The sequence below is a fragment of the Bradyrhizobium sp. UFLA05-108 genome, assembly GCF_059803455.1.
Genome location: NZ_JBANAZ010000014.1, coordinates 1 through 113617, shown reverse-complemented (window position 1 = coordinate 113617; position 113617 = coordinate 1). Strand labels below are relative to the sequence as shown.

Here is a 113617-nt window from a genome sequence, read left to right as displayed (position 1 = left end):
CGCCGACCACGCGCGCCGCCTTTGCTTGCACCGCGGCCTCGCCGGCGCGGCGGAATACGGTCTCCATCAACCATTGCTCGTTGGGAAACTGCTCCACCCATTCGTCCCAGCCGGAGTGCTTGCGATATTGGCCGAGACGGCCGGATGCCAGCACATCCGCCTCGCTGACGGCAACGCGGCGGTCGCAATCGGGCGCGACATAGATCGCATCTGCGCGACAGTAAAGCTCGCACATGAAGCAGGTCTGGCAATCCTCCACGCGCGCCAGAATCGGCCGGCCGTTGCGACCGGGATCGAGTACGTTGGCAGGGCAGACTTCGATGCATGCGCCACAATCAGTGCAGCGGTCAGAGACGATGAGCTCGATCATCACACGACCTCGAGTTGACCGGGCCGCGCCGCCGCCGATGGACGGTCGAGCGAAACCTCGATGCGATCCAGTCCGCTGCTCAGCAGGCGCGCGCCCAATCCGGGATCCTGAGCGGGATAATCCTCGCGGCGGTGAAGTCCCCTGCTCTCGTTGCGCACTGCCGCCGTAGCGACCGACCATCGCGCGCTCGCTCCCAGCGCCGCAGCTTCGCGCAAGGCGACGGTGCCCGCATGCCCGTGATCCGCCACCTCGCGCCAGAGATCCTCGAGCACGCACGACGACGCGGCAAGCCCGGGTCCGGTGCGGAACAAGTTCTTGTCGAACGGATGCATCTCGGCCCGCACCTTGCTTCGAATTGCGGCAACATCGACCGTCTCAGATCGCCCGCCCGGACGCAGCCCGGCACGGCCGAGCGGCCGAAGCTTATCGGTTCGCCGGCCCACGCCGCGAGCCACACCCGCAGCGGCGCGCCCCGCAAATACACCTGACGACAGCGCCCAGGCCGAATTGACGTTGCCGCCACCCGAGATCGCGCCCGCGACCTTCTCGCGCGACGCGTTGTCGCCGACGACGAACAATCCCGGCACCGATGTCGTGCCATCCGTATCATGCACGCGCACGCCGCCGATGCCGCGGATGGTGCCGTCATTGTGCAGGGTCACCTCGAAGCGATCGCGATAGGGATCGACGCCCCAACGGTCGAACACCAATGGCACATTGGGCGAGATCGTATGCATCCGCGCCTTGATGTCATCAGGCAGACGATGCAACGAACAGTAAACTGGCCCGCGTTGCAGCGCCCGCGCCAGACGAATAGTCTGGTCGGGCCCGAAGGGCAGATCCAGCTCGCGCCCGTCGAAATCGTAATAAGTCGCGAAGGAATAGGCCATGCTCCGCGTCATCGTCGAATGCGCGGGCGCAATGGTGTAGGCGGCGGTGAATTCCATGCCGGACAACTCTGCGCCCGCCTCGGCCGCCATCAGATAACCGTCGCCGGTGTTGGTTTGCGACCCCAGGAGGTGCGACAGAAAGCTGGTGCCGCCCGCCGCGAGAACCACGGCACCGGCCTCGACCAGATAGGCGCGGCCGCCGTCCTGCCGTCGCAGGCCGCGCGCGCCCCCGATCGATCCATCGGAACGCGCCAGTAGCTCGACCACAGGCGATTGATCCAGAATGGTGACGCCGTGGCCGAGCACCTGCTGGCGCAGGGCACGCATATATTCCGGCCCACGTACCGCGCGATGGTTCACGCGCCCCTCGTCATCGACGCCGAATTTGTAGTACGGCGCAAGCGTCGGCAGCGTGCGCCAGGTCTGGTCGAGGATGCGGTACATCCACTCCGCTTCACCCAGGCCAAGACCGGCGGTGATACGATTGGCGACGGCAGCATCGCGCGCCGCGGGAGGATCCGGCGGCACCCACCAATGGCCGGGGCCCGCGGCGGCCGTGACACCGCTCGTGCCGCAATAACCCTTGTCGGCTAGGACAACCTTAGCTCCGGCCTGCGCCGCAGATGTCGCCGCCCAGGCGCCCGCCATGCCGCCGCCGACGATCAACACGTCAGCCGTCAGCGACATCTCTTCAAGCGACGACGAAACCACCTTCTGCCTCCGGGCAAGAGCACAGCCCCTTCCCGGCACCGGATCAAAACCGGATGCAGAAGCGGGCGAACTTGTGGCATGTTTGGGCGCAGCGCCGCGCAGGTCAATGAAACGCAAAACTCTTTTCGAGACGCGCCGCAAACGACTCGTGCCGTCGGCGCCGACATCGGCAAGATAGACGTTTCGGCGGAGAACAGACTTCTCCGCGGACGGGAATCGGCGACATCGAGCTTTCCGGATTTTGGCCGGCGGACGCCGCGCGAGGGTCTCCAATATAACGGATACATTTCCGTTATGGATCGCAAGCCGGATCACGGCTCGCGTATCACTTCCATTTTGTTGGATGAAAGCGAACAGCGAAAACATTTCGCGATTCACATTATTGGCAGATAACTTTATCTCCAATCACAGCGCAAATGAGTGCTTCCTGCTTCCAGCCTTTGGAGAATGACAATGAACACCGCGATGCAGATGATGCCGATGCCGATGATGATGGGTGGCATGATGAACCCCGCCATGAGCGGCGGCATGATGCCGATGATGAACATGATGGGCATGGGCATGCCGATGATGATGCCCTGCCAGGTGAAGTGCACCATGACGCCGGCCGGCATGACCTGCGAGATGATGCCCATGGATCCCGCCATGAAGGACATGTTCATGAAGTGCTGCGAGAGCATGATGAGCATGATGCAGATGGGCATGCCCATGATGATGTGCTGCGGCGGCATGATGATGATGTGCATGCCGATGAAGGCTGCCTGATCGCTTTCGCGAGCGAATTCTCGAAGGGCTGGCCTTTGCGCCGGCCCTTTTGCTTTTCAGGAGGGGCTCTCGGCGTAAGTCATCACGAGGTAGAGCACCGCTTCATCGGTCACCAGGTTCTTGTAGACGTGCGGTACGTCGGCCTCGAACAGGACCGCATCGCCCTCGGTCAACGTCTGCGGCTTGTCCGATCCGGCCGTGATCTCGACCACCCCTTTGGCGACGAACAGATTCTCGCGTGTACCCGGCGCATGCGGCTCCGCCGCCTCACGGTGCAGCGGGCCGATTCGAAGCTCGTAGAATTCGACCTGATGATCGCCATCGAAAGGAAACAGCGCGCGGGACGTAAACTGTCCCTGGCTGGATGTCAGCAACTTGGCATCGCTACGGCGCAGGACTTTCGGGCCACGCGGCACTTCAGTCTGGAGCAGATTGGCGAAGGGCACGTGGAGTGCACTAGCGACCTTCCACAAGAGCGCGATCGTGGGCACGCTTTTGCCTGTCTCGATCTGCCCGAGCATGGCCCGGCTGACGCCAGATTGCTTGGCGAGCCGCTCGAGCGAATGACCGCGGCTGGTCCGCAGTCGTCGCAAATTGCGTCCAAGCACGGCTGGCAGGTCGAGATCAGTGGAGGATGATGCGTTCGTGTCCGGCGACGAAGCGACGTGCCCGCCGCTCATGAAGCATCCCAGCGCACAGGTGACATCGCCGGCACGGGCATCGGCACCCAGACCCAGGTCGGCCAAAACCAGCAGAGCGGCATCGGGGCGCCGGTTGCGAAGGGGCCGGTGGTGAAACCGGTTGCTGGCGAGGCCGAAGCTTGGGGCCTGCTCCGCTGCGATCGATAGGCCGCCAGATCGATGATCCGTGCCGAATTTGTCACCTCAGTCACTGTTTCCGATCCGCTTTCGATTGCAATGGTCGATATCGTAGTTCGGCCGCTGAGGCCGACAAGCCGTCGTCAAACAAAACAACGCGGACCCTGTAAATTTCGGCGAGGCAGGACAGACCTTCTCTGAACTGCGCTTCGGGCAGCAGTCCCGCTCTCAGATCCATTTTCAAGCTTCGACATCGACGACCACGCGATTGGCAAGCTTTACCGGATCCGTGTTCGGTTTGATGATCGTTGCGCGCTTCAGGTCGCTAGTGATCTTGACCACTTCCTGCCGCAGAGCGGCGCCCGAGGGATGATGGCCGTGGGTATGGCTGCGCAGCATCGCGGCGAGATCGGCGACCGCAACCTTCGGCGTATAGGGCGCAAATACTTCGGCAGCATCGTCGGGGTGTTCGGCGACGTGGTGCGCCGCTTCCCGGATTGCCACGGTCAGCGCCTTCACCGTCGCCGGATCCGCAGCCCAGAGCGAGCTGCGTACCCCGAGGGTGCAGCACGACAGACTGGCGTAGTCGCCGCTCAGGTTCGACGCGATCTCGACGATGTCGCCATTGGCCCGCTTTTCGGTGAGCCAGGCATTCGGATCGGAATCGGCGATGGCCTGAATTTCTCCGCGCTGGAGCGCAATCAGTTGCAGATCCGCCGGGAATTCACGCCACTGCACGTCAGTCTGCGGATCGAGGCCGTTGTCCGACAGGAGGATTGCGAAGAAGTTGCGTGGCGGGCCGGAAATGCTGGAAACGCCGATGGTCTTGCCCTTGAGGTCTTTGAGGTCCTTGAAACCGGAGTCCTTGCCTACGAACAGACGGGTACAGCCGCCATGCAGCCCCGTCGTGAGCTTAACATCGATGCCCTGCTCCAGCGGCTTCAGCCAGTTGAGCAGCATGCTCGATCCCGCATCGGCCTTGTCGGTTGCAAGCGCCTGGAGCATCTGATCGGTGTTGCCTGCGAGCTGAAGGAATTCGACGTCCAGATTGTGGCGCGCAAAGAATCCCAGATGCAGCGCGACCGGTACGGCCGCCGTGCAAATTCCGGTGCCGTTATAGGCGAAACGGATGTGGCGCGCAGGCCCCTTCGCGGCATCGTCTGTCGCCGCAACCTTGCAGATCGGTGCATCGCTCAAGGGATCGACCGGACCAACGCCGAAGGCCGGAAAGGCGCGAGCCGCCTGCATCAGCCCAAAGGATGCTGTCGTGCCGACAAGGCGCGCCAAACCCAGCATGCTGCGGCGCGACCAAGCTCCGTTTTGATGCGATGCCATCAATATCTCCTACTTGCTGCCGACTTCCACGACGGGAGCGATAGCTCGACCCTTAGTGCCCGAACAGTCGGTAGCTCCGGTCCGCATCGCGCAAGTGGCGGCTCTCATCAGCCCAGCCGACCGCGCGCCGATAGCTACCGAGCATCGCGGCTTCCTTCAAAGCGGCCACGTCGATCTGTTGCGGCGCTTCGGCAAATGGCGAGACGAACAGCGCATCTTCGGGGCAGTAGAGCTCGCACAGGAAGCACGTCTGGCAATCGTTTTGACGCGCGATCACCGGAATGCCGTCGGTCTTGTCGAAGACGTTGGTTGGGCACACGTTGACGCAAATGTCGCAGGACGTGCAGCGCTCGGCATCGATGACCTCGATCATTCGGCAGCCTCCGCGTAATGAGAGGCGTTCAGCGGGCGGGCCGCGGTCCAAACCTCATCGAGCCCTCCCGTCGTCACGTAGTGGCGATAGCGATCGTCCTGCTCGGGATAATCGTCGCGGCGATGCATGCCCCGGCTCTCCTGCCGCGCCAGCGCGCTGCGATACATCCAGCGCGCCGTTGCGAGCATCGCCGCGGCCTCGCGTGCGCGCAGGAGATCCCGCTCGTCTGGGGCGCCGGCATGCGAGGCCTCGGACCAGAAGCCATCCAGACGCCATAACGCCTCGCCGAGCCGCCCGGCTTCGCGGAAATAATTCAGCTCGTACGGAAACACTTCGTCCTGAACGTTCCGGGCCAGCGTGCCGGCCTGAAGCGGTCGCACATTGCCGGCGCGAAGAGCGACGGTGCCGCGCCGAAAAGCCTGACGCCCACCCGTGGTGCCGAGTTGATGGGCGAATTCCGCGGCGCCCTGACCGGCCCAATACCCTGATGACATCGCCCAGGCAGCGTTATGGCTGCCACCGCCCGTGAAGCCTCCGCAGATCAGCTCACGGGTGGCCGCGTCACCCGCGGCATAGAGTCCGGGAACAGTGGTCGCGCAGCTGTCGTCGACGATCCGCAAGCCGCCCGTGCCGCGCACCGTCCCCTCGAGCCGAAGCGTGATCGGGAAGCGCTGCGCGAACGGATCGATGCCAGTACGGTCGAACGGCAGGAAGAAGTTCGGCTGCGATACCCGCATGTGCTGCTGCGTGTTGTCGTCAGCTTGGTCCAGCTGCGCGTAGACCGGGCCTTTGCGCAGAGCGCGCGCAATGACCGAGCGGCCGCCCTTGGACGACGCGCCCGGAATGACGCTGCCCTGCTCGTCGGTGAAACTCGCCCAGCTGTAGAACAGCGTCTTGGTCACGGAGCCAAAAGCGGGCGAGATCGCGTAGGCGTTCGAGAACTCCATGCTGGTGAATTCGGCACCGGCCTCGGCCGCCAGCAGATAGCCGTCGCCGGTCAGCACGTTCGAGCCCAACGTCTTGCTGAGGAAAGCGCATCCGCCCGTAGCGATCACGACAGCCTTGGCGTTGACCACCCAACGGTCACCTTTCTGCCGTCGCTGACCAGCGGCGCCAGCGACTACGCCGTTCTCGTCCACCAAGAGCTCAAGCGCCGGCGAGTGATCGAGAATGGTGACGCCCGCCTGCTTCGTCCGCTTGCGCATCAAGCGCATGTATTCCGGACCCTGGAGCGAATTGCGCTGTGGCTTGCCGTCTTCGTCGGCGGGATAGGGATAACCCCAATCCGCGAGTTGGTTGCTCTGCGCGTAGGTCTGGTCCAGCACCCGCGTCATCCAGCGACGGTCCTGGAGATGGCCGCCGAGCTTCTCGCGGCTCGCCATCGCGGCCTCGCGACGTTCGGGAGCCGGGTCGACATACCAGACCCCGGTGCCGGCGGCAGCGGTCGCGCCGGACGTGCCGCAAAATCCCTTGTCCGCAAGTACGACGCGCGCGCCGTGTTCCGCGGCACTGATCGCGGCCCAGGTGCCGGCAGGCCCGCCGCCGAGCACCAGCACATCCGCATCGAACACAACAGACCCTGCCGAACTCGACAGCTTTTCGGCGCGTTTGGGTAGATTCGTCATCGCTCGCCTCCGGATTGATTTCAGGGCCTTGAGCTCACACCGGCTCAGAAAGCCGGGATCTGCCCCGGCAGCTTGTCTCTGATGATCTGGCGGATCGTGTCATTCTGGAAGGCCCGCACCAGCGTCGCGACCCAAGGCGCATCCTTGTCCTTCTCGCGAACGGCGATGAAGTTGTTGTACGGATTGTTGACCGAAGATTCGATTGCGATGGAATCCTTGCCCGGGATGAGGCCGGCCGGCACGGCGTAGTTGGTGTTGATGACGGCGGCATCGACGTCATCCAGGCTACGCGGCAGCTGGGCGGCGTCGATCTCGCGGATCTTCAACTTCCTCGGATTGCCGGTCACATCGAGCGCGGTCGGCAAGATCCCGACCCCGTCCTTGAGTTCGATCAGCTTCTGCGCCTGAAGCAACAGCAAGGCGCGGCCGCCGTTCGACGGATCGTTCGGGATGCCGATCGAAGCGCCTTCCTTGATCTCGGCGACCGACTTCGCTTTGCGGGAATAAAGACCAATCGGCGCGACGATGGTCTCTCCGACCGCGACGATCTTATAGCCGCGTGTCTTGATCTGATTGTCCAGGAACGGCTTGTGCTGGAAAGCATTCGCATCAAGATCGCCTGCGTCGAGCGCGGCATTGGGCAGGAGATAATCGTTGAAGACGACAACCTGAACGTCGAGACCGTCCTTCGCGGCGATTTCCTTGACCTTGGCCCAGATGATCTCGGAATCGCCGCCAGAAATTCCAACCTTGCTCTTCTGATCCGCGGAGGCCGGCGCGATGAACAGAGCAAGAGCGGCCATCACGAGGAACAAACGGCGCATCATAATTGACGATCTCCTATTCGATAGTTTGCTTGAAACGGCTACCCGATACGGGCAACCAGGATGTCAGCTGCGGCCTCTGCGAACTCGGCCGAGATGTCGTGGAAGACGACACGCTCCTGAACCGTCGCGATACGCGGCTGGTGGTTAGAGGTCTTCAGATGCGGGCAAGACTGCCCGACCGCCCGTGCAAATCTTGTCGAACGAACGATCTGAGCAGCCTGCGCCGCGCTTTTGGCCGAGAAAGCAAGGCTCTTGTGATCGACGTCGACGACATAGATCATGGCGGAATATCCTTGCGTGCCGCGTGCGCTCAGCTGCTGAACCCGGCGGGGATGAATGCGGGCAGCTTCTCCTCGATGAACTGCTTCACCTCGGGCGAGTTGAAGACCTGGATGAAGGCCTTCAGGCGCGGATCGTCCTTCTTGTCCGGCCGCGCCGTAAAGCGCAGTACCAGCCCCTCGTCGACGGTGCGGTCGATGATCAGAGCAGACTTCGGATCGCCTCCGGCTGGAATGAGGTAGGTGATGTTGACGAGTGCCAACGTTACGTCGTCGAGCGAACGATAGGTCTGGGCCCGGTCCAACTCGACGATCTTGAGGTTCTTCGGGTTCTCGATGATGTCGAACTTGCTGACGGAAAAGCCTTTGCCCGGCGTCAGCTTGATCAGGCCGGCACGCTCCAGGAGGATCAAGCCGCGGGCGCCGTTGAGCGGCTCGTTCGGGATGGCGACGCTGTCGCCGGACTTGATCTCGTCGAGCTTCTTGATCTTCTTGGAGAACAGGCCGACCGGCGCGATTACGCCGACCTTGTCAACCTGGACAAGATTGAAGCCGCGCTGCTTGTTCTGAAGTGCGAGATAGGTCGCATGTTGGAACAGGTTGGCATCGACCTCGCCGCTGTTCACGACCTCGTTCAGCGCCACCCAGTCCGACAGCTCGACAATCTTGACGTCCTGCCCCTTGTCCTTGGCAAGTTTGGCGGCAAAGGACGCAAGCTGTCCGACCGGGCCGGCGCTTGTGGCGATCTTCAGCGGCTCGCCCGCCAAGGCCGCCGCTGTGAACGCAAGCCAGAGCCCGGCGGCCTGTACGGTACGACGAAGGATCTTCATTGTCTCGAATTCCCGTGTCAATTCAGGAGATGTGCCTCACGCGGCCTTGCGTGCGCCGGCACCGGCATGTGCCAGCGCCTGATCGAGATCCGCCAGGATATCGTCGGGATGCTCGATTCCCACCGAGAGGCGGACGTAACCGGGCGTGACGCCGGCGGCGAGCTGCTCGGCCGGGCTGAGCTGCTGATGTGTCGTCGACGCCGGATGAATCGCGAGCGATCGCGCGTCACCGATGTTGGCGACATGGTAGAACAACTTCAGAGCATCGATGAACTGCCGACCGGCCTCAACCCCGCCCTTCAGCTCGAAGCCGACGAGGCCGCCAAAACCGCCCTTCAGATAAGCGTCGGCCCTGCGCCGGTTCTCGCCGCTTTGCAGGCCAGGGAAGATCACGTGCGAGACCGAAGGATGCTTAGCGAGGAAGTTCGCGACCTTCACTGCATTCTCATTGTGCTGGCGGATGCGCAGCGGCAAGGTCTCAAGGCCCTGGATGAACTGGAAGGCGTTCTGCGGCGCGATCGAAGCGCCGAGATCGCGCAGCAGCTTGACGCGGGCACGCAGGATGTAGGCGATCGGGCCGAGCGGCTTCGCAGCCTCGGTCCAGATCGCGCCGTGATAGGCTTCGTCCGGCTTGTTCAGCAGCGGAAAGCGCTCTGCATGCGCGGCCCAGTCGAAATTGCCACCATCGACGATGGCGCCGCCGATCGCCGTGCCGTGTCCGCCGATATATTTCGTGGTCGAATAGACCACCACCGCGGCACCGTGCTCGAACGGCCGAGCGATCAGTGGCGAGGCCGTGTTGTCGAGGATCAGCGGCACGCCGAGCGATCGGCCAATGTCCGCGACCTCCTTGATCGGGAATACGTTCAGCTTGGGATTCGGGAGCGTCTCGCCGAAATAGGCCCGCGTCTTCGCATCGGTCGCGCGGCGGAAGTTTTCGGGATCGGCGGGATCGACGAAACGCACCTCGATGCCGAACTGCTTGAGGGTTTGCGACAGCAGCGTCCACGTCCCGCCGTAGAGATCGGTCGACGACACAATGTTGTCGCCGGCCTGGGCGATGTTGAAGATCGCGAAGGCGGAAGCCGTCTGTCCGGAGGCCACTGCGAGGGCGGCCGCCCCACCCTCGAGTGCAGCAAGCCGATCCTCGAATGCCTGCTGGGTCGGATTGCCGATACGAGTGTAGATCGGACCGAGTTGCTCGAGCGCGAACAGGCGCGAGGCATGATCGGCGTTCTCGAACTGGAACGACGTGGTCTGATAGATCGGAACAGCTACCGCGCCCGTGGCGGGGTCGGAGCGGTACGATCCACCGTGCAACGCGAGCGTCTCGAAGTTCCGGGTCTCCAACGCCATCTGTCATTCCCTTTTTCATCTCGAGAGCGCGCGTCTTGCGCGGCAAGCGGTGCTTGTCGACGAAAATGATGCGGGCGGATTCTACGGCTGTCGAGCGCTTCAGGAAAATAGCGATGCGCGTGCTGCGTCATTGCAGCTTCGTAATGCGTTTCTTTCCAAGCCGTCGTCGAATTGGAAACAAACTCGCTCGCGCAAGATGTTAAATATTCGTCGCGCGAGGCGGATGCGCTTTTTGCGAATGATCGGACGGAACCATGACGAGACCGCGCGAGCTGCGCTTCAACGCCTTCAACATGACCGCACCGAGCCACAATTGGGCTGGCCTGTGGTCGCATCCACGAGATACGTCGATCGACTACAACACGCTCGATTATTGGGTCGACTATGCCAAGACAGCGGAGCGCGGACTGCTCGACGGCATTTTTCTGGCGGACGTATTTGGTGTCTACGACGTCTATGGCGGCAACGCCGAGGCCGCGGCTCGGCATGCGGTCCAGCTTCCCAATGCAGATCCAACCCTGCTGGTCTCCGCGATGGCGCTCGTCACCAAACATCTTGGTTTTGGTATCACGTCAAACCTGACCTTCGAGCATCCGTATCAACTCGCTCGCACATTCTCGACGCTCGATCATCTTACCAAGGGCAGGATCGGCTGGAACATCGTCACCGGCTATCTTGACAGCGGTGCGCGCGGCATGGGCCTTCCGGCCGGCCGCGCGCATGATGACCGTTATGACGCCGCGGAGGACTTTCTCACCGCGGCCTACAAGCTGTGGGAAGGAAGCTGGGAAGACGACGCCGTCCGCCGCGATCGCGGCAGCCGCATCTTTACCGATTCCGCAAAGCTCCATCGAGTGCTGCATGACGGCCCCTATTTCAAGGTCGACGGCATCCATCTCGCCGAACCTTCACCGCAGCGGACGCCGCTGCTGTATCAGGCGGGCACCTCGAAACGCGGCCGTGCCTTCGCCTCCCAGCATTCGGAAGCGATCTTTCTTAATGGCCAGACCAAGCCGATCCTGGCCCGCGCTGTCCGCGAGATACGAGAAGCCGCGAAGACCTACGGCCGCGATCCCTACGATATCCGCCTGTTCGCCGGCGCGACCGTGATCGTGGCGCCGACGCGGGCCGAAGCACATGACCTGCTCGAGGACTATGCGCGGCATGTCGACCAGACCGGCCAGCTCGCCTTGCTGTCGGGCTGGACCGGCATCGACTTCTCGACCTATCGGCCGGACCAACCGATCGCATATGTCGAGAGCAACGCCATCCAGTCGATGGTCGAGAATTTTACGGTGCGAAGCGAGCGGCCCGTTAATGTCGGAGACCTCGCCAGATTGAGCCGCGCCGGCGCCCGGTCGCCCTTTGCTGTTGGTTCGCCCCAGGATGTCGCCGACGAGCTGATCGCCTGGGCTGACGAGACCGACGTCGACGGCTTCAACCTGTTCCGCCTGGTGGCGCCAGAATCGCTGAACGCCTTCGTCGATCTCGTGGTGCCGGAGCTGCAATCGCGCGGTGTCTACAAGACCGCCTATCGCGACGGCACGCTGCGCGAAAAGTTGTTCCCGGGACGTGGTCCGCGGCTGCATGCGACGCATCCCGGCGCGGGTTTCCGGCATCTGCCGTCAAAGAGTTCGTTCCATTCTGACGCTGCCGAATAGCGCTGCTCGCCGCCGCGGCTTTGCCGCAGGGGAAAGCCGTTCTCGCATCGAAACCAGCGGGAGAAAGTTCGTTCCCTGTCGAGCCATACCTTGAAATTGCAAGGCGAGCTGCTTTACCCACACATTGCGGGCTTGCTGCTGTGACAACGCGCCGCCGAAAGCGGCTCAGCCTCAGGACAATTCTTCATGTCTTATCTCACGTCCCGCATGCGGATCCTCGCCGCGGCTGCGCTCAGCCTCTTTGTAATCGCGACCGTTCGGCCTGCGATGTCCGAGGAGATCCGCATCGGCTACCAAAAATCCTCGACGCTGACGGCGATCCTGAAAATGAACGGTGAGCTTGAGAAAGCGTTGAAGCCACTCGGCATCACAGTCTCATGGCACGAATTCACCAGCGGTTTGCCGCTGCTTGAGGCCATTAACATCGGCAGCATCGATTTCGGCGCCGACGTCGCCGACACGGTGCCGATCTTCGCCCAAGCGGCGGGCGCCAAGCTCGCCTATGTCGCGGAGGAAGCCGCCTCGCCGGCGGCGCAGGCGATCGTGATTCCGGACTCTTCGACCATCAAGACCATCGCTGAGCTCAAAGGCAAGAAGGTCGCCGTGACCAAGGGCGCCGGCAGCCATTACCTGCTTCTCGCAGCACTGGCGAAATCCGGACTCAGCTTCAAGGACATCACACCCGCCTATCTATCGCCCGCGGACGGTCGCGCGGCCTTCGTCAGCAACAATGTGGACGCCTGGGTCGCATGGGATCCGTTCCTGACCAGCGCCCTTCACCAGACGAAGGGCCGGATCCTGTCAGATGGCAGCAACGGCCTTGCGAGCTACAAGCGCTATTATGTCGCATCGGCTGCCTATGCGGACAAGCATACCGAGGTGCTCAACGTGATCTTCGCAAAGCTCTCGGCGACCGGAAAATGGGTGAAGGCTCAGCCGAAGGAAGCCGCCACATTGCTTGCCGGGCTCTGGGGCATCGACGCGACCACCGTCGAGGAAGCCAACAGCCACCGCTCCTATCAGGTTGGCGCGGTCACCGGCCCGGGCCTTTCGGAGCAGCAGCGCATTGCCGATGCGTTCCATGCCGAAGGCCTGATCCCGGTAAAGATCGACACCACGGCGATCAAAATCTGGACGCCGACGGGGTCTTGATGTCCGGCCTTCGCTCCTGTTGCACATCAAGATCGCACACACGCTGACCTTCGGAATGCCCATGCCTTCACGCCAATTACATTTGAACGTCAACCTGCTTCACTCCGGCGTCTATCCATCGGCCTGGCGGCTGCCGGACAGCGACCCGCGCGCCTTCGTCGATCTCGGTCATTATGTACGGGTGGCTCAGATTGCCGAGCGCGGCAAGCTCGACGCGATCTTCTTGGCGGACTCGCCGGCCGTGAACGATCGCATCGACTACCGGTCGTTCACGTCGCTGGAGCCGACCATCATACTGGCCACGGTCGCCGCCGCGACAAAGCATGTCGGCCTGATCGGCACGGTGTCCACGACCTACAACGAGCCTTACAACATCGCGCGCCGCTTCGTGACCCTCGACCATGCCAGCGGCGGTCGGTCGGGATGGAACGCGGTCACGACCGCAGATGCCGCTTCAAGCCGAAACTTTGGCCTCACGGGTGCACTGGAGCACAAGGCGCGCTACGAGCGCGCCAAGGAATTCACTGATGTTGTCCACGCGCTGTTCGACAGCTGGGAGGACGATGCCTTCGTCGGCGACAAGGCGAGCGCGCGGTTCGTCGATACGTCGAAAGTCCATCCGATCGCGCATCGCGGCCCGCATTATTCGGTGGCCGGACCACTGAACGTGCCGCGCTCGCCGCAGGGACGGCCAGTGACGGTGCAGGCTGGCGGTTCCAATGACGGCCGTGACTTCGCGGCAGCTTGTGCGGAAGCGGTGTTCACGCTGGCGCAGTCGATCGAGGAAGGGGTTGCCTACGCGCGCGATCTGCGCACGCGTGCGGCGGCTTACGGGCGCTCCGGCGATTCCATCGTCACCTTGCCCGGCCTTGCCACCGTCATCGGTGGCACCGAGGCAGAGGCGAAACGGCGGCAGGATGAGCTTTGGGAGCTGGTTCCGATCGAATACAGCCTGGCGCGACTCGCGGGCACGCTACAGATCGATCCCGCCTTGCTCGATCTCGACAAGCCGCTTCCCGATCCGTTGCCGCTTCCCGCGAACGCCAATCACACCATGTTCCAGGGCACCGTGAATATCGCTCGCCGCGGCAACCTCACCGTTCGCCAATTGATCCGCGCGCTCGGCGGCGGCGTTGGTCATCGCATCATCGTGGGTACACCGGAGCAGATCGCAGACGATATCGAGGCCTGGTTCAGGGCAGGCGCGGCCGACGGCTTCAATCTGATGCCGGATGTTCTGCCGACGGGGCTCGAGACCTTCGTCGACACCGTTGTGCCGATCCTGCAGAAGCGCGGATTGTTCCGAACCGAATACACGGGCACGACGTTGCGCGACCATTTTGGCCTGCCGCGGCCGCCGAGCCGCTTTGCGAGGCGAGCGCCGGAAGTCGCGTCGGCCTAAGTTAACCCAGGGTCCGGGCGAACCTCTCGGACTGCCCGTCCGACTGTCGCGCCCGGACGCGGGGGATGATCTCCTCTGCGAAGCGCCGCATCTCGGCCTCGAAGGGCTGGAACTGCAGCATGAAGAGTTCGATGCCTGCAGCATGGAACGCCTCGATGCGCGCCGCGACCTCATCGTAACTGCCGACCAGTCCGGCGGCCGTACCGCCGTTGCTGCCGACCCGCGGCGTCTTCTGCATCGTCTGCATCATCACGACCTTCGGGTCCGTGTTCTGCTTCTGGATCGCCTTCATCGGCGCATCTTTTGCCGCTAGGCTGAGCAACCGCTCATAGGCAGCCTGCGCTTCCTCCCGGGTTTCGCGTGCGATGACAAAGGCGGACAGGCCGAAACGCAATGGAGGCGCCGCACCACGCGGCCGGGCCGCGACATCGGCGATCAGGCCGGCGACGTCGTCGAGCGGTTGGCCGTTGATGAACCAAACGTCACCATTGGCGGCGACCAGATCGCGCGCGGGCTCGGATTCGCCGCCGACATAGATGAGTGGGCGCTTGCGATAAAGGCTCGTCGGCCGCAGCGCATAGTCCGAGACGTTGAAGTGATCGCCACTGAAATTGAGGCGCTCACCCTCCATCAGGCGGGACACTACGGAGATCCACTCCTTGCCATAGGCATAGCGCGCGTCATGCTCGGGAAAGCCGATCCCGGCCTTTTCCAGCTCGGGCCGATTCCAGGCATTGACCAGGTTGATCGCAAAGCGGCCACGGCTGATGTTCTCGATCCCGAGCGCCAACTTGGCCAGCACCACGGGATGATAGAGATACGGCTTGATGGCGGCGATGATCTCGATGCGCTTGGTCAACGCAGCAACCGCTGCCGCAGCGCTCCAGGCTTCGAGCTGGTCGAGATCCTCCTGATGCGGATTGATCGTGTGCTGCGCAATCAATGTGGAGTCGTAGCCGAGCTCCTCGGCCGCAAGAATCAGATCACGATTGCGCTCCCAGGAGGCATCATAGGGCTCTTCCGGATCCTGATGCGCAGCTCGTGGCCCGTGCACCAGCGCCCAGATGCCGAAGCGAAGAGGTGCGGTCGTCATCGTGATCTCCCGTGAATGCCTTGACTTCACGCGTTCTCGCCAACGCGTGGCGCAAGATCAAGCAGACGAACAGCAAAAGATTTTCTTTGTCGCGTATCCGCGCCGCGACGACAGCGGATCACTCCGGAGCCGATGACAATTGAAATACCGCTCTATTTCTGTCGACCCGATTTCGTGGGACATTTTACCGAGACGACACGTCATTAGCGTCACACGGCATGCATTGAATGCAGTTCGTGAAACGAGGTCTCGCGTCTTGAGCAATATCGAACTGAGCGACATCGACCGCACTGCGATTGACGCGGATGATGGACCTTCGTCGCGACGTGCTGAAAACGCACGCGCTCCGGATCCGGTGAAAGGCAAGCTTGGCGCGCGCAGTCTCCAGTTCCTGTCATGGCTCGCCCCGGTGGCGCTGGTCGTCGTCTGGGAATGGCTGGCGCAGGCGGGATTTCTCTCGCCACACGTGCTTCCTGCACCCAGCAAGGTGATCTGGACCGCCTTCAAGCTCGCAACCACCGGAACGCTCCTGAACGATCTGGGCGTCAGCCTGCTGCGAGCGGCGGCAGGATTCGTGATCGGCACCGCGGTCGGCGCAACGCTCGGTATTCTCGTCGGTTTCTCCAGGATCGCGGAAGCAGCAATCGATCGCAGCGTCCAGATGATCAGGGCAATTCCGTTTCTCGCGGTGCTGCCCCTTGTCATCGTCTGGCTCGGCGTCGGCGAAACGCAAAAGATCTTCCTTGTCGCACTTGGCGTCACGTTTCCGATCTACATCAATACCGTGCTCGGCATTCGACAGGTGGACCCCAAGCTGCTCGAGCTCGGCCGCGTCCAAGGCCTGAGCTCTCTGCAGCTGATCCGCCGGATTATCCTGCCAGGCGCGTTGCCGTCGATCCTGACCGGGGTCCGCTACGCGCTGGCAACGGCGTGGCTCGCGCTAGTCGTGGCAGAAACCATTGGCGCGCAGTCGGGTATTGGCTTTCTCGCGATGGACGCGCGTGAATTCCTGCGCACCGACGTGATCGTGCTGACCATCTTGATCTACGCGCTGATCGGCGTCACGGCCGACGCCATCGCACGCTTCCTCGAACGCCGCCTGCTCGCTTGGCATCCGAACTACGGAGCACAGCGATGAACGTTCATGTTGTCCCGCGATCGCGCACCTCCTTCGAATCTGGCCCGGCGGTCGTCGTCAGCAACCTCGTGCGCAGCTACGGCAGCCGCGTGGTCATCGACAAGCTGAACCTGCGGATCGAGCGCGGCGAATTCGTCGCCCTGCTCGGCGAAAGCGGATGCGGCAAGACCACGTTGCTGCGCGCGCTCGCTGGCCTCGATTCGATTCAGGGTGGACGCATCGTGGCACCGCGCCGGCCGGCCGTCGTGTTCCAGGAGCATCGGCTGCTGCCGTGGGACAGCCTCTGGCGCAACGTCTCGCTCGGCTTGCGGGTGCAGCATGCACGCGAACGCGCCGCCGAAGCGTTGACCGAAGTCGGCCTCGGCGACCGTCTCGATGACTGGCCGCGCAACCTCTCCGGCGGACAGGCTCAGCGTGTCGCGCTTGCTCGGGCGCTGGTCCAGCAACCCGAACTCCTGCTCCTCGACGAGCCGTTTGCCGCACTGGATGCGCTCACTCGCATCCGCATGCATCAGCTCGTTCGCGAGCTCGTCGCCAATCATCAGCCGGGTGTTCTGCTAGTCACCCACGATGTCGACGAGGCAATCGCGCTGGCCGACCGCATCCTGGTGATGCGGAACGGTGCAATTGCGTTCGAGCACCGCGCAGTGCGCGACGCATCGCCGACTATTTCCCGCGCGGAGCTTCTCGGCGAGCTTGGCGTGAACTCTCATTCCATCAACTAGGTTACCGGAAGGCTCTTATGTCTCGCTTCTCGATCGCCAACCCATCCCGGCGCAGCTTTCTTGGCACGGCAGCATTCGGCGTCGGTGCGCTTGCCGGCATAAACCTCGGTGATTTCGCCCATGCCACCTCCGGTCGTACAACGGACACCGTACGCATCACCTGGGGTCTCGGCGGCCTCAACGTGATCGCCAAGGAACGCGGTGAATTCGAGAAGGTCCTGGCTAAGGATGGTATCAAAGTCGAGTGGCTCGGTCCGTTCCCGAACCATGCGCCGACCTTGCAGGCGGTGACCGGTGGCAGCGCCGACTTCAGTTTTGGCGGCAGCACCACGCCGGCACTGGCCGCGATCATCGCCGGCTCTCCGTTGGTGTTCACGCAATTCGTGGTCTACGAGCCCCGCACAACTGCAATCATCGCTAAGGACGCCTCCGGCATCGACAGGATCGAGGATCTCGTCGGCAAATCGGTCGCGGTCAACCGCTCAGGCCTTGGCGAGTTCCTGCTGGTCGCAGCACTCGAGAAACACAAGGTCGACCGCTCCGCGGTGAAGTTCGTCTATCTCAATCCGCCGGACGCGGCGCCCGCACTTGCTTCCGGCAAGGTGGACGCCTGGTCGATGTGGAGCCCCGGCGTCGATATCGCACGGCTCGAATACAAGGCGCACGACCTCTTTCTGGAAGGACGCGATCTCGATTTCCAGATCGATTACACGTCTTATCTCACGACCCGCAAATTCGCGACCGACAATCCCGCACTGGTGCGCGCCGTCAACGACGCGTTTCGTGCCGAAGGCAAATGGATCTCCGAGAATGCCAAGGAGGCCGAATATATCGCGCAGAAGATCGGGAAGTACAGCGACGCCGTCCGCGACCAATTCATCGCGCTCAAGCGCCAATACCGCTACTTCGCCGTCAATGACGAGCAATTCGTCGGCGAGCTGCAAAAGGCCGCCGACTGGCTCGTCGCCCGGAAGGTTCTGCCCGAACCGGTCAAGGTGACCGATCACCTCGCGCAGCTCTGAGACCGTTTCAACAGGCCACAACAAATGAACAAGACTGTATCCGCTCCCTCCCTGACCACGTCCGAGCCGCTCAAGACCAACTCACCGGAGCTGGAGGCGCTTCTCAACCAGATCGCCGAGGGCGCGAGCGCGCGGGAACGCGACCGTGTGCTGCCTTTCGACATCGTCGACCTCATCCGCCGCGCCCGCCTCGGCGCATTGCGACTTCCCGTCGCGGCGGGCGGCGCGGGCAGCACGATCCGTGATCTCTTCACGTTCGTCATCCGCCTCGGCGAGGCCGACGCCAACGTGGCGCATATCCTGCGCAATCATTTCAGTGTGGTCGAGCGCGTGGTGCGCGCGCCCAAGGACGATCAGAGCCGCGAATGGCAGAGGGCCGTCGCAGGGGGCGCGATCATCGGCCTCGCTACCACCGAACTCGAGAGTCCCCGCGTCGGTAATGTGACCCCGGGCACGACGTTCACGCCCGACAGCAACGGAGATTTTCTGCTGAACGGCACGAAATATTACAGTACCGGCACGCTGTACTCGGATTACGTCCTGGTCCGCGCCGCCGATCCGTCCGGGTCGACCGGAGCAACGATCGTTCCAATCAAGCGCGAGGGCATCGAGCTGGTTGACGATTGGGACGGCCTCGGGCAGCGGCTCACCGCGACCGGCACGACCCACTTCCGCAACGTCAAGGTCAAGCGGCAGGAGGTCGTTTTCGACACGCCTGACGGTGGTTATGGTGTCCCCTATTCCAACACGTTTGCCCAGCTCTTCCTGACCGCGATCGTCGCGGGCATTGCGCGGGCAACCTTGCGCGACGCCACTGCGCTGGTGCGTTCGCGCAAGCGCACGTTCTACTATGCCCCAACCGAAATCCCGACCGATGATCCGCTTTTGCAGCAGACGGTCGGCCAGATCGCCAGCGGCGCTTTCGCGGCCGAGACGGTCGTGCTTGCCGCCGCCGAAGCGCTGGATGTCGCGACCGACGCATTCGATGCCGGTGCGCCAAACGCAACGGAGGCCGCGCACACCGCTGCGCTGCTTTCGGCCAAGGCCAAGATCATAGCCGACGATTTCGCGATCCGCGGCGGCAGCCTGCTGTTCGACGTCGGCGGCGCCTCGGCGACCAAGAAGGTCACCAATTTCGACCGTCACTGGCGCAATGCACGAACGCTCTCCTCGCACAATCCGACCACCTACAAGGCGCGTTCGATCGGCGAACACGAGATCAACGGCACGCCGTTGCCGGCAAAGGGCTTCTTCTAGGACATGCCGGCGCACGAGGGTCCGCCCCACGGAGGAACGAATATGGGAAGATCCGACATCCATCTCGTCACTGACAGTAATGAGATCGAACAACAGTTCCGCGGGGTCATGCGCCGCCTCGCCGGCGGCGTCAGCATCATCACCGCCGGTCGCGACGACGACATCACGGGAATGACGGTCACGTCCCTGACCTCGCTGAGCGCAAGCCCGCCGCGCGTGCTGGTCAGCGTTAACCGCCAGGCGTCGTCTTTTGCGCTGATCGAGCGCTTGGGTACGTTCGGCGTGAACATCCTCGGCTCTGACCAGCAGGATCTGGCGGACCGTTTCAGCAACGGCCGCCTCAAGGGGCCACAGCGCTTCGAGGGCATCGCCTGGGCTGCCGGGATCTCAGGCGTGCCGCTCCTTGGAAACTCGCTGGCAACCGTCGAATGCCGGGTCGAGGAGATCATCGAGCGCTATTCGCACGGAATCATCGTCGGCAGTCTTTTGAGCTTCGAGCTGTCGCCCCAGCTCTCGGGATTGGTATACTGGAACGGGCAGTATATCGAGATCAAGCACGACTACGACCTCGACCTGCTCGCCGAGATCAGCATTCCGCTGGCACATGTCAGATGAGGCAGCATGAAGCACGAACGCCCCCGCGAGCCGTCGGACGACAGGGATTCCGATAGCCCGACGCAAAAGCGCTGGCAGCTCGAGCAGCTCGTTGCCGCCCTCCGCGTCTCCCGTGAGGAGACCCATAGCATCCGCCGGGATGGCGAGGCCCGCCGCGCGCCATCTCGCGAGGCACTTCAGGCGATCCTGGACGGCCTGACGGAGGCGCTGTTCCCGCGCCATTACGGCCAATTCGACCTCGACGGCGAGAATATCGACTATTTCGTCGGCAACCGTCTCAGCGCTGCGCTCGACGGCCTGAGCGACCAGGTCCACCGCGCAGCCCTCTTTATCGGCGACGAACTCACGGCCGGCTTCCGGCGCGACGATGCAATTGAGTTAACGCGCCGGTTCGCGTCGCAGCTTCCGGATGTGCGCGGCCTCATCATCAGCGACCTCCGCGCCGCCTTCGTCGGCGACCCCGCCGCCAGGAATTTTCCGGAGATCCTGATCGGCTATCCCGGCATGACCGCGATCATCCATCACCGGCTGGCGCACATCCTTCACCAGCTTGGCGCGCGGCTGATTGCGCGGCTGGTGGCCGAGATCGCCCACACCCGCACCGGCATCGACATCCACCCCGGCGCCCGCATCGGCTCCGGCTTCTTCATCGATCACGGCACGGGGGTCGTCATCGGCGAGACCGCTATCATCGGCGACAATGTCCGCATCTACCAGGCCGTGACGCTCGGCGCCCGTCATTTCCCGACCGACGACGACGGCAATCTGATCAAGGGCGACGCCCGGCATCCGATCGTGGATGATGACGTCGTAATCTATGCTGGCGCCACAATTCTCGGCCGGATCACGATCGGCCGGGGTTCGACCATTGGCGGCAACGTCTGGGTGACCCAGGACGTGCCGCCGAATAGCATCGTGACGCAGGCCACCGCTCGTAACAAGCAGGGCTAGACGGCGGGGGCCTTCCAACGCATCAGGCGACGCTCCAGCGCCTCGAGAATCGCGTTGAAGACGAGACCAATCACGGTGATTCCGAGGATACCAAAATACATCTGCGGGATCAGGAAGCTGTACTGGCTGTTGATGATGAGATAGCCGAGTCCTGACTTCGCCCCGACCATTTCGGAAGCGACTAGCACCAGCATTGCGGAAGCGCTTGCCAGGCGGATGCCGACGAAGATCGTCGGCAACGACGCCGGCAGGATCACCTTCCGGAACAGTTGGCTCGGTGTCGCGCCCATCGTCCGTGCCGACTTGATCAGGAGCGGATCGACCTGGCGAACGGCCGCGATCGTATTCAGCAGCAACGGCCAGGCGCAGCTATAGATCACCATCGTGACCTTCGAGAGCTCGCCGATCCCGAGCAGCAGAATGAAGACCGGGAGCAGCGCGAGCGGCGCCGTGTTGCGCGCGATCTCGATGATCTGGTTTAGGAAGTCGCCGAGCCGGGCATACCATCCGGTGACAAGCCCCAGCGGGACAACCAGCGCGACCGCAATCAGGAAGCCGCTGAGGGCCCGAAGCAGGCTTGCGGTGACATCGTCGAAGAGTTCACCGGACTGGGCCAGCTGCCAGCCCGCCGCAATCACTTCCGAGAACGGCGGCAAGAACGTCACGTCCACCAATCCCAGACGCGGCACGGCTTCCCAGATCGCCAGGAACAGTAACACCAGCAGAGAGCGCTGCCCTATCGCGCCGAACCAGCGTGCGAGTCCGCCGGTCGCCGCGACCAGCGCGCCAGCGCGTTGCCTGGCCCGATCCCTCGGACTCCCCTCGGCCAGCTCCAGCAGCGTCAAGATCTCCAGATTAGACATGAGCCAGCTCCTTCGCCTTTCCGGTCTGCTCGCGATCGGGCGCGGGCGAGACTTGCGCCTTCAACACTTCGTCGCGCAGCAGGGACCATACCTCGTGCCTGACATGCCCGAACTGCGGCAGCGATCGGACATCCTCGGTCTCGCTGTGCAACTCGGCCGGAATATCGATAATCTGCTTGATCCGGCCGGGACGCGAGGTCATCACCGCCACGCGCTGACCGAGCACCACGGCTTCGTCGATGCCATGGGTGATAAAGAGGATGGTCTTGCCGGTGCTGCGCCAGATCCGCAGCAGTTCGCCCTGCAGCGTCTCGCGCGTCTGCGCATCGAGCGCTGCGAACGGCTCGTCCATCAGCAGCACCTCCGGGTCGTAAGCGAGGCTGCGGGCGATCGCGACGCGCTGCTTCATGCCGCCGGAGAGCTCGTGCGGATAGCGATCCGCAAAGCCCGACAGGCCGACCAGATCGAGATAATGCAGCGCCCTCTCCCGCCGCTCCCGGGCTTTCAGGCCAGCGATGTCGAGCCCGAACTCGATATTCTGCGCGGCCGTTCGCCAGGGAAACAGCGCGTATTGCTGGAACACGATGCCGCGGTCGCGCGCCGGCCCTTCGATGACCTTGCCGTCGAGCAGGATGCGCCCGCTGCTCGGCGCCGTCAGGCCGCCGAGCAGATCAAGCAAGGTCGACTTGCCGCACCCACTCGGGCCGACCAGCGCCAGGAATTCGCCGGCTCGGACATCCAACGTGATGTCGTCGATCGCGGTGAACTCCTGCGCCGGCCCGCCATCTTTGCCCCGGACCAGAAACTCCTTTCGCACATGCTCGAAGCGGATTTTGGCATTGGTCATTGGGCCTCCGCGGTCTTGCCGGGGCGGAAATAGTTGAAGTCGTTGGTGTAGATGTCCGACGGCTTCAGCTGACCCGGCTTCAACAGCCCATCCTTGACCAGCCAATCGATCCAGACCTGGAGCTCGCCATCCCCGATCACGCCGCCCTTGGTCGCGACACCCGTGCTCTTCCAGTACTTGATGGGCGTAGCGTCCTCGTTGCGTTTGCGATCAGCGATGATGCGCTCGAAGCGGGCACGGACCTCCTCAGCTGGCGTGGCCTGCGCCCAGGCGATGGCGCGCGATACGCCTTCGATCAGCTTGCGCGAGGTGTTCGGATTGTCCTTGATGAACTTGTCCCGCAGCACATATGAGCCGCCGGTGAAGTTTCCGAAGATATCCGTGTCCGCGAACAGCTTGCGGATGCCGCCGCGCTCGAGAGCCTTGTCACGCAGGATGCCGTTGAGCGTGGTGACCTCGACCTGATCCTGCCGCAAGGCCTGTTCGCCCGTCACCGGCGGGATTGCGACCAGCGTGACCTGCTTGGCCTCGGCAGGTGTCAGGCCGTTGCGGGCGAGGTACTCGCGCAGCACGAACTCAAGGTGCGCACCCAGCGTGTTGACCGCGACCTTCTTGCCGAGCAAGTCGCGTGCGGATTTGATCGGGCTATCCTCCTTCACGTAATAGCCGTTGTAAGTGTTCTCGTCCGACCCGTAATAGCCGACCACCGCCTTGATCGGCGCCTTGGCGGCGATCAGTTTGATGATCGCGCCATAGAATGCGCCGCCGATGTCGATGTCGCCGGTGACGACGGTCTGAATATCCTGCGGGCCACTGATGGTGTTGCCGACCCATTTCAGCTTTAGCGGAGCGAGATAGCCGAGATCGTCGGCCAGCTCGACGAACGTCACCTGGCCTGCCCAGCCCTGGTAGCGGATCTCGGATTTTTCGAGCTGCGGCTCGGCGACGGCTTGGCCAGTCAGGCCAGCCAGCGCGATGCCGGCGAGGCCAAGCTGCCGCCCCTTTGCACGCAGGCCGGCAACCAGCCGGCGCAAGGTGGAGATAGTGATTCTCATGGTGTTCACTCCAACCTGCTCAGGCAGCCTTGGCCTGCGGCTTGGCCGCCTTGACGCGGGTGACACTCTTGCGGCCGTCGATGCTGACAGGCACCTCACCGTCGATAGTGGCGCGGCGAACCACACGGTGCTGATCTCCGTAGTCATTGACGGCGTAGTGCTGGGTGGCACGATTGTCCCAGATCACCACGTCACCCTGTCGCCAGTTCCAGCGTACGGTGTTCTCCGGTGCGGTGATGTGCGACTGGAACAGGTCGAACAGCTTCTGACTGTCGTATTTCGACAGGCCGACAAAGCGCTGGACGAAATTGCCGAGCACCAGCGTGCGCTCGCCGGTCTCGGGATGCACACGGACGACGGGGTGCTCGGTCTCGTAGACCGTCGCCGTGAAGACTTCCTCGAACTGCTTCCGGTCGGCTTCGCTCGCGCGGGTCTTGACCGCATAATCATAGGCGTTGCTGTGCACGGCCCAGAGTTCGTCCGCGAGCTTGCGGAGCGGCAACGGCAGATCGAGATAGGATGCAGCCGTGTTGGACCAGATCGTGTCACCGCCGAACTCTGGGATCACGACGCCGCGCAGCACCGAGATCTTGGGATAAGCGTCGACGAACGTGACGTCGGTATGCCACTGGTCGGCGCGACCGCCGCCCCGCGCGGAATCGAGTTCGAGGATCGATGCCGTCCCCTTGGTGGCGCCGACCGTCGGGTGCGGCACCAATTCGCCGAGCCGATGAGCGAAGCGCTCCTGCTCGGCATCATCGAGATGGTTCTGATCGCGGAAGAAGATAACCTTGTGCTCCAGCAGCACCTGATTGATCGCTGCGATCGTCTGATCCGGCAGATTGCCAGACAGCTTGATGTTCCTGATCTCCGCACCGATGCGCGCAGCGCGCTTCACGATATCAGCACGCGGAATGACGTTGTCGATGGTGATTGCGTCCGTCATGTCATCTTCCCCAAGACCGCGATCCGTTTTGGACAAGGCTCCGCCGTCGCCGATCGCTGCTGCGATGACGGAGAGAATATGAGTGATGTTGTGATCGATCCTCTTGCGGAATTGCCGTCGGCTTTGGCGGCAATCGCGTCTGCTGGGATCTTTCCGTATGCGGCTGCATCAATGCAGCGTTGCGTTCAGTCGGAGGATGCTAACTCAAGGACTTCGGAAATAGCTTCCAAAGTTGGCGCGAGGTGGGAAATAGTTGCACCCGACCTCGTGACCTTTCCGATTGTTATTTGCGCTTCCGTCTATTCCGCCGCGACGATGTTCGGCGAACGCCACACGGCCGATGCATACAATGCGGGATCGAAATCATCAGCGATCGGCGCGTTGATCCGCACCTCGTGTGTCGGGAGATCGTCCAGGAACAGATCGCGGCTGATCCGCGCAACCACGCCTGGGATATCGCGCTTGAAGCTCGGCACGTCACCGATCGGCAGGCCGAAGCTGACGAACGCGGCCGGATTGAAGACGTGGATGTTGCGCAGATAAGGCGCACGGCCCGGCTCCCTCTCCAAGAACTCGTGTCCGGTGCCGAGATATGGATGCGCGCCCAGATGACTGTCCGCCTGATCCGATGGCGGCGTGAACCGGTCGCGCCATAGCAGGATCTCGTCTGCAAACGCGGCGAGTTCCAGCCGTCTCGCGAGGTCGACCTGGTAGCCTGTCCCGGCGATGACGAAATCGAAAGCGATATCACCTTCCGTCGTGGTCGCGAGCAGCCGTCGCCCGAACGGCTTGGCCGACGTCCACGAGGATCCCAGATGGAGATTGAAATTGGGGGACTTGACGGCACGCGCAATCGCATCCGGCGGCGGTGTCGAGCCGGCCCGGCGGAAGCGGATCGCCTGCTGCCAACGAACCGCATCCGGCAGCGCTCCGTAGTTGTCGTAAGCACCGGGATAACCGCGCGTTCTGATGACCGGCTCCGATGCAAGGCGGTCGCGGCGCGCGAATAAATGCACTTCTCTCGCGCCCGCCTCGAGCGCCACCGCCGCAGCATCAAATGCCGAGGCGGCGCTGCCGATCACCGCGACGGATTTGTCGCGCAGCTTTTCGAAGTCGATCGCATCGAGCGTATGCGCATAAAGCTCCCTAGGCAGATTTCTCGACAGCACCTCGGGGACGAACGGGCCGCCATTGCTGGGAAAGCCGCTGGCAAGGATCACCTTGCGGGCGGTCTCCTTCCTCGATTCGCCGTCGACGTCGAGATGCAGCCGCAGATGCTCTCCGACCGGTTCGATACGCACCAGTCGCGTGCGATAGCGCACCTCGATACTCAGCGTCTTGCGATACCAGTCGAGATAGGCCGCCCACTCGACCCGGGGGATGCGATCGAGAGCGTCATACGCGGCGACCCCACGATGGGCCTCGTACCAGGCCTGGAAGCTTAATCCCGGCAAGCCAAGCTCAGGCCCCGGGAGCCCTTTCGGAGTCCGCAGCTTGTGCATACGCGCGCTGGTTAACCAGGGACCGGACGAAGCGGCGTCACTTGCAGCATCGATCGCCGAGACCTTGCCGATGCCGGCACGACGTAACGCAAAGGCAAACGCGCTTCCGGATTGTCCTCCCCCGACGATGACGACGTTATGATCGATGCCGTCACGATCCGGCACCCAATTCGTCGGATCAGCCCCGATCAGGCGTAGCGTCTCGCGAGCGGTGAAATCGACGTCGGCTTGAACCATGTTGCACCCGGATTCTAAAAACATCAGATGCAGCCAAATCGTAAGAGCCAACGATATTCCGTCAATGAAATGTAATTGGCTTTGTTTTCGGACACGCACAACGAATGCGCCGCAACGTAGCGGCCGGTTGGAAGATTTGCATTTGTGGCGCAGGGCGCCTCGCGACATAGCGAGCAGCGTTGCATCTCGCTCGCGATAACTTCGCTTGCGTGTTTGTCTACGTTCAGGAGACCCACCGTTAGATTCATGCTCGCTTCGCTCCCAACAACGTAAATTCATTTCATCGACATTGCCGTTTCTCGCGACATAGAGTTCGCTTCGATCGAGCCGCTCATCGGAGCTCCGGGAAACACATGTCGTCTTCTTCCGTCATCAGCCTCGAACGGGATACGCCCGAGCTTGCGCGCACCTACGAGCAAGCCGGTATTCTGCAATTCCACCACGGCAAGTTCTTGATCGGCCCGCTTGCCGTAAAGTCCGGCGACCGCGTACTCGACCTCGGGGCCGGCACCGGCCGGCTCGCAGAATTCGTGGCCGGGCTGGTTGGCCCCGATGGACACGTGACTGGTATCGATCCTCTCGAAAACCGGATCTCCATTGCACAATTGCGCGAGACGGCAACGTTGAGCTTCGGCGTTGGTCGCGCCGAGGATCTGGCCCAATTCGCGTCTGATGAATTCGACGTTGTCTACCTCAACAGCGTCTTCCACTGGATCGCCGACAAGCCGCAGGCGCTGCGCGAGATTCGTCGTGTCCTCAAGCCCGGCGGCAGGCTCGGCCTCAACGTCCAGGACCCGTCCAAGCCGCATCAATCGCGTGTACTGCTACGCCAGGCAATCGCACTTGCCGGCTTCGCCGAACGACAGGGCGAAGCACACCGCGTGCTGGGCTCGACCGACGACCAGCTCAAGGCCCTGTTCACGGAAACCGGATTCATTGACTATCGAAGTGACTTGCGCTCGCTCGTCGACCTTCATGACGACGTCGATTCCATTCTCGGATGGTCCGAGGCCAGCGCATTCGGCAATTTCCTCGAGGGCTTCTCGACGGGCGAGCGGGAGGCGATCCAGAAGCGGTTCGCAGACCTCGTGGAGACGAAGCGGACGCCGGAGGGATTGCGTCTCGAGCGGTACCTGCGGTTCGCTTTCGCACGAAAGCCCGCAGCATCGGCCCACTAAGTCGCCTACCGCCTCACCTCGACCATCGCATCCGGACAGGGCACCATGAGCAACCAACGCCAGCTCGTTCTCAATCTCTTCATCTATCCCGGTGGCCATCACGAGGCGGCGTGGCGCTACAAGGACTCAGCCGCGGAGCGTATTCTCGATATCAGCTTCTATCAAGAGCTGGCGCAAAGGGCCGAGGCGAGCAAGTTCGACGCTATTTTCTTTGCCGACGGCCCGGCGCTGGCCGACAACGTCCGCTACGCCCAGCGCTTTCGTTTCGAACCGATCACCTGGCTCGCGGCAATCGCCGCCGTCACCAGCCGCATCGGGCTGATTGCCACGGCGTCAACGACCTACACCGAGCCCTATAATCTGGCGCGGCTGTTCGCCTCGCTCGATCATCTCAGCCGCGGCCGCGCTGGCTGGAACATCGTCACCACCAGCGCGCCCCAGGCGGCGCAGAATTTCGGCCTTCCCGAGCACCCCCCACACCACGAGCGCTACGAGCGCGCCCGGGAATATCTCGATGTGATCTCGCGGCTCTGGGACAGCTGGGAGGACGATGCGCTGGTCAACGACCCCGCCTCCGGCGTATTCGCCGAGACGAGCAAGATCCACGCGCTCAATCACGTCGGCAGGCATTTTCGCGTCCGCGGACCGCTGAACATCTCGCGCGTGCCACAAGGACGGCCCGTCTATGTGCAGGCAGGATCCTCCGAGGACGGCCGCGCCTTTGCCGCGCAATTCGCCGAGGCGATCTTTACCGCGCATCAAACGCTGGCGAGCGCGCAGGAATTCTACGCCGACATCAAGAAGCAGGCGCGCCTGTTCGACCGCAGCCCGGATCAGGTCAAGGTCCTGCCCGGCATCAGCCCTTTCATTGGCAGCACGCAAGCCGAGGCCGATCGCCTGGAGGAGGAATTCAACGCGCTGGTCCAGCCAGAATATTCGTTGACCCAGCTGCGCCAGATGATCGGCGTCGATCTCACCGGTTACGATCTCGACGGTCCCGTACCCCGCCACCTCATCGACACCGCAAGCGCACGCGGCGTCGCCAGCCGCTTCAAACTGGTCGTCGATATCGTCGACCGCGAGAAGCCGACCATCCGGCAGTTGGTGCAGCGCCTCGCCGGCGCGCGTGGCCACTGGGTCATTGCCGGCACACCCGAGAAGATCGCGGACAATATCCAGACCTGGTTCGAGAATGGGGCGGCAGACGGCTTCAACGTGATGCCGCCCTGGCTGCCCGGCGGCATCGATGCGTTCACCGAGCACGTCGTGCCGATCCTGCGCAAGCGTGGTCTGTTCCGCGAGGACTACACCGGCACGACCCTACGCGAGCATTACGGCCTCACGCGTCCGGCAAGCGTCTATTCCAACCCGGTCCAGGCCATCGCCTGAAACCGCATCCATCCCCACCAGAACTCAAGCTCAGCAAGTGAAAATGAAGACAGCGTTGTTTCTCCTCTCCGGACTTTTGGTACTCTCCCCCTTGGCCGCCGGAGATGCCCTGGCCCAGCAACCCGCAAAGCCCGAACTGAGAGTCGGCTTCGTGCCGGGGCCATATATCGACGAGTTCAAGCTCGGGGTCGAGCCGGAGTTGAAGAAGAAGGGCTACAAGATCCGCTATGTGGAGTTCTCGACGGGACTCGAGGCCAACAACGCCGTATTCAAGTCCGAGATCGACGCAAATGTGATGCAGCACACGATCTTCCTCAATTCCTACAACGAACGGCAAGGCACCGATCTCGTCGGCATCGTCCACGTCCCCACCCCGCCGATGGGCCTATACTCAAAGAAGCATCCGCTGGGCACGCCGATCAAGTCGGGCTCGAGCGTCGCAGTACCGAACGATCCGGTCAATCTGCAGCGCGCGTTGTGGGTGCTGCGCGATCTCGGCCTGATCGAGATACGCGACAGCAAGCCGGTCGACGTCACAGAGCTCGACGTCATCAAGAACCCCGGCGGCATCAAGATTGTGCCACTTGAGGCCGCGCAGGCCCCGCGAGCGCTCGACGATGTCGACTTCGCTGCCGTTCAGGGCAATTTCGCCATCTTCAGCGGTCTAAAGCTGACCAACGCCTTCGCGCTCGAGAAGATGACGACGCCCTATATCAACGTACTCGCCGTGAAGAGGGCCAATGCCGACGCCGAGTGGGCACGGGATATCGTCGCCGGCTACAAGTCCGCCACGTTCAAAACCGCGATCCTTGCGGATCGGTTCTATGACGGGTTCACGCTTCCCGATTACATGAAGTAAGCCGAGCCCATGTTCGATTTCACGCTCGAATGGGCCACCCGACGCTCTGTCGCTGAGCGCGCGATCGACGCGCGCGCAGTGACAAATCGGCTCCGGATCAGCGAGGCTTTCATCTTCCCGCTGGTGCTTTTGTCCGCGTTTGTGTTCGCGCTCGGCATCATGACGGGTGCTCATCTGCGCGGACAGGCGGATCGCGCGTTGCAGTCTGCGGCGTTCGCCGGCATGGGCATGCCGATGCTCTATCCGGTATCGGATTCTTGCCGGAGGCCGTCTTATCTAGGTTCCGTGCCGCGGTTCCAGCGCGGCGAAATCCTTGCGCTGCTGACGCCGGACTAGAGACAAGGCGTAATCCTCCATGCTCTTTGCGATACGATGGACATCAAAATCATCCATCGCTGCAGAGCACCGTGGAATTTTCTGACCGCACGCGCGGTGACGCCAGTACGTTTCAACCAAACTGATCTCAACGTGTGTGTAGCAATGTTCAACGCCATCCCTGCCGTGTTAGCTTCTCCGGGTTCTCGCCCTACACCGTCGTCCGGAGTGAACATGAGCTACGTCATCTCGCTGCGTTCGACCTTCGCTGGTTTGATTGCGCAGGCACGCGGATGGTTCCATCGTTCGCTGCGGCCGGAGACTGGCGGCCCGGACAACAAGCCTGACGATCTCTACGAGATCTTCCTGTTCGGACCGCATGGCTAACGCCAGACCACGCGTCCAATTTTTCATCACATCGGGGTTTCTGATATGAGCGACGCTGCGTTGCAGTTTGTCGAGACCGGCCGCCGTCTCGACGCCATCGACCGCAAGATCCTGACGGTACTCCAGGAAGACGCTTCGCTGTCGGTTGCCGAAATTGGCGACCGGGTTGGCCTGTCGTCGACGCCGTGCTGGAAGCGCATCCAGCGACTGGAAGCCGACGCCGTGATCCTGAGGCGAGTTGCCCTGGTCGACCAGAACAAGATCGGGCTTGGCCTTTCAGTATTTGTTTCCGTGGAGAGCGCAGACCATTCGGATGCCTGGCTCAAGCGCTTCGCCGAGGCGGTCAGTGCCATGCCCGAGGTGATGGAATTCTACCGCATGGCTGGCGATGTCGATTACATGCTGCGCGTCGTTATTCCCGACATGCAGAGCTACGACGTGTTCTACAAGAAGCTGATCCACGCCGTGCCGCTCAAGAACGTCACCTCGCGCTTTGCGATGGAAAAGATCAAATCGATCACGGCACTGCCAATTCCGCCGGTGGCGACCGCCGACTAAGATCTTGCCACGCACCAGAGATGGCCTGCGATCTTGTAAGCGCGTTCGGGCAGCGACCACTCAATGATGCGCGAACCTAGCGCGGCATGCGTCGGTCGCGCGTAAGACCTAGTCTTTGCGCCAGAGTAAGAGTTTGCACTCCAGCCAGCTTGCACCACGGTCAATGAGAAAGCCGATCGATCCCACGACCAGGATTCCGAGCATGACGAGGTCCATGTCGAAGCGCTCGCGGCCCGCGATAATGAGCCCGCCGATGCCCGGACCGGCCGCCATGAAATATTCGGCCCCGATCGTCGCAAGCCAGGCATAGATCAGCGCCAAATGAAGGCCGGTCAGAAGCGACGGCAGCGCGGCCGGCAGGTAGACATAGAGGATAAACTGAAGCCGGTTGAAGCGGAACACCTCGCCGACCTCGACCAGCTTCGAAGAGGTCGCGTGCACACCTTCGACCAGGTTGAGAATGACCGGGATTGACGCCGCGAGCGCGATGAAGACGATCTTGGCTATCTCATCGAAGCCGAACCAGAGCGAGATCAGGGGAATCCACGCCAGCAGTGCGATCTGCTTCAGTCCGTTGAACCATGTCGTGAAGATGCGGTCCGCGATGCGCGACAGGCCGAGCAGAAGCCCGACAAGGACACCAATGCCCGAGCCCAGCGCGAAACCGAGAAGGTCGCGCCGCAGGCTCGCAGCAAGCGCCTCGACCAGTTCGCCGCTCTTCAATTCTTCCCAGAAGCTGACGCCGACATGCTCCAGCGGCGGCAGGAACTGGCGGTTCACGAGGCCCGAATGGCTTGCGACCTCCCACAGAAGCAGCAGCCCAAGCGGAAGGACCAGCCCGCGGCCCGCGGTGCGAAGCGCAGTGCTATCTGACACGGTCGATCCGCCAACGCTGCAGCCGGACTTCGATCACCGCCAGCGCCTTGTCGCTGACAAAGCCGATCACGCCGATGACGATCATGGCGACCAGTACCGTGTCGAGCCAGAACATCTGGCGGCCCCAGACCAGGAGGTAGCCGAGCCCCTCGGACGAGGCCAGCAGCTCGACGCTGACCAGCGCGATCCAGGCGTGGGTTAATCCGTAGCGCAGGCCCGTGAAGATCGGCGGCACGGCGCCGGGAAGCACGACATGACGCAGCATCTGCAAGGGCGTGAAGCGGAAGGTCTCGCCGACTTCCACGAATGCCTTCGGCACGTTGGCGATGCCGGCACTGGTGTTCATAACTACGGGCACGAAAGCGGCCTTGGCGATCACCACGATCTTGAGCCCCTCGCCGATGCCGAGCAGCAGCATTGCCAGGGGAATCCAGGCGAGCGCCGGCACCTGGGCGATCGCGGTAAAGAGCGGACGCACATGATCGTCCACGCGGCGCGATAGCCCCATGGCGGAGCCGGTGACAAGGCCTGCGCCCGCGCCGATCGCAAAGCCATAGGCAACGCGGCGTAAGCTATAGCCGGCATGCTGCGCGAGTTCGCCGCTGGCGATCATATCCCGCAGCGTATGAAGGACGTCGCCAGGCCGCGGCAGGATCTGCTCCGGCAGCCAGCCGCGATCGGCGCCAACGATCCAAACCGGCAAAGCCACGGCGGGCAGAACCAGCAGCCAGGCGAACGAGGCCAGATGACGGAGCACAGCCTGTCTCGCACCGTCAGGAACAACGCGCGCGAAGCCGAAGGGCCAGGAGGCGCGCGGTCCGGACGATGACCGGATGACTGCATCGCTCATGCGCTTGCTCCGGCCAGCAGGTCGTGCGCAACGGAACTACCATCGCCGTCGCCCAGAGCTCGCAGGATATCGTTGCGGATACGAACGAGGTCGTCATTGCTCCGGGACCGCGGCCGCGGCGCGATCACGTCAAAAATGCGGGCCACGCGGCCCGGACGCGGCGCGAGCACGATGACGCGATCGCCAAGCAGAACGGCTTCATCGACATCATGCGTCACGAGGATCATGCTGATCTTCTCATGCGCCCAGATGCGCTGAAGCTCGATCTGGAGCCGCGCGCGCGTCAACGCGTCGAGCGCGCCGAACGGCTCGTCGAGCAGCAGGAGCCGCGGGCGGTTGACGAGACCGCGGGCGATCGCGGCGCGCTGCGCCATGCCACCGGACAGCTGATGCGGATAGGCCTCCGCGAAGCCATCGAGGCCGACGAGGGAAATGTGCGCAGCGACCGAGTCCTTCTTGGCTCGTTCGCTGAGCGGCGCGTTCTTGAGGCCAAGCGCGATGTTCTGCCTGACCGTCGCCCAGGGAAACAGCCTCGGTTCCTGGAACACGATGCCGCGGTCGAGGCTTGTCCCCGCAATAGGCTCGCCGTCCTGGCTGATGCTGCCGCCGAAATCGTGGTCCAGCCCGGCGATCAGTCGTAACAAGGTCGACTTTCCGCATCCGCTCGGCCCGAGCAGGACGACGAATTCGCCCGCAGCAACGTCGAGCGATACGTCCCTCAAGGCGTCGAAAGCATCGCCGTTGACGACGAAGGACCGCGAAACGTTGCGGACCTCGAGGTGTCCGCCGCTCCGGCGAGCCTCAACCGCCCGCGCCGCCTCTGATTGCACCACAGACATCATTGCCCTACTGCCAACGGCTTCCCGTTCGCGTCATATTCGTTCCAGTACCCTTCGAGACCCTGCTGCTTGAGAGCGGCGTTGAGGAATGACCGGTCGAACCATCCGTCGATGTCGACATCCCGGCGCAGCAGGCCGAACTCCTTCGCCTGCTTTGCCTGGAAGCGATAGCTCTCGATGATCGAGGCATCGATGATCGGCGTGTTGCGGTACTTCAGTTCCTGATTGGAGAAATCGAAACGATAGCCCGAGACGGGAAAACCCGTGCGCGCCGAGATCTCGAAGAAGGCCTCCCGATTGGCTTCCTCTGAGGACCATCGTGCCGCGCGCACGATCGCCGAGACGATCTTCTGGGTGATGTCGGGATGCGCCTTGATGAAGGCGTCCTGGCCGATCAGCGTGGAGTGACGCTCATAGGCTGGGTTGTCACCCTTGGTCGCATAAACGATCTCGGCGATGTTCTTCTCGGCCAGGCTCGCCAGCGGGAAACTGCCGAAGGCGGCGTCGATATCCTTGGAGGTCAGCGCCGCGTTGGTGGTCGCCGTGTCCATGTTGATGACCTGCACGTCCCGCTCTTGCAGGCCGTTGCCGGCCAGCACCTTCACGGCAGCCAGATGGTTGTTGGTGCCCCGGAAGATCGAGACCTTCTTGCCGCGCAAATCCGCAACCTTGCGGATCGGCGACCCGGACGGCACGGCCAGATAGATCGGCGCGTGGGCGCCGGATGCCATCAGGATTTTCGTCTTGAGGCCGTTGGCGCGACCAATAATCTCCGGGAGATCGCCCTGGATGGCGAAATCGAGCTGGTTGTTGGCAAAGGCCTCATTGACCGCAGGCCCGGCCCCCTTGAAGAAATACCACTCGACCTTCACGTCCGGCCGGTCGCTAAGCTCCTTGTCGAGATAGTGCTCGGAATGCGCGACGGCGGCGGAGGAGCCACCCGAGAATTGCCTGTTATCCGCACCGACCGACGCAAAGCCGATCCGCACCGTGATGGTGTCGGCCGCTACGCCCGGGGACGCTGCTCCGGCCGACAGGAGGGTTGCGGCCAGCACAGACCGCAAGAAAGCGCGTTTTCCGATCATGACTTCATTCCTTGGAGCGTTGCGGCTATTCGGCTGCTACTGCGTGGCGGCGCGCCGGTTGCGGCCTGCGCAGACCAAGATGATCCCGCAAGGTCGTGCCCTCGTACTCATCGCGGAACAGGCCGCGACGGCGCAACTCGGGGACGACCAGCTTGACGAAATCAGTCAGGCCGCCTGGCAGCGTCGGCGCCATGATGTTGAAGCCATCAGCGCCGTAGTTCTGGAAGCGCTCTTCAAGCTGGTCCGCGATCTGCGTGGGCGTGCCCACCAGCTGCCAATGGCCACGTGCGCCGGCGATCCGCAGATAGAGATCGCGCACCGTCAGTCCTTCCCGGCGCGCCAGCTCGAGCAGAAGCACCTGACGACTCTTGCCGCCTTCGGTCTCCTTCAAGACCGGGATGGGACCATTCGGATCGGCATCGACGATCTCGGGGGCGCCAAGGAAGCCCGCGAGCAAATCGAGACCGACCTGGGGCAGGATCAGCGACTGCAACTCATCGAACTTTTCCTTAGCTTCGCTTTCGCTCTCCGCGACCACAGGAAAGATGCCGGGCAGAATCTTCAGATCGTCCTGGTCGCGGCCATATTTCGACAGCCGCCCCTTCACGTCCGAATAGAACGAGACCGCGTCTTCAAGCGTCTGCTGCGCGGTGAAGATCGCCTCCGCCGTTCGTGCCGCGAGTTCCTTGCCCGGGCCGCTCGAGCCCGCCTGCACCAACACGGGACGCCCCTGTGGTGAGGGCGGGATGTTCAGGGGGCCGCGCACCCTGAAGTGACGGCCCTGGTGGTTGAGAAGATGAAGCTTATCCGGATCAAAATAGCGGCCGCTTTCCCGATCGCGCGGGAACGCATCGTCCTCCCAGCTGTCCCACAAGCCGAGCACCACGTCGGCGAACTCGTCCGCACGTGCGTAACGCTCGGCGTGGGGGATGAGGCCTTCGCGATTGAAGTTCAGCGCCGCGGAGGCCTCCGTCGAGGTGACGAGGTTCCAGCCAGCGCGACCGCCACTCAGGCGGTCGAGAGAGGCGAACTGTCGCGCGACGTTGAACGGCTCGTTGAAGCTGGTCGAAACGGTGGCAACCAGTCCGATCCTAGACGTGACCGCCGCAAGCGCCGACAGCAGCGTCAGCGGCTCGAATGGGTAGACACCGCTATGCGCTTTGCGACTGGACGCCTCAATGCGATCGATGCGGACACCGACCATGTCCGCCAGGAAGACGGCGTCGAACTTGGCTTCCTCTGCGATCCGCGCGAACTGAACGAAATCCGCAAGCGACTGGCTGTCGGAGGCTTGAGGTGAGCGCCACGCGGCGACGTGGTGACCGGTGAACAGCAGGAAGGCGCCGAGGGACAGTTTCTCCTTGCGACGTGACATGCAATGCTTCTCCGCTCACCAATGTTGGCTGACGCTGCTCGCGCCGCAATATGACGATTGCCCGTCGCTTCGCGCAATCTCACAGATTTCCAAACTTGCGACGCTCGACGCTACGCCTCTTCTTCGCAAACGGTCCGGCACGGAAGATTGTGATTTTCTCGCCTCAAGCGGATGGGTCGATCCAGAGATCGGCGAAGCTTCCGTTCAGCCCCTCGCCGCCCGGCGCGAAGTTGCGGACCTTCTTGTTGGCAATGATGACGCCACCTGCGGCGACAAGATCGACCGAGGCTACCTCTTCGTGAATGGTCGACTGGAACTTCGACCAGATCTCCCGCCGCTTCTCGACATTCGGCTCGATCGCCGCATCCTCCAGCAGGCGGTCAACCTCCTCGTTGCTGTAGTGCGCCGCATTCGAGAATGGCAGTCCGATCCGGAAGTTTTTCGACCAGTAGGCACGCTGGATACCGAGGCTCGGATCGAACGTATTCGAGAGGCTCTCGGCCGTGAGGTCGAATGCCCGATCGCGGTAGACAACGTTCAGATAGGTCGCGAGATCGTAGCGCTGGATCTCGATGTCGAGGCCGATTTGGCGCAGAGAGTTACGCAGGAAGTCTGAAAGGCTCGGAGGCAGGAACGGATTTTGCGTCAACCTCAGCTTGGCCCTGATGCCACCTGCGCCGCGCTTAATGCCGGCGTCGTCAAGCAATTGCTCCGCCGCCTTCGGGTCAAAAGGCCATGCCTGGATCTTAGGATCATAGAATTTCGGCAGAGCCGTACTGACAGGCGACGGCGAAGCCAGCGCGTAGCCGAAGAACACGACATTCGCCAACGCCTTCAAATCGATTGCGTGAGCGACCGCCTTGCGCACACGCCGATCACGCAAGAGCTGCGTGTCAAAGTTGAAGAAAAGCTGCTGCTGCGGGCCGGAATAGCCATAGGTGGCCGTGTCGACCACAAAGCGCTTGTCGCTCTTGAAACGCTCAATGTCGCCATAAGGAACCGGCGTCGCTCCAATATCGACCTCTCCCGCCTCGAGAGCGGCCGCCCGCGCGGCCGGATCCAGGATGACCTTCAGCACCAAACGGTCGACATAGGGCTTGGGCGCGTCCCAATAATTGGGATTGCGCACGAACAGAAGATGGCTCCCCGGAACCCATTCGCGAAGGATGAAGGGGCCAGTTCCGATGGTCTGTTCCAGCTTCGGCTGCTCGTCCGGCTTCAGCGCCGTGTAGATGTGCCTGGGCACGATCGGAGATTCGGCCCCGGCCAGCGCGGTGATGAGGAAAGGCGCCGGCTTTGACAGAACGATGATGGCGGTCAGCGGATCAGGCGTCTCGATCGCCTCGACATTCGCGAATGTAATGCGGCCGCGCGGATGCGCGATCTTCAGGCGTTCGATCGAGAACGCGACATCTGCCGAGGTGAAGTCCTGACCGTCAGACCATTTCACGCCGGGTCTCAGTTGAAACGTGTAGCGCTTTCCGTCCTCGCTGATCGTCCATGACGTCGCCAACACAGGCTTGGGATTGAGGTCGTAATCATAAGCCAGCAGCCCCTCGTTGATCTTGGTCCCGATCGTCTGCCCCGTTCCCGACGACGTGTTGATCGCGATGATTGCCGATGGATCCGGATAATAGACCCAATTCAGGGTACCGCCCGAAACCGGATTGGTCGAACCTCTTGCGGACGGCAGCAGCGCGGTGGCGCCTGCGGCAAGCAATCCAGCATTGAACGTCCGGCGATCGAGCCCCATCACGCTTCTCCGTCTTTGCGCCTCACAACAACAGGTCTCACCTGTTGCTTGTCGCCTCCATGTTAGGCACGCGCGCGGAGAATTTGCTTTTGTTGTTTCAAGCGCCAACGCGCGCTGGTTCGCGCGAGCCGATGCGCGTGCAGCAGCAAAATTTTCATTACGCGATCCGGCACGTCGCGGGATTGATTGTCCGATCCTTCGGTGAATTATTGTCTCGATGACATTTGCGAATGCGGGCAACCGGCAATGAATGAATTCTCGCGCTGGCTGGTTGCTAAGGCGCGGTGCTTACGAGACCGAGTACGCGCCGGGTACGCTGCGCGAGGAGATATTTGGGCACGGACGGGCACGCCTGCCCTCATCGCATCCCGCCGCGCGCGTCCGGAATCACGTTGCCGCGGAGCCGCAACGCGAAACCACATCGGCCTAGCCCCCATGCGCCTGCGCTCACCCGACCTCGAGCTTCGGCACCGCATGGCGCAGCCCGGCCTGCTCCATCAGCGGCAGCACACGCCGGCCGAAGAAATCGAGGTCGGGTTTGAAGTCGAAGAAGCTGAGCTGAAGCCCGTCGATCCCCGCCTTCTTGAGTTGCACGAACTGCTCCACGACCTGCTCGGGCGTCCCGATCACCTCGACGTTGCCGCCGATCGCGCGCCGCTTGGGCGCATCGCGACCGACGCGCCCCTTCCAGGCGTGCGCGTCGCTGGCAAAATTCTGCATGCTGGCGACGGGATCGAGATGCTCCACGATAGCGTCGTGGTATTGCCAGGTCTCGCGTTCGGTCTCACGGCAGACGACCATGGGGTTCAGCAAGGTGCGAACCTCGCGGCTGACATCGAGTGCCGATTGCTTAACGCGCTGGGCATGCGCCGGCAGCACCTCGATCGCGCTCTCGAACGACGAGCCCGCAGGACTGGTGATGAAAACGATGTCGGAATAGCGGCCGGCAAATGCGATGCCGGCATCCGAGCCGGTCGCGTTGACCAGGATCGGCCGGCCAAACCGCGGCTTGGGCGTCACGAAGGCATTGCTAAGACGCCAGGGCGACTGGCCGGAGAAGGAGAAGTTCTCCTCGTCGCTCCACAACCGCTGAAGCACCTCCAGGAATTCGGCGGCGAGCTCGTAGCGCCGGTCGTGCTCGATCTGATTCCAGCCGAACGCTTCGTGCTCGACGGCGCGGTGACCGGTCACGACATTGATGCCCCAGCGGCCTCCCGAGATGTGGTCCAGCGTCGCACCGTATTTGGCGAGATGCAGCGGATGGATCGGACCATAGAGGACATGGATGGTCGAGATCAGCATGATCCGCGACGTCACGGCAGCCAGCGAGGCCGTCGTGATGAAGGAATCGAGCGCCTGTCCGGTGAACACCCCGCCATAACCGCCCTTCGGCAGCCATTGCGACAGCGCGAACACAAGATCGAAGCCGAACGCTTCGGCCGCGAGCGTCAGATCACGGTTGTAGTCGAACGTCCAAGTCGTCGACCGCGGCAAAGTCGAGGCGCTCCAGCCGCCCGCCTGGATCGGCAGAAACAGGCCGAGCAGCAAGGGCTGCGTGAGCGACTTGGCGAGAGGACTTTCGGGAAACTGCGCGGGGCTCGGGAACACGGGCCAGCCAACGATTTCGCCCGGCTTGTGCACTATCGTCATGATCATATCCGCCTTGCTGACGCGTGGCATTCGCCACACGTCGGTGGTGTCGATGCAATCTCACGCGCGTGTATCGAGGTTGATGTCGGCCTTCGTCATTGTCAACCAAGTGACCAGCGCAGTGCCGCCCTGTCCTCGCGCGCACGCAGCATCACTCTCAAAAGCATCTTGCCGACGATCAACGGAAGTTAGAAAAATCATGTCGACTATCCAGCGCATCGCAAAGACTTTACGTCGTACGCTATGGCAAGCGATCCCGACCGTCATCGGAATCATCATCATCAATTTTTTTCTGCTGCAGCTCGCGCCAGGTGACGCTGCGGATGTTCTCACCGGCGAGTCGGGCTCCGCGACGATGGAGACGGTGGCCGCCTTGCGATCGCGTTTCGGCCTCGATCAGCCTGTCCTCGTGCAGCTTGTCGCCTATCTCGACAATCTCGCGCATTTCAGCCTCGGCAATTCGCCGCGCTACAATCTGCCCGTCGCCGACATCATCGGCCAGCGGCTGCCCGGCACCGTCACTTTGATGGCGACCGCTCTCGTCATCGCGCTTGCAGGCGGCATCGCGCTCGGCATCGTGATGGCGACTTTCGCCGGAAGATGGCCGGATCGGGTGATCTCGATCATCGTTACGTTGTTCTACTCGATCCCGGGGTTCTGGATCGGGCTCATGCTGATCCTGCTGTTCTCGGTCAAGCTTGGATGGCTGCCGAGCGGTGGCTCGACGACGATCGGCGCGACCAATAGTGGCTTCGCGGCCGTGCTGGACCGAGCGCGTTACATGATCCTACCGGCACTCTCGCTCGCGCTGTTCTACATCGCGATCTATTCGCGACTGGCACGCGCGGCGATGCTCGAGGCGCAGTCCCAGGACTACGTTCGAACGGCCGCCGCAAAGGGATTGTCGCCGTTCGCCATCACAGTGCGCCACGTCCTGCGCAACGCACTGCTGCCGGTCACTACGGTCGCTGGCATGCATTTCGGCGGCCTGCTCGGCGGCGCCGTGGTGGTCGAGACCGTCTACAGCTGGCCAGGCCTCGGCCGGCTCGCCTTCGAGGCGGTGATGAGCCGAGATTTCAGCGTGCTGCTTGGAATTCTCCTTCTATCCTCCCTGCTCGTGATCATCGCCAATATGACGGTCGATCTCGTGCAGGCTTGGCTCGACCCTCGCATCGAGACCCGTTGATCATGACCGACACCGCACTCCAATCCGCCGCATCGACCGTACGAAACACGACTGACAAGCCGGCGCCCGCGCCAGACAATGCCGACTGGCCGAACATCCATGCCCCGGACACGCGTGTCGTTGCCGATAATGCGGACCGCGCGCGACAGCATTTGTTCCGGCGCCTGATACGCAATCCATCCGTCATCGCCGGTGGCCTCCTCTTGCTTGCGATCGTTGTCGCAGCCGCGCTGGCGCCCGTGCTTTATCCGGCTGATCCCCTCGGAATGGTGGCACGCCCGCTGCTCTGGCCTGGACAAGATCTCGAATTTCCCCTCGGAACCGATTCACTCGGCCGTGACGTTGCGGCAGGCTTGATGCACGGCGCACGCGTGTCGCTGCTGATCGGATTTGTCGCCACCACAATCGGCCTCACGGTCGGCATCCTCATCGGCGCCACAGCCGGATATCGCGGCGGTCGTATTGACGACCTTCTCGTCCGCGTGATCGAATTGTTCCAAACGGTCCCGAGCTTCATCCTGCTCATCGTCCTCGTGGCGATCGCCCAACCGTCAATCGTGACGGTGACCTGGGCGATCGGGCTCGTCACCTGGCCGACGATCGCCCGGCTGGTGCGCGCCGAGTTCAGGGTGCTGCGCGAGAAAGAGTTCGTGATGGCCGCGAGGAGCCTCGGCTTTGGTCACACGCGGATCGTGATTCGCGAAATCCTGCCCAATGCCTTGCCGGCGATCATCGTCACGGCCTCGGTGATGGTGGCCTCCGCGATCCTGATGGAAGCCGCACTGTCGTTCCTCGGTCTCGGCGATCCGAACGTGGTGAGTTGGGGCAGCATGATCGGTTCGGGACGCGAGTTGATCAGGACGGCCTGGTATCTCACGGCCCTCCCCGGCGTCGTCATCGTCCTCACCGTGCTGTCGCTGAATCTGATCGGCGACGGCCTAACCGATGTGCTCAATCCTCGTTTCAGCCGGGAGCGTTGACGTGACGACCCTTCTCGACGTCCAGGACCTCACGATCGGTTTCCCGAACGCCACTCCCGTGCGAAACCTGACCTTCAGCGTTGCGCCGGCGGAGACGCTCGCCATCGTCGGCGAGTCTGGCTCCGGCAAGTCGCTGACCGCGCTGGCGCTGATGCAGCTGCTGCCGAAGACCGCACGCATCGCGTCCGGGCGCATCCGGAGCGGCGGCGAAGATCTCCTCGCGCTTTCCGAGATTGAGATGCGTCGCCGGCGCGGCCGCGACATTGCGATGATCTTCCAGGAGCCGATGACCTCGCTCAATCCCGTGCTGACCATCGGGCGGCAGATCACCGAGGTCCTCTATCTGCATCGCGGGCTGACCAAGGCCCAAGCGCAGCGCGAGGCGGCAGCGCTGCTCGATCTCGTCAAGATCCCGAATCCCGAGCGCTGCCTCGAAGACTACCCGCACCGGCTCTCTGGCGGGATGCGCCAGCGCGTCATGATCGCCATTGCGGTCGCGTGCCGGCCCAAGGTCCTCATCGCCGACGAGCCGACGACGGCGCTCGACGTGACGATCCAGGCGCAAGTACTCGAATTGCTGGACCGGCTGCGGCGGGAACTCTCATTGTCCCTCCTGCTCATCACCCACGATCTTGGACTCGTGGGTCAATGGGCCGATCGCGTCGTCGTCATGTATGCCGGCCGGAAGGTCGAGGAGGCCTCGCCCGACGAGTTGTTCCAGCGTCCGCTGCACCCCTATACACGGGGACTGCTGGCGGCATCGCCGCGCTTGCATGATCGGCTGCACTATAGAAACGCCCGATTGTCCGAGATACCCGGCAGCATCGCCTCTGCCGCCGCGCAAACGGGCTGCCCGTTCGCCCCGCGTTGCCCGCAGCGGTTCGCGCCCTGCCGGACCGAATTCCCGCACGAGCGGGAGCCGGCGCCCGGCCGACGTGTCGCCTGCCATGCCGAACCCGCCAATTCAGTTCACGGTGCGATCCATGACGCTGCTGTCAGTCTCTGATCTCAGGACAACCTATCGATCTGGCTCGACGCCGGTCCATGCGGTCGACGGTGTGTCGCTCGAGGTCGCGCCCGGCGAGACGGTCGGGCTGGTCGGCGAATCCGGTTGCGGCAAGTCGACGCTCGGCAAGACCATTCTCAGGCTGGTCGAACCGTCTGCCGGCAGCATCACCTTCGATGGCACCGATCTGACGACGCTGCCCGAGACGCAATTGCGGAGCTACCGTCGACGGTTGCAGATGGTGTTTCAGGATCCGTTCGCATCACTCAATCCGCGGCAGACGATCGGCGATATCCTGGGCGCGCCGCTGGATGTCCATCGTATTGGATCGCGCCGCGAGCGGCGCCAGCGCGTCGGGGAGATCCTGTCGCAAGTCGGCCTCCCGGAAGACTCCGCATCGCGCTACCCCCACGAATTCTCGGGCGGGCAACGCCAGCGGATCGGCATCGCGCGGGCCCTGATCCTGGGGCCAGACCTGATCATCTGCGACGAACCCGTGTCCGCGCTCGATCTGTCGGTGCAGGCCCAGGTCCTGAATTTGCTGGCCGACATCAAGCGCAAGCTGAAACTGTCATTGCTGTTCATCTCGCACGACCTTTCGGTGGTGCGCTATCTGTCGGACCGGGTTCTGGTGATGTATCTCGGGCGCATCGTCGAAGCCGGCACTCACGAGCAGATCTGGAAGAACCCGCTGCATCCCTATACCCGCGCCCTGATCGACGCGGTGCCAGACCCGGCCCGTCGCCGTTATGCGGCGCCCCTGCCAGGTGACCTTCCGGACCCCCGCAATTCGGCCAGCGGTTGCCGTTTTCGACCGCGCTGTCCGCTGGCGACCGAGCTCTGCGCGCGGCAGGATCCGGCGCTACGCGCCAGCCCGTCGGGCCAGCGCGTGGCCTGCCATCACGCCGAGCTTCCGGCGAGCTAACCCGAACTCAGCTACGCAGCCATATCCATGCTGACGCTTCGGGACGATGGCTCGTGCCAACACGGTGGCCGGCCGGCCGCGATTTTTTTGAGCCCCGGCTTAGCGATGGATATGCGGGAACGTGTAACGATCGGCGAGATACCGAAGTATCCGTTCCGATTGATCGATGAAGCGCCGGCCGTTAGCCACGTCCGCATCTTCAGGAACGGGCTTGGTCTCATCGAAGACCAGAACCGGAAGCGATTGATGCTGTTCGCCCAGGAGCTCGACGATCTCCGTGCGTGGACGCGCAAACGGCAGCCGCTGAACCTCGATCTGCGTTGCCAATCCCGGGAATGAGGCCAGCAGTCCCTCGATCGCGTTGCAATGAGGGCAGACGAAGAATCTGCCGGGCTCCGCCGGATCCTCGAATCCCGGTTTCAACAGGAATAGCCTATCTCCACTCATGGCCGTTCTCCTCTCACGGTGTCCCGATACGATACTGTCCGGGCGGAGGCGTTCCATTGACGGCGAAATCGCCGACAATGCGATCCCGGTAGACGCGTGGGTTGTGGGTCGCGATCGTCCTGGCATTCCGCCAGTAGCGATCGAGCGCCAGATTCTTCGCCGTCGAAGAGGCTCCAAGTGCGTCGAAGATGATCGTCGTCGCCTCCAGCACGAGGTCCGACACCACAGTCACCGCCTGGTCGAGCTCGATCTCGGCGATTGCGATCGTAGCCGCGATTCGATCGGCATCGCGCGCGAGATGCGCCTCGTGTGCACGCTGCAGCGATTCCGCGACCTTCAGGACGATCGCACCAGCCGAATAGGCGTTGCCACGCACCCGACCGATCACCTGGAGAATCTGAGGGTCAGTTGCCGCGCTATTGGCATTTCCATGACTAAACACGCGCGTGCGTTTCCTGACCAGTGCCGACACATCATTGGCCGCCGCGCGAGCAATTCCAGCGAGCGTTGCGAGATGAACGAGTTGATAGAACGGATTAGAATATTTGAAACGCTCGTTGACCGGAACGACTTGATTTCCTTCTACCGGAACATCGGTGAATAAGGTCGTTCCGCTCGCGGTCAGGGCCTGACCGAAACCGTCCCAATCGTCGAGAACCTCGACACCCGGCGCATGACGCGAGACCACCACGGCGACTGGATCGCCATTCTCGTGTTGGGCTGCGACATTGATCCAGTCCGCAAACAGCGTCCCGGTCGTGTAATATTTCTTGCCGTTCAGGATCAGCTGACCGTTCCTGTTCGAAACGGTCGTCGAAAACGCCTGAACTTTGGCATCACCGACCTCGCTGTGCCCGTTTCCAAAGAATGTCTTCTCGCCGATCCGACGCAACCAGGTTTCACGACGCGCGGCATTGGACGAGTTGACGACGTCCTCGGTGAAACCAAAATGCGACCTGACCGCATTAGTGACATTGGAATCGGCCTCCGACAGCTCGATCAGGAGATTGAACACTTCCGGAAGACTGGCTCCCGCGCCGCCGAAATCTCTCGGTACACGCACGGCGGTAAAGCCCGCCTCGCGCAGGGCCTTAATCTCGTCATAGGGCAGACGACGCTCCGTATCGCGCGCGACGGCTCCTTCCCTTATCGACCTGAACAGCGGTCGGAAGGGCTCCGCGAGAGCTTCATAGCGTGCCGAGGGACCACTCCCCCAGGCGAGATCGATCTGCGACATGATCATCCTTTCATCGCGCTCGAACCCATCTGCATCGTGCGGGCAGCGAATGCTTGTCGGACCAAGCCTCTGCTCGCCTTTAAATCAATTCCAGCGCTGTCTTGCAGCGGCAGCGCAACGCGAAAGATCGCGCGAGACTGCGCTTCTGGCAATTTCGGATATTTGCACCGCGAGAGGCGAAGCTTCCCGCCGGGCTCGACGTCAAAGAAGAATTCGTTCGACTGTAGGCGAATGATTCAATTGCGATGCAACCTTCGCCGGCACCTATCACAAACGTTCTTCATCGAGCGGCCTCGGAGATTCTTTTGCTCTCGCCGCCGAACGGTGCAGCAGAATCTGGCAAATCGTTCGGCTACAGCAGACGGCGATGTTCAGCGGCAGTTTTACCGTGGTATTTTCATCTATCCCGCCTCAGCTGCGGGGATAGTCAGACCTGCCAGTTACCTTTCCCGTACAACGAGGTGCCAAACATGACCGACGCTTCGCTACAATTCGCTGACACCGGCCGGCGCCTCGATGCGGTTGATCGCAAGATCCTGGCCGTGTTGCAGCAGGATGCGTCGCTTTCGGTTGCAGAGATCGGCGGCCGGGTGGGCTTGTCATCCACGCCCTGCTGGAAGCGAATCCAGCGGCTCGAAGCCAGCGGAGTGATCCTCAAGCGCGTTGCGTTGGTGGACCAGAACAGGCTCGGCCTCGACCTCTCCGTCTTTGTATCGGTGGAGAGCGCCGACCACTCGGATGGCTGGCTGAGACGCTTCGCCGAAGCCGTGAGCGCCATGCCCGAGGTGATGGAATTTTATCGTATGGCCGGTGACGTCGATTACATGCTGCGCGTTGTCGTTCCGGACATGCAGCACTACGACATTTTCTACAAGAAGCTGATCCACTCGGTTCCGCTGAAGAACGTGACCTCCCGCTTTGCAATGGAAAAGATCAAGTCGATTACGGCCTTGCCGGTGCCGGCCGAAATGGCCAATTGAGCGGCATCCCTGTTGTAACTACGCTCTACCTTCCGCTGCGGAGTGAATGCGGCTCCAAACAACCCCATGCACAGTAGCCGCGGCTTGTCGGATCAAGGGCTTGCACGATCGACAGTGGGCGCACCACAACGCATCGGGCAAAGCCGTTTGACACGTCGGGCAAAACACCTGCATGATGCCATCGTCGGAGCATAGCGCGATGGGAAATTAACCTCGCGAACCTCGCAACACTGCATTAGCGTTCCATCGGTTCTGCTCGCGGACAAGGGGGCAGCGGAGCCACCAGCTCTCCGGAGTCATCTGGATGCCAACGACGCCCCACGACGACCTCCTTCTCTGGCACGCTCTTCACCGTCTCGAGGTGAGATATTGGTACGACGTCGACTTCAACGACGGTCGCACGGCCCATGACTTTTTCACGCCGGACGGCGTCAAGATCGTGGGTCACAACCGGTTTGAAGGACGTGAAGGAATTCGGGCCTTTTATGAGTGGCGCGCCAGCCAAATCGGCGAGAAGGCAGTGGATCAATTGGCAATCAGCGGCGTGAAGGCGGTGCGCCACCTGGTCACCAATCTGCACGTCGCTTCGAGCTGCGATCGCTCCGCGACAGTAGTTGGCATCATCGTTTTCTATGGCGGCCTGACCTATCCATCCACGCGTCAGTCAAATCCTCCCATGATGGTGGCAGATTTGATCAATGAGTGCGTGTTGAACGACGACAATGTGTGGCGATTCAAATCACACACGCTCGAGCCCGTATTCATGAGTGCGGCCCCACCGCCGTCAATGGAGATCGATCCCATTTTCCTGAAGGACACCTGAGGTTCTCCTTTGGGGAATATCCAGCCTTTATCATGAGCGATCCGATTGAGATAAATCGACGCAACTGGGATGAACGCGCGATTATCCATGCGCGCGATGCGACGGGGTTCTATCGTCTTGATCGCGTACGATCTAACCAAGACAGACTGGATTCAATCGAGGCTGCCGAGCTCGGCGACATTTCGCAAAAGAAGGTTCTTCATCTCCAATGCCACATCGGGACCGACACGCTGCGACTGGTTCGACTGGGCGCGGTCGCCACCGGCCTCGATTTCTCTGCCGAAGCAATTCGCATTGCGAGACGGCTCGCTGAAGACGCAGGGCTCGAGGCCGACTTTGTGCAAGGGCGCGTGGATGAAGCGCCTCGGCTGGCGCCCGGACCATTCGACTTGGTCTACAGTACCTGGGGAACCATTTGTTGGCTGCCGGACCTCACCGTTTGGGCACGCGTCATTGCGGCTGTGCTTGCGCCCGGCGGGGATCTGTATTTCGCCGACGCACACCCGAGTTTTCTGGTCATGGAGGCGCGGGACGGCAGGCTCGAGCCAGTCTTTGATTATCAAACGCCCAGCAATCGTCCTCTCGAATTCACGAGCGAAACGACCTACACCGGCGATGCAACCGTCATGACACATCAATCGACGCGTGAGTGGATACACCCGCTGTCGGCGATCATGGAGGCGTTGATTGGCGCCGGACTCACAATCAAGATGTTCCATGAACATGAGGTGCTTCCCTGGCAAGCTTTGCCGATCATGATGCCCACATCCGACGGTCGCTGGCGCCTTCCTGATGGACATCCCCGCTTTCCATTATCGCTCTCATTGAGAGCGCGGAAAGAGTAATTGGGGCGACTCGGCTGAACTCCAGATCAAGTCGGTAACGGGAGGTCAGCCGCCGGAGCGGCTCTGACACGCGCAATCTCGTGGTGGAGAATCACTTCCTTGATGATGAAAGCGAGGAATTTTTCGGCAAAGTCCGGGTCCAGGTTGGCGGCCCGCGCAAGTAAGCGGAGCCTCTCTACCTGCTGTCCCTCGCGAGCCGCGTCAGAAGACGGCAGGTCAAGGCGGACTTTCAGTTCTCCCACCCGTTGGGTGCACTTAAATCGTTCTGCGAGGATGTGGACCAAAGCTGCGTCCAGATTGTCAATGCTGTCGCGAAGAGCTTGCAGTTCTGGCTGAGTTTCCATTTATCTCGGTCCCGGCGGTCACGTGCGGCTCTTACAGGCTAACCTAGATTTGAGATGGGCCCAAGGCAAGGCAACAGCTCGGCGGCGTGCACTGGGGCGAAGGTCGCCGCGCACCGTGGTCCCATGCTCCTTTCAGAGCCTGAGCGCAAGCCTCAAGGTCATCATTGGTCCATATGCAACGCTCGTCATGCTCCGAGTTGGGCCGGCCATGCCGGAGAGCATTCTCTTTGGTCCAGATGACCCTGCCTCTGCAATGTGACGCAATCGGCGCTGCTGCATCGGCTACATTGCCTGTAGTGTTTAACCATTCGCTTGTGCGGGAGCGCTCCATGACTGTCCAATCAATCGCGACGATCCGCGGCTATCATGCTCATATCTATTTCGACGGCCCAGAGCAGCGCCGGGTTGCCGAGATTCTCCGCGACGAGATCGCACAGCGGTTCTCGGTCTTGGTCGGACGCTGGCACGACCGCCTGATTGGCCCTCACACGAGACCGATGTATCAGGTCGCGTTCGCGGTCGCCGAATTCCAACGATTTGTGCCGTGGCTAATGATCAACGGGCGCGGGCTTGCGGTGCTAGTCCATCCTGACACGGGGCATCCGCGATCCGACCATTTGGAGCATGCGATCTGGCTGGGTGAAATCCTCGAGATCAACGCCGAGCCGCTGCGTGAAAATGCTGAGGCAGAAGCTGCGATCGTCCCCAACACGAATCCGAACCTCGCACCTTGATGTTGATTGATCAAAGTTCGATCCGGGATGGCCTCCTAATCCACCTGGCCCTCGACGATGACGAGATTTCCGCTCGAGCTCTTCAACCGAAGTCCTATGATCTTCTGGTACTCCGCCGAGCCATACCAGGATTGTGCGGCTTCACGCGACGGGAATTCGATAATCACGAGACGCGAGTGCGGCCACTCCCCCTCCAGTCGCGTCAACTGACCGCCACGCGTGACGAACCGTCCGCCAAACGCCTCGAGCGTAGCAGGAACGGCGCGTCGATATTCCGAGAACGTGGGCTCATCCGTTATTGTTTCGGCTGCAACGACAAACGCTTTCATCATCGTCTCTCCGCCAGATGTGATCGAGTCAATCGGGTCCCGGTATCGTGCAGCTCTAGTTGAGCCCGCCAAGGTGACGATCGACGAACTCGGCAATCAGAGCCGAGACCTCGGCCGGCCAGGGCCGACCACATCCGCCTGTCGGCCACACCAGTGTAGAGAAAGACGACCGGAGCGCCATCGCCGACAATGTTAGCAGCGAGGACGGCGCGACCGGACACGAGCTCGCGATTGAAGCTCACTGCGAACCCAGCCAACCATCACATATTGCGGCCGAAGACACGGCCGGAACATTGCTACACGCCCATTCAGTTTCGGTCCAGGAAACTCTGCACCTCGCGGAAGAGCACATCGCGTCCGGTCTCGACCTCGACGAAATGCGTCGCGCGCGGAATCTCGATCAGATGGCGCACGGGCGCATTGCGTAGCAGGGCGAACAGCGCCTGCGACTGGCTGAGCGGGGTCAATTCATCCCATTCACCGCGAATGATGAGCGTCGGCGCGGAAATCTTGCCGGGATCGTAGATCGCTTTGTTAGCGCTCCAGTACTCGGCGCCATCGGCAACGACGCCGGTCGGGGAGCGGAAGCGCGGCGGATTATGCGCCCTGGCATCCGGCTGGACCGCGAGGAGGGCCTGCTCCCAGATCTTCTTCGATGCCGGCGGGAAGATCGCCTCGGCCTGCCCGTCCGGAACACCGGTCTGAAGGCGCTCGAGCGCGGTGTCGCTGGTCCATTCCTGCCAGGCCGCCTCCGGGATATTGCCGCCCGACGACGACAGCCAGGGCGGCGCCAGCAGAACCAGTCCGGCGACAAGTTGCGGCTGTGCGGCCGCGTAGCTGCCGGCGATCAGCGTTCCCCAGGACCAGCCAATCAGCTGCAATTTCGAGATCTTGCGTTCGGCGAGGATGTGGTTGACCGCAGCACCGAAATCCTCGACCGCCTCCTTGGTCGTCGCAAACGGCTTCGATTGATCTGTGGGTGGCGTCGATCCGCCATAGCCTCTGACGTCGACTAGCCAGACGTCGTAACCTTGCGCTGCGATGTAATCCGCCCAGGATCCCTGCCCCAGAGCGAGATCGAACACGGTTTCCGACGGTTGGGTCGAGCCATGAACATAAAGGACCGTGCGGGAGGCCTCGAACTTCGTCAGATCCTTCGGCCGCTTGTTGCGCAGGAAAATCTGAACGCCTGGCGTTGCAGACGCGACATGATAGTCCTGCGAGACCAGTTGACGCGGCTCTTTGGCCGATGCCGGCAACCACGCAGCCGAGAGCGATACCAGCAGCGACGACAACAACAAGTGCTTCATGTGAACTTCCTCAAGGCCCGACGATTTCATCGGAATTCTGCGGCCAACTATTGGCGCATTTCGGCGTTCGCACTCGTCATCGTCAATTCCAAATAGTCGCACGTACTGAGAATGATTCAGCTCTGCCCCATCGGCAGATAGTGAATTTCGTCAGCGCAGTTTTCGGCGCGCTTTTGAAGGATGAAACTCATTCACGACACGCGGCCGAAACGTAATTCATTGCATCGGTCAGGTGCACGCTGAAATGAATTTCTTATTTTCCGGACGAGATTGACTCGACGCCGCCACGGTGACGATCTGCACGCCTTCATTGTTGAAGGTGCATCATGACGACGAACATTCGCGCAAGCAGGCTGGGACGACGTGACGTGCTTCGGCTGGGGCTCGGCGCGGGCGCGTTGTCACTTTCAGCGGGACACGGCCGCGCAGAGAGCGTCGCGAAGCCCGATGTCGTCCGCATCGGCTATCTAACCGCCGCACGGGCCTGGGTGGTCGGCAAGACCGACGGCAGCTTCGACAAGGCGCTCGGCGCCAAGGTCGAGTGGGTGCCCTTCCCGTCAGGCGGACCTGCCCTGTCGCTGCTCGCCGCCAAGCAGATCGACTTCGCGATCTTCGGCAACACACCGATCGTGGCCGGGCTGTCGCGAAAACTGCCCATTCAAATCCTGGGTTCGCCGGAGATCGTCGCCACCAGCGAGCGGCTGGTCGCCAAGGCCGGCATCACCACACTCAGGGATCTCGAGGGCAAGCGCATCGCGGTTGCGCCCTCCTCCACGATGGCCTTCGCGCTGGAAGCACTGATCCGTATCAACAAGCTCGACGCCGGCAAGATCAAGCGCCTGCCGCTGAGCCAGCCGGACACGATCGCCGCCTGGAAGCGTGGCGATATCGACGCGACCTATATCAACGGCCCCTTCTGGGCGGAGCTTCTGGCGGACGGCGGCCAGCAATTGCTCGTCTCCGAACAATTGCAGCCCTCGGGCATCTTCGTCTGGAACAGTGCCGTGGTGCGGAGCGAATTCGCCGAGCGATATCCAGAGACCGTGGTCACCTGGCTGCAGACCGTTCAGGCGCAGTTCGATCGATACCGATCCGATCCGGAAGGCATCTCGCGGATTCTGGCGAAGGATTTTGGCGCCCCGTTCGAAGCCGTGCGCGACACGCTGGCCGGGCTGCGTTATCCCACCTTCCAGGATCAGCTTGGTCCGAAATATTGGGGCGATGGACCGGGTGCCGCAAAGGACGCGCCGCTCATCAAGTCGCTCGGCGATGCCGCCGCGTTCCTGGCCGAGACGGGCGAGATCAAGCGCGACGACGTTCCCGCCTCATTCATCCCTGCAGTGAACTACGCCCTACTGCGGCGCGCGTTCCCGTCTTGAACGCCATTCGTCGTTTTCTGATCGGATTCGCTGCGGTCGCCGTCGTCACGCTGACGTGGGAGATCGCCGGGCGCAGCCATCTGGTGGAACCGCTGTTGCTTCCACCGCCGTCCGAGATCGTGACGACCGCGATTGATCTGGTCCGGGACGGCTACCGCGGGACGCCGCTCTGGCAGCATCTCGCGCTCAGCCTCGCCCGTGCGCTGGGCGCGTTTGCGATCGCCACCCTGGTCGGCGTGCCGCTCGGGCTTGCGATGGGAACGGCGCCAGGCTTTGGCGCCGTGCTCGACCCGTTCGTGCAGTTTCTGCGGCCGCTCCCGATGCTGGCATTGATCCCCCTCGTGATCCTCTGGTTCGGCATTGGCGAGACTTCAAGGGTTCTCCTGATCTTCATCTCCGCCGCGCTCAGCATCATCGTCGGAACGGCGGCCGCGGTCGGCACGGTGCAGCGACAGCGGATCCGTGCCGGCCGGGCGCTCGGTGCCCACGGTCTGACGCTGTTTCGCTACGTGATCCTGCCCCACATCCTGCCCGAACTGTTCGTGACGCTGCGCCTATCCTTCGGGATCGGCTGGACGACGCTGATTGCAGCCGAGATGATCGCCTCCGACGCCGGAATCGGCTGGATGGTCGTCAACGCCGGCGCCTATCTGCGCACTGACGTCGTCATGCTCGGCATAGTCCTGCTCGGTGGCACGGGTTACGCGCTGGATCTCGTGCTGGTCGGACTGCAGCGCTGGGTGGCACCCTGGTCGGGGTGCGCCTGAGATGACGAGCCCTCCACTCATTGTCCTTGAGACCATCGAAAAGCGCTTTGACGACCGCCGCGCCCGGCGCACGACCGTTGCACTTGATGGCCTTTCACTGAACGTGGCCGAAGGCGAATTCGTGTGCCTGCTGGGACCCAGCGGTTGCGGCAAATCAACCGTGCTCGACCTGCTGGCGGGTTTCGAGCAACCCACAAGGGGACGCGTGACGATCGCCGGCAAGCCGATCGGACGCCCCTCGCCCGATCGCGGAATCGTATTTCAGGAAGCGACGCTATTCCCATGGCTGTCGGTCATCGACAACATCACCTTCGCATCGCGCCTGGCCGGACGCCCTGCGTCCGAGTACCGGCCGCGCGCGCAAGAGCTGATCGAGATGATGGGGCTGCGCGGCTTCGAGCATCACGCCGTCTATGAACTCTCCGGCGGGATGCGCCAGCGCGTCGCGATCGCCCGCGCCTGGATCTCGCAGCCGCTGCTGCTCTTGATGGACGAGCCATTCGGAGCACTGGATGCCCAGACCCGGCTCGCCATGCAAGAATTGCTGCTGGCCGCGCGCGAACAACGCCGCTCCACCGTGCTGTTCGTCACGCACGACATCGAAGAAGCGCTGTTCCTGTCGGATCGCATCGCCATCATGAGCGGCCGTCCCGGCCGCATCGTCGAGGAGATCGTGGTTCCCTATCCGCGGACGCGCACCTACCAGGAGATCATCGCGACGCCTTCGTTCGGCGAGCTGAAACGGTCGATCCTGGCGACGCTGCGCGAGCAGGCCGCACGCCCTCAACGTACAACATTGGAAGGCTTGTCACATGGTCACGACCAACGATCGAACCCGCCGTATCATTGATCGGCGACGCGTCCTGCAAGCGGGGGCCGGCGTGCTCGCGCTGCCGCTCGCCGGCGCGCCCGTGCGCGCGGCCGAGGCACGGCGCGGCGGCACGCTGACGGTCGTCACGCAAGGAGAGCCGCGAACGCTCGTTCCCCTGTTCGACACCAACACAAACACACGCAATATCAGCACCAAGGTCACTGAGGGCCTTCTGACCTACAGCGCAGACTTCACACCGCGACCGCTGCTGGCAACGGCCTGGAACGTCAGCGCAGACGGGCTCGAATACGCCTTCGCCCTGCGCCCGGGCGTCAAATGGCACGATGGTGCGGATTTCACATCCGCCGACGTCCAGTTCTCACTCCAAGCCCTGCAAAAGGTGGGGCCGCGCGGCCGGATCAGCTTCGCCAATCTCGATCGCGTGGAAACGCCTGATGCGCTGACCGCTGTGGTGAAGCTGTCGAAGCCGACGCCCTATTTCCTGAAGGCACTCTCAGCCGCAGAATCCCCCATCCTTCCGCGTCACGCCTATCAGGGCGACAATCTCGACGGCAGCGCCAACAACAACGCACCGATCGGGACCGGACCGTTTATCTTCGAGGAATGGAAACGCGGCAGTCACATCAGCCTGCGCCGTAACCCGCAATATTGGCGGCCCGAGCGGCCTTATCTGGATCGCGTCGTCGTCAAATTCGTCGCCGATCCCGCCGCGGCTTCCGCAGCGCTCGAAACCGGAGAGGCCGACGTTAGCGGCACCCTCTCTCTGGCCGACGTAAAACGCCTGGCTGAGGGCGGGAAGTTCGTCGTTTCCTCCCAGCGGGACGCTTATCTCAACAATGCCGCAGTGCTCGAGTTCAGCCTCGACAACCAGTACCTCGCCCAACGCGCCGTGCGGCACGCCATCGCGCGCACGATCGATCGCGATTTCATCCGGCAGTGGATCTATTACGGCTATGCCAGCCAAATCCGTTCGCCGATCCCCGAAGTGCTCTCGTCCTATTTCGACCCGACGAGCTTCGATCATCCCTTCAATCTCGACGAAGCGAACCGCCTTCTCGACGAGGCCGGACTAAAGCGCGGCAGCGGCGGCATCCGGTTTGCGTTGAAGCTGACCTTCATCCCGGGCGCGGCCTTCAAGGCGACCGCCGGCTATCTGCGGTCCGCGCTCGGTCGCGCCGGCATCCGCGTCGACATCCTCGATGGCGATCTCGGCACCTTCATCAAGCGGGTCTATTACGACCGCGATTTCGACATCAACCTGAATGGGCTGGGCTTGCTGTTTGATCCGACGGTCGGCGTGCAGCGGATCTACTGGTCCGACGGGATCAAGCACCCGCTGCCCTATGTCAACGCGGCCCACTACAACAATCCGGCGGTCGATGACCTGTTCCGGCAGGCCAGTATCGAGCCTGACGAGGCGCGGCGGGCCGATCAATTCCGGCAAATCCAGAAGATCGCCAGCGATGATCTGCCCGCTCTGCCCCTGGTGGCGCTGGAGACGGCCCTCGTCAGCAATGCGCGCGTGCGCGATCTCTACAACAGCGTCGACCTGACGGCCGGAGACTTCTCCGACGCCTGGCTCGACCGCTGACCGGAGCGCCGCGGGGCAGATTTGCACCCGCGGCGCTTCAACGTCATTTGACCGATGGAATCCAGGGTGCGGTGGCCGCCTCGCTGGTCCTGAAGGCCGGGACCTTGGCCGCCAGATCCTCGATGGTCTTGATGTTGTTGTCGACAAGATCCGCCCGCGTCACCAGACGCGGCTGCACCAGCACGGAGCGACCCGGATCCTGACCGGCCACGAGCAGCGACACCGCACGCACGGAGACTTCACCGACAACCGCCGCGTTGGTGGCCGCCGTCGCCACCCACGGGCTCTTCGGTTCGATGATCGCCTGAATGTCCGACGTGGAGATATCGACACCGTAGATCTTCACCTTGTCGGCAACGCCCAACTCGTCGATCGCGAGCTTCACTCCGCGCGCGAACTCATCCCACGGCGTGAAGATGGCCGTGATTTCCGGATGCGCCCGGAGCACGGCCTTGGTCTGGTCGGCCACCGAAGCCGGCACGGAATCGTTCACGACGCCCCAGACCGCGCGTTCCTCCAGACCATGGGTCCTTCCGAACTCCTTCCAGACGGCATAGCGACGATCGAGCGGCGCAAAGCCCGCGACATAGACGACACCGCCCTTGATTCCGTGGCCCTGTTCCTTGATCGCCTGATCGAGCACAAGGCGCGCCATGTCGGCATCGCTCTGCTCGACCTGCGGGATCTTCGGATTGTCGAGATTGACATCATAGGCGACGACCTTGATGCCGGCATCGAGCGCCTTTTGGGCGACGTCCTTCAAGGCCTCAGGCTTGCCGTTGTTGATGATGAGGCCGTCGACCTTCTGATTGATGGCATCCTCGATCAGCCGGCGCTGGGCATCGGGATCCTGACGCGCTTCGGAGATGCGCAGGTCGATGTTGAGGGCATCGGCCTGCCGCTTGGTCCCTGCTTCGAAGGCCTGGAGCCAGTCGCCGCCACCGATGAAGTTGACGACGGCGATCTTCACGCCGCCCTTTTCAAACGGCGCCGGTGCCCCCGGAAGCCCGCCAGCCGATACGGGTGCGGAGAGCGCCAGCATCGCAGCGCCGGCGAAGATCGCGGATTTAAACTTGATCATTCTCATGTCCTCAACACTCAAGAGTTCATTCCAAAATCCAGGCGGCCTTCGCGGCCGACGACGAACCGAATGACGGAATCTTGGCCGAGAGCTCCTCGACGGTCTTCACACCGCTCTCGGCCAACGCCTTCTGGGTCAGCAGTACGGGCGACACGGTGATCGCGTGACCGGGATCCGTGCCGGCCACGGCAAGGGCGGCCGCGCGGATCGAAACTGCGCCCACCACCGCCGGGTTGGTCGCAACCGTCGCCACCCACGGACTGTTCGGCTCGGTGATTTCATGGATGTCCGCCGTGGAGACGTCGGCCGAATAGATCTTCACCTTGCCCTGCAGCTCCAGTTCGTTCACGGCGAGCTTCACGCCGCGCGCGAATTCATCGTAGGGAGCAAAGACGACGGTAATTTCCGGGTGCGCGCGAAGCACAGCCTTGGCCTGATCGGCAACACCGGCCGCGGTCGTGGCGTTGACGATGCCGAACCGGGCGGCTTCCTTGATGCCGGGATACTTCTTCTTGAACTCTTCCCAGACCTCGTTGCGGCGGTCGAGCGGCGCAAAGCCGGCCACATAGACATAGCCGGCGGCAAAGCTCTCGCCATTCTCCTTCACCGCCTGTTCGAGCGCTAGGCGAGCAAGCTGGTGATCGCTCTGCTCGACTTGCGGGATTTTTGCATTGTCGAGATTGACGTCGAAAGCGACGACCTTGACGCCAGCATCGACGGCCTTCTGGGCGACGTCTTTCAGCGATTCCGGCAAACCGTGGTCAATCACGATGGCCTTGACGCCCAGGGTAACGGCCTGTTCGATCTGCGAGCGCTGTTCTGCGGCATCCTGCTTGCCCGGGAAGATGCGCAGGTCGATGCCGAGCTTCTTGGCCTGGGCCTGCACGCCCGACTGGTAGGCCTCGAAGAAGTCGCCGCTGGAGATATAGCTGACGAGCGCTACCTTGACGCTGCCCTTATCGAAAGGCGGTGGTGCACCGGCGATGCCCTCGGCGCCGGCGGGAGCGATAGCGATCACAGCCGTAAAGACAGCAGCAGGCAGGAACGTGCGCAAATTCATGGTGGATTCCCCGGTTCTTCTGGTGAGTGAAGGATTCAACGCCTCCGGCGCGCGGAGCCGTAGGTGAGAGCAAGGGCACCGACCAGCACGACGCCCTTGACGAAGTCCTGCGTGTAATAGGGTACGTTCAGCATGGTCAGGCCGTTCAGAAGAACGCCGACGAAGATCGCACCCACGACCGTCCCCAACACGTTGGGGCGGCGAGCATTGAGCACCGCATAGCCGATCAAGGACGCCGCCACGGCGTCGAGCAGAAGCGATGCGCCCGAAGACACGTCGCCGCGACCGACGCGGGCCGCGACAATGACGCCGCCGAGGGCGGCTAGGCTGGCGGACAGGCCGTAGGCCAACACTTTCAGCCGGCCCGACGCCGCGCCAGCAAGATGGGCGGCCAGTTCGTTGCCGCCGACCGCGAAGATCAACCGGCCAAACCTCGTCCGTTCGGTGAAGATTCCGGCGACGATCGCGACCAGGAGCATGATCAGGACTGGAAGCGGCACCACATCGAACAGGCGCGTCCGGCCAAGGCTCAGAAACGCAGGGTCGAACACACCGTTCGCAGCTTTTCCATCCGGCAAGATGAGGCCCGTGGCGATGGAGCGTCCCGCCGTGGGGATGAGCTGAAGCCCGGTGAGGAGAAAGTTCACCGCGAGCGTCGCGAGCAGGTCGGGTACGTTAAGCCGTACGATGAGAAATGCGTTGATGAGACCAACGCCAAGGCCGAGTGCGAGGACGAAAAGAACCGTCTCGACCGCGCCGAAGTGCCAGACCACCATGGCGTAGCTTGCCGTCATGACACTGGACGCGGCGACAGCACCGACAGACAGGTCGAAACCGCCGACCGCAATCGAGATCGTCACGCCGACCCCGATGATCGCCACCACCGAGACGGCCTGCAAGACACTCATAACATTCGGTAGCGTCAGGAAGGCTGTCTCACGCAACGAGAAGACAACGATCAGGCCAACAAGAAGCGCGAACACGGCCCAGCGACGCACATATTCGAACAGAGATTGATTGGCCGTACGCGTGGGTGTTGCGGCGAGTAGTTCCGTCGTAGCGGTCATGAATCAGGATCCTGCTGATATCGCGACGGTGTCGCCTGCGGCATGAAGTCCGGTTTCGTCGAGAAGGAGCACCCGGTCTGCGACCTCGAAGGCCTCCTCCGCGTCCGATGTGGCGATGAGCGTGGCGACGCCCTGCTGCGCGCGAATTGCCGCGATGATGTCGGCCCTTGCTCCGACATCGACACCCTGGAAAGGCTCATCGAGCAGGAGCAGCCGCGCAGGCTCCGCCTGCCAGCGCGCGAGAACAACCTTCTGCTGATTGCCGCCGGATAACGTGTCGAGGCGAGCGAACGGACCGGAGGCGCGAATGCCGAGGCGCGACACGGCGCGGTTTGCCGCCTGCCGCTCCCTGTTGCCCAGCAAAAGGCCGAACGGAAACCAGCGTCGAAGATGCGGCAAAGCGATCGTGGCGGCCACGGTCCCTCCCGGCCAATCCGACGGCACAAACGAGGTTCGCTTGCGGTCTTCGCCGGCCAGGAAGACCCCACTGGCGATCGCATCGCGGGGTGAAGCCGGACGGAACGGCTCGCCGTCCAGCTCGATTTCGCCCGCATCCGCGGTCTGGCTGCCGAACAGGATGTTCAACAACCGGCTCTTGCCGGATCCGAGCGGACCGATCAGCGCGACGACCTCCCCTTCGCGGACGTCGAGATCGATCTGGCGACTGTCGGGGAAGAAGCGGAGTTTGCGGATACGGAGCCTCGATGCGCCCCCCGGGCGTGACGGCGGCCTGACGCTCGCGACCGGCCGGCCGATCATTGCTTCGAGAGCGACCGAATAATTGATCGGGCGCGACTGGGTTGCAACCACGCGGCCGCCGCGCAGCACGACCACGCGGGTCGCGAGCCGCGCCAGATCGGCCGTGCGATGCGAGATGTAGATGATGGCAAGGCCGCGCCCGGCCAGACCTTCCAGGATCGAGAAGAGCCGATCGGCCTCCGACGCCGACAGGCTCGCGGTCGGCTCGTCCAAAATGAGGAGCTTCGGATCGGCCGAGAGCGCACGCGCGATCGCAACCAGTTGGCGCTCCGCCGGTCCGATATCGCCAAAATCCGCGTCGAGCGGCAGATCAAAGCCTGCACGACGGGCGATGATCCCGGCCTCGCTCCGAACCGACTTCCGTGAGACAAGCAGCCCCGCGCGGCCGTCAGCGAAGCGATCAAGCAGAAGCGCATCGGCAACGGTAAGCCCGGGAACCCCGGCCCGGTCAGTGGCCTGATGGATCGCAACGACGCCTCCCGCGATCGCATCTCTTGGCGACGCCGGCCGAAATGGTGCATCGTCGAGCTGCACCTCACCGGCGTCAGCGTGCAGAGCGCCGGCAAGGATGTTGACCAGCGTCGACTTTCCCGCGCCGTTCGCGCCCATCAGCCCGACGATCTCGCCCGCACCAACTGTGAGCGCGACGTCATCGAGCGCAACGGTCGGACCAAAGCGCTTTGATAATCCGCGAACCTCCAGCCCTTTGCCGGGAGTGATGTGCGCCGTCCACGTATTCGATTGCACCAGCTAACATTCCCGCAAGGCCTACGATGATGATCGTATCGGCAAACCTGGCGGAATGGTTTTCAAACTAGGAGCGTTGAAAGAAACATCTGCATCGAAATACGCCGCATCTCGACAATGACAATTCTCTACGCGATGACGTCCCCTTACGCGCTCAAGCGTATGGACTTCGCACACGCGGCCAACCGAAATGTCCGCGCAAGGTGTCTGCCTCGTAATCGCGCCGGAACAGCCCCCGCTCCTGCAGGATCGGAATGACCTGCGAGGTGAAGTTGACGAGCTCGCCGGGGAAATAAGCCGGCATGATGTTGAACCCGTCGGCGGCGCCGTTCTCGAACCACGCCTGCAATTCGTCGGCGACCTCCTCGGCCGTGCCCAGGAGAACGTGATGCCCGCGCGATGTTGCGACGCGCTGGGCGAGCTGACGAATCGTGAGGTTTTCGCGTCGCGCGAGCTCGATCAGCAGCTTTTGCCGGCTCTTGAGCTGCTCGGTTTCAGGCAGGTCCGGAAGCGGGTCGTCGAGGTCGAACGCGGATATGTCGTGGCCGAGCCGCTCGGACAGAAGCGGTAGCACCTCCGCTGCGTCGGTCCAGCGCTCGAGCTGATCAAGCTTCTCCTGCGCCTCCTTCTTCGTTCGGCCGATGATCGGAAGGAAGCCCGGCATGATCGCGATGTCATCAGCCGTGCGGCCATGCGCCGGAAGTTGCGCCTTTAGCGCGGCGTAAAAGCCTTGCGCCTCCGCAAGCGTCTGCTGCGCGGTGAAGACCACATCGGCAGTTCGTGCCGCGAGAGCCTGTCCCCGATCGGACGAACCGGCCTGAATGACGACCGGATGTCCCTGCGGCGAACGGGGGATGTTGAGCGGACCTTGGACCGAGAAATAGCGGCCGTTATGGTTCAAGGGGTGCAGCTTCTCCGGAACATAGTAGACGCCCGTCTCCTTGTTCTTGGGCAGGGCGTCTTCCTCCCAGCCATCCCAAAGCCCCTTCACGACGTCGACAAATTCTTCGGCCACGGCATAACGGTCAGCGTGGTCCAAATGAGCGTTGCGACCGAAATTGGCAGCGGTCCGGGCGTAGGAGGTGGTCACCAGATTCCAAGCCGCGCGCCCGCTGCTAAGATGATCGATCGACGCGAATGCGCGGGCGAGATGGAACGGATCGCCATAGGTGGTCGATGCCGTCGCGGCGAGACCGATCCTGCTCGTCACGGTCGAGAGCGCGCCAAGCAGGGTCAGCGGCTCAAGCCGCGCAGCCGTCGAGGGATGGTGGCCCTTGCCGCTCGTCAGACCGTCGGCGAGAAAGACCAGATCGAACTTCGCCTGCTCGGCCAGCCTTGTGACCTCGAGCAAATGGCCAAAATTGTCGCTGCCGGAACGCGCATCCGGATGGCGCCAGCCCGAGGCATGATGGCCGGCACCCTGCAGGAACAGGCCGAGATGAATTTGACGCTTGAAGGAGCTCATGATGGACAATCAGCCTGGACGAGTGGAGTTGAGAGGCAGGGCAGGTCAGGCGCCCTGCCGGGCGCCTCGGATGAAGGCTTGCAGCCGCGACGGGGCCTGCGGCCCAAACGCCAGCGCCGGTGTGTCGTCGAGCGCGATCTTTCCGTCTTCGACGAACAGGATACGGTCGCTACATTCCTCGGCAAACCGCATCTCATGCGTGACGAGAATTCCGGTCAATCCGTCAGCGACCAATTCCTTGATGACGGAAAGGACCTCGCTCACCATCTCGGGATCGAGCGAGGACGTGACTTCGTCGAACAGCACGAGGTCCGGCCGCATCGCCAGCGCGCGGGCGATGGCGACGCGCTGCTGCTGGCCGCCTGACAATTGCGATGGATAGGCCTTCTCCTTGCCGCTGAGATGCACCCGGCTCAACAGCTCACGCGCCAAGGCTTCCATTTCTGCGCGCGGCTGACCCAGAATCCGGATCGGCGCGATGGTGATGTTCTCGAGCACCGTGAGGTGCGGAAAGAGATTGAACTGCTGGAACACGAAACCGATCTTCTTGCGAAGCGCAATGCGCTGCGCTTCGGTCGTAAGAGCAGTCACCTCGATGCCGTTGACGGCGATCTGGCCCTGCTGCGGCACGATGAGGCCGTTGATGCAGCGAAGGATAGTCGACTTTCCAGTTCCGGAGGGACCGATGATGGAAATCGTCTCGCCTCTCCTGACGTCAAAATTGATGCCCTTCAGCACCGCCGTCGCGCCGAAACTCAAGTGCACGTCACGGAGTCGGACCAGCCGCGCAGAGTCGTCAATGGAAGAAAGAATGGTAGTCATGGGTCAAGCCTGAGCGAGCCGGCGCTCGAGATAGCGGGTCGTTCGTGACAGTGGATAGCAAAACAGGAAAAACCACAGCAGGATCAGGAGATAGATCGCCACTGTGAACTCGGTGCGCCGAACCGCCGTGGAGGCATCATTGGCGGTGTGAAGCAGGTCCTGAACGCCGACGAGCGCAGCCAGCGCGCTGTTCATCGCCACGGAGGCGCAAAGATTGGTCCAGGGCGGCAAGATGCGGCGGAAACTCTGCGGAAGGATGATCCAGCTCAGCGTCTGCCAGCGCGAGAAACCGATGGCCGCTGCCGCTTCCCATTGTGTTGCCGGGATCGACTGCACCGCACCGCGCACGAGCTCGGCAATATGCCCGCTTGCCGGCAGGGCAAGGCCGATGGCGGCCTTGAGCCAGTCCGGAAAGGGAATCGTCGTACCAAGCAGGCGAAACTCGAAGGGAATCGTATAACTCGCCGCAAACACGACAACGAGGTACGGCGCGTTGCGAAATACCGTCACGTAAAGCGCTGCAGGCCAGCGCAGCCAGCGTCGCGGCGAAAGCTCGGCCAATCCAATCAGCGTGCCGGCAAGGGTTGCGGCCGACACGGCAATGAGCGTGAGCGCCACGTTGACGCCAAAACCGCTCGCGAGCAGCGGAAACCACTCCAGAAGCGTATGGGCTGAATTGGGGAACGCGACGCCGAACAGCAACGATCCCCCCAAGGTCGTGATCGCCACCCACAGCCAGCCGGACATTGCGGACGGCCGAACGACCGGATCCGGCCTTAGGCCGGCAAGCGTGCCGTCAAAGGCCATGACTTGCCACCCTCAATTGTCGCTCGAGCCATCGGCCGGCGAGCGAGACCAACAGGTTCAATCCGCCGAAGACGGCCAGGATCAACACCATCAGCTCGATCACGTTGTCATGGGCGGTCCAGATCATGATCGAGGCATAGACGATCTCGCCGACGGCGATCGCCGAGCCGATCGAAGTCAGCTTCACGAGGTTGACCAGGTTGTTGATGATCGACGGCAAGGCGACGCGAAAGGCGAGCGGCATTTCGAGCTGCCAGAACAGCTCTCTGCGGCTGAAGCCAAGCGATAGCGCCGCCTCCAGCGTCGTCAGCGGCACCGCCTCGAGACCGGCGCGCAGCGACTCGGCATGCAAGGCCGCGATGTGAAGCCCGGCGACCGCCACGACCCAGAAGAACGGCGTGAGCGGATTGCGCTCGACGCCGCCCAAGGCCTGGCTCACCAGCATGTTCAGCACCATGAAGGCGCAGTAAAGCTGCACCAGTGTCGGCGTGTTCCGTGTCAGCTCGATGAAGGCGCGCGTCGGCCAAACCAGCCACGAACGCGACGAGGTGAGCGTCGCCACCAGAATTGCTCCGCCGACCAGGCTGACCGGGATCGAGCAAAGCACCAGCAGAACGGTCGTGATCACGCCCTCGTTCCAGATCGGGCGCTCATAGCCGTCGAGCAGGAAGCCGTAGTTGAGACCGGCATCGCGAGCCCATCGGACCAGGAGCGCCAGAGGCTCGTCGACGAACCAGCCAGTGGATGCGGCTATCATGACTTGAAGCGTGCATTCGCCTCGCGCAGGAAGTCGTCAATCGCGAGCCCGTTCTTCTCGGCAATGCCAAGAATGAAGCCCGAGCCATGCAACTCCTTCAGGATCGCATCGATCCGCGCCTGGATGTCGGCCTCTCCCTTGCGGACCCAGACCACGCCATCGGACGGGATGAGATCGGTAGCAAGCGGCAGCTCGAAATCCTGCCATTCCTCCGCCCTGTCCTTCACCAGCGCACGCAACGTACCGGCGACATGCACGGCCGCGACGCAATTGCCGCCCTTCAGGGCGAGCAGCGATTCCGGCTGGTTCGGATAGCCCTTGACCTGGGCCCCGAACTCCTCGGCCAGCGGCTTGGCGTAGTTACTGCCCTGGGACACGCAGACCGGCTTGCCCTTCAGATCGCTCCATTGCTTGATCGCCGCGCTCTTGCGGGCCAACAATGCGCCCCCGACCCTGAAGAAGGGCGTCGGGGCAAAGTTGAGGATCTCCGCGCGTTCCGCTGTCCACTCCATGTTGGCAATCAGGGCGTCCACCTTGCCCTGCTGGAGGAACTGCACCCGGTTGGGCGGCGTGACCGGCACCAGCGCGACGTTGGCGCCAAGACGACGGCCGATTTCCCGCGCCAGGTCGATGTTGAAGCCGAACTCTTCCTTCGTCTTCGGATCGATGTAGCCATAGGGCGGCCCCGAAAGGATGACCCCGAACGTGATGGTTCCGCGTTCCCTGATCTTGTCCGATGTCGCATCGGCCTGTGCGGCGACGGGCAACAGCAGACGGCAAGCGGCGACCAAGGCTGCCACATGCAGGCAGTAACGGCGGATTCTCATGCTGCTACAATCGTTCGGTACGAGGAGTTTTACCGCGCCGGGCGACTGCAGCGTCGGCCCCGACGGAATCCATCCGATACGAGATGAGGCTGTTGGAGCCGCAGGCCCGCGCGGCCGGCTGCGATGGGTTTAGCGAGCGACCGACGCAGTGAAAAGCCAGGGCGCGCAATAAGAAAAGATCTCACTCTCATGAGTGCTGCTCAAAAATATCCTGCCACATTTCATCTGGATTTCAGTCGAAATCTTTCGGAAGGTCGTCCGATCATTTCAGCTTGCGCGCGAGAAACGGACCGACGGCGTCGAGCACGGCTTCGGGTTGCTCTTCCGGTTGAAGATGGCCGCCTGGAATCGCCCACCCATCGACGTCGGTCGCCCAACTCTTCCAGATCCGAAGCGGCGTATCGGTCTCGCCAAACCTGCCCTGCTCCCACAAAACCAGCACCGGGCAATCGAGGACACGCCGGGCGGCGCGATCGGCAAGATCGTGCTCATGGTCGATGCCGGCACCAGCGCGATAATCCTGCATCATCGCATGCCGCACCTCCGGTCGCCGGAACGCGCCCCGATAGATCGTGCGGGCCTCGTCCGTCACGGCGTTCAAGTCCTTGGCCATTCTTCGCAGCGTCCCGTCCAGGAAGAAATCGGGATCGCCGGCCAAAAGCCGTTCAGGCAGATCGTAGGGTTGCGCGAACAGGAGCCAGTGATAGGCGCCGAGTGCAAAATCCTTGTCGGCGCGCGCCCAGACCTCGCTGGTTGGGATCACAGTCAGGGATACGAAAGCGCGCACGATTCCGGGATTGTCCAGCACCAGCCGGTAGCCGACCCGAGCACCACGATCATGTCCGATGACGGCGAAGCGATCGAACCCGAACCGCTTCATGACCGCGAGCTGGTCGCGCGCCATCGTCCGCTTGGAGTAAGCCGATGCATTCGCCTGCTGCGGACCGCGACTGTCGCCGTACCCCCGCAAATCCGTAGCAACCACGGTGTAGTCGCGCGCCAGAACCGGCGCGATGCGATGCCAGGCGACGTGCGTCTGCGGATATCCGTGAAGCAGGAGCAGTGGAGGACCACTCCCGCCGATGAACGCAGCGATCGTCGCGTCTTCAGTCTGGACATCGAGGCGTTCGAATCCTTCAAACATGGCAACCGTCCTGTCATCGTTCGACAGATGCCTTGTTAGTCGACCTGCACGCGGTCCGCCAGAGATCAACCAGCTCGACTAGCGGAGAGAAGGCCCGATGCCTCCGTTCACGAAATCAGCAATCTCTCGCAACGCGTCGGTCGCCTCGGGAAATAGTCCCAGGAAGGCGTGCCAGACGTGAGGAAGCTCCGGCCACGTGCTCAGGTTGCCCCTGACGCCAGCATCCGCGAGCAGCGCTGCGAATTTCCGGCTGTCATAGGCGAGCGTCTCGATCGCGCTCACCTGCAATAGCGTCGGTGGGAAACCGGTCAGAAGCGCGCGCGGTGCACGAACCGGCGAGACGCGATAGTCCGATGGATCTCCGTCCGGACCGAGATACGCGACGATGGCAGCTGCCAGAGATTCCGCCGTCGCAACCTGGTCGTCTATCCCGGCCCGGTCGGCCGGCGACTGGTTGTCGAGCGTGCCGGCGATCAGCACCAGGCGGTCGGGCACGCGCGCATCCCTGGCGACCAGTTCCAGACAGGTTGCCGCCGCCAGATTCCCGCCGGCGGAATCGCCGACAAGACTGAGATGCACCTGCGCCTCATGCCCGCTTTGGCGGTGCGGATCAGGTCCATGGAGCGAAGCCCAGCGGAAGGCGGTGACGCAATCGTCCAGGCCGGCAGGAAAACGGTGCTCGGGAGCCAGACGATAATCAACCATAAGAATGGCAGCGCGGGAGAGCCTTGCCAGTGTGCCCGCCAGGGCTCGATAGTCGCGAGGACAACCGCCAACCCAGCCGCCGCCGTGGATGTAGACCAGGCGATGCGCGGGATCAGCGCCGGGCGCAAGAATCCACTCCGCCGGCACCCCACCGGCATCGACAGGTACAACCTCGATGCCGGTGAGGTCTGGTCCTGTACCAACGTCGCCATAGCGCGGCATCAGGGCCCTGATGACGGCAACGAATTGCAGGAGCGGATCAGAGATGCCGGCCAGATCGGCCGATGCAGCCAGCCCGGCGAGATGAGCGAAGGCCTGCTCGAGTTCCAGCGAACGTTGACGCTGCGGGGTAATCTGATCCATCGGATGCTCCATGGCTGCCATGTCGCTTCCAAGCGTAGCCATTGGCCCGTGGTCGCGCGCTGACCGAAACATGCAGATTGGGGGGACAAAAGCGCTCAGAGACGCAAGCGCTGCCCATCGATCCCGCCCGGAGGTGAATTGCGACCCTTCCGGTTTGCCCCTAGAATCGGCACCACAGCTCGACGGTTGTGAGGCTCCATGTATCAGCGCATGCCATTCGACTGGATTACCCGGCACGTCAGCGGCGCGGTTCGCCAAGGCCTGCCGTTCGAGCAGATGATGGCGGCATCACTCATCGACCTGCGTTACGGCGACAACCGAGACGTGGTCGGCCCCGCGCAATATCTGTTGCTGTGCCTGAACACCGCGCTCGGGGTCAGCGATGCGGCCCACGGCTTGACGCGCAGCCGCATCGACCCCGCCTACACCGCGCTCGGGTTGAGAGTTGCCCTTGGCTGCGCCACGCTGGAAGACGCGATCCTCTCGGTCGGGCGGCTCTATAGAACCGCATCCAGCGCCGTCCAGATCGAGCTCAAAACCACAAGTGACCTCGCGATTCTGAATGTTCGCGCTGACTCGGCGCGGGACGCGGATGCCGTGTTACTCGAGGACATCTACCTCAGCTGGGTGTTCATGCATTGCATGTACTTTCTTGGAACGGCAATGCCCGTCGTCGACGTGACAACCCGCGATGCCTTTCACTTCAATCTTGGCCGGCGCCACTTCGCCCTCGGCGCCCCCGTGCGCCACGGGCCCGTCACCGGGATGCGGTTTGCGCGCGCTTTGCTCAGCAAGCGCGGCTCGGGCCGGGCCGGGGCCAACCCGCACTGGGAGTGTTTTCGATTGTGGCTCGACTTTGTCGAGCCGCGAGAGCAGTCGTCAAATGGCTGCGGGGATCTACGCGAAGGCAGCCAGCTGCGGCTGAAAGATCTCGCTGAGAATGCCGACGTGAGCATATCCACCCTGCGGCGACGGCTGGCAATTGACGGCGGATTTCGTCACGCGCGCGAACGCACCTTGGCTGCGGCTGCGATCCGCCGCCTACGAGATACCGACGACAGCGTCGAAGCCATTGCAGCAGAACTCGGCTATTCCGACGCCAGAAGCCTGCGCCGGTTCCTGAAGGTCACAACCGGCACTACGCCAAGCCAAGTTCGCGCCGAAAGCGCCTCCCCGCGCGACGGCGACGGTGCCGTTCGGCTACGCCTGCAAACGCTTGGAGCAATGATGGGAGCCTGACGAACGGGAACGCCTTACGGCGTCCCATCGATACTGCACACTCCGACGCAACCCGGCGAGGCGAAAAGTGCCGCGACACACCGCGTGGCATGGTCAACGCGCCCACGGAGGAAGCGCTTCGTCACCCCTTGCGCTTGCGACCGCGAGCAGGATGTCGGCCAAAGCTCTTGGCTGGGACATGAACGGCGAGTGTCCGCTGTCGATATCATAAACTTTGGTCGGGTTCTTGAACGCGAACGCGTCCGCCTCGCGAATGAACCTGTTTTGCAACGCCACGGGCAAGGCGTTGTCTTTTGATGTCCGGATGTAGCTGCGCGGCACGCTTCCCCAATTGGCAAGCGTTCGGTGCGTCAGCGCCGCGAAAGGCTGGACCGGATCATCGGGCGTGAGCAGATTGGCCGCTGACTGGAAATCGGGCAGATCAACGTCATTGTAGAGAGCAAGCTTGAGAGCCGCGATGTATTGGGGATCGGCGCTACGCATGTCCATCCTCACGCATCCGGTCTTGGATGGATCGCCCAGCAACAACGGACCAAAGGCGGACGCGGCATTTTCCGGTGCGCTGAGATAGCTCAAGGCCGAAGTGCCGTCGCTTGGCATGAATGCCGCCAGATAGACGACATGCTGGATCTGCTTTGCGTGCTGCTCGACGACCGCGGTCGTCGTTACCCCACCCATGCTGTGCCCGACAAGAATGATGGGTCCCCACCCCGCTTTGCTGGCGTAATTGATGCTGTCGTTAACGGCCGCGACATATTGGTCGAGCGTGACTCCGGCGAGGGGAGACACTTCAGTCGAGAACTTCGAGAGATCGATCGGCCGCTGAAAATAGCTGCTTGGGAATCGCGCGCTCAATCCATGGCCCGGCAGGTCCGGCGCGATGACCGCGTGCCCTGCCGCGCTGAGCAGTGGCGCGAGACGCTCCCAATGGCCGGACGAGTGCCAGGAACCGTGGACGAGAACAAAGGTCTTGCCCTTCGTGGCCGGTACATTCACCTCTGCGGCTCCCGCCGCGGGCGACAAGACGAGCGACGGCGCCATCGCGCCCGCAGCGAGCAGATTTCGACGATCAAGCAACACGCCCTCCTGTTCTGTAGCGTTGGAGACTCCGGCTCCAGGATGCGGTCGCTTTCATCGGTGAAGATGCAGCTCCCGTCGGACGTCACGGTAGTTCGCGCCGCGCGCGGAAAAAGACGGCGGCGGCTAATTCAGTCTTCGTGAAACGTGAAGAATTGGCCCGACCGCATGCATGGAGCGAAACGTCGACCGCGCGTTGGGAACGCTGCGGCCGGCTGGCGATGGGTGATCGCGATGGAAACGGGCGCCGAGACGCCGGATAACTTGAAAGTCAGGCGGAGCCGGACCTGATCCGCTGATCGCTTCGCGGTGATCCCTGGAGATACAGCGCCCGGAGTGCAAGGTCGACGGTGCGCTCCAGATCGGCCAACTTCGCAAGTCGTCCAGTGACCCGCAATCCCTGCCCGAAACTGTAGAGGAACAGCGCGGCATCCGCCGGATCGATCTCCGGCGAGATCTCGCCGCTCGCCTGCCCGTGCTCGACGGCAGCCCGCAGCAGATCGGTAATCTGCTTCATGCCGGCGCGAATTTGCGCTGTCAGGTTCTTGTCTTCCCGCCTCAGCTCGATCGTGGTGTTGGTGACGAGACAGCCACGCGGGCCGGATGCTGTTGCCGAAACGTAGGAATAGTGCAGAAGCGCATCACGCAGTCCCGCGTACGGGCTATCCGCGTTTTGCAACTTATCCCGGAAGCGTTGACCGGCTTCATCGATGTAGGCCTTCAGCGCCGCCGTGAACAATTGATGCTTGTCACCATAGGTCGCGTACAGGCTGTTGCGATGAACGCCGGTTGCCTCGACGATGTCGGCAATCGACGTCGCATGATAGCCGTTGTCCCAAAACGTTCTGGTGACGACGGCGAGCACTGTCGCTTCATCGAATTGCCGGGGGCGCCCTGTCGTCACGGTCTTGCTCCAGATCCTAGTCCGCAATGTCGATATGGCTGGTCTCCGGCAGGAAGAAAAGCCCCACGAGAAAAGTGGAAGCTGCAAACGCGATGGGGTACCAGAGACCGAAATACATGCTGCCCGATTCCGCATTCATTGCGAACATCGTCGCCGGCAGCAGACCACCGATCCAACCAGTTCCGATCTGGTAAGGCAGCGAGATGCCGGTGTAGCGGATATTCGTCGGAAACAATTCGACGATCCCGGCTGCCGCCGGCCCCTGGGCCATTTGTGCCAGGAGGACGAGCGCGAGCAGTAGCCCCACAACCTGCAGCGAGCGCGGTGCGAGCAGGTCTGCAATGCCTGATAGCCGCAGCAAGTCACCGTCGCCGGCTGCGGGATAGCCGGCCTGCCTGACACGCTCGGCGATCCGGGCTGCGAAATCGGGACCCGCCGCGACGCTCGCACCATTGATGTTGACGAAGGCCGGCGTTCCGGCCGGTTCCTGCACATTGCGATAGCTCACTGACGCGCGAGATAGCGTCGCCTTGGCGATATCGCAGGAGCTGGTGAACTTCGCGGTGCCGGCCGGATTGAACTGGAATGCGCAGGTGGCCGGATCGGCGTGAACCTCGACAACCACGTTAGCCTGGGCATGGTAGAGCGTCGGATTGGCGCGCTGAGCAAGGGCGTCGAAGATCGTGAAATAGCCGAGCGCGGCAATCGCACATCCCGTCAGGATGATCGGCTTACGACCAATGTGGTCGGACAGCCACGCGAAGAACACACAGCCTGCCGAGCCCAGGATCATGGCGGTCGCGAACAGCAGGTTCGCCGAATAGGCGTCCACTTTCAATGTCGAGGTCAGGAAGACCAATGTGTAGAACGTGCCGGTATAGCCGAGCACGGCAGTCGCGGTCGTCATGCCGAACAAGGCAATCAGCGCCAGGCGGACATTCTTCCAGCGGCCCAACGCCTCGCGCACCGGCGCACGCGATTGGCGGCCCTCGGCCTTCATCTTCAGAAAGGCCGGACTCTCGTTGAGTCGGAGGCGAATCCAGAGCGAAAGCCCAAGGAGAAGCAGCGACGCGAGGAATGGAATCCGCCATCCCCAGGCCTTGAACTGCGTGTCGTCGAGCACGCTCTGCGTCAGCAGGATGACGGCCAGGGACAACAGCAGGCTGAAAGCGATAGAGGCCGGAATCCAGCCAGTGTAGAAGCCGCGGCGACCGGGCGGCGCGTGCTCGGCAACGTAGATGGCGGCACCGCCAAATTCGCCGCTGATCGCGAGCCCTTGCAAGATTCGCAGGCTGATCAGAATGATGGGCGCGGCGATTCCGATCTGGTCGGAGGTCGGCAATAGGCCGACGATCAGAGTCGAGCTGCCCATGATCGCAATCGTCGTCAGGAAGATGTATTTGCGGCCGATCAGATCGCCGAACCGGCCGAACACCAAGGCGCCGAACGGGCGGACCAGGAAGCCGAGGGCGAAGGTCAACAGCGCAAAGATATTGCGGGTTGCCTCATCGAATGGACTGAAGAATTTTGCGCCAATCGTGGTCGCCAGCGCGCCGTAGAGAAAGAAATCGTACCACTCGAAGATCGTGCCGACGCTGGAGGCGAGAATGACCCGCCTTTCCTCTCTGGTCATGGTTGCCGTCTGCACATGCGGCGCTGCCACATCAATGGTCATCATCAATCCCTTTCACATACGGTGGACCGGCAATGGGTGTTGTGAGCACGGCGCAATTGCTCGGCTGAGGACAAGGCGACGGCCCCAGGACGGAGCTCAATTCCAGACCGGCCTGAAGCAGCGCGTCGTCATGACCGGACGGCGCTTCGAGACATAGGCCAATCGGCAGGCGCGCTTCGTTGAGGCCTGCAGGCAATACAAGGGCTGCACCGCCCACAAGGCTCAGCGGAGCGACATTGCGGGCATAGGCGACGTTGGCCGGCACGATCTGGCCATTGATCTCTGCGTCGGGCGCAGGTGAGACGCGCTTTGCCCCTTGCAACGGCGCAGGCATCAGCAGAACCGGATGCATCAGCGCGTCCAGACGATGAGCGGCGAAATGGCGGCCATAGATGGTCACGAGTTGCTGCCGCCGTGCCAGGGCATCCGAATAGTCCGCAGGCAAAGTTGAAAGATCACCCGACCCGAGATGCAGGTCTTCGCCAAGCCGCGCAGCCAGCGCCGCCATCGTGACTGCAGGAGCGTGTTCCGCGAGATAGAGCTTCAGCATCTCGGGGGCCTCGTGGGCGATGATGGAGGCCGCCGTGCCTGGGACGAGTTCACGCAACTCGGGAATGTCGGTACGCACGATCTCTACGCCGGCTGCCGAGAGGCGACGGACCGCGTCAGTGAATATTTGCTCGACCTCGCGGTCGAGGTTGCCGAGATAGTAGGAAGGCACGATGCCGATGCGCAGCCCGCGCGATGAGCTTGGCGCAAGCGACCGCGCGCTCGCAGAGGCATGCAACACATCATCGAGCAGCCTGATATCCGCGACGGTGCGCGCGATGAGTCCTACGGTATCCAACGTACGCGCAAGCGGCATCACGCCGTCCAGGGGATAACGACCAAGCGAAGAGCGATAACCGACGACCCCGCAGAGCGCGGCCGGAATACGGATCGAGCCGTTCGTGTCGGTGCCGAGCGCCGCAGGCGCCATCCGGGCAGCGACCGCGGCCGCGCTGCCGCTGCTGCTGCCACCAGCGATACGATCCGAAGCATGTGGATTACGCACCCGACCGAAATTGGGATTGTCGCCCGTCCATCCCATCGACAATTCGTGCAGCCCGGTCTTGCCGAGCACAATGGCGCCGGCGCGGCACAATCGATCGACGACCAACGCGTTACCGGCCGGCCGATGGTGCCGCAGCGTCGCAGTACCTCCGCTGGTCGGCAATGCGGCGGTGTTGATGTTGTCCTTGATTGCGATCGGCACCCCATGCAGCGGGCCGAGCCGCCGTCCGCAGGCACGGTGGCGATCGGCGGCCCGGGCCTGCTCGTACACCGTCTCCGCATCGATCGAGACGAACACGTTGAGCTGCGCACCTCTGTTGCAAGCCTCGAGCAAGGCTTCGGCATAAGCCAGGCTCGTCACGTCCCCCTCGCGGATTAGCCGCGCGGCCTCCGAGAGCGGCAGCTCTGACAGCTGAGCCTCTCGCTCGGACGGAAGGACTGAAGTCCTCGGCATCGCCTCCGATCCCGACATCTCAGCGCCAAACCGCAGCCCCACTTGCGTCGGTGCCGACATAGTGAGGCGCACCACCGGATCCGTCGCCAGTCGCTTCCAGCCCAGCAATCGCAATCGCGCGCGCTGGCTTGCCAGCGGTGCCAGCAAGCCGTTTGCGCTTGAGCGTCTGGTTCGGCTCCGAGTGGTAATAGCGCTCGATCGCCTCCACATCCGGAAACTCGACTATGACAAGCCGCTTGGGATGCCAATTGCCCTCGATCGGCCGATAGTCGTTTCCGCGCACCAGGAAGCGGCCGCCTGCGGCGACGACGTGCTGCGTCACCTCACGCTCGTATTCGTCCAGGCTCGGTCCGTTTTCCACGTCGAGCTCAATTACGAAGTAGGCAGGCATCTCTTGCTCCTTTCAGCTTGCTTTTAGGAACGATCGTTCCTAAAATAACGCGACTAGTGACCATTTGTCGACTTCATCTATGGTTCCGCGGCTGTCACCCTCTAGGACGACTCGCCGCCTACGCTTGCAATGATTGGCGCCGGATCTGCGCGTGATAGGTTGTCAGCCACGATGACCTGCACCGCAGCCGGATCGACCGTGTGGAGATCCCCGCGTCCGACACGGGCCGCCGCCGCCGCCGCCGCCCCCATTGCCATGCACGGACCGATGACGCGGATGGCCGCCAACGCAAACGGCTCTGCGTCGACGCAGCGGCCGGCGGCGATGAGATTGCACACGTCCGCAGGAATCATGCACGACAATGGGATCCAGGTGAGATGGCCGGCCGGAAATTCCTCCCAATAGACGCCCTCCTCGCTCCCGTGGAATTCGATCGGCCAGGCACTGCGCGCGATCGCGTCCTCGGGCCTCCTGCTTTCACGAACATGGGCGGTACGAAGCGTGCCTCGGCTGACGATGCAGCGCGTCTGGCGGACGCCAGGCTGGCCAACGCTCCGGATCCGGGACTTGCCAAAGGCTGCGGGAAACTCTTCGGCGAGGAAGCAAAGCGCACGATCGATGTCATTGCGAGCGTCAAGCGCCCGGGCCGTCATCGCCACCGCGTCGAGCGGGGTTTGATAGTGGTTGAGATTGACGAGGCAAACATCGCGGCCAGGAAAAGCAAAGACGAAACCATCTCTGCGACGAAGGCCGTAAGCCTCTGCGCGATCGTGGAGTCGAGCGATGATTTCCGCGCGTGGCGGAACTGGTTGCCCGACATCCTCGATGGCAAACATGCTGGTGCCGTAGACCGGAACGTCCGCCGCCTGCAGCCGCGCACCCGCAAGAGCAGCCACGACGGCATCGCCGCTGGCATCGATAAACGTCTCGGCCGCGACCTCAACAGCGCCATAGCGCGTGTGGGCCAACAACCGCTCTATTCGATTGCTAACGCGAGAGACCGATTGAATGACGGCGCCAAGGATCACGTCAATCCCGGCGTGGCGCAGAGATTGGGCGTAGACACCCGCCAATTCGGTCTCGTCGTAGAGAGCAACGAGGCTGTTCCGCCCGGATCGGAACGCCAAGGCACCGCGTCGTCGCAATTCGCGCAGTACATCATCCGCGAAGCCGTATGTAAGTTGATAGGGCGCGGATCCGGTCGAATAGAAGCCGCAGAAGGTTCCGATCAGCCCGTTCACGGACTGGCCGCCGATCTCAGAAAGGGCATCGAGCAGGCAGACTTGCAGACCCAGCCGACTGGCTTCGATCGCGGCCGCGATACCCGCGGACCCGGCGCCAACGACGCAAACGTCGGCGCTGATGGCAACCGCTCCCAACGGCTCCGCAATAAGTTCGATTCTGCGAGGCTCAATCATTTCGAACGACACGTCCACTCATCAATACGCGGCACGTTTGCCGCGCCATTCACGGCGAAACTAGCGGAAGGTCCGGGACCGGATAAAGCCCGGCTCGAGAAACTCACAATTCGCGGAGCGTGAAAGATGGATACGATTGCAACGATGCGAGCTTTCGTTACCGTCGCGACAACCGGGAGCTTCACGGAAGCGGCTCACCTGCTCGACTTGGTACCCTCGGTCGTGACGAAACGGGTCATGCAGCTTGAACGCATGCTAGGCGTATCCCTTCTGCGCCGGACCACTCGCAGGGTTATCCTTAGCGCGGCGGGTGAGTATCATCTGCCCCGGTTTACAAACGTGCTGGCGGCCCATGATGAGGCCATCACGGAAGCGAGGAAAGGCGTGGAGCGACTGTCCGGGCCTCTCGTGGTCAAGGTGCCAACCACGCTTGGTCACCTCCGGCTGAACGAAGTGATCTACGATTTCGCGAAAGCGCATCCCGATGTGAGCGTCGAGCTCCTCGCAATCGATGGCGCAATGAATCCGGCGGCGGAAGGCATCGATATCGCAATTACGGCTTTCCCCGACAGCTTCAATGGAGTGGCCGACGAGTTCCTCTGCCCTATACGGCGAGGCCTATATGCGAGTGAACGGTATTTGGCTGGTAAGAGCGAGCCGTGTCATCCTCGCCAACTTACGGAGCACGAATGCCTTGCCTATCGGCCTGCCGGCTTCACATGGCCGTTTCGTGACAGGGCCGGCCCTGTCAGCATAGACGTCAAGCCCCGCCTGTGCAGCAACGACATGACCATCCTGCTTCAAGCAGCCCGGAACGGCATGGGGATCGCCCTCCTCAGCGACTATGTCGCCGCTTCGGCTGTCGAACGTGGCGAGATCGTCAAAGTGCTGGGGAATTTCCCAATTCCCGATCTCTGGATCAAAGCGCTGATACCGCTCGATCGATTGGACCGATTGCCGACCGCAGCCTTGTTCAAGCACATCAAACAAAATTTTCAGGCTGAACAACAACTTTGATCGCTTTGATGGTTGTTCGTCGGCTGCTTAGCGACTTAGCCGCCGGCGAGCGGACGCAAGCCTGTTGAAACACCATTGGCGAACCGCATTAACCATAGGCGCGCGGCAAGACTGGCATATCCGAAGGAAAATAAGCATATCTAGAGGGCTTCGCAGCAAGCGCGAAGCGGATAAGCGGCTGCCGCCCGGTGCGCTAACACCGAACGACAGCCTAACCACAACCGATTGTAAGGAATCGATCATGGCTAAGTTTGACTATATCGTTGATTCGGCGCCGCTGGCGTCTCTCTCTCTGGTACTTCGGGTTCGGTCCAGTTTGACTCGCACCGGGGGCATGCCCACCGCCAATCCGGTGGCAATGGCGACCGGCACGACCTGCCCCATCACCCACTTGTTCATCGGCTAGACCAGATCGCGAAGTCCGACGTCGTATGACGCAAAGGCGCCACACGGACCGACCGCCTTCGGCATCAGCTCCCGATCACGCTGCAGATGCAGTGCATTTGCCTCGACGTGAGGGCGCAGATCGAAAGCCCGATGGAGCAGCACGCCTTCACTGCGATGATCCGCTGCGAAGGTGTGGCGCCTCCCTGATCTGGTCCAGTCTTGCGACGTTGGCCTCGTGATCTCTCAAACCAGAGAGAGATACACAATGTCCTTATTCTTCAACAATTACTCCGTGCAGCCCGCCTGCACCAGCAACGTCCACCGTCCGATGGGCGGCATCGCCGGCCTCCGCGAGGTCCACGATGACGTCGGCCGCCTCACCGTGTCGGCCTTCCCGTTTGCGATGGTGAAAGACATCTCATTCGCGCATGCCGCCGTGCCGGCCTGCTACATCCTTGCCGATCATGCGATGGCCTATATCGGTGAGACCGGCAACGCGGGTCGCAGGCTCTCCGAGCATTTTGGCGACCCCTCGAAGGCGTTCACCCGCGAAGTTTACGTCATCTCGGGCTATCAACGCGCCTGGTTCGACAAGACGGCGGCCATCTACTTGCAGCACCGCCTGACGCACATCGCGGAGCAGGCCGGCTTGGTCGACATCATGAAGGGCGCGAACCCGCAAGTGCTGGAGCTCCCCAGCCACAAGCGTGCCTCGCTCGACCAGTTCGTCGAGCACGGCGAGCGTCTGCTGTTCGACGCCGGCTGCCGCGTACTCCGTAGCAACTTCGCGAGCCAGCGTCGCAGGCTGGAAACGACCGATGCCGACGTGGCGATCGGGCCTGATGACACCGGGCCGATGCAGATCGACGTGACGGACTTGCCCCGGTTGGGTAATGAGCTCGAGCTCGACTACTGTGATGTCTGGGCAAGAGGGTACCCGGTGCGCGATGGCTTCGTCGTCGCGGCTGGATCCGAGGTGCGCAACGTTGTGAACGCCAGCGTCAACCCGATCCTGCACACCCGTCGTGCCGAACTCACCGCGGCCGACGCGCTGGCCGCGATCCCCGGCATCCAGGACCGGCTGCGTCTCCGCGTGGCCGTCATGTTCCCCTCGGCCGCGATCGCGGCGAAGGTTGTGACTGGCGCGCACGTCAGCGGCGGTAAGTGGGTCAATCCCCGCTACCCTCAACCGATCTTGATCGCGGGCTGAGGGATCAATCATGTCGAAGGACACGAAATTGCCGGCGCGCGAGCGCCGGCATCAGCGGCTCGCTGTTCAGACCAGCGATGATCCGGTCTGGAAGATCTCCAGGCCGACCATTTCCGGGTGGCCTTTTACCGCTCAGGACTTCCCGCCGCTGGCGTGGTGGCGGACGCTGCCCTCCAGTCTGCTCCGCGACGCCGAGCATCTGCTGGTGATCGGCACCCTCGAGACCGTCCGTGTGATAGATCGCCACGACGAGTTCGCCGCGGCTCTGAGCGGCGATGCCGCCGCCGCCGTCGGGGTGGCACTCTCGGTGCTGCCCATTGATCAGCTGACACTGACTGTCGACATCGCCATGACAGCACTGCTGCGGTGCGCCCTACGAGGCGACGCCGCGGCAACTGGTGTCCTTGCGAACCTTCTGCTCCGCGCCGGTCTCGATCGTCCACTCGCAAATGCGTTGTCGGCCTCATGGCATACGCGGGTTGCCAGCGATGGCTTTAAAGTGGTTTGCCGGCCTCTCCAACGCCCGGAAGTCGACCGGATCTCGATGCTGGATGCAAGCAACCACTTGACGGAGAGCAGATCATGAGCGCCTCCAATGAAGATGGCGAGGCCATCGATCTGCCGGCGGCGGAAGACGCGATCTCGACCGGGGCAGCCGCGGATTCGTCCGATCTGGATGAGCGCCTGACGACGCTGCCCCGCCTGCTCCGCTACGCAATGCTGGTCAAGGATGGCTCCTTGCATATCGAGCAGCGTCTGGCTGCCGAGATCGACGAGCTTTGTCCGGGGCTTCCGCAGACGTTGCTTTGGACGATAGCGATGACCGCGGACACCGGGCTCGCACTGGCGGCCGAACTCGACCGACGGGCAGTCAGTCTCGATCAACCTGTCCTGCGCAGCCTCTCGGACTGCGTCCGCCTGTTGGCGCTTCCCTTGCCGCGCAGCGCCGAGACGTTTGACGACTATCGCAGGGTTGGGAAGGCGTTGGTCGAAGCTGTCCGAAAAGCCTATCGCCATGCCGGCGAAGATCTGCGCTGCGATCTCGAAGAGATGACCTATGGCTGGGCAGCTTTGCCCGCCTGCACCGATATGCTCTCAAAGCACGTCGGCGCCGCCGAAAACGCGAGCACGCTCGGGTCCATGATGGTCGAGCACCGGATCGTCGCTGCCAAGTCGGCCGTGCGCCGCAAGCTGAAGGAAGCCGAGGAGGAGCGCCGGAAGCAACAGGAAGCCGAGACCACCGCCACCAATCAGGAGCAGAAGCCGTCAGGGACTTCTTCACCGGACCATAGCGTCGTAGTGGCGCGACTCACGCCGGAGGAGATGAAGAACCCCAAGCTCAAGGACATTCTGGGACCGTTGAAGTCCGTCGTTAACGTCCCTTTGCCGCTGGTGGAAGCGCCTCCGCTGCACCATGTGCGCAACACTCTTCTGCTGGAGTTCCCATACGCGACCGAGGCGATCGATTTTGCGCTGACGGATCTCGTCGGGCGTACGACAGTCCACTTGCGTCCGCTCCTGGTTGTCGGCGAACCTGGCGGGGGCAAGAGCAGGTTTGTGCGGCGCATCGGCGAGTTGTTGGGCGTCAGCGTGTGGCGCACCGACGCCAGCCGCTCGGACGGCGCCGCGTTTGGAGGCACGGACCGCCGCTGGTACTCGGCGGAACCATGCCACGCATTCCTCGCAATTGCGCAGGGGCGCATCGCAAATCCCCTTGTGCTGATCGACGAGATCGAAAAGGCGGCAACTCGATCCGACTATGGTCGTCTGTGGGATTGCCTCCTCGGCTTTCTCGAGGCCGAAACGAATTGCCGCTACCCGGATCCGGCGCTACAGACCAATCTCGATCTGTCGCAGGTCTCCTACGCCGCCACTGCCAACAGTCTCGATCCTCTGCCGGTACCGATCCGCGATCGCTTTCGCGTTGTGAGCTTCCCCAAGCCGGCGGCGAAAGATCTGGACGCGTTGCTTCCGGCTGTGATCTCCGACCTCGCGAAGGAACGCGGTCTCGACCAGAGCTGGGTCACGCCGCTCGACGGCGTGGAGCGCGAGGCGATCGCGAAACACTGGCCTGGCGGATCGGTCCGGCGCCTGCGTCGTGTCGTGGAAGCGGTTCTGCGGGAACGCGATATCCGCGCTACTAGGAACTGATCATGATGGAACAAGGCGACGGAAAGACGAGGCCGCCATTGCCGCGGCCTCCGCAATTGCGCGGGATAACCCGAGCGCAGGGCTTAAACGACGCAGCCCCGCCCGGTACAATCACGGGCAGTCATCAGAGGACCGCGACCGTGACCGATCCCCAGATCACCTGCCCGAATTGCCGCACCGAGATCAAGCTCACGGAGTCGCTCGCGGCGCCCCTGATCGCCGAGACGCGCCGTAAGTTTGATCAACAGCTTGCCGCCAAGGAAGCGGATTTTGGCCGGCGGGAAGCGCAGCTCAAGCAGGCCAGCGAAGAAATCGCGAAAGCTCGCGAGACCGTTGACGAGCAAGTAGCGGCCAAGCTGAAGGCGGAGCGGTCCAACATCGCAGAAGCGGAGGCGAAGAGAGCGCGTCTCGCAATCGTTGACGAGCTCAGCGCACGCGACCAACAGCTGGCTGACCTGCAGCAGCTCCTTTCGACGAACAACGAGAAGCTGGCCGCGGCCCAGAAGATCCAGGCGGACATGCTCCGCAAGGAGCGCGAGCTCGAGGATGCCCGGCGGGAAGTCGAACTCACGATCGAGACGAAGGTTCAGCAGGCACTTGCCGCTGTGCGCGACAAGGCGAAGCTTGATGCCGAGGACGGCTTCAAGGCGAAGGTTGCGGAAAAGGAAGCCCAGATCGCGGGCATGAACCGACAGATCGAGGAGCTCCGGCGCAGGGCCGAGCAAGGCTCCCAGCAGTTGCAGGGGGAGGCCCTGGAACTCGAATTGGAATCGCTGCTCCGCAATCATTTTCCGCGGGATCAGATTGAGCCTGTGCCAAAGGGCGATTTTGGTGGCGACGTCCTGCATCGCATATTCGGTCCTGGTGGGCAGGCCTGCGGCACGATCCTATGGGAGTCCAAAAGGACCAAGCGTTGGAGCGACGACTGGCTGACCAAGCTCAGGAGCGACCAGCGCGCTGCCAAAGCTGAGGTCGCCCTCATTGTCTCCAGCGCGTTGCCGAAGGACATCGAAACCTTTGGGCTGGTCGACAATGTCTGGGTCGCGGAGCCCCGGTTCGCCGTTCCGCTGGCGATCGTACTCCGGCACGGGCTGATCGATCTCGCTGGCAGCCGTCAGGCTCAGGAAGGCCAGCAGACCAAGATGGAGATGATGTACGGCTATCTGACCGGTCCCCGCTTCCGCCACCGCATCGACGCGATCGTGGAGAGGTTCACGGACATGCAGGAAGACCTCGATCGCGAGCGCAAGACGATGATGCGGCTCTGGGCCAAGCGCGAGGAACAACTCCGCGGCGTGCTTGATTCCACCGCCGGCCTCTATGGTGACCTGCAGGGCATTGCTGGTCGGGCAATGCAGGAGATCGAGAGCCTTGACTTGCTGATGATTGAGGCTAAGGGCGAGGCGGCAGAGTAGACTTGAGCTTCAAGCAGCTTAATCCGAGCACTGATAATACCTGCGACCAAAGCTCATCAGGGCTAGGTGGCTCGAAATCACAGCATGACGCCGCGCTTCACGTGTAAAAGGCCAGTTGATCGAGGGTAAGCAGGGCCTGAAGCGCCCGCACCATCGTATAAGTTTCAGGCGCTGCCGCGCCGTGGCCGACGGCATGGCGCGAACTGGCATTGCCCGTCCGTGCCGCGGGATCGAAGTCAGCGAAGGTATGCGATCTCAAATAATGAGCGAAGGCGGCCGGGAACAAGAGCGTATCCGGGTGCCCCGCCTTTGCCTCGGCCGACGCGACCGCAAATTCCAGCAGCTTCTTGATCCGAGCGGCCTTCCCATGAACCTTGCGATGGGCATCACCCAAAATTCCTTCGATCTCGGTCAAAGCGATTTTGAGCACGGGCACGGCGTCGCCTTCCGCGAAGGATTTCAGCGCCGAGCGCAAGAGCCGTTCCTTGCCGGCAAAATGCGCCTTCGCCATCCATCGGCTGAACATTCGCTCGATCCGCTCAGAGTCGAACTTCGCTAGGATCTTCGCTTCCTCCTCATCGAGCTCAAATCCCGCTTCGTTGAACTTTAGGAGCCCACCAAATTCTGGACCGAGAATTTCTACGAATGGAAACCAGCCTGCGGCGATGAGCCGTGAAAACACGGCCTGGTCGGCGATCGCGTCATAAAGGTCCCGGTACTTCAACCTGCGATGCAGCGTACCAAGGTCGCGCTGCATTTCCTCCACGGAAAAGTCGGCATGCGGATTGAAATCGAAGAAGAGTCCAAAGCGCCAGCCTTCGCGAAAAATGCAAACGACACGATCTTCCTTGCCGATCGGGACAAGAGGAAAGCCCATGCCGGTAACGTCAGCAATGTCGTGCTCGAACACCACCGCCCCGGCGACCATGTCTCGCTTGGCCCTGATTTGAAGTGCGACTGCTGCCGTATCGAGCCACAAGTCGCCCGTGTCGTCCGGATGTACGACCAGGAGGGCAACATCGGCGCGCTTAAGGTTTACGGCGCTTCCGGACTGCCGCGCGACGTATTCGATGTGATTGCTCAGGCCCTCCGCCACGCGGTGAAAGAACTGATCATCCGAAGTGAGGCTCAGCCTTGTGTAGACCTGGATGGTATTCCCTCCGCGGCTGTTTTCCGCGGATACACCGTTCAATTGGAGGCCGGACAGCCTTATAGGATCGGCGATGTTTCGCGCCATGATCCCGGGTGAGCGAGGCTGGTCCTGTTCGGGTGGGGATTCGATCATCGCGGCATTCTAACACGACCCGCATCGATCATCCTTGAGCCTATGGCTCAAAGATCGCGATTCCCGGTACGGCCACATCACCATCGTGGATAAAAGCAACGCTCTGATAAGCACGGGTAATGCCGACATAGACCTCGTCTGCCGACCCAGCGACGTGCTCCGGCTTACCTGTGCGGAGCCATTTGGTGATCCCTCCGTAAGGAATGATCAGTACGCGTTCGAAACCGAGGCCTTTGACCATGCCAAAGTTCTCGGCCGGGAGACCGGCGCCAAATCGCCGATCGAGCCGCAGCACCTGCGGCTGATACCGCCTCCGGTATTCCTCGACGTGGATCGTCCGCACCACGAAGACGCCGTCGTGCACGGTCTGGCTCTCGTTCTTCGATTGAGCTTTGGGGAGATCAGGAAAAATGAGGTCGGCCACATCACAAATCGGTTGTACGCAACGGCGGCTTTGCGCCATGTAAGTGACTTCACAGAGACCGGCCTTCTTCCAGGCTTCGGCTTTCAGAACGAAGCCGCGTCCGCAAAACTTCTTGTTCTTTGTCGAGTAGCTGGTTCGGTAGGTCGACTGGCGAATATCGCCGACGAGTGACATGGCAATGGGAGAACGGAGCAGCAGCTCTAGGACGTCGATGTCAAATCCGGCAAGGTCCTGCACTTCATCAACGAAGATGTTGGCAAACATGTCTTTCAACCTGCGAATGACTTTCCCATCGCTCGCCTCATTGCACAGCAAGGCGAAATCGCCCAGGCGATCAGAGTACGCCTGGTTTTCTCGGTCGCAATAGTACTGGGCGACGTCCGCCTTCTGGACATAGGTACGGGTGGCTCCCTTGGCGAAGTGAACGCCTGCGACCCGCTCTTGATGAACGCAACCTTGATAAGGGCGCACCATCTCGTGAAGGACGAAGGTGTACCACGGATAGATGGTGATCTCCGGCGGCACGCATCCGTTTAGCTCAATCAGCTTGCGCCTGATCTCTTCCACGTTCTTGAGCGTAAACGTGGTGATCGCAACCCGCCGCGGGCGCATCGAAAGCGCCTGCGTCACGATTTCCGTCGTCTTGCCCGCGCCTGCCGACGCAAAAACGATTTTATTCGACGGCGGCATTGATATAACCGGGGAAAGCTATCGCCTCGGCGGTGTCGAAAATCTTGAGGGCAACGTCGGTTTTGTTGGCGGGCTTCGTCATGTACTCGATCAGCTCGTTTGAATCGGCGTAGTCGGTGCCGAGCACGCTGTTCAGGCGCTCAAGGCTATTGGCCTTAAGCATCTGGGGCTCAAGTGTTGGGAATTCTTCGTCGGTATCGTAGCGGACGTGTATGTTACCATCCGCGAGATAATCGGCGTATTTGGCTTTCAACGCCTCGACATCACCGTCGTTGTCCGTGACCACGTCGGTCTTGATGCCGAGAATCTTCGCGATTGCGAGAAACCGTTTGAACGCCAGCCCCTTCACCGAAATCACGTCGACGCCCTTTTCAAGCGGGCTTACGCCGTGCTTTGCGATGAAGGCCTTCTGAACAACAAGCTCATCCGACGGGCCTTCAACGAGAATGCTTCTGCTGCTCAACAGCAGCCGCAGCGTGTCGTGTCCGGGCAGCTTCTTGAAATATTCGTAAGTGTCCGCGGTCAGCGCATCGAGCCTCATGGAATCGCCGTTCCTGAACAGGATGACGTTGTTGATGCCGAGCTTGTTGAGGACAAAGCTTGAATGCGTCGTGATGATGAGCTGGCGCGAACCCGCCTTCTTCGTTATCGCATTGATGAGACCATGCAAGCGGGAAAAGGAAAGATGGTTCTCGGGCTCTTCGATTAGAAAAACGTTCGCGTCGGAGCTATTCTCAAGCGCCAGCTTGATCTTGACGGCGTTTTGTTCGCCCTTGCCGACGAGAGTGATGGGAACGTCATCGAGGCTCGGCATGACGGCGGTTTCCCAGCCGCCTCGCGCCGTTGGATCGAGCGTCATCGAGAGCGTCTTTTCGGAAATTTCCCCGTGGCGCTCCGCAAACTTTGCATTGATCTGCTTGATGCTGTCGTCTGCGAGAAAGAGCTCCCTGAGCTTCCGATAGGCGACGGACAACTGAACCTGCTCTTTCGCCGGCAGTGCCTCCCGAATGAGTCCTGTCACATAGCGGTTCGCACCCGTGATCGTGGTGATGCGGCTAGCATCCACGATGACGGGAGATAGCGGAATTTGGCGCGGCAGGACGGATTTGCGCGCGAAGGACTGGCATACCGCCTGATAATACTCAACCGGGATCGAGCGGACGTCGTCGCGCTTGGCAAGGTATTCCTCATACGCGTCCTTGTACGCGTCGTTGAATTCGATCGAATAGACAATGCCCGGGAGATCCCCTGGCTTCTCCGAATGGTTATCGCCCCTGAACTCGGCGAGTTCCGGAATATCGCTGAAGAACAGCTCGATCGTGATTGCAGGAAGAATTGCGGGCTTTCCGCCACGCAGCGCCGTAAGGTACTCGCGGGTTGCCTGCACGGAAAAAAGAAACGGGTGCAGCTCCTGGGCAAGAGGCCGTCCGTTCAAGGAGCCCGTCAGCGCCAGGCTGATCGCTTCGAGGAGCGTTGATTTTCCGGCTTCGTTGTCGCCTACGAGAATGTTCAGGCCGTCACGGAATTCAATATCGCAATGTGCAAGTGATCTATAATTTCTGATCTTCGCTTTCGTAATGTGCATGCGAATCGCCGCTTCCTCGCGTAATGGGGGCTAGCCGAGATTGTAGCAGGAAGAGTCCAGTTGCAACCGGGGAGCGAGTATGAACGACGACGGCGCATAAGGATAACGTCGTGGTCATCCGGTGAGAGCCCCCTAAACCCCGGACCAGATCGACGACAGAAAGATCGTTGGGACTTCATCGGCTTATCCGCGCACCAAAGCGTTTTGTGAAGGATCGTCGCTTGCTCGCTCTTCGCGGCCGAGGTCTGTTGCTCTGGACCGAGGCATTGGACAAAGTTTGTGCTGTTTCGCGAGGGCGTTCGTCCGTGCTTTGATAGCGACGAGCCCACACCGCACAGAAGCGAATTGCGATGTATGCAAAGAACCTCGCCCGTATTCTTGGGCTGCTGCTTCAGAACAGCGACGTATCCTACAGCGCGCCGCAGGAAATGGATCAGCGATTTGAGTCCTTGCGTCGATACGGCCGACTGCCGCGCGGACGGGAGCGGCGCGAGGAGAAGTTGTCTCCGCAGCATATTGCCGCTGCCGTATTCGGTCTTATCCCGTTGGATTCCGGATGGGCGGGGCACGTGGCTATCATTCTGGACGGGCTACGCCCCGTAGGAGGCCCGGGCGCGTCGTTTTTCGAGGCGGAGACGTTCCGCGACGTGATCGAAACTCTTCTGGCTAATGAACAAGCTCGAAAGAGCTTCATCCGCATGACGTTGACCGTGGCTGAGACGGGCGTGAACAGCAATGGTGGGGCCGAGGTCGTGTATCAGAAGGACGGAGAGAAGCGACGGGCCTATTTTGTGCCGGAAGGCGCAGTCTCGCTGCAATCGGCGGGAAGCGAAGTCGATTTCGATCCGGATCGCGGCCGGATGAACGCACCCGCGATGCGCGAGATGTCGTTCACGCAAGAATTCTTTCGAAGCCTCGCGCGGGAATGCGAGCTGGCCGAGCGCTTCCCTGCCCCTCCCGAGGGCGACGGCTCGGAATACGATACCGAAGACGCCGAACGGAAACGCTACCAAAAGCTCGGCGTGCGCAATAATTCGCGCTTCCTTCACATCGGGGTCGACAACCAGGTCACTTGGCCTAAGGAGGAGCGGCTTATCACCTTCGACCAGTACCAGCTGGTTCTCATGCCGAAGACGAAGGAGCATGTACAATCGGTACACATCGACCTCGTGGCCAACCGGGTTGACGAGCGAACCGCCATGACTGTCATCAATCGCTTCTTAAGCGTGATGGCTTGGTGCGACGACAACTTCGCGATTGCGGGATTTGGCTGGTCGGGAAATCCCGTCCCGGTTCCGGTGACCAAGCGCGACCTCGCCTTCACAACGGCGCACCATTACATCTTCGACCGGAAGATCCCGGGCTCCGAGGAAGCACGACGCGCGCTCGCGCTGTTCCGGGAGGCCCGCAACGCCCAGCAGAACGGTTTCGTGAGCTACGCCGTGCTGAACTATTACAAGATCATCGAAATCCGGAATCACGGCAAGGAAGCGGCGCGTAAATGGTTTCTCGCCAATTTCGAGGCCTTGCGCGCCACCTCCAGCAAGAACGACGACATCACCCGTTTCCTCGCATTGTGCGGCAGCGAACCGCCGCACAAATACATTCACGATTCCTGCCGTATTGCGGTCGCGCATGCAGGCAAGCACTCAAAGTCCGATCCCGATGATGCCCACGAGATCGTTCGCTTGCACACAGCCGCCCGTGTCATGCATCTGCTGGCACGGCGGCTCATCGAGGCGGAATTTGCGATTTCAGATGTGATGTATTCGGGCCAGTGAACGGGAACGACACTGTTCGGTCCGAGATCCGCAAGGATATCGATATCCTGCTTGGCGAGACGCGCGTCATGACGCGCCCGAGAAGCATCGAACGTTGCAACATTCACTGTTAGGCTTTCGTTAGATACCTTGTCAGTCCTGAGAGACTTTGGGCGATCGCGGTAGCGGTCACCCCCCACGCTTCGACCGTGACGGCTGAGAAAACGGCGCAACTTCCTTGTTCAATACCCACGGCAGCAACTGCACCTCCTGGGGCTGCAAGTGGTCCGTCACAACCGGCAGCTTCTCCACAAACTTCAGCAGCGTCGCGATTTCATGCGGCTCGCAATAGCGTTCGCTGGTTTCGCTGTCGCCCCCATGGCCGAGCAGATCGGCGCGGTCCTCTTCCGTCACCAGCTTCTTCTTGAGCTGGGCACCGAACAGGTGGCGGACCGCGTGAGAGCCCAGTCCCTTCTCGGTCACTCCGACGGACACCAGAATGGGTTTGAACTCCTTGTAGAAGCGGTCGCCCAGTGGGGATCGGCTGGAGGGTGAGTAAAGGTCAGGGAAGAGCAGCTTGTAGCCGAGCGCCGTGATGGTCTTGACGTAAGCGACAAAATTCAGCCGGAGCACCTCACTATGCAACGGGATATTCCGCTGCGACTGCGGGTTCTTGACCCGCCTCCGCTCGTTCTTGGCAATGTGGAGGTACGGAATTGAGCCGTTGTCGAGGATGACGTCATCCACCATCAGCCCGCACAGTTCTTCGCGGCGGCAGCCGGTGTAGTAGATGAGGATCGGCACGAAATAGAGCGCGCAGTGAAAAAGCTGGTGGAGGCCATCCGGTCCCGGTTCGTCCAACCTATCCCAAGCCGCGCAATTGTTGAACGGAGGCGTCCGGAAAATGGAGGCAGCCTGCTCGAACGGCAACTTGGCCCTCTCGTCGCGCGCGCGCTTCTTCTTACCCTTGGATCGAAGGTCAACGAGTTTGATCTGGCCGAGTGCGTCGACCCCGCGCGCAACCGCGTGCCGGAAGATCTGAGCAAGGAACGTGAGGTGACGATTGAGCGTATCGCCGGCGATCCCGCGTTCGCTCACATGGCGTGCCAAAGCTACAGCGCGCAACTCGGCGATGCTCCGGCCTTCATCCTTCGGCGATTTGCCATAGCTCTGGTAAATGTCCGATCGAAGGAAGTCGACGAACTTCCCCATGTGATGTTGGCGCAGGGTCTCGATGCTCTCGACGTGCTGGTCCTGGAGCATGAACTTGACGAACAAGTTTGAAATGCTTCTCGCCTGCCGCTGGGTCTTGTCGTCCCAATGAGCATCCCTGGCATGCTGCAGGATGAGTTGCTCTGTAAACTCTGAGAAACGCGCCATGGGCACGGAGTGCGCGGAGCGATCCTCCGTTGCCGGTGGATCGCGTTGGTCGACGTGGCCGGCAGCCTCCGGCCCGAGGATCGGCTTCGGTGGATCGCTCTTCGCGAGGAGCATGCGATCCACAAAGCCCTCATCCTCGACACGGCTGCCTCCGTAGCGACGATCGACCTCGGCCAGCGCAAGCTTGATTCCGCGGAAGTACGTCCCCTGCGCGACGTCAATGTTCATCGCCGTCTGGCCTGCGCCGACTGCATCGACCATGCGCCTGAGAATATGCTGATTGGTCGGGACGATATCCTGGAAGCGGAGCGTCATCAGATGATGTTGCACGGCCTCGATATCGGTTTCGGACAGTCCGTCAGCAGCCATGCGGACGCGATCCTCAGGGCGGACGACGGCAGCCACGCCCTGAGCATCGAGCAGCGCGTAGCTCCAGAAGGCTCGCTTGTCGGCCATCCGTTCACGCTCGAAGTCAAACCCGGCCGAGCTCTTGGCGGCGTGCGAAACCCGATCGAGCTTCGTCAGATGTTTATCGACGACAACGCGGAGCATTGTCTCAATCTGGGACCGTGACAGGTTCAGGTCGGCGCTCTCGGCAAGCATCGCGGCATCTTCCAGGATCAGGTCAAGCTGTACTCCCATCCGACGCGCCACCACGGGGCTGGTCGTTCGGAGGCTCAGAAAAACATGCGGTCGATCCAGGATATTGGCAAGCGCGCGGGGCCGCCGGCGCCGCCAGTAATACACGGCATCACGGCGAAAGATGTGGACAGCCATTTCGAAACACACCCTGTGCAGCAGCAGTGTGTCGCAGAGCTGTGCAGCAGCTCCCCAGCCAGGCCGTTTTTGTGAGTGATTTCAGGCAAAGCGGGCGCTCTGGCTGGGGCGGGAGGGATCGAACCTCCGAATGGCGGAATCAAAATCCGCTGCCTTACCGCTTGGCTACGCCCCAACGGCGCTTGTCACGGGAATGGCTACCGCAGATTCCCGTTTGCTCCGCCGGTCTATAGAGAGAAAGCGAGCATTTCAACCGCCTCGGCGCGTAAATTCGCCGACCGCGGGCGCAGTTTGCACGCCCCTCCGACGTCAGCGCCCCGCCCGCGCCTGGCTGGCCTCCCAGGCACGAAACTTGGCCCTCCCGGCCATTGAGACCTCCGCGGTTTCGTGGGAATACGGCGCCAACGAGGTTTCCGGGAGCACGCCATGACCTACCGCGCGCCGATCAACGACATGCTGCTATCGCTCAACCACGGCGCGGGCCTCAAGGCCGCCGTGGAGGCCGGCCATTACGGCGATTTCGACGCCGACATCGCCCAAGCCGTACTGGAGGAAGCCGGCAAGTTCGCGACCGACGTGCTTGCGCCGCTCAACCGCGTCGGCGACGAGAACGGCATCAAGCTCGACGACGGCAAGGTCACGACCGCGCCCGGCTGGCCGGATGCCTATAAGCGCTGGACGGATGGCGGCTGGAACGCGGTCTCGGGACCGGAAGCCTTCGGCGGCCAGGGCCTGCCGATCGCGATCAACGCGGCCTGCACCGAGATCTGGAGCGCCTCGAACGTCGCCTTCGGCCTCTGCCCGCTGCTCACGGCCTCGGCGATCGAGGCGCTGGAGGCGCATGGCAGCGACGAGTTGAAGCAGATCTATCTGGAAAAACTCGTCACCGGCGAATGGACCGGCACGATGCAGCTCACCGAGCCGCAGGCCGGCTCCGACGTCGGCGCGCTGCGCGCCCGCGCCGAGCGGCATGCCGACGGCACCTATCGCATCAAGGGGACGAAGATCTTCATCACCTATGGCGAGCACGACATGACCGACAACATCGTGCATTTCGTGCTCGCTCGCCTTCCCGACGCGCCCGCCGGCACCAAGGGAATTTCTCTGTTCCTTGTTCCAAAGTTCATGGTCAATGCCGACGGCTCGCTCGGCGCGCGCAACGACGTCTATGCATCCGGCGTCGAGCATAAGCTCGGCATGCACGCCTCCCCCACCTGCACCATGACCATGGGCGATCATGGCGGTGCAATCGGCTTTCTGATCGGCGAAGAAAACCAGGGCATGCGCTGCATGTTCACCATGATGAACCAGGCCCGTCTCGGCGTCGGCCTCGAGGGCGTCGGCGTCGCCGACCGTGCCTATCAGCAGGCTCTCGCCTACGCGCAGGAGCGCAGGCAGGGTCGCGCCCTCGGCAAGAAGGGCGACGGCTCGGACGCGATCTTCGTGCATCCTGACGTCAAGCGCATGCTGATGCGAATGCGCGCACAGACCGCGGCCGCACGCACCATCTGCTATGCGACGGCAGTCGCGATCGACGTCTCGACGCGCGCCAAAGATCCCGGCGTGCGGGTCGAGGCCGCGGCGCGCGCGGCGCTGCTGACGCCGATCGCAAAGGCCTATTCGACCGACGTCGGCAACGAGGTCGCCTATCTCGGCGTACAGGTGCACGGCGGCATGGGTTTCATCGAGGAGACCGGCGCGGCCCAGCACTATCGCGACGCGCGCATCACCGCGATCTATGAAGGCACCAACGGCATCCAGGCGATCGACCTCGTCACGCGCAAGCTCGCGGCCAACGGCGGTACCGCCGTCTGGGCGCTGCTCGGCGAGCTCTCCGGCATCATCAAGCAGGTCGAGGCCTCCAACGATCCCGCCTTCGGCACCACCGGCGTCAAATTGCGCGAGGCGCTGGACGCGCTCAAGCGCACCAGCAAGTGGCTCTTGGAGCGCCTTGCCGAGGCGCCGAACGACGCGCTCGCCGGTGCCACGCCTTATCTCCAGCAGTTCGGTGCGACGCTCGGCGGCTGCATGCTGGCAAGCGAGGCGCTCGCGGCCAAGAGCGAGGGCAACGTCGATGCGCCCCGCTACGTCTCGCTCGCCCGTTTCTTTGCAGAGAACATCACCGTGCAGGCGAGTTCGCTGGAGCGCACCGTGACGGAGAGCGCGGAGTCGGTCGCGGCGGCGGACGCGGTGTTGCTGAGGTAGGTGGCTGCGTCCACATCACTGCTGTCATTCCCCGCGACCCGGCTACGCCAAGGCTTCGCCGGGGCGTGAGGTCTTGGCTCGCCGAAGCTTTAGCGTAGGCGGCAAGCGGGGAATCCGGTACGCCGCAGCTTCTCCGTATCCTCGCACAGCCCCTGGAATACTGGATCGCCCGCCCCAGTGCGCAAGCGCGCACAAGGCGGGCGATGACAGTGAGAGTGTGGTGAGTAACGCAGGACGCAGCCGCACCGCATCGCCATTGACTACCGCGCCGGCTTAGGCCGCACCAAAACCGCTGCCGCCGCGACGAGATTGAGCAGCAGGCATAGCGTCAGCGCTGCCGTGTAATCGCCGGTCAGGCTGCGCACGAACCCGATGAGGCCCGGGCCGAACGCGCTGATGACGCCGCTGATCGACGTGCCCAATCCCATGGCGGCACCAAATGCGGCATGGCCGATCTCGCGCTGAATGATCAGGGGTGGGAACGTGATCATGTTCCCGATCGAGAAGCCGTAGACGGCGCAGGCCGCCAGCATCACGCTCGCCTGCGACGATTGCAGCAGCACGAGAAGCGCCAGCGCCTGGCTCACCATCGACACCGAGCTCGCCAGACGCGGATCGATCCGGTCCACGAACAGGCCGAGCGACAGGCGGCCGACGACGGCCATGCTCGCCATGATGGTAAGCGCGAGCCCCGCCGCCGAGCGCCCGATCAGCGGCTCGAGGAACGGAACCTGGTGGACGATGAAACCCACTTGCGCGAGAATCGCAATCGCGATTGGCACCACCATGGTCCAGAAGCCGGAATCGCGGAGCAGTGCCCTTCGTGACGGCGCGGGAAGCGTGTCCTGGCCTGCCGCCTGGGACGATGCTGGGGGCGCCTGCGTTCCGCCCTTCGGCCGGTCGATCAGGGACACGATCACCGGCACCAGCACGACAACCATCACCGTCGTTGCGGCCAGCATCGCGCGCGCGAAGCCGACGAGGCCCGTCATGAACAGCAGCAGCGGCGCCAGCACGATGCCGCCGCAGGTGGCGCCGTTGAACGCGAGACTGAGCGCAAGCCCGCGACGTCGGTCAAACCAGGCGTTGAGGACCGTCGCGATCACGACCGTGCCCATTCCGGTCCAGCCCACCGACATCAGGGCATAGGCGAGATAGAGCTCCCAGGGTGCCGTCATCAATCCGAACATGATCGTCGAGGCGCCAAGCGCAGACAGGCCGCACAGCGAAAGCGCGCGCGGACCGATTCGCACCATGATGTCATCGGTGAAGATGACGAGAGCGGAGGTGAGCAGGAACGAGAAGGTGCTGGCCGTCGAGATCAACGCGCTCGGCCAGCCATGAACGCGCTGAAGCTCTGCGAGATAAATGCCCTGACCGTAAAGGCCGAAGCCGAACATGAAGAAGGCGATCAGGAAACAACCGAAGACGACCCGCCAGCCGCGATAGTGCAGCGAGGATTCGTCAACGATCTTTGCTGCAATCATCGATGGGCAATCGGCCAATGAGAGCGAAACGGGGCCGATCCTGTCGCACAACTCCCGGTTTTTCAATAAGGTCAGTGTAACTTTTTGTTGCAATACTCGCCTCGCCTGTGCGACGCCGGCGGAGACGGCGGTGGCATGCACTGCCCCGTTGAAAACGGCAACCCCAGGTTTGGCAACTCCGCAAGATGATGTAGGCTGACAGCAAAACGATGGGCTAGCGGCAACGGTGCTGTGGGCCGCTATTGGGGACTGGGAAGCATGGCCGGCCAGATCGTTGTGACGCATGAAGGCGCGATGCGCGTGATCACGCTGCGCCGGCCGGACAAGAGGAACGCAGTCACGCAAGCCATGTACCGCGACATCGGCCAGGCGATCGACACGGCACAGAACAACCCGGACATCCGTTGCCTCATCATCACCGGCGGCTCCGGCGCGTTCAGCGCCGGCAACGACCTCGAGGAGTTCCTGGCCGATGCCACGGCGAGCCCCGAGACGCCGCGAGCCTCCAACTCCATCAAGCTGCTCTATTCGCTCGCCCACAATGTGAAGCCGATCATCGCTGCCGTCGACGGCGTTGCGATCGGCATCGGCACGACCATGCTGTTCCATTGCGACTATGTGCTCGCATCGACCGCTGCGACCTTCAGGACGCCGTTCGTCCCGCTCGGACTGATCCCGGAGGGCGCGTCCACCCTCTTGATGCCGCGCACCATGGGCTATCAGCGCGCGTTCGCAATGCTGGTGATGGGGCGGACCTTCGACGCAGAGGAGGCCCGGTCGGCGGGATTCGTCAATGTCGTGGTCTCGCCCGGACATACCGAGGCGGAAGCCAAGAAGGTGGGGCGGGAGATTTGCAGACTGCCGGCAGATGCGGTCGCGATCTCGCGCAAATTGCTGCGCCTGCCGCCGGAGGAGCTGACACGCCGCATCGACCAGGAAAGTCATCTCTTCGGCGAGCGAATACGCTCGAAGGAAGCGATCGCTGCGTTCAGGGCATTCTTCGCGAGAAAGAGGCATTAGAGGAGCGCAAGCTGCCACCTCCTCCGCAATGAGAGAAGGAAGAGAGCAACAAGCTTCGTGAAATCTTCCCGCGGAACGTCTAGGCTCGTTCCATGCGACATCTGCTTCGCCTGATCCCAGCCACTCTCGCCTTCGCGCTCGGCTGCGCCCTGCCCGTTCTTGCCCAGGGCTCGGCATCGGTCGAACTGCGCATCCTCGCGATCAACGACTTCCACGGCAATCTAAGGCCGCCGCCGGGCGGCATCCGCATCGGCGATCCCGAGGACAAGACGAAGAAGGTGACGGTCGCGGCGGGCGGCGCCGAATACATGGCGACGCTGGTCAGGCAGCTTCGCGAGGGCCGCAAGAACACGATCTTCGTCGCGGCCGGAGACCTCATCGGGGCGAGCCCGTTTTTGTCGGCGATGTTTCACGACGAGCCGTCGGTCGAGTCGCTGTCGATGATGGGGCTTGCGATCACCTCGGTCGGCAATCACGAGTTCGACGAGGGAAAGGCCGAGCTGCTCAGGATGCAGAACGGCGGCTGCCATCCGGAGGACGGATGCCAGGGGCCGCATCCCTTCACGGGTGCCAAATTCCATTATCTGGCGGCCTCCACCATCGAGACCGCGACCGGCAAGAGCATCCTGCCGCCCTATGAGATCAGGGAGTTCGACGGCATCCCCGTCGCCTTCATCGGGCTGACGCTCAAGGGCACCGCCGGTATCGTCTCGCCAAAGGGCATTGCCGGGCTCGAATTCCGCGACGAGGCCGAGACGGTGAATGCGCTCGTTCCGCAACTGAGGGCGCGCGGCGTCGAGGCGATCGTGGTCCTGATCCACGAAGGCGGCGAGCCGACCGGCGACTACAATGAATGCCCGGGCATTTCAGGGCCGATCGTCGACATCGTCAAGAAATTCGACCGCGCGGTCGACGTCGTCGTCAGCGGCCACACCCACCGTGCCTATGTCTGCAACATCGACGGCCGGCTCGTCACCAGCGGCGACAAATACGGCACGCTCGTCACGGCGATCGACGTCACGCTCGATTCCGCCACGCGCGACATCGTCAGCGCGAAAGCCGAGAACGTGATCGTCGCGAACGCCTCGCTCGCCAAGGATCCCGATCAGACCGCGCTGATCGAGGCCTACGACAAGCTCGCTTCCCCCATCGCCAACCGTCCGGCGGGATCGGTGACACAGACGCTCTCGCGCGTGCCCAACGACGCCGGCGAGAGCGCGCTCGGTGACGTCATCGCCGATGCGCAATTGGCGGCGACGAAGGATGCGAAGGACGGCGGCGCCCTCATCGCCGTCACCAATCCCGGCGGCATCCGCACCGACATCGTGCCGAAGGAGAACGGCGCGGTGTCCTTTGGCGACGTGTTCGCGAGCCAGCCGTTCCGCAACCGCCTCGTCACCCTGACGCTCACGGGCAGCCAGCTCAAGGAGATGCTGGAGCAGCAATGGCTCGATCCGAAGCGTCCGCGGATCCTCCAGGTGTCGAACGGCTTCAGCTACGTCTGGGACGCCTCGAAGCCGTTCGGTGAGCGCGTGATGGCCGACAAGATGACGCTCGACGGCAAGCCGATGGATCCGGCCTCGAGCTACCGCGTCACCCTCAACGACTATCTCGCCGTCGGCGGCGACGGCTTTACCGCCGCCAAGCAAGGCGCCTCGCCGCAATATGGCGGCTACGATGCAGATGCGCTATTTGCCTTCTTCAGGACGCACGGCCCGATCGGCCCGCTGCCACTGAGCCGCATCCTGCGCGTCAATTGATCCAGATCAAACGGCCCGGAACGGGACCACCTTTGCCATTCCAGGCCAAACGCCTACATTGCGTTTTGCATTGCCTTTTGGCGCCGGATGCGCCAAGCGAGGTCAAAAGCCCGTTCGCAGTGAGCCCGACCTGATGAGCACGCTTCTTCTCTCCCACAAGGCCTGCCTCGACCACGTTACGCCGCAGGGCCATCCTGAGCGGCCGGACCGCCTGCGCGCGGTGGAGGAAGCGCTGTCGCACGAACGCTTCCAGTTCCTGGTACGGGACCAGGCGCCGGAGGGCAATCTCGACCTCGTCACGCTCTGCCACAACGAGCACTACGTCACCGAGCTGCGCCACATCGCGCCGACCAGCGGCCAAGTCTATATCGACGGCGACACCTCGATGTCGCCGGGCACCTGGGAAGCAGTCATGCGCGGGGTCGGCGGCGCCGTCGCCGCCACCGAGGCTGTGATGGCAGGCGAGCATCGCAACGCCTTCGTCGCCGTGCGCCCGCCCGGACATCATGCCGAGATCGGCAAGCCGATGGGCTTCTGCTTCTTCGACAATGTCGCGATCGCGGCGCGCCACGCGCAGCGCAAATACGGGATCAAGCGCGCGGCCATCGTCGATTTCGACGTGCACCACGGCAACGGCACACAGGACATCTTCTGGTCGGATCCGACCGTGATGTACTGCTCGACCCATCAGATGCCGCTGTTTCCAGGCACGGGCGCGCGCTCCGAGCGCGGCGATCACGACACCATCGTCAACGCGCCGCTCGCCTCCGAGGATGGCGGCCCTGAATTCCGCGACGCCTTCGAGAATTTGATCCTCCCGCAGCTCACCAAGTTCAGCCCCGAGCTCCTCATCATCTCCGCGGGGTTCGACGCGCATTACCGCGATCCGCTGGCCTCGCTGAACCTGCGCGGCGAGGACTACGCCTGGGTGACACGGAAGCTGATGGACCTCGCCGACAAGACCGCGGGCGGGCGCGTTGTTTCGGTGCTCGAAGGTGGCTATGACCTGCAAGGACTGAAAGAATCTGTTACGGCGCATGTCGGCGCCCTGATGGGCGCCTGACGACACCCGCCACATTGCGCCCGCAAAATATTGCTTCGTAACCTAGCGAAGGGCGGGCAATCGGATACGGATATGGCCGAAAATACCCAAATCGACGTCACCAGGCTGACCTTTGAGCGCGCGATCGAGGAACTCGAGACGATCGTGAAGCGGCTCGAGGAGGGCAAGGTGCCGCTGGAAGAATCGGTGGCGATCTATGAGCGCGGCGAGGCCTTGAAGCGCCGCTGCGAGGAGCTCTTGCGCCAGGCCGAGGCCCGCGTTGACAAGATCACAACGGACGCCAGCGGCCAGGCGAGCGGCACCGCACCCCTCGACGTTCAGTAGCCATCCTTCCCCCGATACCCCAAGCCATTCAGAACATTCAGGGAATGCGCCCGAAGGCCGCGCAGCCAGGCTGCAAATAGCTCTTGGCCTGTCCCACGGACTGCTATAGTCCCGGGCAGACAATGCGGTCCGGACCAATGGTCCGGACGAATATCGACGGTTTTCGTCGAAAAAAAAGCATGTCAATCGGGGAGAGGCTGGGCTCCTGTCGGGGCCCAAGGCCGGCTTGCGGGATCACAGAGTCAGTGCGCGTTCAGAACCGCCATATCATCTATGTGCAGGGCTACGATCCGCGCGGGCTCGCGCGATATTATCGCATGTTCCGCACCGAGCTGCGCAAGTTCGACCGGCTCTACCAGCTCAAGACCACGATCAGCCGGCCGCAGGATCTGAGCGAAGGCGAGATCGCGTCCTGGAGCATCGAGACCCGCGCTGACGACTGGCAGACCCGCACGGCCTACGATTTCCTGCGCTTTGAGGATTACATCAAGCGCGACCTCGCCCAGCCGATCCGCAAGACCGTCTTCGCCGCGCTCTGGGTCTACTGCCAGCTCGTATTCGGCGGCACCATCGCGCGCTTCGCCAAGGCGAATTGGCGATTCGCGACCTTCGTCAGCTATCCCTATCTGGTGCTGCTCGTGCAAGCGCTGTGCGCGGCCGGCGTCGCATGGTTGTTCCGCAAAGGGCTGGATGCATTCGGCATCCCAGATCCCTTCAGCCTGCTCGCGGCCGCCGCACTATTCGTGGCGCTGCTCGGCACCATGCTGAGATACACGGAGGAGAGGACCTATGTGCTCTATCTCCTGCGCGACCACATCTGGACCTGGGAATTCGCCCATCGCCGCCAGCCGGAATGGGACCGGCGCATCGACCGCTTCGCGGAGCATCTGTGCAAGGTCGCGCGCACCACGCGCGCAGAGGAGATCGTGCTGGTCGGCCACTCCTCGGGCTCGTTCCTCGCCATCGAGATCCTGGCGCGCGCGCTCAAGCTTGATCCTGTGCTCGGACAGCGCGGCGCCCGCGTCATGCTGCTCACGGTCGGCGGCAATTGTCCGGTCGTCGGCTATCACGCTGCGGCACAGGATTTCCGCGACCGCTTGCGCGAGCTCGCGGTCGAACCCTCGGTCGAGTGGATCGACTGCCAGGCCCGCAAGGACGTGATGAACTTCTTCCAGTTCGATCCGATCGCGGGCCACGGCATCGACGTCGGCGCGGCACGATGCAATCCCGCCGCCATCGTACCGGTGCGCTTCCGCGAGATCATCGCACCGGAGCACTACAAATTGTTCCGCTGGCAGTTCTTCCGCGTCCATTTCCAGTTCGTGATGGCCAATGAGCGGCCGCACGCCTACGACTTCTTCATGATCGTGTGTGGCCCGGTTCCCTTGCGGGAACGGATGGCCATGCCGGACGCGGCGCTTGCGGTTGCGGTAGGGGACGCCCCGGCCCGCGAGTTTGCCTGGCGGCGGCTGGAGCTGGAAAGTTCCCGTCCCCGCGGTCAAATTTCTGCCGAGGAACTCGGCAAAATGGAACCTCCGGCCCGGAGCCGGGGTTAACCAAACCGGCCCAAGGCTTGCAAGTGCATACCCTGTCCACGGGCCTTACGGGTTGGCTTTGGCGGCAGCTTTGGTGTAAAGCTTCGCGGACTATGGCTATTTGCGAGCCTTTCGTGAGCAAGTATTGCTGACGGCAAGCGCTTCAAATCGCTAATGAAATTGGCTGGGACGGGTGACGCCGAGCTGGGTGACAAAGATCACTGGACTGAACCGGAGCGCACTTAGGCTCACTTAAGCTTGAAGAAGGGGCTTTGCCCCGCGCAGTTGGCTCCGACAGTCAGGGCTCGCGCTGCGCCAATATTATGCATACCCATCTCGCGCCGGACGGTCGTCCGGCCCTTAAAATTGGAAATCGCCGTGAACGCATACAGCAAGACGCCGCTTCTCGACACCATCCGGACGCCGGATGATCTGCGCAAGCTCAAGATCGAGCAGGTCCGCCAGGTTGCCGACGAGCTGCGGCAGGAGACCATCGACGCCGTTTCCGTGACCGGCGGTCATTTCGGAGCGGGCCTCGGCGTCGTCGAGCTCACCACCGCGATCCATTACATCTTCGATACGCCGCGCGACCGGCTGATCTGGGACGTCGGCCACCAGGCCTATCCGCACAAGATCCTGACCGGGCGGCGCGACCGCATCCGCACCTTGCGCACCGGCGGCGGCCTCTCCGGCTTCACCAAGCGCAGCGAGAGCGACTACGATCCGTTCGGCGCGGCGCACTCCTCGACCTCGATCTCGGCCGGCCTCGGCATGGCGGTCGCGCGCGACCTCTCCGGCGGGAAGAACAACGTGATCGCCGTGATCGGCGACGGCGCGATGTCCGCCGGCATGGCCTATGAGGCCATGAACAATGCGGGCGCGATGAACTCCCGCCTGATCGTCATCCTCAACGACAACGACATGTCGATCGCCCCGCCGGTCGGCGCGATGAGCGCGTATCTGTCGCGGCTCTACTCCGGCAAGACCTACCGCACGCTGCGCGAGGCGGCCAAGCAGATCAACAAGCGCCTGCCCAAGATCATTGCCAACCGCGCCAACCGCGTCGAGGAATACTCCCGTGGCTTCATGATGGACGGCGGCACGCTGTTCGAGGAGCTCGGCTTCTATTACGTCGGCCCGATCGACGGCCACAATCTCGACCATCTGCTACCCGTGCTGAAGAACGTGCGCGACATGGAGACCGGCCCGATCCTGGTCCACGTCGTGACCCAGAAGGGCAAGGGCTACGGCCCGGCAGAAGCCTCCGCCGACAAATACCACGCAGTGGTCAAGTTCGACGTCGCGACCGGCACGCAGGTCAAGGCCAAGCCGAATGCGCCGGCCTACCAGAACGTGTTCGGCCAGAGCCTCGTCAAGGAAGCGCAGAAGGACGAGAAGATCGTCGCCATCACCGCGGCGATGCCGTCGGGCACCGGCGTCGACATCTTCAACAAGGCATTCCCCGACCGCACCTTCGACGTCGGCATCGCCGAGCAGCACGCCGTGACGTTTGCCGCAGGCCTCGCCACAGAAGGCTACAAGCCGTTCTGCGCGATCTACTCGACCTTCCTCCAGCGTGGTTACGACCAGGTCGTGCATGACGTCGCGATCCAGAGCCTGCCCGTGCGCTTCGCCATCGATCGCGCCGGCCTCGTCGGCGCCGACGGCGCGACGCATGCGGGCTCGTTCGACAACGCCTATCTCGGCTGCCTGCCGAACATGGTGATCATGGCGGCCGCGGACGAGGCTGAAATGGTGCACATGGTCGCGACCCAGGTCGCGATCAACGACCGTCCGAGCGCTTTGCGCTATCCGCGCGGCGAAGGCCGCGGCGTCGAGATGCCCGAGGTCGGCATTCCCCTCGAGATCGGCAAGGGTCGCGTCGTGCGCCAGGGCAGCAAGATCGCCCTGCTCTCCTTTGGCACCCGCCTTGCGGAGTGCGAGAAGGCGGCCGACGAGCTCGCCGCGCATGGCCTTTCCACCACGATCGCGGATGCGCGCTTCATGAAGCCGCTCGACACCGACCTGGTGCTCAAGCTCGCCCGCGAGCATGAGATCCTGATCACGATCGAGGAAGGCTCGGTCGGCGGCTTCGGCTCGCATGTCGCGCAGTTCCTGACCGACCAGGGCGTTCTCGACAGTGGCGCCGTGCGGTTCCGCACGATGGTGCTGCCCGACGCGTTCCTCGACCATGACACGCCGGCCGCGATGTACGGCCGCGCCGGTCTCGACGCCAAGGGCATCGTCGCCAAGGTATTCGAGGCGCTCGGCAAGGATGTGAAGACCGAGACGGTCAAGCTCGCCTGATTGTTGCGCGGGCACTGCCTCTTACCTCTCCCGCTTGCGGGAGAGGTCGGATCGCGAAGCGATCCGGGTGAGGGCTCTCTCCTCTAGGGGGTTCTCGATTGCGGAATCACCCTCTCCCCAACCCTCCCCCGCAGGCGGGGGAGGGAGCAGAGCACGCGCTGCGGCTCGTACCTTGATCCAGAATTTTTCCGGCTTTGGCTCCATGAAAATCTATCTGGCAGGCCCCGACGTGTTCCTGCCGGATGCGGTTGAGATCGGCCGACGGAAGGCCGCGATCTGCGCGGCGCATGGACTCGTCGGACTCTATCCTCTCGACAACGCAGTCGACCTCGCCGCGCCCGATGCCTCGCGGCGGATCTTCGCCGCCAACGAGGCGATGATGGATGCGGCCGACGCCATCATCGCCAATCTCACTCCCTTCCGCGGCGCCGGGGCCGATCCCGGCACCGTCTACGAGCTCGGCTACATGGCCGGCCACGGCAAGCTGTGCCTCGCCTACTCCAACGATCCCGCCCTCTATGCCGACCGCGTCGGCCGCTTCATGGATATCACCACCGAGGACGGCCGCCTGGTTGATGCGCAAGGACTGACGATCGAGGATTTTGGCCTCGTCGACAATCTCATGATGGTCCACGCGCTGGAGCTGCACGGCTGCCCGCTTGTAACGCCGGCCGAGATACCCATCGACGTCTGGCACGATCTCGCCGCGTTCGAGACTTGCGTCCGGATGGCGGCCGCGCGACTTATCTCTACATAAGCGCTTCAGCCGGTCCCGGAGAGCCTGATGTCCCCTCCCCGCAAGCGCGCGGATGTTCTGCTGGTCGAACGCGGCCTGTTCGAGAGCCGGGCGCGGGCGCGCGCGGCGATCGAGGCCGGGCTCGTCACCGCCAACGACAAGCCCGTCGCAAAGCCCTCCGAGACCATCGCGGAGGACGCAGTGCTTAAGGCCGAGCCGGCGCATCCTTATGTCTCGCGCGGCGGCGTCAAGCTCGCCGGTGCGCTGGAGCGCTATCCCATCGAGATCGAGGACCATGTCTGCCTCGACGTCGGCGCCTCCACCGGCGGCTTCACCGAGGTGCTGCTGGCGAACGGCGCGAGCCTCGTCTTTGCAATCGACGTCGGGCGCGAGCAGTTGCATCCGTCGCTGCGCGGTCATCCCAAGATTGTCTCGATGGAGGAAACCGACATCCGCTCTTACGAAGGCAAGCGCCTGCCGGCGCGGCCCGACATCGTCGTCATCGACGTCAGCTTCATCTCGCTGAAGACGGTGCTGCCGGTGGCGCTGTCGCTGGCGGCGGCGCCGATGAGCCTGCTCGCGCTGATCAAGCCGCAATTCGAGGCCGAGCGTAAGCACAACAAGAAGGGGATCATCCGCGACGCCGCCGTGCATCAGGAGATCTGCGACGACATCGCGGCCTTCGCCGCCTCGCTCGGCTGCACCGACATCGAGGTGTTCCCGTCGCCGATCACGGGCGGCGATGGCAACATCGAATTCTTCCTGGGCGCGCGCCGTGGTTGAGCGTCTGGCAATCGATCACGTCGGCCACCGCGGTGATGGCGTCTGTCTCGATGATCGTGAGGCGATCTACGTGCCCTATGCGCTCGGCGGCGAGACCGTCGAGGTCGAGCATGTTCCGGGCCATCATCCGGACCGCCGCAAGCTGCTCGCGGTCGATGTGGCAAGCCCCGAGCGCATCGCGCCGTTCTGTCCGCATTTCGGCGTCTGCGGCGGCTGCGCGATCCAGCACTGGGCGGCCGCGCCGTACCAAGCCTGGAAGCGCAACATCGTGGTCGAGACGCTGGCACAGGCCGGCGTCGCGTGCGAGGTGGCGCCGCCGGTCGACGCGCATGGCGCGGGCCGGCGGCGGATCACGCTGCATGGCCGGCTCGGCACGCATGAGATCCTGAAGGTGGGCTTTGCCGCAACGAGCTCGCACGACGTCATCCCGATCCATCGTTGTCCGATCCTCGATCCGGCGCTCGAAGGCGCGCTCGACGCGGCCTGGGCAGTCGCCGAGCCGCTGACGTCGAAAATGGCGGTGACCAAGCCGCTCGACATCCAGGTCACCGCGACCGAGAACGGCCTCGACGTCGACGTGCGCGGTTCAGGTCCGCTGCCGGCGGCGATGATCACGGCGCTCTCAGGCGTCGCGGAGCAGCATCGGCTCGCGCGGCTGACGCGGCACGGCGAGCTCGTGCTGCAACGGCTGCCGCCGACGCTGCGCATGGGCCGCGCAGAGGTGACGCTGCCGCCGGGCTCTTTCCTCCAGGCAACCGTGGCCGGCGAAGAGACGCTGGCCGCGCTGGTGAGCGAGCGCGTCGGCAAGGCCAAGGAGATCGCCGATCTCTTCTGCGGCGTCGGTCCATTTGCCCTGAGACTTGCGGAAAAGGCGCGCGTCACGGCCTATGACAGCGACGCCGGCGCCGTCGCAGCGCTCGCGAAAGCTGCGCGCACTCCGGGCCTGAAACCGATCACGTCCGCGCCGCGCGACCTGTTCCGCCGCCCGCTGGTGCCGCAGGAGCTGCGCGAGTTCGACGCCGTCGTGTTCGACCCGCCACGCCAGGGTGCGCAGGCGCAGGCGCTGAAACTCGCCGCTAGCAAGGTGCCGGTCGTGGTCGCCGTATCCTGCAACGTCGCAACCTTCGCCCGCGACGCGCGCCTCCTGATCGACGGCGGCTACAAGCTCGAGACCGTGGTGCCGGTCGACCAGTTTCGCCACACGCCGCATGTCGAGCTGGTGGCGCGGTTCAGCCGGTGACGCGATAAGAGCCGCCTGCCGCCGGATCCTACCTGGCCTCTACGCCGACTGCTCGAATTGCGGCTGCCAGCGCAGCAGGTAGGATTGCAGCGAGCGCACGGCGAGCGCGAGCAAAATTCCGACGAACATCATGACGAAGATGGCGACCATCATCTCGCTGGCGTTGGCGCGTGCCTCGGCTTCGATGATGAGCTTGCCGAGCCCGCGTTCGGCACCGATGAACTCGCCGACGATGACGCCGATCAGCGCAAAAGACACCGCCGGCAGGAGCGAAGCGAACACCCAGGCGAGCGCGGACGGGATCACGACGGTGCGCAGCACGGTGAATTCGCTGGCGCCGAGCAGACGGGCGGCTGCGATCTGGTCGCGATCGACCGCGCGCGTTCCCTCGAATGTGTTGAAGAACACCACGAAGAACACGACGAGCCAGGCAGTCGCGATCTTCGAGAGATCGCCGAGGCCGAAGATCAGGATGACGAGCGGCACCAGTGCGATGCGCGGAATCGAGTTGAGCGCCACGACGTAGGGGCCGAACACGCGGGCCAGGAAATCGGAACGGCCGAGGATCAGACCGGCGGCGATCCCGCTCGCCGATCCGAACAAGAATCCCCACCAGGTGTTCTTCAGCGTGACCAGCGTGGCAAGCCATAAATTATTGTCGTTGCCCCTGATGCAGGCAGCAAAGCCGTCGGCATCGGCAAAGCAGCCAAGCCGCAGGAAGCTCTGCCAGATCAGCGACGGCTTGGCGACGAAATAGGGATCTAGGATTTTTGGCACGTAAGCCTTCGGCAGCAGCGCCTTGCTCCATTCAAAGCCCCACTGCCAGATGACGAGCACAGCGGCGAGAATGGCCAGTTGCCAGAACAGGATCGCAATGCGGCTTTTGGCCATGGTCAGTCAACCCTGGTGCGGCGGAATTCTTCGCCGAGCGAATGCCAGATGTGGGAATAGAGGCGGCCGAATTCGGCGCTCTCGCGCACGGCCACGGGATCGCGCGGCCGCGGGATGGCGACGTCGAAATCCTCCTTGAGCCGCCCGGGCCGCGCCGAGAGCAGGATGATGCGGCTTGCGAGCGTCAGCGCCTCGCCGAGATCGTGCGTCACGAACAACACGGTCTGCCGCTCGCGCTCCCAGATCTCCAGCAGGGTCTTATGCATCTCGAGCTTGGTGTGGGTGTCGAGCGCACCGAACGGTTCGTCCATCAGCAGGATTTCGGGCTCCAGAATCAGCGTCCGCATCAAGGCGACGCGCTGGCGCATGCCGCCGGACAGCATGCGCGGAAAGCTCTGCGCAAAACCTGTGAGCCCGGCCTTCTCGACCGCCGAAGCCACGCGCCGGGCACGCTCGGTCTTGGGCAACCCCGCGATCTCCAACCCGTAGCCGATGTTCTGCTCCACGGTCCGCCAGGGAAAGAGCGTGTCGCGCTGGAAGACATAGCCGACCCTGGGGTTGACCTTGCCGGTCTCGACAGTGTCGTCGTTGATGAGGATGCGTCCGCCCGAGCGCGGCAACAGTCCCGCGACCATGTTAAGGATAGTGCTCTTGCCGCAGCCGGATGGGCCGAGCAGTGCTACGAATTCGCCCTGCCTGACCTCGAACGACACATCATCGACCGCCACGAACTCGCGACCGGACGCGCTGAAGCGTTTGGCGAGACCCTGCACGGCGATGCGCGTACGCGCCCCTGCCCTATCATCGTCGTCTCTCGCGCGCGCGAGGCCCGGGCTGGGTGCGGCCATCATTTGTATTTCGCCCTGGCTGACTCAAGGAAGCTCATATCGACGACATCCGCGTACTTGGTCTCGGGAATGTCGGTACCCTTGCGGTACCAGGGCTTGGCGCCGCGCTCGAACGAGGTCTTGTCGATGCTGCCGTCATAGGCCCAGGTCGACTTGTCGAAGCCGAGCTCGGCGCTGATTGCATCGGGGTCGATGCCGGAGAAATATTTCGGCGTGACCAGCGCCTGCACATCCGCGAGCGGCGTCGCCTTCACGAAGGCCATCGCGCGGTAGACCGCGTTGACATAGGCCTGCACCATCGCCTTGTCCTGCTCGACCGTGTCCTGGAGCGTATAGATCACGAGCACGGGCAGCGTGCCGCCGAAATCTTTCTCGAACACGCCGGGCTTCGACGTGTCGTAGATGGTCCTGCCAAAACCCTTCTTCTCGACCTCGACGATCCAGCTCGGCGGCGCCATGATGGCGTCGAACTGCTTGGTCTGGAGCGAGGGGAACATCGTGTTGGGTCCGCCGCCCGCAACCCAGTTGACCCTGTCGCCGAGTCCGCGCGCCTCGAACACGTAGGTGCCGAACACCCAGGTGCCCGAGCCGATCGCGGTGGCGGCGACGATCGGCTTGGCGCCGTCCGCGCGCTTGTAGTCCGCGAGCTTTTCGACCGAGTTGATGCCACTCTCGTAGAGGTCCTGCCGGACCATGATGTTGGCGTAGGAACACACCATCTCGGTCGCGAGCAGGATCTTGCAGGGTTTGCCGCGCGCGCTGAGCTGAAGCGGATGGCTGGCATCGCCATGCGCGAACAGCGCCTGTCCCGCCGCCAGCGTCTGGCGGCCGAACGTGCCGGCGTTGCCGGTCACGAGCTTCGAATCGAGCCCTTCGTCTCTGAAGTACCCCTTCAGCTCCGCGATCATGCCGATGGCGTAGACCGGCGATACCGGTCCGAACGCGAGCGAGACCTGCTTGCCCTCCGCGCGCAATCGTCCCGGCAGCAGCGATGCGCCGGCCAATGCGGAGCCCGCGATCAGCGCCTGGCGCCTGGTAATGGTCATGTGCTCCTCCCTGTGTTCTCTTTGATCGCGCCAAGCGTCAGGACGGCGCGGCTTTGATCGTCCCTGCTTGTCGCAGCGCTTCGATTTCGTTCGGGGAAAGGCCGATCTCGCTCAGGATCTCGCTCGTCTGCTCGCCGATCTGGGGCGGATCGTAACGGTTGGGCAGGCGCCGGCCGTCCATGGAGATCGGCAACAGCGGCGTCTTTGCCTCGCCGCCGTCAGGCAAGTGAATGTCGGTCAGCCCACCCGACTGGTTGAGATGCGGGTCATCGAAGAGATCGCCGGGCTTGTTCACCGGCGCGTAGGGCAGATCGAGCTGCTCGAGGCGCGCGGCGAGATCGGCCTTGTCCCATTGCTTGAAGATCTTCGCGATCTCCGGGATCAGCCAGCCGCGATGGTCGACACGATCGTTGCTCGTCGCAAAGCGCGGATCGGCAAGCCAGGCTTCGCAATCGAAGGCGCGGCAGAACGCCTCCCATTGCTCTTCGCCGACGATGGTGACGAACAGTTTTGAGCCGTCTTTGGTGTCGAAGAGGTCGTAGACCGGCCACGGGCTGTCCTTGATCGAATAGGGGATCGACGGCTGGCCGCTGACCACCTCGCACATCATGGCCTGCGCCATCAGGAACACGTTGTTCTCGTACAATGCGCTCTGGATGTAACGACCGCGGCCGGTGCGCTGCCGCTCGGCGAGCGCCGCCTGGATCGCGATCACGCCGAACATACCGCCCATGATGTCGTTGACCGAGGCGCCGGCGCGCATCGGCCGGTCCGGCAGGCCGGTCATGTAGGCAAGGCCGCCCATCATCTGCACGACCTCGTCGAGGGCGAGGCGGTTTTCGTAAGGGCCGGGAAGATAGCCTTTGAGCGAGCAATAGATCAGGCGGGGCGCAAACGCGGCGACGCTCTCGTAGTCGAGGCCGATGCGCTTCAACAGGCCCGGCCGGAAATTCTCGATCAGGACATCGCTGCTCTCGATCAGCTTGCGCGCGATGTTCTGGCCTTCCGCGGTCGACGTGTCCAGCGCGATGCTGCGCTTGTTGCGACTGTAGGTGGCGAAGAAGCCGGCGGCGGGGCCCTTGAAATAGCGGGTGCGGTCGCCCTTGGGCGGCTCGACCTTGATCACGTCGGCGCCGAGATCGGCGAGGATCAGCCCGCAGCTCGGCCCCATCACCATCTGGCTGAACTCGATGACGCGAACGCCGGCCAGCGGACGAAGCTCCGGTGCGGTCTCGCGCATAGAAACCGTCATGCCGCCCTCCGCAGCACCTTGGGGATGCCCGCCTCGTGCAGATGCCCCGTCAGATGTTTCGCCGGGATATGGCGGGCGAGAATCTCGCGCGTTTGCATCAGGCGATCGAGGTCGATGCCGGTGGAAAGGCCCATCCGCTCCAGCATGAACACGAGATCCTCGGTGACGATGTTGCCGCGCGCGCCCGGGGCAAAGGGGCAGCCACCGAGCCCGGATACCGCCGCATCGAAACGGCGAATCCCCGCCTCGAGGCCTGCGACGGCATTGGCAAGGCCGGCACCGAGCGTGTCGTGCAGATGCAGCCGCAGCGTCATCTGCGATCCGACCTCGCGCCTGACAGCTTCGACGATCTGCCTGATCAGTTTGGGGGTCGCGTAGCCGACGGTATCGGCAAGCCCGATCTCGTCGGCGCGGGCTTCGGCAAAGGCGCGCGCGACCCGGCACACGGCCGCTTCGCTGACCTCGCCTTCCAGGGAGCAGCCGAAGGAGGTGGAGATCGCGCCCATCAGTTGCGGCCGCTGGTCCACCGGCCGGGCATCGACCGCGGCTCGGACCGCGCGAAATCCCTCGAGCTGCTCTTCGACCGAGCGGCGCACATTGGCGCGATTGTGCGTCTCACTTGCCGAGATGACGAAATAGACGGCGTTGACGCCGGCGGAGATGGCGCGCTCGGCGCCCTTCGGATTTGGCACCAGCGCGCCGATGGTCGCCGTGTTGTGCGTGAGCGCATGCGCCATCACCGCATCGACGTCGGCGAATTGCGGCACGACCTTTGGCGGCACGAAGGATCCGGCATCGATCTCGCGCACACCGGCGGCAACGATCGTGTCGATCAGCGTGCATTTGGCTTCGGTGGGAACGAAGATGTCGAGATTCTGCAGGCCATCGCGGGGAGCGACCTCGCAAATATGGACATCCGGCGCGCGCGCCATCGGGCTCTCCCTGCTTGATTGTATATTGTTGCATAAAAGAACAATCCATGGGACAGTCTGTCAAGCCTAAACCTTGCGTGCGCTGCAATGACCACGTCCGATAGTTCCCGACTGCGCGCCACCAGGAACGGCGGTTCCGAGCGCGCCGAGCACCTCGCCGGCCTGATCATGGCGCTCGCCCGGCGCGAAGGCATGAAGGCCGGCGATCGCTTGATCGAACAAAGACTTGCGGATGCGCTGGACCTTTCGCGCGCGCCGATCCGGCTTGGCCTCAAGGCTCTTGAGGCGGCAGGGCTGGCGCGCGGTGAGCCGCATCGCGGCTTCGTGCTGGCGAAGAATCCGACCAGCGGCGCAGCCCAACCGGCCCTCGCGGCAGTCAGGCGCAGCGAACACGTCTATGCGACGATTGCGGGCGACGTGCTCGCGAGCCGGCTGCCGGCTGATGTCACCGAGGCGGAGCTGATGCGCCGTTATGATCTGAGCCGGGCCGAGCTGCAGCGGCTGCTCGACCGTATCGCGGCCGAGGGCTGGATCGCGCGCCTGCCGGGCTATGGCTGGCGCTTTGCGGAGACGATCTCCAGCCCCGAAGCACAGGCCAAGGCGATGGCGTTTCGCGCGGTGATCGAGCCCGCGGCGATCGCGCAGCCCCACTTCATGCTACCTCAGGAGGTGATCGCACGGTTGCGCGAGCGTCAGCTGCGCGTCCTGGAAGGTGAGCTCGAGAAGATGACGATCGGCGAAATCTATCACTCCGGCTGCGAGTTTCATGAAGAGATCATCCGCGGAGCCGGTAATCCGTTCTTCATCGAAGCGCTCAAGCGTGTGAACTCGATCAGGCGCCTGTTCGCCTATCGCAGCTTCGCCGACCGCGACGGCATGCGCCGGCACGTGCGTGAGCATTTGCGCCTGCTCGACCTCCTGGAAGCGCGGCGCTATGCCGAGGCAGCGGAGCTGATGGCAAGACACCTGCAACGCCCGCTGGTGGCCGCCTTGTCTTGAGACCTGGGCGACGTGGCCGCTGGTTCTCCCGCAATTGCGACAAAAATGTCGCACGCTCAGAAAAAATCGGTCCTTGCTTTGAAACTGGCCGGTCTGCCCGCCCCAGCCAGTCCAGAATCTGCTAATGTCCGCAATTATTACCTGTTTCTTTTTCATACGGAACGACTCAAGTGATCATTGAAATCGCTTGTTCTGTCATTTGCATCGTCGCGATGCGGGCTATCTCGAAGACATACAGGCGGCGACGAGACGTACTTTATGGCCGGTATATGACCCCGGCCGATTAAGTCGGCTTCGTCGTCAGCTTCCCCAATTCGAGGCGAAACGTCCCGCCAACGGGAACGGCTGCGCTCATCGATGGCACATGTGATTGCCACCCAAAAGAATGCGCCTGCCACCTGAATTGGCAGATAGGAAAATCCGCCTACCGGCGACTACTCTGGCAAGACATACCGCCGGAGCATTGCCATGTCGGCTCAAATTATTCAGTTCAGCAAATATCAGCGATCCCGTGAACTCGCTCGGATGCACAGCGACATCGAAAGGAGCCTGACCAAGCTAAGCGCAATGGCCGCCCAGGTGTTCAACGCATTGCGAGACGATGCAGCCGCCGGCCCCTCTGAGTTGAGCGCTCGACAGCAAACACATCCCATTGAACCAGGGCTTGACCGCCCGCCGCTTCCGTCATCTGACCTCCAGCGCGACCTTGATCCGTACGCAAGCGGGCTGCGATGGCTCAATGGACAAGACGACAATTCCTGATTGTCCGGGAATGGGATCGCTGGATCGCGAGGCAACGATTGCCGCGCTATCGATCCGCGCGCAAAAAAACTCTCGAATTCTTCCTCGAACTTCAAAGTGCCAAGTCGCCCCTCCTGGATTTCAATCCGCGCGGACGCGACAAATGGGCGATCGTGCATCATTGGTTGGTAATTGCGGGGCGGGTGCCCGACGGTAGGCCGCGCCCGAAATAGGCAGCGGTTCCCGTCGGGCTCGCGGAGAGGTGTGCGCCGACACGTTGAACCAGCTGCGCACCGGATTGACCCACTTAGAGGACCCGCGGATTTCCGAGAGCCTCGCTCTCATCACGGCCGATGGCTCGTGCGCGGTCCGGCAAAGCACAACTGCTGGTAAATGCCCGACACCGCATGGAGGCTGTCATGGAAGTCGATACCGACAGGTTGAATGCTTTTATGGGCAAGATGGTCACCGAGCTGGGCGCGGCGATGAATGCATCGCTGGTCCTGCTGGGCGACAAGCTCGGCCTCTACCGCACCCTCGCCGCCAAGGGGCCGATGAACTCCACCGAACTCGCGAGCGCGACCGGAACGAAGGAGCGCTATATCCGCGAGTGGCTGGCGAGCCAGGCGGCCTCCGGTTACATCGAATACGATTCCGCGAGCGGAAAATTCTCGATGCAGCCGGAGCAGGCGATGGCGCTGGCCGACGCGGACAGCCCGGTGTTCCTAGGCGCATTCGGCGATGTCGTCGCGGCGACGTTCCTCGACGAGCCGAAGGTTACGGACGCCTTCAAGACCGGCAAGGGTGTCGGCTGGAACCGGCGCAGCGAATGCCTGTTCTGCGGCACCGCCCGCTTCTTCCGTACCGGCTACAGGCATCATCTGGTCCAGGAGTGGCTGCCCGCGCTCGAGGGCGTGGTGGAAAAACTCAAGCGCGGCGCCAAGGTCGCCGATGTCGGCTGCGGGCACGGCGTCTCGACACGGCTGATGGCGGAAGCCTTCCCGAACTCCCGCTTCTACGGTTTTGACTATCACGAAGGCTCGATCGAAGCTGCGCGCCGGTCGGCCGCAGAAGCCAAGCTCGGAGACCGCGTCAGCTTCGCCGTTCATTCGGCCAAGACCTATCCGGCCGAAGGCTATGATCTCGTCTGCTTCTTCGACTGCCTGCACGACATGGGCGATCCCGTCGGCGCCATCAGCCACGTGCGCGAGTCCATGGCGAACGACGGCACCTGCATGCTGGTCGAGCCGTTCGCCAATGATCGCCTCGAAGACAACCTCAATCCGGTGGGGCGCGTCTATTACGCGGCATCGACCATGATCTGCACACCGGCATCGCTCGATCAGGAGGTCGGCATGGCGCTCGGTGCTCAGGCCGGCGAGGCAAGGCTGCGCAAGGTCGCGCGCGAGGGCGGCTTGAGCCGCTTCCGTCGTGCCGCCGAGACGCCCTTCAACCTGATCCTGGAGGCGCGGATCTGACGTCGATCATGCCGGGCTCGGGTCTGCGCGCGACGTAGCCGACGCGCAGGCCCGGCACGAAACCGCAACGCTCGTAGAAACGATGCACGCGCGCGTCCTCGCGGCCGCTTTGCATGAGCACGTGGTGGCAATCCCTGGTCCACGCCGCCTCCAGCGCCGCGGCGACGACGGCACGCCCGTGTCCGCGCCCCTGAAATTCCGGGTGTGTCGCGACATTCTCGAGAAAGCCGTGCCCGGCGGCCGCCGCGCAGCAGGTTGGGCGCGGTGATGAGCATGCAGGTCGCGACGATTTGGCCGTCGGTGTCCGACACGAACACGGCGAGGTCGTCGCGCGACAGGGTCTGCCGCCAGATATCTTGGGCCCGTTCCTGCGGCTCGGCCGCGGCGCTGACCTCCGAGACGCGAAAGAGCTCGAGCAGGCCGGCGAGATCAGCGCTTTCCGCAAGTCTGGCGTTCGCCATCCCATTCATCTCCTTTTGACGTCGCGCCAGTTTCTCCGGCGGTCGAGCCGTTGGCAATCCGGACGTTGATGTTGGTCAACCGCAGCGCCATGCAATCGCGAGCTTCACATCTTCCCCGGCTGCGCAGTCGAAGACCTCGCACTCGCGGCCTCCCTGCTCGGCTTCAAGGCGAACGTGGCGATTGGCGGCGACAGCATCGCGATCGCGCTGGAGACGGCACCGGCGGAGAAATCCGCGCTGGCGGATGCCGTTACGGCGATGCAATGCACCCGCGCGACGTTCGACGGCAAGCCGGTCGCGCCGCGAGATGACGATTCATTCTAGCACTACTTTGGCAGAATCTGTTTGCGCCAGTGTTTTTCAAGGATTTTTTTTCGGCAGTATGGACACCGTTGAGACGGCGGCCGAAGGATGAGATCGACGATGGCGTGACGTACGGCGGGCATGGTTGGCTGAGGCGGAGGTCCGTTGATTCTTTTTTTTCCGCCCCGCGTGTGCGAGGCGACGGTGTTGCAGGAAGGCGTAGGCAATCATTGTCATCAGGGCGTGGCGATGAAGACCTTGCCATGATCGCCCCTCGAAGTGATCAAGTCCAAGCTCCTCCTTTAACTGCTGATGCGCCTGCTCACAAATCCATCTTGCCTTGATGGTGGCGGCTAGTGTGCGCAGATCCGTCGCCGCAGGGAGATTGGCAAGATAGTATTTCTTCTCCCCTGAGGCGCGTTGCTCGCCAATGAGCCAAGCTTCGTCGCCCGGGAGATGCTGCTGACCCTTATCCCAAATCCGCTGAGGAGGGCCGTCGGCGGTGCGGACACGAAGAGCAGCAAATCGGGCTTTCAGCCGACCTTTCGTTCCGCTGCGCCAACTCACGGCTTTCCATTTGGCGCTGGCTAGCATTTGTTCTGCCGCAATCGATAAGATATCGGGCACGTGGTGCTTTCGTGGTTTCCCGCGGACTTTGGTAATCGGCCAAATGAGCTTCACATCGACCGGATACACTTTCAGGTGCCGAGGGACACCGACAGCCCAGGCCAGCCCGCGCTCTGTCAGCCCTTGTCGAAAAGGAGCGCTAAGTCCGTATCCTGCATCCGCCAGCACACATCCAAAGCGCACGTTGGCTGCCATCGCGCGGTCAATCTC

General features: G+C 62.7%; 109 protein-coding genes and 1 tRNA gene (1 of these 110 cut by a window edge). 52 read left to right on the top strand and 58 right to left on the bottom strand.

All coding sequences use genetic code 11. The features are described from left to right. Both SO140_RS13340 and SO140_RS13335 read right to left on the bottom strand, forming a co-directional pair. A protein-coding gene (locus SO140_RS13340; protein ID WP_498542701.1) for a 4Fe-4S dicluster domain-containing protein crosses the window boundary here: on the bottom strand, positions 1 to 370 show its 5' portion. 8 nt of this gene lie to the left of the window's left edge; 370 of the gene's 378 nt are visible here — the first part of the coding sequence; the start codon lies at positions 368 to 370; the stop codon falls past the left edge of the window. Beyond that, on the bottom strand, positions 370 to 1971 hold the full coding sequence (locus SO140_RS13335; protein WP_498542700.1) for an FAD-binding protein: 1602 nt from the start codon (positions 1969 to 1971) through the stop codon (positions 370 to 372). Before SO140_RS13335 ends, SO140_RS13340 begins: the two co-directional genes overlap by 1 nt. Positions 1972 to 2049: 78 nt before the next feature. Between SO140_RS13335 and SO140_RS13330 the strand changes: the two genes are divergently transcribed. After that, positions 2050 to 2364, top strand: coding sequence for a hypothetical protein (locus SO140_RS13330; RefSeq protein WP_498542699.1), 315 nt, complete (start codon positions 2050 to 2052; stop codon positions 2362 to 2364). A 60-nt stretch (positions 2365 to 2424) separates the two neighbouring features. Next, positions 2425 to 2736, top strand: coding sequence for a hypothetical protein (locus tag SO140_RS13325; protein ID WP_498542698.1), 312 nt, complete (start codon positions 2425 to 2427; stop codon positions 2734 to 2736). Between the two features lie 56 nt (positions 2737 to 2792). Here SO140_RS13325 and SO140_RS13320 read toward each other — a convergent pair whose 3' ends face one another. Continuing rightward, a complete protein-coding gene (locus tag SO140_RS13320) occupies positions 2793 to 3416 on the bottom strand; it encodes a helix-turn-helix domain-containing protein (protein WP_498542697.1) in 624 nt (207 codons plus the stop codon). On the opposite strand from SO140_RS13320, the gene SO140_RS13315 reads away from it, so the two are divergent. Next, positions 3402 to 3584: a hypothetical protein gene (locus SO140_RS13315; RefSeq protein WP_498542696.1), complete on the top strand. Its 183-nt coding sequence runs from the start codon at positions 3402 to 3404 to the stop codon at positions 3582 to 3584. The genes SO140_RS13320 and SO140_RS13315 overlap by 15 nt on opposite strands. Positions 3585 to 3794: 210 nt before the next feature. On the opposite strand, the gene SO140_RS13310 is transcribed toward SO140_RS13315, so the two are convergent. Genes SO140_RS13310 through SO140_RS13280 form a run of 7 tightly spaced genes read right to left on the bottom strand, consistent with a single transcriptional unit; the run spans position 3795 to position 10178 of the window. After that, positions 3795 to 4889 (bottom strand): ABC transporter substrate-binding protein, encoded by a 1095-nt coding sequence (locus SO140_RS13310; protein ID WP_498542695.1) that lies wholly within the window; start codon positions 4887 to 4889, stop codon positions 3795 to 3797. Between the two features lie 52 nt (positions 4890 to 4941). Next, positions 4942 to 5262: a 4Fe-4S binding protein gene (locus SO140_RS13305; RefSeq protein ID WP_498542694.1), complete on the bottom strand. Its 321-nt coding sequence runs from the start codon at positions 5260 to 5262 to the stop codon at positions 4942 to 4944. Beyond that, positions 5259 to 6887, bottom strand: coding sequence for an FAD-dependent oxidoreductase (locus SO140_RS13300; RefSeq protein WP_498542693.1), 1629 nt, complete (start codon positions 6885 to 6887; stop codon positions 5259 to 5261). Before SO140_RS13300 ends, SO140_RS13305 begins: the two co-directional genes overlap by 4 nt. Positions 6888 to 6931: 44 nt before the next feature. Continuing rightward, the gene (locus SO140_RS13295) at positions 6932 to 7711 is read right to left on the bottom strand and encodes a MetQ/NlpA family ABC transporter substrate-binding protein (protein WP_498542719.1); all 780 of its coding nucleotides are present in this window, start codon (positions 7709 to 7711) and stop codon (positions 6932 to 6934) included. Positions 7712 to 7752: 41 nt separating this feature from the next. Next, positions 7753 to 7995, bottom strand: a complete 243-nt coding sequence (locus SO140_RS13290; RefSeq protein ID WP_498542692.1) for a hypothetical protein — start codon at positions 7993 to 7995, stop codon at positions 7753 to 7755. A 29-nt stretch (positions 7996 to 8024) separates the two neighbouring features. Further along, positions 8025 to 8822 carry a MetQ/NlpA family ABC transporter substrate-binding protein gene (locus tag SO140_RS13285; RefSeq protein WP_498542691.1) on the bottom strand — a complete coding sequence of 266 codons (798 nt, stop codon included), beginning with the start codon at positions 8820 to 8822 and terminating at the stop codon, positions 8025 to 8027. A gap of 36 nt (positions 8823 to 8858) precedes the next feature. After that, a complete protein-coding gene (locus tag SO140_RS13280; protein ID WP_498542690.1) occupies positions 8859 to 10178 on the bottom strand; it encodes an O-acetylhomoserine aminocarboxypropyltransferase/cysteine synthase family protein in 1320 nt (439 codons plus the stop codon). Between the two features lie 254 nt (positions 10179 to 10432). Here SO140_RS13280 and SO140_RS13275 point away from each other — a divergent pair, with 254 nt between their 5' ends. From SO140_RS13275 to SO140_RS13265, 3 genes are all read left to right on the top strand, one after another. Beyond that, positions 10433 to 11839, top strand: a complete 1407-nt coding sequence (locus tag SO140_RS13275) for an LLM class flavin-dependent oxidoreductase (RefSeq protein ID WP_498542689.1) — start codon at positions 10433 to 10435, stop codon at positions 11837 to 11839. Positions 11840 to 12025: 186 nt separating this feature from the next. Beyond that, positions 12026 to 12991, top strand: coding sequence for an aliphatic sulfonate ABC transporter substrate-binding protein (locus tag SO140_RS13270; protein ID WP_498542688.1), 966 nt, complete (start codon positions 12026 to 12028; stop codon positions 12989 to 12991). Positions 12992 to 13052: 61 nt separating this feature from the next. Next, positions 13053 to 14393 carry an LLM class flavin-dependent oxidoreductase gene (locus tag SO140_RS13265; protein WP_498542687.1) on the top strand — a complete coding sequence of 447 codons (1341 nt, stop codon included), beginning with the start codon at positions 13053 to 13055 and terminating at the stop codon, positions 14391 to 14393. A gap of 1 nt (position 14394) precedes the next feature. Here the strand turns inward: SO140_RS13265 and SO140_RS13260 are convergent, their stop codons facing one another. Continuing rightward, the gene (locus SO140_RS13260) at positions 14395 to 15486 is read right to left on the bottom strand and encodes an LLM class flavin-dependent oxidoreductase (RefSeq protein ID WP_498542686.1); all 1092 of its coding nucleotides are present in this window, start codon (positions 15484 to 15486) and stop codon (positions 14395 to 14397) included. 265 nt (positions 15487 to 15751) lie between these two features. Between SO140_RS13260 and SO140_RS13255 the strand changes: the two genes are divergently transcribed. From SO140_RS13255 to epsC, 6 genes are read left to right on the top strand one after another with little or no spacing between them, the layout of a single operon-like run. Continuing rightward, positions 15752 to 16624: an ABC transporter permease subunit gene (locus SO140_RS13255; RefSeq protein WP_498542718.1), complete on the top strand. Its 873-nt coding sequence runs from the start codon at positions 15752 to 15754 to the stop codon at positions 16622 to 16624. Beyond that, entirely contained in the window at positions 16621 to 17349 is a 729-nt protein-coding gene (locus SO140_RS13250) for an ABC transporter ATP-binding protein (protein WP_498542685.1), read from the top strand. Before SO140_RS13255 ends, SO140_RS13250 begins: the two co-directional genes overlap by 4 nt. Before the next feature lie 17 nt (positions 17350 to 17366). Continuing rightward, positions 17367 to 18371 carry an NrtA/SsuA/CpmA family ABC transporter substrate-binding protein gene (locus SO140_RS13245; RefSeq protein ID WP_498542684.1) on the top strand — a complete coding sequence of 335 codons (1005 nt, stop codon included), beginning with the start codon at positions 17367 to 17369 and terminating at the stop codon, positions 18369 to 18371. Positions 18372 to 18395: 24 nt separating this feature from the next. Beyond that, positions 18396 to 19628, top strand: a complete 1233-nt coding sequence (locus SO140_RS13240) for an acyl-CoA dehydrogenase family protein (protein WP_498542683.1) — start codon at positions 18396 to 18398, stop codon at positions 19626 to 19628. Positions 19629 to 19670: 42 nt separating this feature from the next. Continuing rightward, on the top strand, positions 19671 to 20243 hold the full coding sequence (locus tag SO140_RS13235; RefSeq protein ID WP_498542682.1) for a flavin reductase family protein: 573 nt from the start codon (positions 19671 to 19673) through the stop codon (positions 20241 to 20243). A 6-nt stretch (positions 20244 to 20249) separates the two neighbouring features. After that, the gene (epsC, locus tag SO140_RS13230; RefSeq protein ID WP_498542681.1) at positions 20250 to 21194 is read left to right on the top strand and encodes a serine O-acetyltransferase EpsC; all 945 of its coding nucleotides are present in this window, start codon (positions 20250 to 20252) and stop codon (positions 21192 to 21194) included. Here the strand turns inward: epsC and SO140_RS13225 are convergent. The 5 genes from SO140_RS13225 to SO140_RS13205 form a co-directional block, all read right to left on the bottom strand. Further along, positions 21191 to 22057 carry an ABC transporter permease gene (locus SO140_RS13225; protein ID WP_498542680.1) on the bottom strand — a complete coding sequence of 289 codons (867 nt, stop codon included), beginning with the start codon at positions 22055 to 22057 and terminating at the stop codon, positions 21191 to 21193. The genes epsC and SO140_RS13225 overlap by 4 nt on opposite strands. Further along, complete coding sequence (locus tag SO140_RS13220) at positions 22050 to 22904, bottom strand: ABC transporter ATP-binding protein (protein WP_498542679.1); 855 nt, start codon at positions 22902 to 22904, stop codon at positions 22050 to 22052. Before SO140_RS13220 ends, SO140_RS13225 begins: the two co-directional genes overlap by 8 nt. Next, positions 22901 to 23959 carry an ABC transporter substrate-binding protein gene (locus SO140_RS13215; RefSeq protein WP_498542678.1) on the bottom strand — a complete coding sequence of 353 codons (1059 nt, stop codon included), beginning with the start codon at positions 23957 to 23959 and terminating at the stop codon, positions 22901 to 22903. Before SO140_RS13215 ends, SO140_RS13220 begins: the two co-directional genes overlap by 4 nt. A 19-nt stretch (positions 23960 to 23978) precedes the next feature. Then, complete coding sequence (locus SO140_RS13210; protein WP_498542677.1) at positions 23979 to 24905, bottom strand: TauD/TfdA dioxygenase family protein; 927 nt, start codon at positions 24903 to 24905, stop codon at positions 23979 to 23981. Positions 24906 to 25204: 299 nt separating this feature from the next. Further along, on the bottom strand, positions 25205 to 26644 hold the full coding sequence (locus SO140_RS13205; RefSeq protein WP_498542676.1) for an FAD-dependent oxidoreductase: 1440 nt from the start codon (positions 26642 to 26644) through the stop codon (positions 25205 to 25207). A gap of 353 nt (positions 26645 to 26997) precedes the next feature. On the opposite strand from SO140_RS13205, the gene SO140_RS13200 reads away from it, so the two are divergent. The 6 genes from SO140_RS13200 (at position 26998) to SO140_RS13175 (ending at position 31330) form a co-directional block, all read left to right on the top strand. After that, entirely contained in the window at positions 26998 to 27822 is an 825-nt protein-coding gene (locus tag SO140_RS13200) for a class I SAM-dependent methyltransferase (RefSeq protein WP_498542675.1), read from the top strand. A 45-nt stretch (positions 27823 to 27867) separates the two neighbouring features. Continuing rightward, positions 27868 to 29211 (top strand): LLM class flavin-dependent oxidoreductase, encoded by a 1344-nt coding sequence (locus SO140_RS13195; protein WP_498542674.1) that lies wholly within the window; start codon positions 27868 to 27870, stop codon positions 29209 to 29211. A gap of 43 nt (positions 29212 to 29254) precedes the next feature. Then, complete coding sequence (locus SO140_RS13190) at positions 29255 to 30070, top strand: MetQ/NlpA family ABC transporter substrate-binding protein (RefSeq protein ID WP_498542673.1); 816 nt, start codon at positions 29255 to 29257, stop codon at positions 30068 to 30070. Between the two features lie 9 nt (positions 30071 to 30079). Then, on the top strand, positions 30080 to 30406 hold the full coding sequence (locus SO140_RS13185; protein ID WP_498542672.1) for a hypothetical protein: 327 nt from the start codon (positions 30080 to 30082) through the stop codon (positions 30404 to 30406). Between the two features lie 213 nt (positions 30407 to 30619). Next, a complete protein-coding gene (locus tag SO140_RS13180) occupies positions 30620 to 30772 on the top strand; it encodes a hypothetical protein (RefSeq protein WP_498542671.1) in 153 nt (50 codons plus the stop codon). Positions 30773 to 30817: 45 nt separating this feature from the next. Next, positions 30818 to 31330 carry an Lrp/AsnC family transcriptional regulator gene (locus SO140_RS13175; RefSeq protein ID WP_498542670.1) on the top strand — a complete coding sequence of 171 codons (513 nt, stop codon included), beginning with the start codon at positions 30818 to 30820 and terminating at the stop codon, positions 31328 to 31330. A 108-nt stretch (positions 31331 to 31438) separates the two neighbouring features. Here SO140_RS13175 and SO140_RS13170 read toward each other — a convergent pair whose 3' ends face one another. The 7 genes from SO140_RS13170 to SO140_RS13140 all read right to left on the bottom strand — a co-directional run bounded on the left by SO140_RS13170 (position 31439) and on the right by SO140_RS13140 (position 39758). Further along, positions 31439 to 32206, bottom strand: a complete 768-nt coding sequence (locus SO140_RS13170) for an ABC transporter permease (protein WP_498542669.1) — start codon at positions 32204 to 32206, stop codon at positions 31439 to 31441. Further along, the gene (locus SO140_RS13165) at positions 32196 to 33056 is read right to left on the bottom strand and encodes an ABC transporter permease (protein WP_498542668.1); all 861 of its coding nucleotides are present in this window, start codon (positions 33054 to 33056) and stop codon (positions 32196 to 32198) included. Before SO140_RS13165 ends, SO140_RS13170 begins: the two co-directional genes overlap by 11 nt. After that, positions 33053 to 33898 carry an ABC transporter ATP-binding protein gene (locus tag SO140_RS13160; RefSeq protein ID WP_498542667.1) on the bottom strand — a complete coding sequence of 282 codons (846 nt, stop codon included), beginning with the start codon at positions 33896 to 33898 and terminating at the stop codon, positions 33053 to 33055. The genes SO140_RS13165 and SO140_RS13160 overlap by 4 nt, the downstream gene beginning before the upstream one ends. Beyond that, on the bottom strand, positions 33895 to 34980 hold the full coding sequence (locus tag SO140_RS13155) for an aliphatic sulfonate ABC transporter substrate-binding protein (protein WP_498542666.1): 1086 nt from the start codon (positions 34978 to 34980) through the stop codon (positions 33895 to 33897). The genes SO140_RS13160 and SO140_RS13155 overlap by 4 nt, the downstream gene beginning before the upstream one ends. A 25-nt stretch (positions 34981 to 35005) precedes the next feature. Continuing rightward, positions 35006 to 36355: an LLM class flavin-dependent oxidoreductase gene (locus SO140_RS13150; RefSeq protein ID WP_498542665.1), complete on the bottom strand. Its 1350-nt coding sequence runs from the start codon at positions 36353 to 36355 to the stop codon at positions 35006 to 35008. A gap of 163 nt (positions 36356 to 36518) precedes the next feature. Continuing rightward, positions 36519 to 38108, bottom strand: a complete 1590-nt coding sequence (locus SO140_RS13145) for an ABC transporter substrate-binding protein (RefSeq protein ID WP_498542664.1) — start codon at positions 38106 to 38108, stop codon at positions 36519 to 36521. A 447-nt stretch (positions 38109 to 38555) separates the two neighbouring features. Next, positions 38556 to 39758: an LLM class flavin-dependent oxidoreductase gene (locus tag SO140_RS13140; RefSeq protein ID WP_498542663.1), complete on the bottom strand. Its 1203-nt coding sequence runs from the start codon at positions 39756 to 39758 to the stop codon at positions 38556 to 38558. Positions 39759 to 39957: 199 nt separating this feature from the next. On the opposite strand from SO140_RS13140, the gene SO140_RS13135 reads away from it, so the two are divergent. From SO140_RS13135 to SO140_RS13120, 4 genes are read left to right on the top strand one after another with little or no spacing between them, the layout of a single operon-like run. Continuing rightward, complete coding sequence (locus SO140_RS13135; RefSeq protein WP_498542662.1) at positions 39958 to 40944, top strand: ABC transporter permease; 987 nt, start codon at positions 39958 to 39960, stop codon at positions 40942 to 40944. A 2-nt stretch (positions 40945 to 40946) separates the two neighbouring features. Next, entirely contained in the window at positions 40947 to 41924 is a 978-nt protein-coding gene (locus SO140_RS13130; RefSeq protein WP_498542661.1) for an ABC transporter permease, read from the top strand. Position 41925: 1 nt separating this feature from the next. After that, on the top strand, positions 41926 to 42930 hold the full coding sequence (locus SO140_RS13125; protein ID WP_498542660.1) for an ABC transporter ATP-binding protein: 1005 nt from the start codon (positions 41926 to 41928) through the stop codon (positions 42928 to 42930). Next, positions 42908 to 43855, top strand: coding sequence for an ABC transporter ATP-binding protein (locus SO140_RS13120; protein WP_498542659.1), 948 nt, complete (start codon positions 42908 to 42910; stop codon positions 43853 to 43855). The genes SO140_RS13125 and SO140_RS13120 overlap by 23 nt, the downstream gene beginning before the upstream one ends. 99 nt (positions 43856 to 43954) lie before the next feature. On the opposite strand, the gene SO140_RS13115 is transcribed toward SO140_RS13120, so the two are convergent. Both SO140_RS13115 and SO140_RS13110 read right to left on the bottom strand, forming a co-directional pair. Beyond that, entirely contained in the window at positions 43955 to 44302 is a 348-nt protein-coding gene (locus SO140_RS13115) for a DUF3088 domain-containing protein (protein ID WP_498542658.1), read from the bottom strand. 13 nt (positions 44303 to 44315) lie between these two features. Continuing rightward, entirely contained in the window at positions 44316 to 45539 is a 1224-nt protein-coding gene (locus tag SO140_RS13110; RefSeq protein ID WP_498542657.1) for an acyl-CoA dehydrogenase family protein, read from the bottom strand. 470 nt (positions 45540 to 46009) lie between these two features. Between SO140_RS13110 and SO140_RS13105 the strand changes: the two genes are divergently transcribed. The 3 genes from SO140_RS13105 (at position 46010) to SO140_RS13095 (ending at position 48187) form a co-directional block, all read left to right on the top strand. Continuing rightward, complete coding sequence (locus tag SO140_RS13105) at positions 46010 to 46519, top strand: Lrp/AsnC family transcriptional regulator (RefSeq protein WP_498542656.1); 510 nt, start codon at positions 46010 to 46012, stop codon at positions 46517 to 46519. Between the two features lie 304 nt (positions 46520 to 46823). Further along, on the top strand, positions 46824 to 47342 hold the full coding sequence (locus tag SO140_RS13100; protein ID WP_498542655.1) for a nuclear transport factor 2 family protein: 519 nt from the start codon (positions 46824 to 46826) through the stop codon (positions 47340 to 47342). A 32-nt stretch (positions 47343 to 47374) separates the two neighbouring features. After that, the gene (locus SO140_RS13095; protein WP_498542654.1) at positions 47375 to 48187 is read left to right on the top strand and encodes a class I SAM-dependent methyltransferase; all 813 of its coding nucleotides are present in this window, start codon (positions 47375 to 47377) and stop codon (positions 48185 to 48187) included. Positions 48188 to 48213: 26 nt separating this feature from the next. On the opposite strand, the gene SO140_RS13090 is transcribed toward SO140_RS13095, so the two are convergent. Then, entirely contained in the window at positions 48214 to 48531 is a 318-nt protein-coding gene (locus tag SO140_RS13090) for a chorismate mutase (RefSeq protein WP_498542653.1), read from the bottom strand. Between the two features lie 236 nt (positions 48532 to 48767). Between SO140_RS13090 and SO140_RS13085 the strand changes: the two genes are divergently transcribed. Further along, positions 48768 to 49265 carry a DOPA 4,5-dioxygenase family protein gene (locus SO140_RS13085; RefSeq protein WP_498542717.1) on the top strand — a complete coding sequence of 166 codons (498 nt, stop codon included), beginning with the start codon at positions 48768 to 48770 and terminating at the stop codon, positions 49263 to 49265. Positions 49266 to 49300: 35 nt separating this feature from the next. On the opposite strand, the gene SO140_RS13080 is transcribed toward SO140_RS13085, so the two are convergent. Next, complete coding sequence (locus tag SO140_RS13080) at positions 49301 to 49597, bottom strand: DUF1330 domain-containing protein (RefSeq protein ID WP_498542652.1); 297 nt, start codon at positions 49595 to 49597, stop codon at positions 49301 to 49303. Positions 49598 to 49902: 305 nt separating this feature from the next. Further along, complete coding sequence (locus SO140_RS13075; RefSeq protein WP_498542651.1) at positions 49903 to 50904, bottom strand: alpha/beta hydrolase; 1002 nt, start codon at positions 50902 to 50904, stop codon at positions 49903 to 49905. Positions 50905 to 51230: 326 nt separating this feature from the next. Here SO140_RS13075 and SO140_RS13070 point away from each other — a divergent pair, with 326 nt between their 5' ends. The 4 genes from SO140_RS13070 to SO140_RS13055 are packed head-to-tail and all read left to right on the top strand — an operon-like array spanning position 51231 to position 55473. Beyond that, a complete protein-coding gene (locus SO140_RS13070) occupies positions 51231 to 52283 on the top strand; it encodes a taurine ABC transporter substrate-binding protein (RefSeq protein ID WP_498542650.1) in 1053 nt (350 codons plus the stop codon). Then, a complete protein-coding gene (locus tag SO140_RS13065; protein ID WP_498542649.1) occupies positions 52280 to 53050 on the top strand; it encodes an ABC transporter permease in 771 nt (256 codons plus the stop codon). The genes SO140_RS13070 and SO140_RS13065 overlap by 4 nt, the downstream gene beginning before the upstream one ends. 1 nt (position 53051) lies before the next feature. After that, a complete protein-coding gene (locus SO140_RS13060; protein WP_498542648.1) occupies positions 53052 to 53900 on the top strand; it encodes an ABC transporter ATP-binding protein in 849 nt (282 codons plus the stop codon). Continuing rightward, entirely contained in the window at positions 53863 to 55473 is a 1611-nt protein-coding gene (locus SO140_RS13055; RefSeq protein ID WP_498542647.1) for an ABC transporter substrate-binding protein, read from the top strand. Before SO140_RS13060 ends, SO140_RS13055 begins: the two co-directional genes overlap by 38 nt. A gap of 43 nt (positions 55474 to 55516) precedes the next feature. On the opposite strand, the gene SO140_RS13050 is transcribed toward SO140_RS13055, so the two are convergent. From SO140_RS13050 to SO140_RS13000, 11 genes are all read right to left on the bottom strand, one after another. After that, the gene (locus tag SO140_RS13050; RefSeq protein ID WP_498542646.1) at positions 55517 to 56554 is read right to left on the bottom strand and encodes a substrate-binding domain-containing protein; all 1038 of its coding nucleotides are present in this window, start codon (positions 56552 to 56554) and stop codon (positions 55517 to 55519) included. 25 nt (positions 56555 to 56579) lie between these two features. Continuing rightward, the gene (locus SO140_RS13045; RefSeq protein WP_498542645.1) at positions 56580 to 57614 is read right to left on the bottom strand and encodes a substrate-binding domain-containing protein; all 1035 of its coding nucleotides are present in this window, start codon (positions 57612 to 57614) and stop codon (positions 56580 to 56582) included. 35 nt (positions 57615 to 57649) lie between these two features. Beyond that, on the bottom strand, positions 57650 to 58681 hold the full coding sequence (locus tag SO140_RS13040; RefSeq protein ID WP_498542644.1) for an ABC transporter permease: 1032 nt from the start codon (positions 58679 to 58681) through the stop codon (positions 57650 to 57652). A 3-nt stretch (positions 58682 to 58684) separates the two neighbouring features. Further along, positions 58685 to 60187: a sugar ABC transporter ATP-binding protein gene (locus SO140_RS13035; protein ID WP_498542643.1), complete on the bottom strand. Its 1503-nt coding sequence runs from the start codon at positions 60185 to 60187 to the stop codon at positions 58685 to 58687. A 154-nt stretch (positions 60188 to 60341) separates the two neighbouring features. Beyond that, a complete protein-coding gene (locus SO140_RS13030) occupies positions 60342 to 61652 on the bottom strand; it encodes an LLM class flavin-dependent oxidoreductase (protein WP_498542642.1) in 1311 nt (436 codons plus the stop codon). A 45-nt stretch (positions 61653 to 61697) separates the two neighbouring features. Next, the gene (locus tag SO140_RS13025; protein ID WP_498542641.1) at positions 61698 to 62474 is read right to left on the bottom strand and encodes an amino acid ABC transporter ATP-binding protein; all 777 of its coding nucleotides are present in this window, start codon (positions 62472 to 62474) and stop codon (positions 61698 to 61700) included. Between the two features lie 3 nt (positions 62475 to 62477). Next, positions 62478 to 63281, bottom strand: a complete 804-nt coding sequence (locus SO140_RS13020) for an amino acid ABC transporter permease (protein WP_498542640.1) — start codon at positions 63279 to 63281, stop codon at positions 62478 to 62480. Then, on the bottom strand, positions 63271 to 64038 hold the full coding sequence (locus SO140_RS13015; protein WP_498542639.1) for an amino acid ABC transporter permease: 768 nt from the start codon (positions 64036 to 64038) through the stop codon (positions 63271 to 63273). Before SO140_RS13015 ends, SO140_RS13020 begins: the two co-directional genes overlap by 11 nt. Further along, positions 64035 to 64865, bottom strand: coding sequence for a transporter substrate-binding domain-containing protein (locus SO140_RS13010; RefSeq protein ID WP_498542638.1), 831 nt, complete (start codon positions 64863 to 64865; stop codon positions 64035 to 64037). Before SO140_RS13010 ends, SO140_RS13015 begins: the two co-directional genes overlap by 4 nt. A 262-nt stretch (positions 64866 to 65127) precedes the next feature. Further along, the gene (locus SO140_RS13005; RefSeq protein WP_498542637.1) at positions 65128 to 66009 is read right to left on the bottom strand and encodes an alpha/beta fold hydrolase; all 882 of its coding nucleotides are present in this window, start codon (positions 66007 to 66009) and stop codon (positions 65128 to 65130) included. Positions 66010 to 66087: 78 nt separating this feature from the next. Next, positions 66088 to 67077: an alpha/beta hydrolase gene (locus tag SO140_RS13000; RefSeq protein WP_498542636.1), complete on the bottom strand. Its 990-nt coding sequence runs from the start codon at positions 67075 to 67077 to the stop codon at positions 66088 to 66090. Positions 67078 to 67275: 198 nt separating this feature from the next. Between SO140_RS13000 and SO140_RS12995 the strand changes: the two genes are divergently transcribed. Further along, positions 67276 to 68316: a helix-turn-helix domain-containing protein gene (locus SO140_RS12995; protein ID WP_498542635.1), complete on the top strand. Its 1041-nt coding sequence runs from the start codon at positions 67276 to 67278 to the stop codon at positions 68314 to 68316. 93 nt (positions 68317 to 68409) lie between these two features. Here SO140_RS12995 and SO140_RS12990 read toward each other — a convergent pair whose 3' ends face one another. The 6 genes from SO140_RS12990 to SO140_RS12965 form a co-directional block, all read right to left on the bottom strand. Further along, entirely contained in the window at positions 68410 to 69357 is a 948-nt protein-coding gene (locus SO140_RS12990; protein ID WP_498542716.1) for an alpha/beta hydrolase, read from the bottom strand. 307 nt (positions 69358 to 69664) lie between these two features. Then, positions 69665 to 70297 carry a TetR/AcrR family transcriptional regulator gene (locus tag SO140_RS12985; protein ID WP_498542634.1) on the bottom strand — a complete coding sequence of 211 codons (633 nt, stop codon included), beginning with the start codon at positions 70295 to 70297 and terminating at the stop codon, positions 69665 to 69667. Positions 70298 to 70313: 16 nt separating this feature from the next. Beyond that, on the bottom strand, positions 70314 to 71972 hold the full coding sequence (locus tag SO140_RS12980; RefSeq protein ID WP_498542633.1) for an MFS transporter: 1659 nt from the start codon (positions 71970 to 71972) through the stop codon (positions 70314 to 70316). After that, a complete protein-coding gene (locus SO140_RS12975) occupies positions 71962 to 73386 on the bottom strand; it encodes an amidase family protein (RefSeq protein ID WP_498542632.1) in 1425 nt (474 codons plus the stop codon). The genes SO140_RS12980 and SO140_RS12975 overlap by 11 nt, the downstream gene beginning before the upstream one ends. Positions 73387 to 73498: 112 nt before the next feature. Continuing rightward, complete coding sequence (locus tag SO140_RS12970) at positions 73499 to 73870, bottom strand: DUF1330 domain-containing protein (RefSeq protein WP_498542631.1); 372 nt, start codon at positions 73868 to 73870, stop codon at positions 73499 to 73501. A 101-nt stretch (positions 73871 to 73971) separates the two neighbouring features. After that, positions 73972 to 75300 (bottom strand): FAD-dependent oxidoreductase, encoded by a 1329-nt coding sequence (locus SO140_RS12965; protein ID WP_498542630.1) that lies wholly within the window; start codon positions 75298 to 75300, stop codon positions 73972 to 73974. A 114-nt stretch (positions 75301 to 75414) separates the two neighbouring features. On the opposite strand from SO140_RS12965, the gene SO140_RS12960 reads away from it, so the two are divergent. From SO140_RS12960 to SO140_RS12935, 6 genes are all read left to right on the top strand, one after another. Further along, complete coding sequence (locus SO140_RS12960; RefSeq protein WP_498542629.1) at positions 75415 to 76305, top strand: LysR family transcriptional regulator; 891 nt, start codon at positions 75415 to 75417, stop codon at positions 76303 to 76305. A 241-nt stretch (positions 76306 to 76546) separates the two neighbouring features. Beyond that, on the top strand, positions 76547 to 76711 hold the full coding sequence (locus SO140_RS12955; RefSeq protein ID WP_498542628.1) for a hypothetical protein: 165 nt from the start codon (positions 76547 to 76549) through the stop codon (positions 76709 to 76711). Between the two features lie 246 nt (positions 76712 to 76957). Continuing rightward, the gene (locus SO140_RS12950; RefSeq protein ID WP_498542627.1) at positions 76958 to 77902 is read left to right on the top strand and encodes a DUF4357 domain-containing protein; all 945 of its coding nucleotides are present in this window, start codon (positions 76958 to 76960) and stop codon (positions 77900 to 77902) included. 10 nt (positions 77903 to 77912) lie between these two features. Next, on the top strand, positions 77913 to 78488 hold the full coding sequence (locus SO140_RS12945) for a hypothetical protein (protein WP_498542626.1): 576 nt from the start codon (positions 77913 to 77915) through the stop codon (positions 78486 to 78488). Next, complete coding sequence (locus tag SO140_RS12940; protein WP_498542625.1) at positions 78485 to 80053, top strand: AAA family ATPase; 1569 nt, start codon at positions 78485 to 78487, stop codon at positions 80051 to 80053. The genes SO140_RS12945 and SO140_RS12940 overlap by 4 nt, the downstream gene beginning before the upstream one ends. Before the next feature lie 140 nt (positions 80054 to 80193). Further along, on the top strand, positions 80194 to 81468 hold the full coding sequence (locus SO140_RS12935) for a DUF2130 domain-containing protein (protein WP_498542624.1): 1275 nt from the start codon (positions 80194 to 80196) through the stop codon (positions 81466 to 81468). Positions 81469 to 81565: 97 nt separating this feature from the next. Here the strand turns inward: SO140_RS12935 and SO140_RS12930 are convergent, their stop codons facing one another. The 3 genes from SO140_RS12930 to SO140_RS12920 are packed head-to-tail and all read right to left on the bottom strand — an operon-like array spanning position 81566 to position 85452. Continuing rightward, the gene (locus tag SO140_RS12930; RefSeq protein WP_498542623.1) at positions 81566 to 82753 is read right to left on the bottom strand and encodes a hypothetical protein; all 1188 of its coding nucleotides are present in this window, start codon (positions 82751 to 82753) and stop codon (positions 81566 to 81568) included. Positions 82754 to 82793: 40 nt separating this feature from the next. Next, positions 82794 to 83867, bottom strand: coding sequence for a UvrD-helicase domain-containing protein (locus SO140_RS12925; RefSeq protein WP_498542622.1), 1074 nt, complete (start codon positions 83865 to 83867; stop codon positions 82794 to 82796). After that, on the bottom strand, positions 83851 to 85452 hold the full coding sequence (locus tag SO140_RS12920) for an ATP-dependent nuclease (protein WP_498542621.1): 1602 nt from the start codon (positions 85450 to 85452) through the stop codon (positions 83851 to 83853). Before SO140_RS12920 ends, SO140_RS12925 begins: the two co-directional genes overlap by 17 nt. A 350-nt stretch (positions 85453 to 85802) precedes the next feature. On the opposite strand from SO140_RS12920, the gene mauJ reads away from it, so the two are divergent. Next, on the top strand, positions 85803 to 87233 hold the full coding sequence (mauJ, locus tag SO140_RS12915) for a methylamine utilization protein MauJ (protein ID WP_498542620.1): 1431 nt from the start codon (positions 85803 to 85805) through the stop codon (positions 87231 to 87233). A 168-nt stretch (positions 87234 to 87401) separates the two neighbouring features. Here the strand turns inward: mauJ and SO140_RS12910 are convergent, their stop codons facing one another. After that, the gene (locus SO140_RS12910) at positions 87402 to 89369 is read right to left on the bottom strand and encodes a DUF6538 domain-containing protein (protein ID WP_498542619.1); all 1968 of its coding nucleotides are present in this window, start codon (positions 89367 to 89369) and stop codon (positions 87402 to 87404) included. 100 nt (positions 89370 to 89469) lie between these two features. Further along, positions 89470 to 89544 (bottom strand) — tRNA-Gln (locus SO140_RS12905). A gap of 251 nt (positions 89545 to 89795) precedes the next feature. Here SO140_RS12905 and SO140_RS12900 point away from each other — a divergent pair. Next, positions 89796 to 91574, top strand: a complete 1779-nt coding sequence (locus tag SO140_RS12900; protein ID WP_449380196.1) for an acyl-CoA dehydrogenase family protein — start codon at positions 89796 to 89798, stop codon at positions 91572 to 91574. A 260-nt stretch (positions 91575 to 91834) separates the two neighbouring features. On the opposite strand, the gene SO140_RS12895 is transcribed toward SO140_RS12900, so the two are convergent. After that, positions 91835 to 93061 (bottom strand): MFS transporter, encoded by a 1227-nt coding sequence (locus tag SO140_RS12895; protein ID WP_449380195.1) that lies wholly within the window; start codon positions 93059 to 93061, stop codon positions 91835 to 91837. Positions 93062 to 93319: 258 nt separating this feature from the next. Between SO140_RS12895 and SO140_RS12890 the strand changes: the two genes are divergently transcribed. From SO140_RS12890 to SO140_RS12850, 9 genes are all read left to right on the top strand, one after another. Next, entirely contained in the window at positions 93320 to 94081 is a 762-nt protein-coding gene (locus SO140_RS12890) for an enoyl-CoA hydratase-related protein (protein WP_498541397.1), read from the top strand. 92 nt (positions 94082 to 94173) lie between these two features. Then, positions 94174 to 95841 carry a bifunctional metallophosphatase/5'-nucleotidase gene (locus tag SO140_RS12885; protein WP_449380193.1) on the top strand — a complete coding sequence of 556 codons (1668 nt, stop codon included), beginning with the start codon at positions 94174 to 94176 and terminating at the stop codon, positions 95839 to 95841. Positions 95842 to 95974: 133 nt separating this feature from the next. Further along, positions 95975 to 96904, top strand: a complete 930-nt coding sequence (locus SO140_RS12880; RefSeq protein ID WP_027526546.1) for a histone deacetylase family protein — start codon at positions 95975 to 95977, stop codon at positions 96902 to 96904. A 72-nt stretch (positions 96905 to 96976) separates the two neighbouring features. Further along, on the top strand, positions 96977 to 97228 hold the full coding sequence (locus SO140_RS12875; RefSeq protein WP_027526545.1) for an exodeoxyribonuclease VII small subunit: 252 nt from the start codon (positions 96977 to 96979) through the stop codon (positions 97226 to 97228). 245 nt (positions 97229 to 97473) lie between these two features. Continuing rightward, the gene (locus tag SO140_RS12870; protein ID WP_449380192.1) at positions 97474 to 98784 is read left to right on the top strand and encodes a hypothetical protein; all 1311 of its coding nucleotides are present in this window, start codon (positions 97474 to 97476) and stop codon (positions 98782 to 98784) included. Positions 98785 to 99141: 357 nt separating this feature from the next. After that, positions 99142 to 101070, top strand: coding sequence for a 1-deoxy-D-xylulose-5-phosphate synthase (dxs, locus tag SO140_RS12865; RefSeq protein WP_449380191.1), 1929 nt, complete (start codon positions 99142 to 99144; stop codon positions 101068 to 101070). A gap of 202 nt (positions 101071 to 101272) precedes the next feature. Then, positions 101273 to 101827, top strand: coding sequence for a nucleoside 2-deoxyribosyltransferase (locus SO140_RS12860; protein ID WP_449380190.1), 555 nt, complete (start codon positions 101273 to 101275; stop codon positions 101825 to 101827). Between the two features lie 27 nt (positions 101828 to 101854). Further along, entirely contained in the window at positions 101855 to 102589 is a 735-nt protein-coding gene (locus SO140_RS12855; RefSeq protein WP_498541395.1) for a TlyA family RNA methyltransferase, read from the top strand. Beyond that, positions 102582 to 103829 carry a class I SAM-dependent RNA methyltransferase gene (locus SO140_RS12850; RefSeq protein ID WP_449380188.1) on the top strand — a complete coding sequence of 416 codons (1248 nt, stop codon included), beginning with the start codon at positions 102582 to 102584 and terminating at the stop codon, positions 103827 to 103829. The genes SO140_RS12855 and SO140_RS12850 overlap by 8 nt, the downstream gene beginning before the upstream one ends. Before the next feature lie 39 nt (positions 103830 to 103868). On the opposite strand, the gene SO140_RS12845 is transcribed toward SO140_RS12850, so the two are convergent. From SO140_RS12845 to SO140_RS12825, 5 genes are read right to left on the bottom strand one after another with little or no spacing between them, the layout of a single operon-like run. After that, entirely contained in the window at positions 103869 to 104720 is an 852-nt protein-coding gene (locus SO140_RS12845) for an ABC transporter permease (protein ID WP_449380187.1), read from the bottom strand. 2 nt (positions 104721 to 104722) lie between these two features. Continuing rightward, positions 104723 to 105571, bottom strand: a complete 849-nt coding sequence (locus SO140_RS12840; RefSeq protein WP_449380186.1) for an ABC transporter ATP-binding protein — start codon at positions 105569 to 105571, stop codon at positions 104723 to 104725. Beyond that, entirely contained in the window at positions 105568 to 106614 is a 1047-nt protein-coding gene (locus SO140_RS12835) for an ABC transporter substrate-binding protein (RefSeq protein WP_449380185.1), read from the bottom strand. Before SO140_RS12835 ends, SO140_RS12840 begins: the two co-directional genes overlap by 4 nt. Positions 106615 to 106651: 37 nt before the next feature. After that, complete coding sequence (locus tag SO140_RS12830; RefSeq protein WP_449380184.1) at positions 106652 to 107866, bottom strand: CaiB/BaiF CoA transferase family protein; 1215 nt, start codon at positions 107864 to 107866, stop codon at positions 106652 to 106654. After that, positions 107863 to 108798 carry a hydroxymethylglutaryl-CoA lyase gene (locus SO140_RS12825; RefSeq protein ID WP_449380183.1) on the bottom strand — a complete coding sequence of 312 codons (936 nt, stop codon included), beginning with the start codon at positions 108796 to 108798 and terminating at the stop codon, positions 107863 to 107865. Before SO140_RS12825 ends, SO140_RS12830 begins: the two co-directional genes overlap by 4 nt. Positions 108799 to 108885: 87 nt before the next feature. On the opposite strand from SO140_RS12825, the gene SO140_RS12820 reads away from it, so the two are divergent. The 3 genes from SO140_RS12820 (at position 108886) to SO140_RS12810 (ending at position 112016) form a co-directional block, all read left to right on the top strand. Then, positions 108886 to 109797 carry a GntR family transcriptional regulator gene (locus tag SO140_RS12820; RefSeq protein ID WP_449380182.1) on the top strand — a complete coding sequence of 304 codons (912 nt, stop codon included), beginning with the start codon at positions 108886 to 108888 and terminating at the stop codon, positions 109795 to 109797. Between the two features lie 468 nt (positions 109798 to 110265). Continuing rightward, positions 110266 to 110559, top strand: a complete 294-nt coding sequence (locus tag SO140_RS12815; RefSeq protein ID WP_449380181.1) for a hypothetical protein — start codon at positions 110266 to 110268, stop codon at positions 110557 to 110559. A 398-nt stretch (positions 110560 to 110957) separates the two neighbouring features. After that, positions 110958 to 112016 carry a class I SAM-dependent methyltransferase gene (locus SO140_RS12810; RefSeq protein ID WP_449380180.1) on the top strand — a complete coding sequence of 353 codons (1059 nt, stop codon included), beginning with the start codon at positions 110958 to 110960 and terminating at the stop codon, positions 112014 to 112016. Here SO140_RS12810 and SO140_RS12805 read toward each other — a convergent pair. Next, the gene (locus SO140_RS12805; protein ID WP_498541393.1) at positions 111988 to 112482 is read right to left on the bottom strand and encodes a GNAT family N-acetyltransferase; all 495 of its coding nucleotides are present in this window, start codon (positions 112480 to 112482) and stop codon (positions 111988 to 111990) included. The two genes, SO140_RS12810 and SO140_RS12805, sit on opposite strands and share 29 nt — an antisense overlap. A 169-nt stretch (positions 112483 to 112651) precedes the next feature. Here SO140_RS12805 and SO140_RS12800 point away from each other — a divergent pair, with 169 nt between their 5' ends. Beyond that, positions 112652 to 112801, top strand: a complete 150-nt coding sequence (locus SO140_RS12800) for a hypothetical protein (protein WP_449380178.1) — start codon at positions 112652 to 112654, stop codon at positions 112799 to 112801. A gap of 36 nt (positions 112802 to 112837) precedes the next feature. On the opposite strand, the gene SO140_RS12795 is transcribed toward SO140_RS12800, so the two are convergent. Beyond that, a partial coding sequence (locus SO140_RS12795) for an IS701 family transposase (protein WP_498542618.1) occupies positions 112838 to 113617 on the bottom strand: 780 nt, incomplete at its 5' end.

What these genes read in the sequence shown, in the direction of transcription:
- SO140_RS13330 (WP_498542699.1), top strand. Translation starts at nt 2,050, where the DNA reads ATGTTTGGGCGCAGCGCCGCGCAGGTCAATGAAACGCAAAACTCTTTT.
- SO140_RS13325 (WP_498542698.1), top strand. Translation starts at nt 2,425, where the DNA reads ATGAACACCGCGATGCAGATGATGCCGATGCCGATGATGATGGGTGGC.
- SO140_RS13320 (WP_498542697.1), bottom strand. Translation starts at nt 3,416, where the DNA reads ATGAGCGGCGGGCACGTCGCTTCGTCGCCGGACACGAACGCATCATCC.
- SO140_RS13310 (WP_498542695.1), bottom strand. Translation starts at nt 4,889, where the DNA reads ATGGCATCGCATCAAAACGGAGCTTGGTCGCGCCGCAGCATGCTGGGT.
- SO140_RS13305 (WP_498542694.1), bottom strand. Translation starts at nt 5,262, where the DNA reads ATGATCGAGGTCATCGATGCCGAGCGCTGCACGTCCTGCGACATTTGC.
- SO140_RS13300 (WP_498542693.1), bottom strand. Translation starts at nt 6,887, where the DNA reads ATGACGAATCTACCCAAACGCGCCGAAAAGCTGTCGAGTTCGGCAGGG.
- SO140_RS13295 (WP_498542719.1), bottom strand. Translation starts at nt 7,711, where the DNA reads ATGCGCCGTTTGTTCCTCGTGATGGCCGCTCTTGCTCTGTTCATCGCG.
- SO140_RS13290 (WP_498542692.1), bottom strand. Translation starts at nt 7,995, where the DNA reads ATGATCTATGTCGTCGACGTCGATCACAAGAGCCTTGCTTTCTCGGCC.
- SO140_RS13285 (WP_498542691.1), bottom strand. Translation starts at nt 8,822, where the DNA reads ATGAAGATCCTTCGTCGTACCGTACAGGCCGCCGGGCTCTGGCTTGCG.
- SO140_RS13280 (WP_498542690.1), bottom strand. Translation starts at nt 10,178, where the DNA reads ATGGCGTTGGAGACCCGGAACTTCGAGACGCTCGCGTTGCACGGTGGA.
- SO140_RS13275 (WP_498542689.1), top strand. Translation starts at nt 10,433, where the DNA reads ATGACGAGACCGCGCGAGCTGCGCTTCAACGCCTTCAACATGACCGCA.
- SO140_RS13270 (WP_498542688.1), top strand. Translation starts at nt 12,026, where the DNA reads ATGTCTTATCTCACGTCCCGCATGCGGATCCTCGCCGCGGCTGCGCTC.
- SO140_RS13265 (WP_498542687.1), top strand. Translation starts at nt 13,053, where the DNA reads ATGCCTTCACGCCAATTACATTTGAACGTCAACCTGCTTCACTCCGGC.
- SO140_RS13260 (WP_498542686.1), bottom strand. Translation starts at nt 15,486, where the DNA reads ATGACGACCGCACCTCTTCGCTTCGGCATCTGGGCGCTGGTGCACGGG.
- SO140_RS13250 (WP_498542685.1), top strand. Translation starts at nt 16,621, where the DNA reads ATGAACGTTCATGTTGTCCCGCGATCGCGCACCTCCTTCGAATCTGGC.
- SO140_RS13245 (WP_498542684.1), top strand. Translation starts at nt 17,367, where the DNA reads ATGTCTCGCTTCTCGATCGCCAACCCATCCCGGCGCAGCTTTCTTGGC.
- SO140_RS13240 (WP_498542683.1), top strand. Translation starts at nt 18,396, where the DNA reads ATGAACAAGACTGTATCCGCTCCCTCCCTGACCACGTCCGAGCCGCTC.
- SO140_RS13235 (WP_498542682.1), top strand. Translation starts at nt 19,671, where the DNA reads ATGGGAAGATCCGACATCCATCTCGTCACTGACAGTAATGAGATCGAA.
- epsC (WP_498542681.1), top strand. Translation starts at nt 20,250, where the DNA reads ATGAAGCACGAACGCCCCCGCGAGCCGTCGGACGACAGGGATTCCGAT.
- SO140_RS13225 (WP_498542680.1), bottom strand. Translation starts at nt 22,057, where the DNA reads ATGTCTAATCTGGAGATCTTGACGCTGCTGGAGCTGGCCGAGGGGAGT.
- SO140_RS13220 (WP_498542679.1), bottom strand. Translation starts at nt 22,904, where the DNA reads ATGACCAATGCCAAAATCCGCTTCGAGCATGTGCGAAAGGAGTTTCTG.
- SO140_RS13215 (WP_498542678.1), bottom strand. Translation starts at nt 23,959, where the DNA reads ATGAGAATCACTATCTCCACCTTGCGCCGGCTGGTTGCCGGCCTGCGT.
- SO140_RS13210 (WP_498542677.1), bottom strand. Translation starts at nt 24,905, where the DNA reads ATGACGGACGCAATCACCATCGACAACGTCATTCCGCGTGCTGATATC.
- SO140_RS13205 (WP_498542676.1), bottom strand. Translation starts at nt 26,644, where the DNA reads ATGGTTCAAGCCGACGTCGATTTCACCGCTCGCGAGACGCTACGCCTG.
- SO140_RS13200 (WP_498542675.1), top strand. Translation starts at nt 26,998, where the DNA reads ATGTCGTCTTCTTCCGTCATCAGCCTCGAACGGGATACGCCCGAGCTT.
- SO140_RS13195 (WP_498542674.1), top strand. Translation starts at nt 27,868, where the DNA reads ATGAGCAACCAACGCCAGCTCGTTCTCAATCTCTTCATCTATCCCGGT.
- SO140_RS13190 (WP_498542673.1), top strand. Translation starts at nt 29,255, where the DNA reads ATGAAGACAGCGTTGTTTCTCCTCTCCGGACTTTTGGTACTCTCCCCC.
- SO140_RS13185 (WP_498542672.1), top strand. Translation starts at nt 30,080, where the DNA reads ATGTTCGATTTCACGCTCGAATGGGCCACCCGACGCTCTGTCGCTGAG.
- SO140_RS13180 (WP_498542671.1), top strand. Translation starts at nt 30,620, where the DNA reads ATGAGCTACGTCATCTCGCTGCGTTCGACCTTCGCTGGTTTGATTGCG.
- SO140_RS13175 (WP_498542670.1), top strand. Translation starts at nt 30,818, where the DNA reads ATGAGCGACGCTGCGTTGCAGTTTGTCGAGACCGGCCGCCGTCTCGAC.
- SO140_RS13165 (WP_498542668.1), bottom strand. Translation starts at nt 33,056, where the DNA reads ATGAGCGATGCAGTCATCCGGTCATCGTCCGGACCGCGCGCCTCCTGG.
- SO140_RS13160 (WP_498542667.1), bottom strand. Translation starts at nt 33,898, where the DNA reads ATGATGTCTGTGGTGCAATCAGAGGCGGCGCGGGCGGTTGAGGCTCGC.
- SO140_RS13155 (WP_498542666.1), bottom strand. Translation starts at nt 34,980, where the DNA reads ATGATCGGAAAACGCGCTTTCTTGCGGTCTGTGCTGGCCGCAACCCTC.
- SO140_RS13150 (WP_498542665.1), bottom strand. Translation starts at nt 36,355, where the DNA reads ATGTCACGTCGCAAGGAGAAACTGTCCCTCGGCGCCTTCCTGCTGTTC.
- SO140_RS13145 (WP_498542664.1), bottom strand. Translation starts at nt 38,108, where the DNA reads ATGGGGCTCGATCGCCGGACGTTCAATGCTGGATTGCTTGCCGCAGGC.
- SO140_RS13140 (WP_498542663.1), bottom strand. Translation starts at nt 39,758, where the DNA reads ATGACGATAGTGCACAAGCCGGGCGAAATCGTTGGCTGGCCCGTGTTC.
- SO140_RS13135 (WP_498542662.1), top strand. Translation starts at nt 39,958, where the DNA reads ATGTCGACTATCCAGCGCATCGCAAAGACTTTACGTCGTACGCTATGG.
- SO140_RS13130 (WP_498542661.1), top strand. Translation starts at nt 40,947, where the DNA reads ATGACCGACACCGCACTCCAATCCGCCGCATCGACCGTACGAAACACG.
- SO140_RS13120 (WP_498542659.1), top strand. Translation starts at nt 42,908, where the DNA reads ATGACGCTGCTGTCAGTCTCTGATCTCAGGACAACCTATCGATCTGGC.
- SO140_RS13115 (WP_498542658.1), bottom strand. Translation starts at nt 44,302, where the DNA reads ATGAGTGGAGATAGGCTATTCCTGTTGAAACCGGGATTCGAGGATCCG.
- SO140_RS13110 (WP_498542657.1), bottom strand. Translation starts at nt 45,539, where the DNA reads ATGTCGCAGATCGATCTCGCCTGGGGGAGTGGTCCCTCGGCACGCTAT.
- SO140_RS13105 (WP_498542656.1), top strand. Translation starts at nt 46,010, where the DNA reads ATGACCGACGCTTCGCTACAATTCGCTGACACCGGCCGGCGCCTCGAT.
- SO140_RS13100 (WP_498542655.1), top strand. Translation starts at nt 46,824, where the DNA reads ATGCCAACGACGCCCCACGACGACCTCCTTCTCTGGCACGCTCTTCAC.
- SO140_RS13095 (WP_498542654.1), top strand. Translation starts at nt 47,375, where the DNA reads ATGAGCGATCCGATTGAGATAAATCGACGCAACTGGGATGAACGCGCG.
- SO140_RS13090 (WP_498542653.1), bottom strand. Translation starts at nt 48,531, where the DNA reads ATGGAAACTCAGCCAGAACTGCAAGCTCTTCGCGACAGCATTGACAAT.
- SO140_RS13085 (WP_498542717.1), top strand. Translation starts at nt 48,768, where the DNA reads ATGACCCTGCCTCTGCAATGTGACGCAATCGGCGCTGCTGCATCGGCT.
- SO140_RS13080 (WP_498542652.1), bottom strand. Translation starts at nt 49,597, where the DNA reads ATGATGAAAGCGTTTGTCGTTGCAGCCGAAACAATAACGGATGAGCCC.
- SO140_RS13075 (WP_498542651.1), bottom strand. Translation starts at nt 50,904, where the DNA reads ATGAAGCACTTGTTGTTGTCGTCGCTGCTGGTATCGCTCTCGGCTGCG.
- SO140_RS13070 (WP_498542650.1), top strand. Translation starts at nt 51,231, where the DNA reads ATGACGACGAACATTCGCGCAAGCAGGCTGGGACGACGTGACGTGCTT.
- SO140_RS13060 (WP_498542648.1), top strand. Translation starts at nt 53,052, where the DNA reads ATGACGAGCCCTCCACTCATTGTCCTTGAGACCATCGAAAAGCGCTTT.
- SO140_RS13055 (WP_498542647.1), top strand. Translation starts at nt 53,863, where the DNA reads ATGGTCACGACCAACGATCGAACCCGCCGTATCATTGATCGGCGACGC.
- SO140_RS13050 (WP_498542646.1), bottom strand. Translation starts at nt 56,554, where the DNA reads ATGATCAAGTTTAAATCCGCGATCTTCGCCGGCGCTGCGATGCTGGCG.
- SO140_RS13045 (WP_498542645.1), bottom strand. Translation starts at nt 57,614, where the DNA reads ATGAATTTGCGCACGTTCCTGCCTGCTGCTGTCTTTACGGCTGTGATC.
- SO140_RS13040 (WP_498542644.1), bottom strand. Translation starts at nt 58,681, where the DNA reads ATGACCGCTACGACGGAACTACTCGCCGCAACACCCACGCGTACGGCC.
- SO140_RS13030 (WP_498542642.1), bottom strand. Translation starts at nt 61,652, where the DNA reads ATGAGCTCCTTCAAGCGTCAAATTCATCTCGGCCTGTTCCTGCAGGGT.
- SO140_RS13025 (WP_498542641.1), bottom strand. Translation starts at nt 62,474, where the DNA reads ATGACTACCATTCTTTCTTCCATTGACGACTCTGCGCGGCTGGTCCGA.
- SO140_RS13020 (WP_498542640.1), bottom strand. Translation starts at nt 63,281, where the DNA reads ATGGCCTTTGACGGCACGCTTGCCGGCCTAAGGCCGGATCCGGTCGTT.
- SO140_RS13015 (WP_498542639.1), bottom strand. Translation starts at nt 64,038, where the DNA reads ATGATAGCCGCATCCACTGGCTGGTTCGTCGACGAGCCTCTGGCGCTC.
- SO140_RS13010 (WP_498542638.1), bottom strand. Translation starts at nt 64,865, where the DNA reads ATGAGAATCCGCCGTTACTGCCTGCATGTGGCAGCCTTGGTCGCCGCT.
- SO140_RS13005 (WP_498542637.1), bottom strand. Translation starts at nt 66,009, where the DNA reads ATGTTTGAAGGATTCGAACGCCTCGATGTCCAGACTGAAGACGCGACG.
- SO140_RS13000 (WP_498542636.1), bottom strand. Translation starts at nt 67,077, where the DNA reads ATGGATCAGATTACCCCGCAGCGTCAACGTTCGCTGGAACTCGAGCAG.
- SO140_RS12995 (WP_498542635.1), top strand. Translation starts at nt 67,276, where the DNA reads ATGTATCAGCGCATGCCATTCGACTGGATTACCCGGCACGTCAGCGGC.
- SO140_RS12990 (WP_498542716.1), bottom strand. Translation starts at nt 69,357, where the DNA reads ATGGCGCCGTCGCTCGTCTTGTCGCCCGCGGCGGGAGCCGCAGAGGTG.
- SO140_RS12980 (WP_498542633.1), bottom strand. Translation starts at nt 71,972, where the DNA reads ATGACCATTGATGTGGCAGCGCCGCATGTGCAGACGGCAACCATGACC.
- SO140_RS12970 (WP_498542631.1), bottom strand. Translation starts at nt 73,870, where the DNA reads ATGCCTGCCTACTTCGTAATTGAGCTCGACGTGGAAAACGGACCGAGC.
- SO140_RS12960 (WP_498542629.1), top strand. Translation starts at nt 75,415, where the DNA reads ATGGATACGATTGCAACGATGCGAGCTTTCGTTACCGTCGCGACAACC.
- SO140_RS12955 (WP_498542628.1), top strand. Translation starts at nt 76,547, where the DNA reads ATGGCTAAGTTTGACTATATCGTTGATTCGGCGCCGCTGGCGTCTCTC.
- SO140_RS12950 (WP_498542627.1), top strand. Translation starts at nt 76,958, where the DNA reads ATGTCCTTATTCTTCAACAATTACTCCGTGCAGCCCGCCTGCACCAGC.
- SO140_RS12945 (WP_498542626.1), top strand. Translation starts at nt 77,913, where the DNA reads ATGTCGAAGGACACGAAATTGCCGGCGCGCGAGCGCCGGCATCAGCGG.
- SO140_RS12940 (WP_498542625.1), top strand. Translation starts at nt 78,485, where the DNA reads ATGAGCGCCTCCAATGAAGATGGCGAGGCCATCGATCTGCCGGCGGCG.
- SO140_RS12930 (WP_498542623.1), bottom strand. Translation starts at nt 82,753, where the DNA reads ATGATCGAATCCCCACCCGAACAGGACCAGCCTCGCTCACCCGGGATC.
- SO140_RS12925 (WP_498542622.1), bottom strand. Translation starts at nt 83,867, where the DNA reads ATGCCGCCGTCGAATAAAATCGTTTTTGCGTCGGCAGGCGCGGGCAAG.
- SO140_RS12920 (WP_498542621.1), bottom strand. Translation starts at nt 85,452, where the DNA reads ATGCACATTACGAAAGCGAAGATCAGAAATTATAGATCACTTGCACAT.
- mauJ (WP_498542620.1), top strand. Translation starts at nt 85,803, where the DNA reads ATGTATGCAAAGAACCTCGCCCGTATTCTTGGGCTGCTGCTTCAGAAC.
- SO140_RS12910 (WP_498542619.1), bottom strand. Translation starts at nt 89,369, where the DNA reads ATGGCTGTCCACATCTTTCGCCGTGATGCCGTGTATTACTGGCGGCGC.
- SO140_RS12900 (WP_449380196.1), top strand. Translation starts at nt 89,796, where the DNA reads ATGACCTACCGCGCGCCGATCAACGACATGCTGCTATCGCTCAACCAC.
- SO140_RS12895 (WP_449380195.1), bottom strand. Translation starts at nt 93,061, where the DNA reads ATGATTGCAGCAAAGATCGTTGACGAATCCTCGCTGCACTATCGCGGC.
- SO140_RS12890 (WP_498541397.1), top strand. Translation starts at nt 93,320, where the DNA reads ATGGCCGGCCAGATCGTTGTGACGCATGAAGGCGCGATGCGCGTGATC.
- SO140_RS12885 (WP_449380193.1), top strand. Translation starts at nt 94,174, where the DNA reads ATGCGACATCTGCTTCGCCTGATCCCAGCCACTCTCGCCTTCGCGCTC.
- SO140_RS12880 (WP_027526546.1), top strand. Translation starts at nt 95,975, where the DNA reads ATGAGCACGCTTCTTCTCTCCCACAAGGCCTGCCTCGACCACGTTACG.
- SO140_RS12875 (WP_027526545.1), top strand. Translation starts at nt 96,977, where the DNA reads ATGGCCGAAAATACCCAAATCGACGTCACCAGGCTGACCTTTGAGCGC.
- SO140_RS12860 (WP_449380190.1), top strand. Translation starts at nt 101,273, where the DNA reads ATGAAAATCTATCTGGCAGGCCCCGACGTGTTCCTGCCGGATGCGGTT.
- SO140_RS12855 (WP_498541395.1), top strand. Translation starts at nt 101,855, where the DNA reads ATGTCCCCTCCCCGCAAGCGCGCGGATGTTCTGCTGGTCGAACGCGGC.
- SO140_RS12845 (WP_449380187.1), bottom strand. Translation starts at nt 104,720, where the DNA reads ATGGCCAAAAGCCGCATTGCGATCCTGTTCTGGCAACTGGCCATTCTC.
- SO140_RS12840 (WP_449380186.1), bottom strand. Translation starts at nt 105,571, where the DNA reads ATGATGGCCGCACCCAGCCCGGGCCTCGCGCGCGCGAGAGACGACGAT.
- SO140_RS12835 (WP_449380185.1), bottom strand. Translation starts at nt 106,614, where the DNA reads ATGACCATTACCAGGCGCCAGGCGCTGATCGCGGGCTCCGCATTGGCC.
- SO140_RS12830 (WP_449380184.1), bottom strand. Translation starts at nt 107,866, where the DNA reads ATGACGGTTTCTATGCGCGAGACCGCACCGGAGCTTCGTCCGCTGGCC.
- SO140_RS12825 (WP_449380183.1), bottom strand. Translation starts at nt 108,798, where the DNA reads ATGGCGCGCGCGCCGGATGTCCATATTTGCGAGGTCGCTCCCCGCGAT.
- SO140_RS12820 (WP_449380182.1), top strand. Translation starts at nt 108,886, where the DNA reads ATGACCACGTCCGATAGTTCCCGACTGCGCGCCACCAGGAACGGCGGT.
- SO140_RS12815 (WP_449380181.1), top strand. Translation starts at nt 110,266, where the DNA reads ATGTCGGCTCAAATTATTCAGTTCAGCAAATATCAGCGATCCCGTGAA.
- SO140_RS12810 (WP_449380180.1), top strand. Translation starts at nt 110,958, where the DNA reads ATGGAAGTCGATACCGACAGGTTGAATGCTTTTATGGGCAAGATGGTC.
- SO140_RS12805 (WP_498541393.1), bottom strand. Translation starts at nt 112,482, where the DNA reads ATGGGATGGCGAACGCCAGACTTGCGGAAAGCGCTGATCTCGCCGGCC.